This is a genomic window from Acinetobacter sp. ME22, from assembly GCF_022012315.1.
GTDB lineage: Bacteria > Pseudomonadota > Gammaproteobacteria > Pseudomonadales > Moraxellaceae > Acinetobacter > Acinetobacter brisouii_A.
This window is the reverse complement of the sequence record NZ_JAKLTL010000002.1, coordinates 403,700-485,078: the sequence shown is the minus strand read 5'-3', so window position 1 is coordinate 485,078 and position 81,379 is coordinate 403,700. Positions and strand designations below refer to the sequence as shown.

Annotated in this window: 73 protein-coding genes and 1 CRISPR repeat array (1 of these 74 only partly in view); of the genes, 29 read left to right on the top strand and 44 right to left on the bottom strand. The window is 39.2% G+C overall.

Annotation, left to right across the window (positions count from 1 at the left end):
* Positions 1-31: 31 nt before the first annotated feature.
* Both LVY74_RS04990 and LVY74_RS04985 read right to left on the bottom strand, forming a co-directional pair.
* Positions 32-1,228 (bottom strand): phospholipase A, encoded by a 1,197-nt coding sequence (locus LVY74_RS04990; protein WP_237814090.1) that lies wholly within the window; start codon positions 1,226-1,228, stop codon positions 32-34.
* A 19-nt stretch (positions 1,229-1,247) separates the two neighbouring features.
* Positions 1,248-4,190 carry an insulinase family protein gene (locus tag LVY74_RS04985; protein WP_237814089.1) on the bottom strand — a complete coding sequence of 981 codons (2,943 nt, stop codon included), beginning with the start codon at positions 4,188-4,190 and terminating at the stop codon, positions 1,248-1,250.
* 172 nt (positions 4,191-4,362) lie between these two features.
* On the opposite strand from LVY74_RS04985, the gene LVY74_RS04980 reads away from it, so the two are divergent.
* The 6 genes from LVY74_RS04980 to LVY74_RS04955 all read left to right on the top strand — a co-directional run bounded on the left by LVY74_RS04980 (position 4,363) and on the right by LVY74_RS04955 (position 8,433).
* A complete protein-coding gene (locus LVY74_RS04980; RefSeq protein WP_151710342.1) occupies positions 4,363-4,725 on the top strand; it encodes a hypothetical protein in 363 nt (120 codons plus the stop codon).
* A gap of 205 nt (positions 4,726-4,930) precedes the next feature.
* On the top strand, positions 4,931-5,935 hold the full coding sequence (locus LVY74_RS04975; protein WP_237814088.1) for an adenosine kinase: 1,005 nt from the start codon (positions 4,931-4,933) through the stop codon (positions 5,933-5,935).
* A gap of 17 nt (positions 5,936-5,952) precedes the next feature.
* Entirely contained in the window at positions 5,953-6,258 is a 306-nt protein-coding gene (locus tag LVY74_RS04970; protein WP_171492615.1) for a Rieske (2Fe-2S) protein, read from the top strand.
* Between the two features lie 7 nt (positions 6,259-6,265).
* Positions 6,266-6,901: an OB-fold-containig protein gene (locus tag LVY74_RS04965; protein WP_237814087.1), complete on the top strand. Its 636-nt coding sequence runs from the start codon at positions 6,266-6,268 to the stop codon at positions 6,899-6,901.
* A 116-nt stretch (positions 6,902-7,017) separates the two neighbouring features.
* On the top strand, positions 7,018-7,581 hold the full coding sequence (locus LVY74_RS04960; protein ID WP_237814086.1) for a 1-acyl-sn-glycerol-3-phosphate acyltransferase: 564 nt from the start codon (positions 7,018-7,020) through the stop codon (positions 7,579-7,581).
* Positions 7,582-7,683: 102 nt separating this feature from the next.
* Positions 7,684-8,433, top strand: coding sequence for a YebC/PmpR family DNA-binding transcriptional regulator (locus tag LVY74_RS04955; RefSeq protein WP_237814085.1), 750 nt, complete (start codon positions 7,684-7,686; stop codon positions 8,431-8,433).
* A 64-nt stretch (positions 8,434-8,497) separates the two neighbouring features.
* On the opposite strand, the gene LVY74_RS04950 is transcribed toward LVY74_RS04955, so the two are convergent.
* The 4 genes from LVY74_RS04950 to msrB are packed head-to-tail and all read right to left on the bottom strand — an operon-like array spanning position 8,498 to position 10,903.
* Positions 8,498-9,112, bottom strand: a complete 615-nt coding sequence (locus LVY74_RS04950) for a LysE family translocator (protein ID WP_237814084.1) — start codon at positions 9,110-9,112, stop codon at positions 8,498-8,500.
* Between the two features lie 51 nt (positions 9,113-9,163).
* Positions 9,164-9,970, bottom strand: coding sequence for an AraC family transcriptional regulator (locus LVY74_RS04945; RefSeq protein ID WP_237814112.1), 807 nt, complete (start codon positions 9,968-9,970; stop codon positions 9,164-9,166).
* A 19-nt stretch (positions 9,971-9,989) separates the two neighbouring features.
* Positions 9,990-10,487, bottom strand: a complete 498-nt coding sequence (locus tag LVY74_RS04940; protein WP_237814083.1) for a glutathione peroxidase — start codon at positions 10,485-10,487, stop codon at positions 9,990-9,992.
* Positions 10,484-10,903 (bottom strand): peptide-methionine (R)-S-oxide reductase MsrB, encoded by a 420-nt coding sequence (gene msrB, locus LVY74_RS04935; protein WP_237814082.1) that lies wholly within the window; start codon positions 10,901-10,903, stop codon positions 10,484-10,486. The genes LVY74_RS04940 and msrB overlap by 4 nt, the downstream gene beginning before the upstream one ends.
* A 229-nt stretch (positions 10,904-11,132) precedes the next feature.
* On the opposite strand from msrB, the gene LVY74_RS04930 reads away from it, so the two are divergent.
* From LVY74_RS04930 to LVY74_RS04895, 8 genes are all read left to right on the top strand, one after another.
* Positions 11,133-12,563 carry a pyridoxal phosphate-dependent aminotransferase gene (locus LVY74_RS04930; protein ID WP_237814081.1) on the top strand — a complete coding sequence of 477 codons (1,431 nt, stop codon included), beginning with the start codon at positions 11,133-11,135 and terminating at the stop codon, positions 12,561-12,563.
* Positions 12,564-12,962: 399 nt separating this feature from the next.
* A complete protein-coding gene (locus tag LVY74_RS04925) occupies positions 12,963-14,264 on the top strand; it encodes a dicarboxylate/amino acid:cation symporter (protein ID WP_237814080.1) in 1,302 nt (433 codons plus the stop codon).
* A gap of 567 nt (positions 14,265-14,831) precedes the next feature.
* Positions 14,832-15,899 (top strand): type II asparaginase, encoded by a 1,068-nt coding sequence (locus LVY74_RS04920; RefSeq protein WP_237814079.1) that lies wholly within the window; start codon positions 14,832-14,834, stop codon positions 15,897-15,899.
* Between the two features lie 148 nt (positions 15,900-16,047).
* Entirely contained in the window at positions 16,048-19,620 is a 3,573-nt protein-coding gene (gene dnaE, locus LVY74_RS04915) for a DNA polymerase III subunit alpha (protein ID WP_237814078.1), read from the top strand.
* 15 nt (positions 19,621-19,635) lie between these two features.
* Positions 19,636-20,478, top strand: coding sequence for an RNA methyltransferase (locus LVY74_RS04910; RefSeq protein WP_237814077.1), 843 nt, complete (start codon positions 19,636-19,638; stop codon positions 20,476-20,478).
* Positions 20,471-21,265, top strand: coding sequence for a serine O-acetyltransferase (gene cysE / locus LVY74_RS04905; RefSeq protein ID WP_237814076.1), 795 nt, complete (start codon positions 20,471-20,473; stop codon positions 21,263-21,265). Before LVY74_RS04910 ends, cysE begins: the two co-directional genes overlap by 8 nt.
* Before the next feature lie 102 nt (positions 21,266-21,367).
* On the top strand, positions 21,368-22,294 hold the full coding sequence (locus LVY74_RS04900) for an ABUW_2363 family tetratricopeptide repeat lipoprotein (RefSeq protein WP_237814075.1): 927 nt from the start codon (positions 21,368-21,370) through the stop codon (positions 22,292-22,294).
* A 122-nt stretch (positions 22,295-22,416) separates the two neighbouring features.
* Positions 22,417-24,438, top strand: a complete 2,022-nt coding sequence (locus tag LVY74_RS04895) for an esterase/lipase family protein (RefSeq protein WP_237814074.1) — start codon at positions 22,417-22,419, stop codon at positions 24,436-24,438.
* A 93-nt stretch (positions 24,439-24,531) separates the two neighbouring features.
* Here the strand turns inward: LVY74_RS04895 and prpF are convergent, their stop codons facing one another.
* The 8 genes from prpF to LVY74_RS04855 all read right to left on the bottom strand — a co-directional run bounded on the left by prpF (position 24,532) and on the right by LVY74_RS04855 (position 31,385).
* Positions 24,532-25,716: a 2-methylaconitate cis-trans isomerase PrpF gene (gene prpF / locus LVY74_RS04890; protein ID WP_237814073.1), complete on the bottom strand. Its 1,185-nt coding sequence runs from the start codon at positions 25,714-25,716 to the stop codon at positions 24,532-24,534.
* A gap of 208 nt (positions 25,717-25,924) precedes the next feature.
* Positions 25,925-26,302, bottom strand: coding sequence for a ribonuclease E inhibitor RraB (locus tag LVY74_RS04885; protein ID WP_237814072.1), 378 nt, complete (start codon positions 26,300-26,302; stop codon positions 25,925-25,927).
* 127 nt (positions 26,303-26,429) lie between these two features.
* Positions 26,430-27,095: a pseudouridine synthase gene (locus LVY74_RS04880; RefSeq protein ID WP_237814071.1), complete on the bottom strand. Its 666-nt coding sequence runs from the start codon at positions 27,093-27,095 to the stop codon at positions 26,430-26,432.
* 64 nt (positions 27,096-27,159) lie between these two features.
* Positions 27,160-27,582 (bottom strand): hypothetical protein, encoded by a 423-nt coding sequence (locus LVY74_RS04875; RefSeq protein ID WP_237814070.1) that lies wholly within the window; start codon positions 27,580-27,582, stop codon positions 27,160-27,162.
* A 13-nt stretch (positions 27,583-27,595) separates the two neighbouring features.
* The gene (locus LVY74_RS04870) at positions 27,596-28,297 is read right to left on the bottom strand and encodes a DUF1003 domain-containing protein (RefSeq protein ID WP_237814069.1); all 702 of its coding nucleotides are present in this window, start codon (positions 28,295-28,297) and stop codon (positions 27,596-27,598) included.
* Between the two features lie 82 nt (positions 28,298-28,379).
* A complete protein-coding gene (locus LVY74_RS04865) occupies positions 28,380-28,628 on the bottom strand; it encodes a DUF6868 family protein (RefSeq protein ID WP_237814068.1) in 249 nt (82 codons plus the stop codon).
* 104 nt (positions 28,629-28,732) lie between these two features.
* Entirely contained in the window at positions 28,733-29,596 is an 864-nt protein-coding gene (locus LVY74_RS04860) for a transporter (protein WP_237814067.1), read from the bottom strand.
* A 901-nt stretch (positions 29,597-30,497) separates the two neighbouring features.
* On the bottom strand, positions 30,498-31,385 hold the full coding sequence (locus tag LVY74_RS04855; RefSeq protein ID WP_237814111.1) for a DMT family transporter: 888 nt from the start codon (positions 31,383-31,385) through the stop codon (positions 30,498-30,500).
* 345 nt (positions 31,386-31,730) lie between these two features.
* Between LVY74_RS04855 and LVY74_RS04850 the strand changes: the two genes are divergently transcribed.
* On the top strand, positions 31,731-33,110 hold the full coding sequence (locus LVY74_RS04850) for an L-serine ammonia-lyase (RefSeq protein WP_237814066.1): 1,380 nt from the start codon (positions 31,731-31,733) through the stop codon (positions 33,108-33,110).
* A gap of 113 nt (positions 33,111-33,223) precedes the next feature.
* On the opposite strand, the gene LVY74_RS04845 is transcribed toward LVY74_RS04850, so the two are convergent.
* The 6 genes from LVY74_RS04845 to LVY74_RS04820 are packed head-to-tail and all read right to left on the bottom strand — an operon-like array spanning position 33,224 to position 40,384.
* Complete coding sequence (locus LVY74_RS04845; RefSeq protein WP_237814065.1) at positions 33,224-33,841, bottom strand: NIPSNAP family protein; 618 nt, start codon at positions 33,839-33,841, stop codon at positions 33,224-33,226.
* Positions 33,838-35,562, bottom strand: a complete 1,725-nt coding sequence (locus LVY74_RS04840; RefSeq protein ID WP_237814064.1) for an FAD-dependent oxidoreductase — start codon at positions 35,560-35,562, stop codon at positions 33,838-33,840. Before LVY74_RS04840 ends, LVY74_RS04845 begins: the two co-directional genes overlap by 4 nt.
* A gap of 24 nt (positions 35,563-35,586) precedes the next feature.
* Complete coding sequence (locus LVY74_RS04835; RefSeq protein ID WP_237814063.1) at positions 35,587-37,353, bottom strand: FAD-dependent oxidoreductase; 1,767 nt, start codon at positions 37,351-37,353, stop codon at positions 35,587-35,589.
* A gap of 5 nt (positions 37,354-37,358) precedes the next feature.
* Positions 37,359-38,186 carry a sugar phosphate isomerase/epimerase family protein gene (locus LVY74_RS04830; RefSeq protein WP_237814062.1) on the bottom strand — a complete coding sequence of 276 codons (828 nt, stop codon included), beginning with the start codon at positions 38,184-38,186 and terminating at the stop codon, positions 37,359-37,361.
* Positions 38,176-38,991, bottom strand: coding sequence for a shikimate dehydrogenase family protein (locus LVY74_RS04825; RefSeq protein ID WP_237814061.1), 816 nt, complete (start codon positions 38,989-38,991; stop codon positions 38,176-38,178). Before LVY74_RS04825 ends, LVY74_RS04830 begins: the two co-directional genes overlap by 11 nt.
* A 37-nt stretch (positions 38,992-39,028) precedes the next feature.
* The gene (locus LVY74_RS04820) at positions 39,029-40,384 is read right to left on the bottom strand and encodes an MFS transporter (RefSeq protein WP_237814060.1); all 1,356 of its coding nucleotides are present in this window, start codon (positions 40,382-40,384) and stop codon (positions 39,029-39,031) included.
* A gap of 219 nt (positions 40,385-40,603) precedes the next feature.
* Here LVY74_RS04820 and LVY74_RS04815 point away from each other — a divergent pair, with 219 nt between their 5' ends.
* The gene (locus LVY74_RS04815; protein WP_237814059.1) at positions 40,604-41,374 is read left to right on the top strand and encodes an IclR family transcriptional regulator; all 771 of its coding nucleotides are present in this window, start codon (positions 40,604-40,606) and stop codon (positions 41,372-41,374) included.
* 86 nt (positions 41,375-41,460) lie between these two features.
* Here the strand turns inward: LVY74_RS04815 and LVY74_RS04810 are convergent, their stop codons facing one another.
* Complete coding sequence (locus tag LVY74_RS04810; RefSeq protein ID WP_237814058.1) at positions 41,461-42,669, bottom strand: MFS transporter; 1,209 nt, start codon at positions 42,667-42,669, stop codon at positions 41,461-41,463.
* A 101-nt stretch (positions 42,670-42,770) separates the two neighbouring features.
* Between LVY74_RS04810 and LVY74_RS04805 the strand changes: the two genes are divergently transcribed.
* Positions 42,771-43,394 (top strand): TetR/AcrR family transcriptional regulator, encoded by a 624-nt coding sequence (locus LVY74_RS04805; RefSeq protein WP_237814057.1) that lies wholly within the window; start codon positions 42,771-42,773, stop codon positions 43,392-43,394.
* Positions 43,395-43,527: 133 nt separating this feature from the next.
* Here LVY74_RS04805 and LVY74_RS04800 read toward each other — a convergent pair whose 3' ends face one another.
* The 14 genes from LVY74_RS04800 to LVY74_RS04735 form a co-directional block, all read right to left on the bottom strand.
* The gene (locus tag LVY74_RS04800; protein WP_151711057.1) at positions 43,528-43,671 is read right to left on the bottom strand and encodes a zinc ribbon-containing protein; all 144 of its coding nucleotides are present in this window, start codon (positions 43,669-43,671) and stop codon (positions 43,528-43,530) included.
* A gap of 495 nt (positions 43,672-44,166) precedes the next feature.
* Positions 44,167-45,987, bottom strand: a complete 1,821-nt coding sequence (locus tag LVY74_RS04795; protein WP_237814056.1) for an NACHT domain-containing protein — start codon at positions 45,985-45,987, stop codon at positions 44,167-44,169.
* A gap of 89 nt (positions 45,988-46,076) precedes the next feature.
* Complete coding sequence (acnD, locus tag LVY74_RS04790; RefSeq protein WP_237814055.1) at positions 46,077-48,680, bottom strand: Fe/S-dependent 2-methylisocitrate dehydratase AcnD; 2,604 nt, start codon at positions 48,678-48,680, stop codon at positions 46,077-46,079.
* Positions 48,680-49,837 carry a bifunctional 2-methylcitrate synthase/citrate synthase gene (gene prpC / locus LVY74_RS04785; protein ID WP_237814054.1) on the bottom strand — a complete coding sequence of 386 codons (1,158 nt, stop codon included), beginning with the start codon at positions 49,835-49,837 and terminating at the stop codon, positions 48,680-48,682. The genes acnD and prpC overlap by 1 nt, the downstream gene beginning before the upstream one ends.
* A 66-nt stretch (positions 49,838-49,903) precedes the next feature.
* Positions 49,904-50,788, bottom strand: a complete 885-nt coding sequence (gene prpB, locus LVY74_RS04780; RefSeq protein WP_111891310.1) for a methylisocitrate lyase — start codon at positions 50,786-50,788, stop codon at positions 49,904-49,906.
* A complete protein-coding gene (locus LVY74_RS04775) occupies positions 50,781-51,482 on the bottom strand; it encodes a GntR family transcriptional regulator (protein WP_237814053.1) in 702 nt (233 codons plus the stop codon). The genes prpB and LVY74_RS04775 overlap by 8 nt, the downstream gene beginning before the upstream one ends.
* 239 nt (positions 51,483-51,721) lie before the next feature.
* A complete protein-coding gene (locus LVY74_RS04770; protein ID WP_151710236.1) occupies positions 51,722-51,919 on the bottom strand; it encodes a hypothetical protein in 198 nt (65 codons plus the stop codon).
* 140 nt (positions 51,920-52,059) lie between these two features.
* A CRISPR array of direct repeats spans positions 52,060-52,327; the repeat unit is 28 nt; unit sequence TTTCTAAGCTGCCTACATGGCAGTGAAC.
* A 131-nt stretch (positions 52,328-52,458) separates the two neighbouring features.
* On the bottom strand, positions 52,459-53,064 hold the full coding sequence (gene cas6f, locus LVY74_RS04765; RefSeq protein WP_237814052.1) for a type I-F CRISPR-associated endoribonuclease Cas6/Csy4: 606 nt from the start codon (positions 53,062-53,064) through the stop codon (positions 52,459-52,461).
* A 10-nt stretch (positions 53,065-53,074) separates the two neighbouring features.
* Entirely contained in the window at positions 53,075-54,067 is a 993-nt protein-coding gene (cas5fv, locus tag LVY74_RS04760) for a type I-Fv CRISPR-associated protein Cas5fv (RefSeq protein WP_237814051.1), read from the bottom strand.
* Positions 54,068-54,079: 12 nt separating this feature from the next.
* Complete coding sequence (locus LVY74_RS04755; protein WP_237814050.1) at positions 54,080-54,403, bottom strand: hypothetical protein; 324 nt, start codon at positions 54,401-54,403, stop codon at positions 54,080-54,082.
* Between the two features lie 63 nt (positions 54,404-54,466).
* Positions 54,467-55,216, bottom strand: a complete 750-nt coding sequence (gene istB, locus LVY74_RS04750) for an IS21-like element helper ATPase IstB (RefSeq protein WP_237814049.1) — start codon at positions 55,214-55,216, stop codon at positions 54,467-54,469.
* Positions 55,209-56,768 carry an IS21 family transposase gene (istA, locus tag LVY74_RS04745; RefSeq protein WP_237814048.1) on the bottom strand — a complete coding sequence of 520 codons (1,560 nt, stop codon included), beginning with the start codon at positions 56,766-56,768 and terminating at the stop codon, positions 55,209-55,211. Before istA ends, istB begins: the two co-directional genes overlap by 8 nt.
* 176 nt (positions 56,769-56,944) lie before the next feature.
* Entirely contained in the window at positions 56,945-57,130 is a 186-nt protein-coding gene (locus LVY74_RS04740; RefSeq protein ID WP_237814047.1) for a DNA-binding protein, read from the bottom strand.
* Positions 57,131-57,244: 114 nt separating this feature from the next.
* Positions 57,245-57,727 (bottom strand): hypothetical protein, encoded by a 483-nt coding sequence (locus LVY74_RS04735; protein ID WP_237814046.1) that lies wholly within the window; start codon positions 57,725-57,727, stop codon positions 57,245-57,247.
* Between the two features lie 95 nt (positions 57,728-57,822).
* Here LVY74_RS04735 and LVY74_RS04730 point away from each other — a divergent pair, with 95 nt between their 5' ends.
* Positions 57,823-58,041: a helix-turn-helix domain-containing protein gene (locus LVY74_RS04730; protein ID WP_237814045.1), complete on the top strand. Its 219-nt coding sequence runs from the start codon at positions 57,823-57,825 to the stop codon at positions 58,039-58,041.
* Here LVY74_RS04730 and LVY74_RS04725 read toward each other — a convergent pair.
* Positions 58,038-58,670, bottom strand: a complete 633-nt coding sequence (locus tag LVY74_RS04725) for a hypothetical protein (RefSeq protein WP_237814044.1) — start codon at positions 58,668-58,670, stop codon at positions 58,038-58,040. The two genes, LVY74_RS04730 and LVY74_RS04725, sit on opposite strands and share 4 nt — an antisense overlap.
* Before the next feature lie 171 nt (positions 58,671-58,841).
* Between LVY74_RS04725 and LVY74_RS04720 the strand changes: the two genes are divergently transcribed.
* The 9 genes from LVY74_RS04720 to LVY74_RS04685 are packed head-to-tail and all read left to right on the top strand — an operon-like array spanning position 58,842 to position 70,239.
* The gene (locus LVY74_RS04720) at positions 58,842-60,323 is read left to right on the top strand and encodes a type I restriction-modification system subunit M (protein WP_237814043.1); all 1,482 of its coding nucleotides are present in this window, start codon (positions 58,842-58,844) and stop codon (positions 60,321-60,323) included.
* Positions 60,320-61,483 (top strand): restriction endonuclease subunit S, encoded by a 1,164-nt coding sequence (locus LVY74_RS17800; protein ID WP_237814042.1) that lies wholly within the window; start codon positions 60,320-60,322, stop codon positions 61,481-61,483. Before LVY74_RS04720 ends, LVY74_RS17800 begins: the two co-directional genes overlap by 4 nt.
* Positions 61,484-61,494: 11 nt before the next feature.
* Positions 61,495-61,887, top strand: a complete 393-nt coding sequence (locus tag LVY74_RS04710) for a hypothetical protein (protein WP_237814041.1) — start codon at positions 61,495-61,497, stop codon at positions 61,885-61,887.
* Positions 61,888-61,939: 52 nt separating this feature from the next.
* On the top strand, positions 61,940-65,383 hold the full coding sequence (locus LVY74_RS04705) for a DEAD/DEAH box helicase family protein (RefSeq protein WP_237814040.1): 3,444 nt from the start codon (positions 61,940-61,942) through the stop codon (positions 65,381-65,383).
* A 9-nt stretch (positions 65,384-65,392) separates the two neighbouring features.
* Entirely contained in the window at positions 65,393-65,686 is a 294-nt protein-coding gene (locus tag LVY74_RS17850; RefSeq protein WP_442862772.1) for a YkgJ family cysteine cluster protein, read from the top strand.
* A complete protein-coding gene (locus LVY74_RS04700; RefSeq protein WP_237814039.1) occupies positions 65,676-66,500 on the top strand; it encodes a GTPase in 825 nt (274 codons plus the stop codon). The genes LVY74_RS17850 and LVY74_RS04700 overlap by 11 nt, the downstream gene beginning before the upstream one ends.
* A gap of 8 nt (positions 66,501-66,508) precedes the next feature.
* On the top strand, positions 66,509-66,949 hold the full coding sequence (locus LVY74_RS04695; protein ID WP_130235040.1) for a hypothetical protein: 441 nt from the start codon (positions 66,509-66,511) through the stop codon (positions 66,947-66,949).
* Positions 66,942-68,675 (top strand): dynamin family protein, encoded by a 1,734-nt coding sequence (locus LVY74_RS04690; protein ID WP_237814038.1) that lies wholly within the window; start codon positions 66,942-66,944, stop codon positions 68,673-68,675. Before LVY74_RS04695 ends, LVY74_RS04690 begins: the two co-directional genes overlap by 8 nt.
* Entirely contained in the window at positions 68,665-70,239 is a 1,575-nt protein-coding gene (locus tag LVY74_RS04685; RefSeq protein WP_237814037.1) for a GTPase, read from the top strand. The genes LVY74_RS04690 and LVY74_RS04685 overlap by 11 nt, the downstream gene beginning before the upstream one ends.
* A 507-nt stretch (positions 70,240-70,746) precedes the next feature.
* Here LVY74_RS04685 and cas7fv read toward each other — a convergent pair.
* From cas7fv to cas1f (LVY74_RS17735), 4 genes are read right to left on the bottom strand one after another with little or no spacing between them, the layout of a single operon-like run.
* The gene (gene cas7fv / locus LVY74_RS04675) at positions 70,747-71,490 is read right to left on the bottom strand and encodes a type I-Fv CRISPR-associated protein Cas7fv (protein ID WP_237814036.1); all 744 of its coding nucleotides are present in this window, start codon (positions 71,488-71,490) and stop codon (positions 70,747-70,749) included.
* Between the two features lies 1 nt (position 71,491).
* A complete protein-coding gene (locus tag LVY74_RS04670; RefSeq protein WP_237814035.1) occupies positions 71,492-74,449 on the bottom strand; it encodes a CRISPR-associated endonuclease Cas3'' in 2,958 nt (985 codons plus the stop codon).
* Complete coding sequence (gene cas1f / locus LVY74_RS17740) at positions 74,446-74,898, bottom strand: type I-F CRISPR-associated endonuclease Cas1f (RefSeq protein ID WP_330847864.1); 453 nt, start codon at positions 74,896-74,898, stop codon at positions 74,446-74,448. Before cas1f (LVY74_RS17740) ends, LVY74_RS04670 begins: the two co-directional genes overlap by 4 nt.
* Positions 74,899-74,927: 29 nt before the next feature.
* Positions 74,928-75,413 (bottom strand): type I-F CRISPR-associated endonuclease Cas1f, encoded by a 486-nt coding sequence (cas1f, locus tag LVY74_RS17735; protein ID WP_269090930.1) that lies wholly within the window; start codon positions 75,411-75,413, stop codon positions 74,928-74,930.
* 96 nt (positions 75,414-75,509) lie between these two features.
* On the opposite strand from cas1f (LVY74_RS17735), the gene LVY74_RS04660 reads away from it, so the two are divergent.
* Positions 75,510-76,261 (top strand): IS5 family transposase gene (locus tag LVY74_RS04660; RefSeq protein WP_442862770.1). Its coding sequence is split into 2 segments (ribosomal slippage): positions 75,510-75,741 and positions 75,741-76,261, totalling 753 coding nucleotides; the frame shifts between segments, so codons are not numbered across the junction.
* A gap of 396 nt (positions 76,262-76,657) precedes the next feature.
* A complete protein-coding gene (proP, locus tag LVY74_RS04655) occupies positions 76,658-78,136 on the top strand; it encodes a glycine betaine/L-proline transporter ProP (RefSeq protein ID WP_237814033.1) in 1,479 nt (492 codons plus the stop codon).
* A 208-nt stretch (positions 78,137-78,344) separates the two neighbouring features.
* On the opposite strand, the gene LVY74_RS04650 is transcribed toward proP, so the two are convergent.
* From LVY74_RS04650 to LVY74_RS04635, 4 genes are all read right to left on the bottom strand, one after another.
* A complete protein-coding gene (locus tag LVY74_RS04650) occupies positions 78,345-78,587 on the bottom strand; it encodes a hypothetical protein (protein WP_237814032.1) in 243 nt (80 codons plus the stop codon).
* Between the two features lie 149 nt (positions 78,588-78,736).
* The gene (gene aroC / locus LVY74_RS04645; protein ID WP_151710227.1) at positions 78,737-79,828 is read right to left on the bottom strand and encodes a chorismate synthase; all 1,092 of its coding nucleotides are present in this window, start codon (positions 79,826-79,828) and stop codon (positions 78,737-78,739) included.
* Positions 79,829-79,840: 12 nt separating this feature from the next.
* Positions 79,841-80,851: a 50S ribosomal protein L3 N(5)-glutamine methyltransferase gene (gene prmB / locus LVY74_RS04640; RefSeq protein WP_237814031.1), complete on the bottom strand. Its 1,011-nt coding sequence runs from the start codon at positions 80,849-80,851 to the stop codon at positions 79,841-79,843.
* A gap of 485 nt (positions 80,852-81,336) precedes the next feature.
* On the bottom strand, positions 81,337-81,379 hold the 3' portion of the coding sequence (locus tag LVY74_RS04635; protein ID WP_237814030.1) for a hypothetical protein. 326 nt of this gene lie beyond the right edge of the window; 43 of the gene's 369 nt are visible here — the last part of the coding sequence; its start codon lies off the right edge, out of view; the stop codon is at positions 81,337-81,339.

Here is an 81,379-nt window from a genome sequence, read left to right as displayed (position 1 = left end):
ATGCCTTGCATGGTTTTTTATGGTCTTCGCTTTAGTACCAATCCATTAGTGAAACACCGACACCGATATAATTAGCACGATGGTTATAGTCAATCAAACTTTCTCCATAACCATTAAAGTACTGTACTTGTCCACGTAATTTGCCTTTAATCGGGAAAGTCCAGTCAAACTGTACAGCGCCATGTGAAGCATCGCCTGTTCGTAGTGAATGACGTAACATTAAGGAAAAATCATTGTCTTTCCAACGATAAAAACCTGTAATGTCACCTCGCCCTATATAGTTTTCAATATCGGGGTTGTTATCATCGGTCGCATCTTCAGGCAAACGATACCAAGGGCGAATCATCACTGCAAAATTACCACGCTCTAATCCAAAGTTCAGCATGACCCGATTCCAGCTTCGTGAAAATGGATCTGCCCGACCATTAGACTGATGATTCAACGTAATACCAAATAAACGCCCATCCAATCCCAACAAGTTGTAATTAGTTCTAAACATTAAACTTGCTTCAGGCTCATAATTGGTTTCACGAAATGGTCGTGAATTGTCTTCGTTATACACTTGCCAACGCGAAGACTGGGTATAGCCTAACCACAAGTCACCATTATTCCCAAAGATGTTTTCCCATGCTTTAGTTTTTAATGACAACTGGAACTTCGCTTCTGTCGAATTTAAATCCTGACGTGTTGTTACAGTATTGAGTGGATTTGGACTGCTTGGAAGTTCATTTCGGTCACTTGTCCAAAACACAGGCAGTACATATACAGGTTTATATCCACGAATATTCCATGTACCGAGTTTGCTCTTTTCCGACAATTCCCAACGACTATCTAACAATGAGTCTTGTGTATTGAGTGGCTGACGCGCATCGTGCGAATAAATAAAGTGCAAAGACTGTGACAATTTATCTTTTAAACTGTCTTGCTTGGCGGTACTGGCATCAGTCGCAGCCTGAGCAGAAACTGCCAAATTGGCTGTTGCTGCTGTCTGTGAAGCAGCCATCACAGGCGCATTGTCCTGCATTGTTTTGGGCTTAAAGTAACTGTCATAACAGGCTAGGCGATCTGGATCACCAATAATTCCTGCACATGCCTGACCGCTGTTTGGATGAAAGCTTTCTGTGGTCTTTTCATCAGCAAAGCTTACAGAACAACATAATAAACTGCCGCCAAGCACTGGAATAAATCGCAGTACTTGGGATTTACGTTCAAAAGGTTTGAACGGCATAGATTGAATCTCCAGCAAATTAATTCACTTGTTTAATTTCAAAACCCAGTTGCTCTAGCTGTTCGCGTTTTGCAAATGGTGCTACAACAGCCTTAGTCACTTTTTGATTTAGCAAATATTGCGCCACAACACGTTTTAAATCGTCCAAAGTGACTGCCAAAATACGTGCACGCAACTCAGTTCTAAATGCTGGCGAACGCTGATGCAACAGAGCATAACATGCACTAATCGCTTCACCTGCTGGAGAACCTGGTTTGTCCATACCTGCCACTAAACCAAGAATCGCTTCTTCAAGTTGATGTGGCTGCTGAGGTGCTGTCATGAGCCAATTTAAACTGGCTTCAAAGTCTTGGAAAGTTTCAGTTAAGCGAGGGTCACGGTAACTATAGAAACGGAACGCACAGGCATTGCCATCGTAGCTTGCACCACCACCATAAGCACCGCCTTTTTCACGAATCGCGCTATGCAAGAAGCCATTACGCAAATATCCTGCCAAGACCATAAATACAGCAGCATCTGGATGTGACACTTCAACTGCTTGATAAGCCGATGAACAGAACTGAACATTACTTTGAATTAACCAAGCTTGATCTTGCGCTGAGTTTTCACGCACGACTTGCTGAAGCTCGATTGGTTGATGTTCAACTTCAACCTTGTTCCATACATCTTGTACATGCTCAACCAGTCGTTGGCTATGCATATCTTCACAAACAAGCAGGAACTGTTTTGGCGCTTGTAACAACAATTGGTGAATATTTTTAAGCTCTTGAATGAATGCCGCATAGGCTTGTTCATCTTTTTGAATGCGCTCAATCAACTCAGCCAACCAATTCAGCGCACCTAAACCTGTATTAAAATAATCACGCTCAGCCAAGGCACTCATATGACGCGATGCGATTTGCATAGCATAGCTGTGCCCTGAACCTGACAAACGTGACTGCCAACGTGTTTTGCGCTGTTGCAATAATTCTAAAATACGGTCTTTTTCATCGAAACGCAGTTTTTCAAAAGCCAGTTTCAATAAACCAATCGCATCGAGGCGATCTGCCAAAGATTTTGTGGTTAGGGTTAAAAATGCACTGATTTTATTTTTATCGTTCAAGCCACTACGTAACGATGCACCCATGCCCAAGCCACCGCTTACCGCAGTTTGTACATGTTGCAAAGCTAAATAGTCATATTCACCTGCACCAACTTCACCAACCAAAATAGACAGCAAGTTGAAATACGGCGACTGCACTACAGCGTCTGGGATTTCAACAATCACTTGTTGATAGTACAAACCATTGGTTCCTGCATGATACAAATGTAATGGCATGTCATCATTATTGCTAATAATCTCACGTAGCTCGCCTTGTACAATCTGAATTTCCGCGGGAATATCTTCTAAACCAACTTTTGGCAATAACTCCAAATTATCAGGTGTTTCCTGACGTTTGTTGAGTGCTTCAGTATTGGCAATAATTTCAGCACGGTCAGCGTCTGTTAAGCTCGCCTCAATCTGATCTAAACGTGCCTGTTCTTGTTGCTGTTCTTCTGCTGATTTATTCGCATCTGGAACAAGCGTTAACTGCACGCGATGAGGGTTATCCAACAAATAAGTCTGAATCAGGTTCGACAACCACATTGGGTCTTTGAGTTCTTCTTTGACCGATTCAATTGCAGCATCGACATCCCAAACATCCACTGGGTCACTGTGATGAATTGCGCTGCTTAAACCATTTAAAATCAGACTTAAACCATACGGCGTACCATCTCCACCGACTTCACGTTGATGTAATTCAATCTGATGTAAAATTGAATCGACCACTTCTGAATCAGCAGGTTGAGATGCAACCTCTTGTAGAACTTTCAATACACCATTTTTAAAGGTTTCTGCATGTTCAGGATCTGAACCTTGAACTGCACAGTAGAAAGTCATTTCAAAATTGCTGTCATCTACACCCATAAATGGGCCAGTCGAATCAGCATAACCACAGGTTTCTAAATAATGACGTAATGGTGAAGCTGAGTTTTCGAGTAAAACACCTTCAACCAAACGCATACCTAAACGCAGTTTGATGTCACTGGCTTGTGGCAACAACCACGCCAACACATGATAGGTCTTGTCTTTAAGATCTTCAGCATCCACCGCATAGGTTTCAGTCACTTCAATCGGTGCTGCTAGGCGTTGCTCAGGCGTTGAATGTAAGGTTTTACCCGCTTGGAACTTATGCAATGCCTGAGTTTGAATTTGCTCTTGCAACTCGTATGCGGTTTGATTACCAAAAGTCATAAATACCGCATTACTCGGATGATAATGCGTTTGATAAAACTCACGTAACTCGGCATAAGTTAAATCTGGAATGTCTTTTGGCTCACCACCCGAATTGTAGTGATAGGTTGTGGTCGGGAATAAATGATGCGCCAATTGATGATACAACTGATCTGAAGGTGAGCTCATCGCCCCTTTCATTTCGTTAAATACCACACCTTTAAATACAGGTTTGCCTTGCTCGTCAAGTTCTACACGAATCCCTTCTTGAGCAAAATCAAGCGGATTGAGATTCGCAGCAAATGCAGCATCCAAATAAACTGAGAGCAAGTTTTGAAAATCTTTCTTGTTTTGTGTTGCAAATGGATAGGCTGTCCAGTCTGCTGAGGTAAATGCGTTCATGAACGTATTTAACGAACGGCGAATCATTAAAAAGAATGGGTCACGCACAGGAAAACGCTCTGAGCCACACAACGCCGTATGCTCTAAAATATGCGCTTCACCCTTTGAATCCATCGGCTGTGTACGGAATGCAACTAGAAATACATTTTCATCATTTTCACTTGCAAGATGATAATGCACAGCACCCGTTACTTTGTGTTTATATTCATAAACATCGATGTCTAAAGCCTCAACATGATGCTGACGTAACAGCTGAAACGCAGGATGAATAGTTTGAGTAATGGTTTCAGTGACATCTACAGTCATGTGCTCTCCTAAATAAAAATCATCTTCAATCATATTTTGTTATTATGCGATAGATATTGTCGCTTTTCATATAAAAACTTGAGTATTTTGGTTTTTATGCTGCAAGCGCAGATCAAATCTACAACGAAAATAATCCCTTTAATCCATGTAAAAATACAAAGTGTAGATGACAATGAAAAAATCTTACCTATTCGCAATCTCTTGTCTGATTTCAAGCAGCTTATATGCAAGTCCGAACTGTGATCGGCTAGCCAAAATTGCTGATGATAATGGTGCAAACTATGGCACAAAATATAGTTACACAGTCAAAGGGCCTAAAGGTTATCGCAGCTACTTTCATACCGCACCTTCTGAGCAATGCAAAATGAAGAATGTCTTTATTATTCCTAAAGATTCTGTGATTGCTTACCAAGAATTTAAAAATGAGAATGAGCTTTGGCTGTATGTCATGTATATCAGCAATAATGGTGTCGATACAGAGGGCTGGGTGAAAGCAAAAGATTTTAAAGTTTCAGGACGAATCAGTCCAAATTAAGAGCAAACACATTTTCAACAGGGTATTGATTATACGAGGAATGATCGAAAAAACTTAGGCTATTTTAAATCATTACGTCAGTAACTCATCCTATATATTTATAATCAAATTTCGAATAAAACCTGAATTTTATTCATCTTATCTACTGTAATGTTTAGGCTTCGTGTAAAATGTTTAGCCTTAAAAACTTGCAATGAGCCCACACATGTCAAAAATTGCCCTTTTTGCACTTGGTAATGCCCTAATTGACCAAGAATTTCAGGTTTCCGATGATTTCTTAGCTACACAAAACTTGCAAAAAGGCACCATGCAATTGACCGATGGTGATACTCAAGCAGCGCTGTATCAAAACCTACAAGCCTCTCAAGTTTATAAAGGTCAAGCAAGTGGTGGTTCTGCAGCCAATACAACGGTTGCTTTTAGTGCTTTGGGTGGTCGTGCATTTTATGGTTGCCGCGTAGGTAACGATGAACTTGGTCAACTATACTTAGATGGCTTAAACGATGCAGGTATTTTCACTGCTCAGCAGTCAATCAGTGAAGGTGTTACTGGTACGTGTATGGTACTGATTACGCCAGATACCGAACGTACTATGCATACTTACTTGGGAATTACCGCTGAACTTTCTGTCAATCAAATTGACTATAGCGCTTTACAAAACGCTGAATGGCTGTATATCGAAGGTTATTTATCGACTAGCGATACAGCTCGCCAAGCTGTTGCTCAAGCACGCAAAATTGCCAAAGAAAATGGCGTCAAAATCGCTTTATCTTTGTCCGATCCAGCCATGGTGCAATATGCACGTGCGGGCTTAACAGAATTATTGGCTGATGGTGTTGATTTGCTGTTCTGCAATGAGCAAGAAGCATTGATGTTCACCGAAACAGCCGATATCGATGCAGCACTGGCAGTTTTGCTAGAAAACAACCAAAATGTCGTGATTACTTTGGGTGAAAAAGGTGCATTGGTTGCAAGCCAAAACGAACAAATTCAAATTGAAGGTCGTCCAGTAAAAGCAGTGGATACCAATGGTGCTGGTGATGCCTTTGCAGGTGCATTCCTTTACGCGATTCATCAAGGCTCAAGCCTAGAGCAAGCCGCTGAACTTGCTGTGTTAATTTCAAGTGAAGTGGTTGCTCAATTTGGCCCACGTCTTGCGATTGAAAAATATGCTAGACTACAGCAAAACATTGAAATGGATCTTGCATAATGACTCAAAAAATTTGCATGACTGAAGATGTTCCTGAGCGTGAAGCCCGTGCTTTCGATACCCCTGAAGGTAGCACGCTTTTTATTACGCAACGTGATGGAATGTTTTATGCATATAAAAATTTGTGTCCGCATTTGCAAGTTGAACTGGAGTTTTTAGAAAACCAGTTCTTAGACCAAGATCAGGAATATATTCAATGTTCAACGCATGGCGCTTTATTTAACGTCGAAACAGGTGAATGTATCTCTGGTCCATGTCTGGGTGAGTCGCTACAAAAAATAGCGATTCAAGTCCATTCTGATGGCGGTATTTACTTATCTTGAGATGTTCATGATGAGTCTACATACTTTCTTGACCAGTGCTGAACTCATGCCATTTCACGCCAGTGTAATGGCATTGGTGATTTTAAGTCTGGTCGAAACTGTCGGGTTTTACTTAGGTGGACGACCATTTGCCTCACTCAAGCATTTGATTCCACATATGATTAAAACACCATTGTTAGAAATAAAGTTTTCTAAAATCCTGATTGTGGTTTTTTTTCTGATTAATTTCAGTTTTGCGGGTTATTTTCTGCAATTATTCTTTTTTGCTTATCAAAATACCTTTGCTCCTGTGGTTTATTTACTCCTCCCCACACTCGTGATTGCCCTATTCTTTACCGTATTTATGATTCACTGCCTTGATCAGGTGATTCGCCCACAATTTGAACGCAAACAAAAAAACCTGATTGGTCGCTTAGCCACGATTTGCAATGGCAATGCCCGCCCTGAAAGTACTGCACAAGCTCGGGTACGAGATGAATATGGTCAGTTACATTACGTGCAGGTACGCTCTGAATTTGGTGAAATTGAAATGCATTCGCAAATTATTCTCATTCGAATGCGTGAATCTTATTACATCGCAAAAAAAATTGTTGAGTCTAATCATCTATTTGATGATGATATGTTTAATCACCAAGATAACTAAAGTATGAAGACAGGTTTTTGACTTGTCGAAATGTTATTTGAGTCATACAATCCTGCATCTTTTGTGGCATTTATCGCCATTTATTCCCGATTCAATTTTAGATGCAAGGTAATCTCATGAAAAAACAACTTGGAAAGCTCGCCTTTAAATTTTCAGGTTGGACTTATCATATTCAAGATGGCATTCTTGAAGATAAGCAAGTTTTAATTGGCTTTGAACATACTTCCATCATGGATGGCATATTATCATGGTCAATGTTTCAAATTTTAGGGATTCAAACGCATACCCTTGTTAAAAAAGAGCTATTTAAAGGCCCTCTTTCTCCTGTGCTTAAATCATTTGGCGCGATTCCTGTCGACCGTAAAGCTAAACAAGATATTGTTCAGCAAATGGTGCAGCAGTTCCAAAGTCACGAAAAATTTAATCTGGTGATTGCCCCTGAAGGAACTCGTGCAAAAAATGGCGAACCTCGCAAACCCATCCGTACAGGTTTTTGGCATATTGCTAAAGCAGCGAATGTCCCGATTGTTATGATGTATGCCAACGCAAAAACCAAACAAGGCGGGATTATTGGTAAAATTTATCCAAATGACTTCGACCAAGATATGAAACAAATTCAGGAAATGTATTTGCGTCTAACTGGTCTAGATATCGTCATTCCTCCAGCAAAAAGCCTATAGAATGTCGGGTTTTAGGAAATCACTATTTTTCAAAAAACAGCGTTGTGGTAGAATCTCTGCATTTTGATATGGCATAGACCAATCTTTAAGGAGCATATTTGCATGGCGGGTCATTCCAAGTGGGCTAATACTAAGCATCGTAAAGCAAAACAAGATGCGAGCCGCGCTAAAGTATTCACAAAATTTATTCGTGAAATCGTTACAGCTGCCCGTTTAGGCGGTGGTGATGTGGCGTCTAACCCTCGTTTACGTGCTGTCGTTGAGAAATCATTAGTCGCAAATATGACGCGTGATACGATCAACCGTGCAATTCAGCGCGGTGTTGGTGGCGAAGAAAATGCTGATTTAAAAGAAGTGACTTACGAAGGTTATGGCGTTGGCGGTGTTGCTGTTATTGTTGAAACCATGACAGATAACTTAAACCGTACCGTACCTGATGTTCGCCATTGTTTCTCTAAAACAGATGGTAACTTAGGGACTGCGGGTTCAGTGGCGTATATGTTTACTAAACGCGGTGAAATTACGTTTGAAGATGTGTCTTTAGAAGACAAAATCATGGACGTGGCTTTAGAAGCTGGCGCTGAAGATATTGAAGTAGCAGAAGATGAAATTTTAGTCATCACCACACCAGAAACTTTTGGTGACATTCAAGATGCGCTAGCAGCAGCAGGTTTAAAATCTGACAATGCTGAAGTGGTTATGAACCCTTCAACAAAAGCTTTAATTTCTGACATCGATCAAGCGAAAAAAATCGTAAAAATGATTGATATGTTTGAAGATTTAGATGACGTTCAAAACGTTTATACCAACGTTGAATTCTCAGATGATGTCCTTGAACAATTAGATGCTTAATTTGGCATTGATCAAAAATGGGCTTTCAAGCCCATTTTTGATGGATTAAAGATCAATCACTTTTCTACATCCAAAACAAAACCATCGCAAAAGCCAAAAAACATATCCCTGAAAGATAATGAATATGTCGTGTATATTGCTGTAATTTTTTTAAATATCGTGGATGTGTGAGCAATTCTACTAGACCCCGATTCCAAATCGTCACCACGGCAACCATCCACACACAAAGTCCCAATGTACTGAGTAAATGACGCTGTTCTGCAAGCAAAACCATTAGACTGGTATAAAACATCCAGTTTTTAGGATTAAGTAAACTCGATTGTAGTCCTAATCCCAATAAGTAATATCCACTGATGTCTTGAGATTTTGAATTTGGAGATGATGTTAGTTCAAGGGGTTGATTTGCATAGCGTATGCACAAATATGCCAAATACAGCAGATATGCTGCGCCCACATAACGTAAACCCATAAAAACCTGAGCATTCAATTGACCCAACTGACTGAGTGCAAGCATCAACCCCAATAAAATCAGAGCATTTCCCAAAGTAATTCCCCATGCAACTTGATAAGCTGCCTGACGTGAATAGCGCAGCAAGGTTGTAAATAATAGGAAAAAATCTGGGCCAGGAGAAAGCAAAGCCAAAAAATGAGTCACCGCAATTGCAATAAAAAACTTCATATCACACTCTAAAAATAAGGTGATAGCAGCTTAGAAAATTGTGATTTCTATTTATTGTAAAAAAGTGCGGGAAAAGCCATGCTGATATTGTCTTGGGGTAACGCCTGTATGTGCTTTAAAGACTTTATGAAAATGACTTTGATCAGCAAACCCTAAATCTGTCGCCAAGTAGCTAATTGGCGCACCTTGCTTGAGATGCTGACGTGCCTGATGGATTTTAAGATTCAATTGATACACATGCGGCGTTAAACCCAAGTGTGCTTTAAACAAACGAATCACCACATAACGGCTGACTCCAATCCTTTCTGCAAGCTGTTGCAAAGATAAAAAACCTTGTGCTTGCTGGCAAAATTCCATCAATATTTTTAAATGCTTTTGAAAATAAACCTGTTGCGGCAATTGTTGCCAATCAAAATAAGGAAATAAGAGCTGCGTTAAGCCCTCAATTAAGGCATGTTCTTTTTCAACCATCAGCGTATTTGAATCAAAGAGTGTCTGATTCATTCGACAAAAAGCGTCATAACGTACCTTGTCATTCAGCACGAAAGGTCTCAATTGTGGTATTGCAATGCTTTCAAGCAACGAAGTATGTGCTTCTATTGAGAGTTGCTCTAACCAAGCCGCATCGATATGCAACATCTGGTAACTCCAGTGCTGTTCTGGCAAAGGATTACAGGAATGCTCAATGTGTGCAGGAATGACGACTAGACTCCCCTGTCGGATACAGACTTCATCTGTGAAGGCACTATAAAATTGGCTTTGACCTGCATCGACAGCACCAATCGATAAAGTGGGATGACTATGTGCTTTATAGCAAATACGGCTTTGGCATGCCCGCCGTGTTTCTACATAGGGCATGCGAGGGTCAGACCAGAACTCAAGCGAGTTCGGTAACTGCAAGGGCTTGTTCAATATCCTGCTCTAAGCTTTCTGGTTTGGTGGTTGGTGCATAACGGTTCAGAATTTCACCATTTCGACCAACAAGAAACTTGGTAAAGTTCCATTTAATGCTTTGACTGCCAAGCACACCTTTGGCTTCGCGTGTCAATAGTCTAAAAATTGCATGGGCTTCAGGGCCTTTCACATCAATTTTGGCAAACATCGGGAAACTTGCCCCATAATTGCGCTGACAGAAAGCTCCAATTTCATCATTGCTCGCAGGGTCTTGCCCACCAAATTGGTTACAAGGAAAACCCAAAACGACAAAACCTTGATCTTGATACTTTTTATAGAGTTTTTCCAAACCAGCAAATTGAGGTGTAAAACCACATTTACTGGCAGTATTTACTATTAAAAGTACCTTACCTTCATAATCAGCCATAGACTGAATATGACCATCGAGGCGCTCTGCTTCTAGTTGATATATCTTTGTCATGGATAAGTTTCCTCATCGCTTTTTTCTTGTGTTTTTAGGTCTAAGGATGCTGAGTTTATGCAGTAGCGCAAACCCGTTGGTTGAGGACCATCTTCAAAAACATGCCCCAAGTGCGCATCGCAGTGATGACACACAATTTCAACTCGCTCCATTCCGTGGCTCAAATCATCGTGTTCTTCTATTGCACTATTATTAATTGGTTTATAAAAACTTGGCCAACCACAACCGCTGTCGAACTTGGCTTCCGAATCAAACAATGGCTCACCGCAACAACGGCAAACATAAGTTCCTGACTGTTTAGTATTCCAGTATTTTCCTGTAAATGGGGCTTCTGTCCCTTTCTGACGTGTAATTCGATATTCTTCTGGCGATAACTCTCTTTGCCATTCTCTCGGTGTTTTATTGAGTTTTCCCATGATTCTATCCCTGTCTATTTTGCTGTTTAAAATAGGATAATCCTATATTTACGTCATTCATTCTAAAATTTCTAGTCTTAAATTCACAAATTACAAAACATGTATAAATGACTAAAAAGCAAAAGGTGAGCAAAATTTAAAATATTAGTGAGCAAATTAATTTATTAAATGCTTTTTTGTAAGCAGTATTAGTGCTACTCTTACAGCCATTCTTGCTTAGGATTAAAAAATGTCGCAAAAAAAGAGCGTTATTTTTAAAAATCTGCTGCCTGTGATCAAACAGTATCAGCAGGCAGGATTTACGCATGAAAAAATTGTTAGCTTACTTCGAGATCAACATGATCTTGACCTAGTAACAACTGAAACATTTAAAAGTTATTTATATCGTTATGCAAAAGTGAACTCCACTCCTTCCGAGACCATCAAAATGACGAACACCATCCAGACCCCACGTGAAATTAAAAAGTCATCAAAACTTGAGCATGTTTGCTATGACATTCGTGGACCAGTGTTACGAGCGGCCAATGAGATGGAAGAACAAGGGCATAAGATTATCAAGCTCAATATTGGCAACCCTGCCCCGTTTGGCTTTGAAGCGCCTCAAGAAATTATTAATGATGTTGCTTTAAATCTGCCGAATGCGATTGGCTATACCGACTCGCGCGGCATTTTCCCTGCACGTAAAGCGATTTGCCAGTATTACCAACAAAAAGGCATTCTCAACATGCACGTCAATGATGTGTATGTCGGTAATGGTGTATCTGAACTGATTGTCATGGCCATGCAAGGTTTGCTTGACGACGGCGATGAAATGCTAGTTCCAATGCCAGATTATCCTCTTTGGACAGCTGCAGTGAACTTATCAGGCGGTACAGCCATTCATTATAAATGTGATGAAGAAAATAGCTGGTATCCTGATATTGCCGATATGGAAAGCAAAATTACGGCAAATACCCGCGGGATTGTCGTAATTAACCCAAACAACCCAACAGGTTCGGTGTATCCACGTCATATTTTGCAGCAGATCGTGGCTTTAGCTAAAAAATATGACCTGATTTTATTTGCTGATGAAATTTACGACAAAATCGTTTATGACGGTATTGAACATGTTGCCTTGGCATCGCTTGCAGGTAATCAACTGTGTATTTCATTTAATGGCTTGTCTAAAGCGTATCGTATTGCAGGTTTCCGTGCAGGATGGATGGTCATTACAGGTGATAAATCACGTGCAACCGACTATATTGAAGGTCTAGATATGTTGGCTTCAATGCGTCTTTGCGCCAACCATCAAGCACAATATGCGATTCAAACAGCACTTGGCGGTTATCAGTCCATTAATGACCTGATTCGTCCACATGGTCGCCTGTATGAACAGCGTAATATTGCATGGCAAATGCTGAATGAAATTCCGGGGGTGAGCTGTGTTAAACCTGAAGGTGCGATGTACTGCTTCCCTCGTCTAGACCCAACAGTCTATCCAATTCAAGATGATGAAAAGTTGATGCTTGAGCTGTTACGTGCTGAAAAAGTGCTACTGGTACAAGGAACAGGTTTTAACTGGCCAACACCAGACCATTTCCGTGTCGTTTTCTTGCCAGCAGAAAATGAACTTCGTGAAGCAATTCGCCGTATTGGGCGCTTCTTGGCAACATTACGTTAAGCTTTATTTCCTTGATGTAAAAAAGCAGTCTTTTTATAGAGACTGCTTTTTAATTCCTCTAATAAATAAAATAAATTTCAAAGTTTTAGATAAAAAACCATCAAATCTAAATGCATTTTTTCAACATGTTTTTTTATTATCGCACCCACCCAAAACTCCATATGTTTTCAACATGTACAGTCATTTGTATGAAAAAAACGCATACTCTTTCATTTTTTTGCATTTAACAATGCCCCAAATTTGAGCAACAATCCACCTGCATAAAAAATTACAACACTCGCTTCAGTCAGCATTTAGAAGGATTTAGGACTTAATCCATCAAGCAGACTGAATTGATCAAGGAAAGCTTTCAATCGCCCCCGTATTTCAGGTGATTGAACCTAATGGATAGAGGTTCGCATGAATCAAAAGAAACTACTCAAGTATATTGTGCTTGCGATTTTACTTGGAATTTTAACTGGCTGGATCTGCCATCATTTCTTTAATCAAGGTGAGCAACTTAAGCAAATCGCATCTTATTTCAATATCGTCACGGATATTTTCTTACGCCTGATCAAAATGATCATTGCACCACTGGTCTTTGCCACCATTATTTCTGGCATTGTATCTATGGGGAAATCTTCATCGATAGGAAGTATCACTTTTAAATCAATGACGTGGTTTATTACCGCTTCATTTGTTTCCCTGTCTATTGGCATGGGACTCGCCAATTTTCTTCAACCCGGTGCAGCCTTAAATTTAGCTTTACCAACTGCACAACAAATGGCTGATGCTACACTTCCAGCAACATCTGGCTTTACATTACAATCATTCATGACCCATGTCTTCCCACGCAGTATTGCAGAAGCGATGGCAAATAATGATATTTTACAAGTTCTTGTATTCTCCATTTTCTTTGGTTCTGCCTTAGCGTATGTCAGTCATGGCAAAGAATCTGTGATTATTCGCTTGACCGAAGAACTCAGTAAAGTCATGTTCCGCATTACAGATTATGTGATGTCATTTGCACCGATTGCTGTCTTTGCTGCAATTTCATCAGCGATCACAGTACAAGGTTTGGGTCTTATTGTTGATTACGGCGTTTTAATTGCTGAATTCTATTTTGGTTTACTGTTACTTTGGATCATTCTGTTCAGTGTTGGTGCAATTGTCCTTAAAAAAGACATTTTCCGTTTAGGTAAACTGATTCGTGAGCCTGTTACACTGGCTTTTGCCACAGCATCCAGTGAATCGGCTTATCCAAAAGTCATGGAAGCTCTAAACAAATTTGGTGTCCCAAAGAAAATCACCAGTTTTGTACTACCTTTAGGCTATTCATTCAACCTTGATGGTTCAATGATGTACACCACATTTGCCGTCCTATTTATCGCTCAAGCCTATAACATTGAGCTGAGTTTTACACAACAAATCCTGATTTTGCTGACGCTAATGGTGACGAGTAAAGGTATTGCTGGCGTTTCTCGTGCATCAATTGTGGTCATTTCAGCAACATTGACCATGTTCCACCTACCAGAAGCAGGCATTTTATTATTGCTCGGAATTGATCAATTCCTTGATATGGGACGTACAGCCACCAATGTTGTCGGCAACAGTATTGCAACTGCTGTGGTTGCCAAACTTGAAGGTGATAAAATAACCGAAAGCGAAGAAATTCCCGAACAGGCGATTATTCATTCATCTCAGGAAAAAATAACAGGCTAATCAAAAAAAATTTGAATAGATGGTTTTTATTTTATAAAAGCCATCTATTTAATTTTTTAAATCATCAACAATTTTATTTGACTTTAATTTAAATATAAAAATCCATCACTGATTAATATGATTCATTTAAAAACAGAGTTAAAACGATTCATCAAAATAAATGCAAATATGAGAACCACATCAACAAAAAATAGCATTTAACAAGATTTTTATTATAAAATACATCAAACAATTATGTTTTATATCTTTATTTTTAATCAATAAATACCTACATATAGAGAAAATTAAATCTCAAAAAATTAAAATTTATTTCCATAAAAAACCAATTATTTTTGATTAAATTAATATCAAACGGCAATAAATTCATAGATTTTAAAATTATTTCATGCTATTTATAATCCACAAATAAAAAGTCGATTTTAATTCATCATTGCACATCAAAATATCATTCAATGATGCTTTTTATTTAATCATGATCAAACATACTTAAAATATGGTATGTATTTTGCTTAACAGCAAGGATGTTTGAAAGTTATTTACTCTCGCTACTTCATAAGGATATTTTGAATGTTGACTAAAACCGTTAAAGCTTTAGGTTTAACCATGGGCTTACTTGCTTGCTCTGTTTCTGCAGTTTATGCAAAAAATAATGTGGTCGTCGTCGCAACAGGCGGTACGATTGCTGGCGCTGGTGCAAGCTCTACCAACAGTGCAACCTATACTGCAGCAAAAGTTCCTGTTGATGCCCTGATTAATGCTGTTCCTCAAGTTCAAGATTTAGCCAATGTACGTGGGGTGCAAGCCTTACAAATTGCGTCTGAAAGCATCACTGATAAAGAGTTATTAAGTCTTGCTCGTCAAGTCAACGATTTGGTGAAAAAACCAGATGTAAACGGGATTGTTATTACTCATGGTACGGACACCATGGAAGAAACTGCTTTCTTTTTAAGCCTCGTGGTACATACAGACAAACCGATTGTTTTGGTTGGTTCTATGCGCCCAAGCACAGCAATGTCTGCTGATGGCCCATTGAACTTATATAGCGCTGTTGCTTTAGCTTCTTCTGATTCAGCAAAAGCCAAAGGCGTTATGGTGATGATGAACGATAGTATTTTTGCTGCACGTGACGTGAGCAAAACCATCAACATTCACACCAATGCTTTTGCTAGTCAATGGGGTGCATTGGGTACAGTTGTTGAAGGTAAACCGTACTGGTTCCGCGAAACTACAAAACGTCATAACAGCTCGTCTGAATTCAATATCGAATCCCTTAAAGGTGACAGCTTACCTTTAGTTGGTATTGTTTACGGTTCAGACAATATGTTGCCTCAGTCGTATCTTGCGCTTCAGCAAGCAGGTGCAAAAGCGATTATTCATGCAGGCACAGGAAACGGCTCAGTTGCTAACTACATCGTACCAACATTAAACCAGTTACAGTCTCAAGGTGTACAAATCGTTCGTTCATCTCGTGTGCCGCAAGGTTTTGTGCTTCGCAATGCTGAACAACCCGATGACAAATATGGCTGGGTGGTTGCACATGATTTAAATCCGCAAAAAGCGCGCCTATTGACTGCTTTAGCACTCACTAAAACGACAGATGCCAAAGAAATCCAGCGCATGTTCTATGAATACTAATTCATAAACAATTGCATAGATCCCGAAGTCTTTGGCTTCGGGATTTTTTTGGTAAAAACTGCATAGATTTTCCACAAAGAAAAATTACAGGCTTAAATTGTAGAAATAGCATGTTAAAATAGCCCTTGCTTTCGCGAAGGACGTTTTTATGCAGCAGTTTGTACATCTTGGTATTCATACTGAATTTTCGATTACCGAATCGATTGTTCGTATACCTGATCTGATTAAAACTGCGGTAAAACAAGACATGCCTGCCTTGGCATTGACTGATTTGTCGAATCTACATGCGGCAGTCAAGTTTTATAAATCCTGTCTAGGCAAAGGCATTAAGCCAATATTAGGCAGCACGATTCGTCTGAACGATGCCGAGCATAAAGCCACCTTACTTGCGATCGACAATCACGGTTGGCGTAGCATTACTGAACTGGTTTCTCAAGGGTTTATTGAAGGTCAGCAACTCGATATTCCTTGTGTCAAAAAAGAATGGATCCTCAATCAGCATGAAGGCATTATTGTCCTGCTGGGTTTACATAGCGATGTTGGTCAACTGCTTTGTTCATCCAATCCGCAAAAAGCTGAACCGCTGTTTCAAGAATGGCATGAAAAATTTGGTAATCGGGTTTACTTTGCGCTGACGCGCACCAACCGCCCGAACGAAGAAGATTTTATTAATGAAGCGATTAAACTGGCGGCCAAATATCAGGTCGGTGTTGTCGCTCACAATGACGTACACTTTATTACTGAAGAAGATTTTGAAGCACACGAAGCGCGGGTATGTATTGCCGATGGTTATGTCTTAGCCGATGATCGCCGTCCGCGTTTTTATAGCACAGAGCAGTACTTTAAAACTGCCGAGCAAATGATTGAACTGTTTGCTGACATTCCAAGCGCAATTGATAACACCGTTCAGATTGCCAAACGCTGTAATGTCAGCTTACGTTTAGGCAAATACTTCTTGCCTGATTACCCAATTCCTGATGGCTTCACCATCGACAGTTATTTTGAACATTTGTCTAAAGAAGGCTTGGAAGAACGCTTAGAACAGCTTTATCCAAGTGCCAAACGTGATGAAGACTGGCCTGAAATTCGTAAACCCTATGATGAACGTATCCGCTATGAAATTGATATTATTCTAAAAATGGGTTTCCCAGGTTACTTCCTGATCGTCATGGACTTCATTCAATGGTCGAAAAATAACGGCGTTCCCGTTGGCCCAGGACGGGGTTCAGGCGCAGGCTCCCTTGTAGCATTTAGTCTAAAAATTACCGACCTTGACCCACTGCGTTACGATTTGCTTTTCGAACGATTCTTGAACCCTGAACGTGTTTCGATGCCCGACTTTGACGTCGACTTCTGTATTGCAGGGCGTGACCGAGTCATCGACTACGTGGCTCGTCACTATGGACGTGATGCGGTATCGCAAATTGCTACTTTTGGTACGATGGCGGCTAAAGGTGCGATTCGTGACGTGGCGCGTGTTTTAGGAAAATCGTATGGTCTGGCTGACCGTATTTCCAAAATGGTGCCGACCAAACCCCTCGGTGTAGACCTAGCCACTGCGATTGAGATGGAACCACAACTCAAGGATGTGGTGACCAATCCATCGAACCCTGACTATGACGATGCCTCAGAAATCTGGGAAATGGCACTCAAACTCGAAGGGATTACCCGAAATACAGGTAAACATGCGGGTGGTGTAGTCATTGCACCAACAAAAATTACCGACTTCTCTGCGGTACTTTGTGATGCCGATGGCACAAACCGCGTCGCCCAGTACGATAAAGATGACGTGGAATCCGCAGGTCTGGTCAAATTCGACTTTTTGGGTTTACGTAACCTGACCGTGATTGAAGATGCGGTACAGAACATTAACAAGCGTCGTGCTGCTGACGATCAGTTGCTGATTTCACATGTGGCTTTAGATGATCCGAAAGCCTACGATATCTTTGCCGAAGCCAATACCACAGCGGTGTTCCAGTTTGAATCCGTCGGCATGAAGCGCATGCTTAAAGAAGCGCGCCCAAGCAAATTTGAAGAAATTATTGCCTTTGTATCCTTATATCGCCCAGGGCCAATGGATCTGATTCCTGACTTTATTCACCGTATGCACGGCGGCGAGTTTGAGTATTTACACCCCTTGTTAGAAGGTGTGCTCGAACCGACCTATGGCATTATGGTGTATCAGGAACAGGTCATGCAGGCAGCGCAGTACTGCGCGGGCTATACGCTCGGTGGTGCAGACTTGCTCCGCCGTGCGATGGGTAAAAAGAAACCCGAAGAAATGGTCAAACAGCGCCAAATCTTCATTGAAGGTGCAGCCAAAAAAGAGATTGATGAAGCCACAGCCAACCATATCTTCGACTATATGGAAAAGTTCGCAGGCTACGGTTTTAACAAATCACATGCCGCAGCGTATGCATTGGTTGCCTACCATACTGCATGGCTCAAAGCCCATTACCCTGCTGAATTCTTGGCAGCGGTCATGTCATCGGAAATGCAGAACACCGACAACGTGGTGTTCTTGATTGACGACTGCCGTACCAACGGGCTTGAAGTGTTACCACCATCGGTGAATATGTCGCTGTATCATTTCCATGCCAGTGCAGAACGCACCATTGTCTATGGTCTAGGGGCAATTAAAGGTGTGGGTGAGCAAGCCATGCAATCGGTGATTGATTCACGCGAAAAAGATGGCCCTTATCAGGATTTATTCGATTTCTGTCACCGCATTGACCTGAAAAAAATCAATAAGCGTACTCTCGAAGCGCTAATTCGTGCAGGCGCACTGGATTGTCTAGGCATTGAGCGTTCGAGTCTGATGGCTCAGCTTCCTGAAGCAGTGCAAGCGGCTGAACAGGCTCGTCAAAACCGTGAAACAGGCATTATGGATTTGTTTGGTGAAGTTGAAGAAGTTCAACGTAAGCCTGCAAAACCCGTCAAACCTTGGTCAGATGAAGTTCGTCTCAAAGGTGAAAAAGATACGCTCGGTTTATACCTAACAGGTCACCCGATAGATGTCTATCGCCCTGAGTTAAAAGCCTTTATTCCAAGCAAAATCAGTGAACTTAGCCCAACTCGTCGTGGTCAAACCACCGTGTTTGCAGGTTTAGTGATGGATGTTGCCAACTTCCCGAACCGTATAATGGTCACACTCGATGACGGGACTGCACGTATTGAAGTCAGTTGTAACCATGAACGCTTCCAACGCTTTAAAGAAGTCATTCAAAATGAGCGTGTGGTGATCATTGAAGGTGAAATTTATGAGCGTGAAGGCTTTGAACGCCCAATGGCGCGTTTAACTAAAGCCTTTGATTTGAACGAAGTTCGTCAAAAACGTGCACAAAACATTCAAGTCAAGCTCGACGAGCACAGCTTTAGCCCAAGCCTATCGACAGATTTACAGCAATTATTGCAACCGTTTAAGCAATTGCCAGACTATCAACACATTCCTGTGGTACTCAAGCTCGATTTTAGCTATGCACAGGCTGAGCTGCATTTCGCTGATCACTGGAAAATTGCGCCAACCGATGATGCACTGCGTAAACTGCGGGATTATTTTGGGAAAGATGCCCTCTATGTGGAATACCACGTCAAGTCTAAGGCAGCAAAAGCCATTAGTCTTGAAGAAGCTCAAGTGGTGAATGTCCCACCACCACCTGCCGACATGAGCATGGATGAAGCTCTTGATTTATATCAAGCTGAAGTCAATCAATATTCGTAAGATCTTGGAATAACTATGAAAACTTTTGATAATGCGATGGTGTCATCGCATTTAAACCATGTACGTATTGTCATGGTCAACACCACTTTGCCTGCCAATATTGGTAGTGCTTTACGTGCCATGAAGACCATGGGCTTAAGCAAACTGGTTCTGGTTGCACCAAAGACCTATCCTCATCCCGATATTGATGCTTTAGCCGCGGGTGCAACAGATCTGATTGAACAGATTGAGATTGTTGAAACACTTGAACAAGCCATTGCCGACTGTCATTTAGTCTTTGGCACCAGTGCGCGCAGTCGTACCATTCCTTGGCCATTGCTAGATGTTCGTCCTGCAAGTGAAAAAGCATTACAGGCTGTTGTTCATCAGCAGCAAGAAGTTGCAATTATTTTCGGACGTGAAGATCGTGGTCTGACCAATGAAGAACTCGCACTGGCGAACTTCCACGTCACCATTCCTGTCAATACTGAATATGGCGTGTTAAATGTGGCCCAAGCCATTCAAATTATCTGTTATGAACTGCGCATGGCAACACTCGCCTATGAACAGCAAGATAATCCTGATGAACAAAGCATGCCTGTCAATAATCAGATTGATATGCACTGGGATGAGCCATTGGTGACTCAGCAACAGATGCAACAATTTTATCCGCACTTAGAAAAAATGCTTGAAGAAATTGAGTTTTTAGATCTAAATAATCCAAGGCTGCTTCCTTTACGCTTACGCCGTTTATTCGGCAGAATTCAACTCGATCGTATGGAATATAACTTGTTACGTGGGATTTTTACCCGTGTACAAGCACTCAGCCAAGGCAAATGGAAAAAATCAACAGATAAGGAGGATCAACCCCATGTTTAAGCAGCTCAAAGAAGATATAAATGCTGTTTTTGCTCGAGATCCAGCTGCACGTAACACCTTAGAAGTCCTGACCACTTACCCGGGGATTCATGCCTTGATCATGCACCGCATGGCACATGAACTCTGGAAGAAAAACTGTAAAGGCAGTGCGCGTGCTTTATCCTCTTTTAGCCGTTTTGTGACAGGGATTGAGATTCATCCAGGAGCAAAAATTGGTCGCCGTTTTTTTATTGATCACGGTATGGGTGTAGTGATTGGTGAAACTGCTGAAATTGGTGATGATGTCACCCTGTATCATGGGGTTACGCTCGGCGGTACAACATGGAATAAAGGCAAACGTCACCCAACGCTTGAAGATGGTGTAATTATTGGGGCTGGCGCAAAAATTTTAGGGCCATTCACTGTGCATAAAAATGCCAAAGTCGGTTCAAACGCAGTGGTCACCAAAGAAGTGCCTGAAGGTGTCACGGCTGTTGGTAACCCTGCCCGTTATATCTATAAAGATAAAGACAAGAATGTTGAAGACGAACGTCGTCGCGACTATGCACAACAAATTGGCTTCCAAGCTTATGCAGCATCTCAAGACCAGACCGACCCAATTTTGGAAGGTATCCGTGTGTTAATGGATCGTATGCAAAGCAATGAGCAGCGCATGAATACCCTTTGCCAACGCCTGTCACTGCTTGATCCGACATTTAAAAAGCAACAAACTGAACAGCAACCGTACAGTGCTGAAGAGTTAAAAATCATTGAAGAAGTGCGCCGTGAATGTGAGTCACAGACTTAAACCCAAGAAATAGCATACTGTTACATGCTTGCGCTTGTATGCTGTTTTGGTTTTTTTTAGACTGCTGACACATGTTTACCTCAATTAGATTGGAATACCAAGATGAGATTAAAACCTATAGCAACCATGTTGATGACCGCAACATTTCTCTCAGCATGTAGTTCCGTTGCTGTAAAAAATAATAATTCTCACAACAATGACCCGATTGTGTTTAATGAACCCGATGTTAGCCCTGCGTTTTATGCATTAAATCCATTTAACTACACTACGCCTCCAGCCTTCGAAGTCGACCTTAAACAAGCTGCGGCAGCGCCTGTCACTAAAATGATTGCGACGAGCCATACCGACCCAAGTAAAACAGCAACTTTTGATACAAACCGCCTTATTGTACCGACACTCAATAGCAAACAGGCGAGCATGAAATATGTGCCATTAGCAGGTCAAGATGAACTCGATGTCACTCAGATTGATGACTTTTTGCAATTGGTTGAAGGTAAAGCCCGCCACTACCCACCTCAATTTACAGACCGTAATGAACGTCGTGGTTTTGAATCTAAATTACGAGAAATTAGCGTTCAACTAGATACCCTCGCCGCTAATGACAATGCCTCTTACGATGTGCTCATTCGTGCATTTAAGGTCAGTGTGATGGCGCGCAACCTCGACATGGGAACTCAATTCACCACTAAATCACTCAAATATGCACAACGCTTATTAAAAATGAGTCCAAATGATCCAACTACAAACTTCTGGTTTGGCTTTTCGCTGTCTGAAGGGGGTGGTCAACGTGAAGCGATTCCTTATTTAGATAAAGCCATGAAAGCAAACGTACAAGAAGCTTATCTATCTGCTGTAAATAACTATTTATTCCTTGAGCAGCGTAAAAATGCGCTAACCACACTCAACAACTACAAAGTCAAATATCCTGAAGAAACTCAGGTTGTTGATCGTTTAACGATGGAAATCCAAAAACAAGGTCGCACCAATGTTTGGGAAAACCTTACTGCAATGAAGCAAGGTCGCTACTAAAACTGAGATGATTTAAAAAAGGCGACTAAAATAGTCGCCTTTTTAATATTTTTTACATTGAAAAATACCAACAATTTCGTATGCTTCTTTATATTCCCTAATCTGTTATAGATTTAGCCGTTATGCATGTGAAATTCAAAACGACATTCTTTCTTTTTGCCCTTGTTGCAAGCCTACTGGTCAGTGGCTGCCAAGTGGTCAACGTCAAGCAGCAGGCATTCAATGTCACCATTTCCAATGAACGTGACAGTATTTTAACGCGTGACAAACTCAGTGAAGCCAGTTTAAATGTCCTTTCTATGACAGGTCGGGAAGCCAAAAGCTGTATGGATGATCCCACTGCCTGCTTGGCTGATCTACAACAAATTCCACAGATTCCACAAGAACAATTGTTTTCTACCGCAAGTGAGTTATATCTTGCTAAAGCGAAACAACTCGAAAATTCATCTGCATGTAAAAGCCATCCCAAAGCCGAAGAAACCCCATCGGAAAAACATCAACATCAGCAAAAACTACATACGGACTGCATTCAACAAGAAGGAGCGATGCTTGATCGCAGTATTCGCTATAGTTATGCGTATTTATTTCACTCTAACCGTGAGCCGCAACAACGTATTTTTGACAACCGCCAAGTCCAGATTCGAGATTTTTATAATCAGGCAATCGCCAAACTTGCTTCGGCTTATCCCGCTCAAAGTATTGATGAACAAAAACATTTGCTACCTAGCGTCCAGATTGGCAATAGTGACTATCGTTTAGATTTCAGTGATTATCCCGATTTGGCAAATCAGCCAATTGAAAGTTATCTCTCAAGTTATAACCTGAACTTTTCAGGTCTACGCTCCATCAACCGCCGTGATGGTTTTGGCTCTGAATTTGTTGTCATTTTACCCAAACAAAAAACGGATGAGGAAAATAAATATATTATTGATCCTCTCAACTACAAATTTAAAAATGGACAAAATCCCAACATTCGTGCCCCACGTTATTTGGCAACGACCATCACCATTGAACCCGCAGCAAATACCAGTTTAAAAGATTTACTCAACGATGCACCCATGATGGTCAAAGTTCATGACCCCTATCGCTATGATCGTATTGACATAGAAAAGCACTCTTACCCATTGGCTGCCAATTTTTCTGCACCTTATGGTTTATGGCTGGCACAAAATAATCTGGGAAAATCAGCCTATTTAACTCTGATTGATCGAGATCAGAATTTGGCAATGCCACATTTATATATGCTTGAGCCTTTTAATCCAAATAAGAAAGTGATTGTACTGGTTCATGGTTTAGCCAGTAGTCCCGAAGCTTGGATTCGTCTAACCAACGACATCATGGGAGATCCTGTTTTACGTGAGCATTATCAGGTCTGGCAGGTTTTTTACTCAACCAATATGCCCATCATGGAAAGTCGTTTTCAGATTTATGCCTTATTAAAACAATCTTTCGATTTAATTAATCCCAAAGCGCCTGCTGCTACGGATGCGGTTTTAATTGGACATTCTATGGGCGGAATTATTGCACGTTTATTGGTGAGCAATGCTGATCTGAGTGATGCTGCATTTAAAACCTTGAATAAAGGCAATCTATTTCGTAAATATAAAAATGATCCAATTGTAAAAGAACGCCTGAATATTCAACCTATTACCAACTTCGATCGAGCAATTTTCTTATCTTCACCCAATCGTGGTACAGCTTTTGCGGATTTATGGTTTACCAAAATGGCTCGACGAATTATTCGTGTACCGAGTGTATTTATTGGCGCTATAGGCGATACATTGCAAGGTGATCTCAGTATTAAAAATACCCTCAAAGAACTCAATCAAGGTATTATTCAAAATGGCCCAAGTGATTTAAGCTATAAATCTAAATTTATTGCTTTGACTGAAAATGTGAATCCACCAAAAGGTTTTGTTTTCCATTCTATTATTGGAAATGATACCAAAAGTAATAATCCCGCAAAAATTACTGATGGTGTCGTTCCTTATAGTAGCGCCCATCTGGCAGGCGCTGCATCTGAGAAAATTATTCACGGTGGTCACTCTATACAAGAAACGCCTGAAGCTGTTTTAGAATTACGTCGTATTTTACGCTTACACTTAATTCAGCATGGTTTATATCAGGCAACCGCAAGTAAATAATGGCTCCCAACAAGCAGGATGTTGTTTAAATGGACAACTTCCTGCTTTTTTATTTTTAGATGATTTCAGCCTATCAAGACTTAAAACAAATCTCTAAAAAGTATTGGCTGGCAAATAGACTTCACCTTTCATTAAAATACGAGCACTACGGCTCATAATCGCTTGCTGCATTTGCCAGACGCCATTGTGTTCGACCATTTCCGCACCAACAGTCAATGTTCCAGATGGATGACCAAAACAGACTTTATTGCCTGTTTTTGAGCTTCTCTTTTCATAAACAATCGTTCCGGGAACACAAGCTGCTGCTGCAATGGCAATCGCTGCCGTTCCCATCATGGCATGATGCAATTTCCCCATCGACATAGCACGTACCACAATATCAATCTGAGATGCATTGACAGTCTTTCCACTCGAACTCACATAATCTTGTGCCTGTGCTGCAAAAGCAATTTTAGGCGTATGCTGACGGGTTTCAGCTTCTGACAAATCAGTAATTAAGCCCATTTTGAGTGAAGCATATGCACGAATTTTTTCAAGTTTAGTAAGTGCTTGAGCATCACTATTAATTGCTTCTTGTAGTTCTGTACCTGTGTAACCCAAATCCTCAGCATGTAAAAAGACCGTTGGAATACCCGCCTGAATCATGGTGACTTCAAATGAGCCAACATCTGGAACATCAAGCTGTTCTTTGAGTTTTCCTGTCGGGAAAATGCCTGTCGTTGCTTCAGGGTCAACTGCTTCGCAAAATGCCAGTGCAATTTCTGCCGCAGGAAATGTCACACCATCCAGTTCAAAGTCACCCAATTCCTGAACTTGACCATCTACAATCGGCACATGAGCAATAATGGTTTGCTGAATATTGACCTGCCAAATCCGAACTGTACAAATGCCATTTTCAGGAATTCGACTGGCATCCACCAAACCTTGATGAATCGCATATGGCCCCACTGCCGCAGATAAATTGCCACAATTACCGCTCCAGTCGACAAAAGCTTGGTCTATAGCCACCTGTCCAAATAAATAATCGACATCATGCTCAGGCTGTTGGCTTTTGGCAACAATCACCGTTTTACTGGTACTGGAAGTTGCGCCCCCCATGCCATCAATTTGTTTTGCATAAGGGTCTGGGCTGCCGATCACACGTAATAAAATTTTATCGCGTGCTTCACCTGCCACTTGAGCTGCTTCGGGTAGATCCTTCAGGTTAAAGAACACGCCTTTACTGGTTCCACCACGCATATATGTTGCTGGAATTGTCATTTGTTTCTGAGCAGCCATTTCCTTATTTTCCTATCTTCTATATTGTAAAAATAACTCACCTTGCATGAGTCTAGACAATATTATGAAGTCAAATTGTCGACAATTCTATTCGACTATGGGGGAACTCGGTAAAAACCAGCCTTTTTTCAATATTATTTTTGCCATAAAAAAAGCCCAAGTTGATCATCAACTTAGACCTTTTTAAAGCAAGTAATCTTCAGTCAAATCATGCTTCTTCGTCATCTTCATAATCAAATAGATAACTCATACAGCCCCAACCGTCATAACGACCAGAGAATTGTTCAGCAATACGCCCCAACCATTCCTCTAAATCGACCAAGTCATCATGCTCTAAAATCATATTAATATGAATATTGAGCACCCATAAATGAATTTGATCTTCTTGCTGATCCTCTTGATATAATGAGATTTTTTGTTCTTGGTGCAGTAAATGTAGCGCACATTGATCGGCATGCTGCTGCTGTTCAAAGACAATGGTAAATTCAACCTCATAGGGTTCATTGAGGTCACTACCATCTTCAAACATTTGCCACAAGAGATTGCCATTGTCGTTGTCAGGAAATTGTTGATAATCGCGTGTCATTGTTGTGTCCTTATCGTGAGCTAGCTGTTGTTATAAAATACAGCTTAGCTCATTTTTATTGCAATTTTACGATATATTCAATAAAAAATATTGTCGACAATTTAACAATTTGATACATATTTAGCATCTAAAATGAGGCTGGTAAATCCAGTTCAATATTCTGACGAGTTAAAGGCTGCTGAAATGCTAGATACGAGGCATGCAATGCCATACGAGGCAAAGTAAATCTTTTAGGTTCAGGATGATACAGCTCATCGCCCATAATAGGATGCCCAATGTGTGCCATGTGCACACGCAGTTGATGTGAACGTCCTGTAATAGGTGTCAACTTAACACGACTGATATTGGTTTCAGCATTGTAGTTGATGCGTTCAAAAAGTGTTTTGGCTGTTTTACCAAACTCAAAGCTGACCATTTGTCTCGGACGATTTGGCCAATCGGTGATGAGAGGGACATCAACTGAACCTTGAGGCTGAATCTGCCCCTGTACCAAAGCAATATAGTGTTTTGTCACCTGACGTGCCTGAAACAATTTACTCATCGCTACTTCTGCATCGCGATGTTTAGCAAAAATCAGTAGGCCAGAGGTTGCCATGTCTAAACGATGTGTGACTTTAGCCTGCGGATATATTGCCAAAACGCGTAAATAAGCACTATCTTGATGCTCAGGCAAACGCCCCATAACCGAAAGTAAACCTGCTAATTTATGAATAATCAATAAATCAGCATCTTCATAAACAATATGTAAGGGATCTTGAGGTGGGCAATAAACAAATGAAGGATCGACAGGCATGGGGATTTTCACAAACGTGTACAGGTGGGCAACATAGCAATGCCCATATACCCTGTCAATATTATTATCTACGGCGATATAAATACAATTTCGACATTTGTTCTAAATCTAGACGGGTAAATGGACGATTTTGCTGACGAACTTGAGTCAAATAAGCGGCACATTGCGTATTTTGTTCGACCATATTGGCAATTTGTACTGCATATTCAGGATTGATTTCTGCATTGCACAACCTTCCAAACCGCGAAGCAAACATGGCGCTCAAAACAAAGACAATAAAACAACCCAATATTAATTTTGGTACAAGCACAAAAGGCAATTGGCGATATATCACTAAAATGGCCACTGCCAACAAAAATGCCACAACACAAAGAACTGCACAATAATTTCGACAGCGTGGCGCAAGCCGACACAGGCGAGGCAGATCGTTCGCCTGCAATAACCTTTGTGCAGGCATATATAAAATTCTAATGAGTGTTAAACACATAGCGACATCCTATCTAGTGTTTTTTATTCATTTCAGTCAACAAGTCCAATTGAATTTCTTGAATTTGTGCCAGTCGTTCCCATTGATGTGAAAGCAAATGATCTATTTTTTCATGTAAATGGCGAATTTCTAATTCCGCCTTGAGATTAATTTGATAGTCATGTTGAGAACGCAAGCGATCTTTGGCTTCTTGCCGATTTTGGCTCATCATAATGATGGGCGCTTGAATCGCGGCTAAACAGGACAATACTAAATTTAGCAAAATAAATGGATAAGGATCAATAGGATGAACGATAAAAACCACCGTATTCATCACAATCCAAATGATCAAAAAAAGCCCAAAAAGAATCAAAAATGACCAACTCCCTCCAAAACTGGCAATTTTATCGGCAAGCTTTTCACCAAATGTCCAATTTTGATCGAACTCCGTTTCAATGTTCTTACTGATCAATTCATGATACTGCATACTGCTAATGACCTCTCGCTCTAGATCGGTCAACTCGCCTTTTTCAGATCTCAGTAAAGAATGAACATATTGAATACGATAATGCGTTAAATCGGAATGGCAAATAAAACTCTTTGATGACCACTCAGGATAATCCTTACGGATTTCCGTTGTAATCACATCACGAATCGCATCACTTGGCACAAGTGCTTTTAAAGGAAATTGTTTTTTACATACCGCGCAATAATGAAGTGGAATTCGAGTATCCATAATATACTGATGTTTTTAATCTTATGCCCATCATGATAGCAAGATTTGACCGTTTTATGGCAAACATCCAACTCTCTGTATCTTATGGGTGTCCAACCATATAGAGTGCCAATAAAGGAACCAGATTAAATACAATCACCAAGATTTTATAAATCGCAATCCCTGCATAGTTAATCATGTCAAATTGATTATCTGACAAATGAAACCACTGTGTATGTACACGTTTTAAAAATGGTCGTGCAAATACCAACATCAAAAACCAAAAAATAAGAATAATGTAATTGATTAAAGTGGCGTATTGTAAAACGTGCCGTAGAAACTCATAACTCATGGTATCTCTCCGACAAGGTAGATACCATGAGCATAAACCGAAAGTTCCTAAAAATACAGACCACTTTTGAACAGAAAATTAACGATATATCTTAATTACTTAAATCAAAATGCCTTTAAAAATCTTAAGTTAATACGATTATCTTCTTTAAAGCCATTTTCAACCTTAATGTCACGTCCATATGCCACGATCAGTTGAGTTGTTGGTGTTGGGCTAATCCCTGTACCCAACCAAAATTTAGTTTGTTTCATGGCATCGGTGGTAATACCCGCCTGTTTAACATCACCCGCATTGCTATAGGAAATTCCTGCACGCAAATCGACTTTATCATTCAAGAAATAACGTGTATTGGTTTGTACCTGATAACCAATATTCTGCTTGATATCTCCACCCGCAGCATCGGTATTTTTACCATAAACTGTCATATCGGCAGAGACATCCCAAGCCAACTTTGGTGCTAGACGTGTGGTATAAGCAGCCTGAATATTCAATTTATAACGATTTTCCCCTAAGTTTAAAGCTTTACTTGATGAATACTCGCCTGTCGGTAAAAACAGATACGGGGTAATGCCAAAGGTTGAATGTGTGCTGGCATCATTATATAAAAAGAAAGTATTGGCTAAGATAATATCACCTAAGCCACTAGTTGAACCAAGATCGGAAATATCCTTACTGGCATCTAGGCGTCCAAATGGAATCAAGATTTGCGGGGCAATATGGATGCCTGCAACATCGGTATAATGCACATAACGTGCAATACCCACATCAGAGGTTAGATCATAATTCCCTGCAACCTTATCGCTTCCACTATAAAGTGCATCACGCGTGGCATGTTGATAATACAAAATGGCTAAATTGGTACCGCTTGGTGCATAGTCATAATCTCCAGCATCCAAATCTACAGCATGAACTTGACTTAAACTGAGAGAAACCGCGATAGCAACAAGGCTATTTTTTAAAAATTTCATATTCCAATCCTTTGAATAGCAAACTATTTTAGCCTTGCAGTGTCTAATCTTTAGACAAAAAATGGCTGTTTTCTAATCTACTGTTTTTCTTCTCAAAAAAAAGCCATGCGATAGTCGTAATGACTTTTTCTACTTTATACGATCCAACTATAAAATTTCATGATGCCATTATTTAGAAAAAAGAATAATTATTAGACTTTACCTGAAGATTAATTAGATTGACTAAAAATTAAACACAAATACAAACGATCATTGTTTTTCACTAGGCATTTTATAGGCTGATTTTGGTCAATATTTTTGTAACTGAGCTATGAATTAGCCATCAGACAATAATTTTTTAATCCAGTTATTTTTAAACAATAGAAATTTTTTGAAGATTTTGAAGATTTTGAAGATTTTGAAGATTTTGAAGATTTTGAAGATTTTGAAGATTTTGAAGATTTTGAAGATTTTGAAGATTTTGAAATCATAGAAATTTTTAGGGTGTCAGGGGAATAACTTCAACAACCATGACTTTGTAAGTGATGACCTTATGCCTATAAACTCTTGATTTATAGCGTCCTAAGCCGAATCGAGACCTTTTGGGTGAGTACACACTTGCGTTATACGCTTTGGTGCATGCTACTCTTTTCGATCCCCTTCACACCCTTGAGATATAGTTTAGGGAGTTCAGGGTGGGATTGTTTTTCTTAGTCAGAGATTTTTTGATTTATTTTGATAATTTTTACCGTAAATTTAAAAGATAAGGGAAAATATTTCTATATTATAAAAATTAATCGCATTTTAATTACAAAATTAGGGTCTATTTATCATTTTTTTACCATAATAAAATTAAGTTCCGATGCAAATGAGAACTAAAAGTACGACTTCGTCATGACCATTGACTGTGACTTTTCGATTGTTATGCCCAAATCACCATAATTGCTGCAACGATCACCAAAGCCAAACCTAAATGATCTGAACCTGCCAATTTTTCTTTAAAGAAAAATGCCGAAATCAACAAACTGAATAAAATTTCAATCTGTCCCAGCGTTTTCACAATCCCGACAGACTGCATACTCATGGCACTAAACCAGCCGAGCGATGCTAAAAAGCTACTGACACTCACTCGAAATGTCAGTCCAACCCGTTGCCACATGTTGTACAGGGTTTTTCGGCTAAAAATTCCCAGATACAACAGCATAATCACGCATTGAAAACTAATCAGACAGCACAGCACCCAAGCTGCTCGATGCAAAAAAGGCAGCATTGTCAGTTCTAGACTTGCCTGACGAACCAAGAGCGAAGTAATCGCAAAACATAAGCCACTCCCTAAACCAATCAATATAGTTTTGATGGAGAGTTCACGACGATGACTGCCTTTACTCAATAAAAAAACCGCGATTGCGCCAATTACAACACCCACCCAACCCCAAGCGCTGAGATGTTCATTTAAACAAATGACACCGATAATCGCGGCTAAAATTGCCTCACTTTTGGCAAGGCCAATCCCGATGGCATAATTTCTTTGCTGAAATAACTTCACCATTAGTGCAGTTGCATAAATTTGGCTAACCCCTGCGATTAAGATATAAACCCAAAACTGATGACTCAAATGAACTTGAGTGCTCATCGGATGCTGATGATATAGAAAAATCAGGTAGCTGATTGCAAAGACTGGAGAAAATAAGAATCTGGCAAGGGTTGTGCCATAAACATCTACCGTAGTGCTGAGCTGCTTTTGAAACGCATTGCGCCACGCCTGCATAAATGCAGCCATTACGGTAAATAAAATCCAAATCATGATAATCGGTTTAGGCTTCGTTTTACGATGTGGCTAATGTACGCTTTTTACAATGTTTTTTCGACTCTCATCTCAAAGACTTCTTGCATAAATCCTGATTACTGCACTTAATCCGCATTGAAAGATGTTTCAACTTTACTCAAGCAAAAAACAAAAGCGCTGTTGGAAACCATGAAAGAAACCGAAAGCTTCAAATGATATTTCTGCTCTAAAATTTAGCATTCAGATCAAGAATTAAATTTAAGATAAATATAATATTAGTGATTGCCACATAAGTTTAGTATTGTGATTTTTTCACGCTAAGATTTTATTTTTAAGCATTTTTCTCCCTTTTGTTATAAGGACATAACTATGGCACTCAGTGTATTTGATTTATTTAAAGTTGGTGTTGGGCCATCGAGTTCGCATACCGTAGGCCCAATGCGTGCTGCCCATATATTTCGTCAACATCTCGAAACCCAGCAACAGCTTTCTAGTGTAAATAAACTCAAAATACAGTTATTTGGCTCGCTGTCATCTACAGGGATTGGACATAGCACAGATAAAGCCACCATTTTAGGACTCATGGGATTTGAACCAGAAAGTATCGATACTCAACAGACTGAGAACTTACTCAAAACCGCATTAGAACAAAAAAATTTAAAGCTCTGTACTGAACACCAAGTTTCGTTTGATTATGCTCAAGATGTGATTTTTATTGATGAACCATTGGCTTACCACCCCAATGCCATGACCTTGACGGCATACGATGCACAAGGTCAGACAGTATATGAAAATACCTATTACTCCGTAGGTGGTGGTTTTATTGTGGATGAAAGCCAAACCCTACAAGGCAATGTTGTTGATGATACAACCGAAATTCCTTATCCATTTCGCACAACCAAACAATTATTGGCACTCTGCAAACAGCATAATTTAAGCGTCAGCCAACTGATGCTTGAAAATGAAAAAAGCTGGCGTAGTGAAGCTGAGATTCGCAGAAAAATTATGCATATTTGGCAGGTGATGCAAACCTGTATTCAAAATGGTCTACACAATGAAGGCATTCTTCCTGGTGGGCTGAATGTTAAACGCCGTGCCAAAAAAATTCATCAACAACTGATTCAAAAGAAAAATTCGAACCTGATTGATACGACTTTTACCGCAATGGAATGGGTGAACTTATTTGCACTGGCAGTCAATGAAGAAAATGCCGCAGGTGGTCGTGTGGTGACTGCACCGACTAACGGTGCAGCAGGCATTATTCCTGCGGTTTTGTATTATTACGTGACTTTTTCACAAGATTTGTCCGAAGATAAAATTGTACGTTTCTTCTTGAGTGCGGCAGCAGTCGGTATTTTATGTAAGTTACAGGCTTCTATTTCAGGTGCGGAAGTCGGCTGTCAGGGTGAAGTCGGTTCAGCCTGTTCAATGGCATCAGCAGGTCTAGCCGAAATTTTAGATGGCACACCTGCTCAAGTGGAACATGCTGCGGAAATCGGTCTGGAGCATAACTTAGGTTTAACCTGTGACCCTGTTGGAGGCTTAGTCCAAATTCCATGTATCGAACGCAATGCAATTGCAGCGGTGAAAGCCATTAATGCGGCACAAATGGCACTCCATGATGATGGTGAGCATTTTATTTCGCTCGATAAAGTGATTCAGACTATGAAAGAAACTGGCAAGGATATGTCGGAGAAATATAAGGAAACCTCGAAAGGTGGTTTAGCCGTCAATGCGATTGAGTGTTGATGGTTGCTCGCCTCATTCTATTTAAAATGTAAGCATTTAGATTTACTGTAATAAAAACCTAAAAAAGCGAGTGATTTCCCACTCGCTTTTTTAATAGATTCAATCTTTAATCATCACTTCAACGGCGAAATTGCTGTTGGCAAAGCAATCATCGATTGCATTTCATGTGTCAACCACTGTGGCCCACCTTTTGGTGGCCAGATTCCATCTGCTACGGCTTTAGCACGTACTTCAGAGCGCTGATTCAAAGAAGCATACGGCCAGATACTCACAATACGTGGCGTGCCATCCAGTGCATACATTGCTACAGTCAATTTTGAATATTCGGTTCGTGTTGGCACGGCATTTTTCCATGCCTCAAGAACATGTGGTACGCCACCATGTTTTAACTCATAGGTTCGAATTTCATACACGGGACCAAATTCTCCAAGTTCAACCTCAGGCAAGAAGTCAAAACCTGCAAAGTTTTCAACCGAATAACGAATGATATTTTCAGCCGCACCAAATAACTGCTCTTGCGCTGCTAAACGTGCATTCTCAGTATCTAGCTCAGATTGGGAAGCATAACTGCGTAGTACCACCACTTGGTTTAATTGACCAATATCCGAAAAAAATACCCCCAAGAGCCGACCTTGTGCAGCAGCATCCTGATAAAAACTCTGAATGCCTTGCGCAACAGCAGCCGTTGTTCCCATTTTAATGGTGATATTGATAAGTTGATAAAGTTTCATGCGGATCTCCGTTGTTGCATGTTTGATATTGGTTGTTCGACAAGTTTTCCTGCGGCAAATTGAGCAATTCGCCACGCAAAGACCATGGCTGGGCCAAGCGTTGTTCCTGGACCAGGATATGTGCCTTTAAAAATTGAACTGAGATCATTTCCACAGGCAAATAACCCAGAAATGACATGATTATTGTGGTCGAGAACCCGACCATAAATATCTCCAGCCAAACCGCCACTGCTGGCGCAGTCCATCGGGGTCACGGCTAATGCGTAAAAAGGCCCTTGTTCGACTTTGCCCAAACACGGATTTGGCTTCACTTCTGGGTCACCGTTAAAGCGGTTCATAACCCCAGTCCCCTTGCCAAAATCGGTGTCTTCGCCTTGCTCTACTAAATGATTAAAACGCTGAACGGTATCCACCAGACCTTGGGGTTGAATGCCGACTTTTTTTGCCAGTTCGTCGAGTGTATTGGCTGAATATAGATAGTTATTTTTTAAGTAATAATTGAGCTGTTTTGCACCAGGTAGAACAAGACCCAGACCGTATTTTTGTATCGCAGTATGATCACAGATTAAATAAGACTGGATTTTATCTTTGCCCTGATTTGTGCGGATTTGCGCCATACAAAAATCATGATAGGAGTCGGATTCATTGACAAAGCGCTTGCCATCGTCATTGACAGCGATCACACCTGGTTTGGCTCGATCTAAAATGATATGTGGCCAAATGGCTTTGTAGCCATTGGCGTGGGTATGAATCGAGCAAGGAAAATACAGTACACTACTGTCTACAGACGGGTCGAGTTTTGCACCTGCTGCCATCGCCTGTGTCAAGCCATCACCTGTATTTGACGTTGGTGATAAAGAATCTTTCAGCATGGCTTTAGGAAATAACTGCTCACGGAGCTGTGCATTCCAGCCGACACCACCTGTTGCCAGTACCACCCCCTGACGCGTGCGAATGGTTTGCAGCCCCTGCTCAGTCTGGATTTTTGCGCCGACCACTTTGCCATTTTCCAGTAGCAGTTCTTGCAACGGTGAATTAAACCAGACAGGCACATGCTGCTGTTTTAAATTATAAAACAGGCTACCCACCAAGGCATTCCCCATGACCAAACGTGTCCCGCGTGAAAAGCGTAGACGTGACAGAAAATATGGCAGCACCACTTTAAAAGTCGTCATCAGGTTTTGCAGGCTACTCAGCGGATTCAGTAAGGCATTCAGTTCACTGCGGTTAACCATCATCCCGCCTAAGCCCATAAATTCAGGACGTGGTGGGCGGACATACTGAAAGTCTCCCCCCAAAACCCTACCATCGAATTCAGCAGGTGCTAAAGCTCGTCCACCCAATGCTTCACCTGGCTGATTTTTAATGTAATCTGGATGTGCCAGACAAGCATTCAGTTTGACTGTGGTTTTCTCATCAAGTTCACGAATCATGTCGGCACTAGATGCTAAAAATGCTTCGCGTAATTCTTCGCCACCGCGATTTCCAACCACGGACTGTAGAAAAATACGCGCCTGTTCTACATCATCAGGTACGCCTGCCTGTACGCTCAGATGCGACCCCGGTGCCCAAACTGTGCCTCCCGAGGTTGCCGATGTGCCGCCCACTTGCCCTGCCTTTTCACAGAGCAGCACTTCCAATCCATTTAATTTGGCAAACAGCGCAGCCGACATGCCTGCCGCACCACCACCAATCACCAATAAATCAACCTGTTTATCCATTTTGATTTCTCCTTAAATCTGTTGCTATGACACTTCCAATGGAGCAGCAGCCTGAGCGTGTTCTACAATTTTCTTCGCTGCCAAATAGCCAAAAGTCATGGCTGGCCCTAAGGTAATTCCGCCACTTGGATATTGCCCACCCATAATGCTGTTCAGGTCATTGCCCGCAGCATATAAGCCCTCAATGGGTTGTCGGGTTTGTTTGTGCAGCACACGTGCAGATTCATCCGTGATTAATCCAGCAAACGTCCCCAGACTGCCGGGTACCACTTCCACCGCATAAAATGGCCCGCTCTCAATCGGAGCAATACAAGGATTTGGTTTGTAATCAGCATCGCCTTGTGCTTTTTGGTACGGTGTTGTGCCACGTTGAAATTCAGGGTCTTGCCCATTTCGGGCATGCAGATTGTATTGCGCTACGGTTTGCTGGAATTGCACAGGATCAATCCCACATGCATTTGCTAGCACTTGTAAATTCTCACCACACTTCAAATAACCGTTATCCAGCCAGCTTTGCATGGAAATCGGAAATGGTTTGACCGCCCCCAAGCCATAACGGCGGATAAATTGATGATCACAGATTAACCAGCAATGTGCCTGCTCACCTGATGCAGTCTGCTGAAACAAACTTTTGATAAAGGCTGGATAAGAATCGCCTTCATTGGTAAAACGGCGCCCATTGGCTAAAACGGCGATCAGCCCTGGCTTGCCACGTTCGACCAGATGTGGAAATCGTCCTAAGGTTCCATCTAAACGTGGTATGAGAGAAACAGGTGCCCATGCACCCGACCACGGCAAATGCTGTTCAACTTCCGCACCGATGGCTTCGGCAGCATTTAAGCCATCGCCAGTATTGGTTTCAGGTGCTGCCGAGTGATGTGGTGTACCTTCTGCCACATGCTTAAATAGACTGCGTTTGCGCTGTTCATCATGCGGAAAACCACCCGTTGCCAAAACCACACCATGCTTGGCCGTGATTTTGACGATACCTGTCGGGGTGGCAAAGTATGCACCCGTCACCCGACCATTCACACAAACCAGTTCAGTCATGGCATGGTTTGCCAAAAGCTCGACCTGTTGATCAAATGCTGACTTGAGTAAACGTGCCACCAGTGCATTGCCGTTCACAATCTGGGTTGAACGCTTTCTGAGAATCAGATCAATAAAATGTCGTAATACACGTTTGGTTGCATAAACAAAGGAAGAAATGGCACTAAAAGTATTAATGAAGTGCTTCATGTCAGCGCCCGAAGCAATTCCCATTCCCCACAAAGTGGTTTCAGGAATCGCTGGACGCAACACATGCAAATGCTGACCTAGCAGACGACCATCATACGGTGCAGCCACTATTGAACGCCACCCAACACGTGACCCTGATACATCAAAGAAATCAGGCACTGCACGACCGATCTCGAATTTCACCTCCGTGTTTTTTTCGAAGAACTCGACCATTTTCGGTGCTTGAGTGAGATAAGTATGAATTTTGATTTCATCATACTGTTCACCCAAAACATTCTTTAAATATTGCTTGGGTGCAGCAATCGGTTCAGCCTGTCCTTTACGCTCAGCATGTGGCGTATTAGGAATCCATAACCAGCCCCCCGAAACGGCTGAGGTACCACCAAACACACTGGCTTTTTCCGCCACAATCACTTTCAGCCCGTCATGTGCAGCCGTAACCGCACTAGACAGCCCGCCCGCTCCCGAACCAATGACCAGCACATCACATTCGTATTGTTTGCGGATCGGGAGCAATGGCATTTGCAATGAGTATTGGGTTGTCGCATTCATAAGAGTTACCCCGCAACAGCGTCCTGCTGGGCTTGCGCAACAAGTTGCTGTATGGCATTAAAATTGATTTGCGCACGTTCCAGTGCAGGTCGTGCTGCCAAAGCCTGATTTGGTACTTCCGCAGCGAACATTAAGTTCTCAGGCAAGGCGCGAATTAGCCCTACCAGATCAAGCTCACCCTGACCTGGCACCAAACGATTGCCTCGGGCAATCTTAATCAGCCCTTCATCACTCGGATCATACTCAGCCAGTGCATCACAGAGCTGGACATAGTTCAGACGTGCTGGACTCAGCGCTTTCACCTGTTCAAGCGTTGAATCGGAACGGGCAAAATGCAGCGCATCAATCAAAACCGCAGCATTGTCCTGTCCCGATGCCGACACGATTTGCTCGGCTTGCGCCAAGTTTTTGACATGAGTCCACGGCATAAATTCCAGATCACAACTCAAACCATAGCGTTTGCTCAGTTCGCAAAATTCGGCAAAGTGTTGAATCAGGCGCTCCTGCTCAGGGTCATTGCCTGCCACTAAAATATGTTGAGCGCCAAGCTGCTGTGCCACGTCTAAAAATTGCAGATATTTTTTTGAATCAAAGTCTGGTGTGATTCGTACAATTTCAACATCTACCACGCGCACCCCTGTATCCTTCAAGACTGCACGGGTTTCGCGAATCAGTTGACTCTGGGTCAATATCGGATAGTCAGCTTCATTGGGTGCCGCAGGCAGCAGGCGTAAGCCCACTGCTGCATAGCCACACTGTGCTGCAATCTTGACGGCTTCTACAGGGCTAACATCTGCCACTGTCAAAAAAGAGAGTGAGTATTCACGCGGCATCCTGTTGCTCCTGTTCACTTTTCAGTAAGTACGCCACCATCAGGTCACGTACCTGCATAAACATGTCTGTCCCCTTCACTGCGGTACAACCCAAAGCTTCAGCCTGCTGAATAAACGGCGTATTTTCGGGTTTAGTCACCACATCTGCCACCGACATGCTGGCAGCCAGTTTGTCTAACTGAAATGCTGCTGATGGATCACCATTCATTCCCATCGGGGTTGCATTCACCACGACATCAAAACCTGTCGGGTCGTTGTCATGTGCTGTTACTTTGCCTTTACCCAATTGTTGCAACTGCTCGACCAGTTGTTGTTGACGGGTTTGATCGACATCAAAAATTGCCAGTTCAGCCACATCTGCAAGCAGCAGTTCATAAGCAATGGCTTTACCTGCGCCCCCTGCACCCGCCAAAATGGCACGCTTATCTTTCAGTTCAATTGACTGGTTACGAATCGCCTGCACCATACCTTTACCATCGAGCATGTCTCCCTCCCAACCCTCTTCACAGCGACGAATGGTGTTGACAGCTCCAATAAACTGCGCACGTGGCGTGAGTTTCTGACAACAACTCAAAGCTGAAATCTTGTGTGGCACAGTCACAATCAGTCCATCGGTATTGTTCAAATACAGGTTTTGCTGAACAAAACTGGCAAAATGTTGAGGGGCAACATCGGCAGGGGCAACCAGTGCATTCAAGCCTTTTTTTGACAGTTCCATAGTCACACCTTCAGGTGATTTCACTTGTACAATCGGGTGTCCGACCACAAAATAGAGACGAGTTGAGCCGTTCAATTGAATATCCATTATTCAATCTCCTTGAAAATCTTAGACTTAGAAAATTTTAGATTTGAACTTTATTCAGTTCTTGTTGACGCATTTTTTTAGGTGAATATGCCAGTTTCATAATGCACAGGGCGAGAATAATACCGACAGTAGGCAAACATAAAATCAGGAAAATTTTACTGGCTGCCCAACCTAAACTGAGAAAATAAGCCCCCGCAAAAGCACTGCCCACAGCACCCAAGCGTCCGATACCGTGCATCCAGCTATTACCTGTTGCACGGGCAAATACTGGATAGAAAGAACTTGAAACGCTGTTCATGCCTGCATTCGCACCATTCATCCACATCCCAATGAAAAAGCACATCGTGCTGTACAGCATAAAGTTATGTCCCACTTCACCCACAAACACCATGAAAATCACAGCCAGTCCATAAGAAATGGCTAAACCAAAGTGCGGGCTGATCTTATCCATGACATAACCGCACACAATACATCCCACAGGCCCACCGAGTTGGTAAATGGCAGTAATCACAGATGCTTCACTGATGCTAAAACCAAATTCGTGACTCATCATCGGCAACCAACTACCAAGCAAGTAAACAACGAACAGACCCGATGCATAGCTCCACCACAGTAAAAAGCTACCGAGTAAGTAAAATGGGCTGAGTACGGTTTTAACAGGGTTATCTACGGTATCTGTTTTAGGTTGCGGTAAAACAAAGACCTTATTGCTGGTATCAAAATCTGGTGCAATCTGATGAATAATGGCATCAATTTCTGCTTTCGGATGGTGCTTGAGAACTTTATAACCAATGGATTCTGGCAATTTGAAAACTGCAATCGTTGCCAAAATTAAAGGTAAAATCCCACCAATAATCATCATGGCATGCCAGCTAAAATGTGGAATCACCCATGCCGCAAGGAAGCCACCAATTGCCGCACCAATGGTAAAACCACTCAAAATAATCGTCACTAAACGGGCATTCACTTTCATGGATGAGTAATCCGTTACCAAAGTCACGGCTTGAGGCATTACACCCCCCATAAACAGGCCAGCGATAAAACGATAGATCATCAACTCATTGACATGGCTCGAAAGCGCAGCCAGTAAAGTAAATATTCCAAAACCAACCAAGTTGGTAATCAGCAGTTTTTTACGTCCAAATTTATCTGCAAGAGGGCCTGAGACCACTGCACCGACAGCCAGACCAATCAATGCCGCACTCATTACAGGAGCAAGGTCACTGGTCGTGATGCCCCATTCATGTTTGAGTACAGGAGCAACAAAGCCCATCACTGAAATATCAATACCATCGACAATGATGATCATTAAACATAGAAAAATAACTAATCTTTGCAGCGGAGAAATCCGATTTTCATCGATAAACTCCCTTAAATTCACCTGTTGAGTCATGCACTTACTCCCTTGAGTGTCACCAGTAAAAATATGCGTTTTCCATCGCACGACTGGTTTTGTTGTTTTCATTCAGGTTATGAATTTTTAAAGCCAAGAAACCACCTTTTCTTGACGAATCGATTTACCTCATTTGCATTTCGGATAAAATCTACAGGTACTATAATTGGTTTTATTCATTTTTGGAACACTGTTCCAAAAAATAATATTAGGATTTTTATGCTCAGCAATAACGATCGTTCTTTACTCATCCTTGAAGCGTTATTAAAAGAAGTGCATGGACGTGCGCTCAGTGATCTTTCGGTTGAACTGGATATTCCCAAATCTGCCATGCATCGCATTCTGACTGCGATGAAAGACATGGGTTATATCTACCAAGACGAAGTTTCACAGCACTACAAACTCACCCTTAAAATTGCCTCAATGGGCTTGAGCTACCTGTCTTCTCGCTCAATTACTGAAACCTTCCAGCCTTATCTCAACGAACTTGCAGAAACCTCGTCTGAGTTGGTGCGTTTAGGTCTGATTGAAGATGAAAAAATTATCTGGATTGGCAAAGCTCAAGGCGCAAAGTCTGGTCTGAAATACGACCCTGATTCGGGCAATGTAGCCTATTTGCCAGCTTCTGCCTGTGGTTTAGCCTATCTATCTGCACTTGAAGCGGAAGATTTCTCGCGGCTAGTTGAACGTGAAGGTTTTGAAAAAGCCAAAAGCTTCGGGCCGAACACGCCTAAAAACCTTGCTGAACTTGAGCAGATGGTACAAGCCTCACGACAACGCGGTTATGGTCTGATTAATGACACCTATGAACTTGGTATGTCTTCAATGGCGAGAATTGTTCTCAACCCTCAAACAGGCAAACCTTTTGCCACGGTCAGTATTGCAGGCCCTTCTGTGCGCTTAAATGCCAAACGTATTGAAGAACTTGCACCTGCTCTCATCAACACTGCAAACCACATCGCCTCGATTATTAACCTGATCCATATCTAATTATTTTCTCCCTCATTTGACCTTCTTCCTTTAGAGCAAGAAGGTCGTTCATCCTTTTTATATCTTTCGTCCCTGTTTCTCCCAATTTACTTGTGACAAGCCAATAATGGCTCAAGCTTCAATTTGATTTGATAAACCAACCAGATAATCGTAACCATCAACACCACCGCAATGAACAATAGCGTCTGTACCAACCCGACATATTCAATGAGATAACTGGAAAATATCACGGGCCAGATCGTGCCCTGATAAGCAATAAACAGAAAACTGGAAAAGATCAGCGGATTTTTCTCACGGTCGATTATTTTGCCCATAAAATAATAAGCTGCACTGAGTGAGAAGCCGTGCCCAATTCCTGTCAATAAAATACTCAGCAGCAAAAACCACACATTGTGCCCAATTTCCGCCATCACCAAACTGACTGTACCCATCATTAGTGCAGCCAGACCCCAGTACAACACATTGATTTCTTTGTATGATTTACACCAAACCTGACTCAAGACCGAGACAAATAAAATGATAGAAATCGATACACCTGTTAGGGTTGCAGATGAGCGAATAGGCAATTCGTGTATAAATGTCCCTGCCAATGCCGCATATAAACTAAATGCCGCAAAGCTACAGAGCGCAGTAATACTACATATCAAAAACAGTTTGCTTGATGCTGTTTGAGGTAAAACCAAACCTTCAACTTTGAATAAATCCGCTATCTTCTGCTGACGTGGTAAGATTGTTTTTGGTCGAACCCAAAACACACTGACTAAAACCACAACCGAAAACAGCGCAATAATTCGATATGGGTCGACCAAAGGCTGTGACGTATGATCAGCCAATACACCACCAAGCAACGGCCCTAAAGCAAAACCTAAAATGGTAATCATTGAAGTCAGTTTTTCTGACAGCATGCGGTTTTTAAAAGGATACTGATCTTTCAAGCCCACCATGGCCGCTGTGGTAATCAACCCAGATGAAATCCCAATCAGAAATCGGGAAATGCCTAACAGCCAAACTGACCCAGCGGAAGCAGATAAAAATAGACCAACGATGCTCAAGCCAAGGCTAAACACAATAATTTGCTTATAGCTATAAATTGCATTGAGCTTGTTTAAAAACAGCAGCGAAAACACCACGCCAAGCATGTAAGCAATAAATACATAACCGACTTGTGAGGTGCTAATCTCCCATGTGCGTTCATAAAGAGCATATAACGGGCTTGCCAGTGCGGTGCTTAATGCCGCAAGACATAACGCTAGACTGATAATGGCATATTGCACACTGGATTTTGGTGTTTGCATTGGCTTAACCAAAAATGACTTTTAGGTCGATTTTAGTAAAAAGTGACCCCTAGGTCAATTTATGTTAGGCTATTTCGGTTAAGACGATGGTTGAATAAAGTATGGAAAAACCAAGAACACGCGGCCCAAGCATTGAAAAAACACAGGAAACTCGTCATAAAATTCTCGAAGCCGCATTGCACCACTTTATTCAAGAAGGGTTTGCCCGTAGCAAGATTTCCGAGATCGCCAAGCGTGCAGAACTTGGCAAAGGTACAATTTATTCTTACTTTGAAACCAAAGAGCAGCTTTTTGAAGGTGTGATTGATGCCTTTCTGAATGAGTCTTTTCGCCCGATCAAAGCGCATGAAATTCAAGATCATGAGACTGTTTATGATTTTATTTGCAGGCAAATCGTCCCGAGTGTTTTAACGCTAGAGTCGACAGGTCGTGCTGACATGGCGTTGTTAATTTTACGTGAAGGTCAAAATTTTCCGAGTATTCTCAATACTTACTGTCAGAAAATCTTTTTCCCGATTCAGCATGAATTACAACAGTTGGTTGAACTTGCCATTTCGCGAAATGAATTGCCTGCACAAACTTCTGCAAAACAGTTTGCTTTGTTGATTGTTAGCCCGATGTGGACAGGTATGATTCACAACCGAATTTTAAATCCGAATGATGTGCTAGAACTGGACTGTTTATTTAAAGATAACTTAAAGCTCTTATTTAATGCCGATCATTAAAGACATGCGATAGAAACAACCTTCACACTTTTCGGCATATAAAACCTTATAAGCTCAAATGTAAAAAGCCCGATTGATGAATCGGGCTTTATGTTTAAAAACAGAAGGTAACTGTTTTTAATGTTGTGTAGCCTTAAGCAATTTTATCGTTAAATTGGGTGCCTAGGCATTTGGTACACGGAGGTAAACGATCTGTACCAATTTCTAAGTAAGCGCGATGTCCGCATTGGACACAAAAATAGAAGCCTGTTCCAGGTTGAGAGCCAGCAATAACCATTTTTGTTCTCCATAGGTTTTAGAAATGGTGATCAAAGTATAGGCAAAACAAAAAACCTGTCTATACATTATTTTAAATATAAATGAGCATATAATTTGAATAAATGATTAAAAATGGAAGTTTCACCAAATTTTCTTGTTTTATTTTTAATATTACTTTTATTTTTCAATATCTTGAATTTTTATTTTTGCTTTTCTTTGTTGCGAAATTTGCAATTAAGAGTTTTGTAACTCAGCCTAAAGTCTTAAATTTTGATACAAATAAGCCCCGTGAGGTTGGGGCTTCGTGATTAAATGATAAACTTTTTTAAGTTTATCATTTTGCAATTTAAAAATGATTAAGTAACTATAAAAGAAGTCTATTATCAATCAATTAAAGTTCCAAAGATAACAAGAGACTTCTTTCATAAATCAAAAAACATATAAATTTTAGATTAACAATCATTCCACAATGTTTCAGACTTTCAATCATAATCATCCCATAAAATATTTAGTCTTAATTCAAAATAAAGGATACGATATCTAAGTCTTGCTTAGCATGACTATTTTTCAATAGAGAAGCCTGAAATTTAAGAAAACCTAACTGTTCAACAATTCCATCAACTATATTAGATTTTTTAATTAATTCAAAAACATATGGGTCAATTCTATTTAAGTTTTCTAAATCTATATCTCCATTTTTTCTGATATGCTCTATCAGTTGTTCTTCAAAATATTTTGCATCATTACTACGAGCTTTTTTATTACAGGAGTATATTTTATAATTTTCTTGATAAACTCCTCTCACTAGACTACAAAAAACATTATATTTTTCTACTCCACCAACCCCAAAAACTATTAATTCTTCATTATCATCCTCATCATAATGTACAGAAATAGATGAATACATTTTTTGCAAGATGATAAGCTCATAATTTTTATAGCCTAAAATACTATCAATATCAGAAACTATCTTTTCAGTTTTTGGAATAATCCATTCTTTCTCCAATAAAGATGGATTTATATCATTGACCATATTAATAACATTATCTTGCCTACTTATATTAAATATTTTCTCAAACAAATCATACTTCCTAGTACTAGATCTATTTACTAAAAATAGTGCTGAGAAATACTCCTGAAAAGATCTATGAGTGAAATTAAATCCCAATCCATCTCTTTGCAAGATACAAACAGAACCAATTAAATCACTTAAAAAATCTTCAGATTGGGTTGATGCACTTGAAATTAATATAGAGTTATCTAAATATTTTTTTATCTGATTTTCTTCAAAATAGTACAATTTATCACAATAGCTAAGTATACAAAAAGCTTCTAAACAACGCTTAAAGTCATCTAATGGTAAGCCGCAAAATGATTTTCTTTTATACATGCTTTTTAATGAATCATGTTTATTAAATAAAGTTAAAAAAGCCTGCTCATAAAACAAATGTAATTTATTTGGTATTTCTGCTATTTGTTCATAAGTTAACAGCATCATAGTCAGCAACAAAGGGTTGGAAGCAAAACTTCTATGAGAGTCATATAGCCTGTTATCTAATTCTTTTAAAAAAGACTGTTTGACCTGCCTATCATAATCTAATCTATTAATAAGACTTAAAGCTTTGTTTTTATCCAACTCCAGAATTGTATATTGGTAAAACTCTTCCCATGAAGTAAATCTAGTATCAAACCTGCTAGAGATTAATATTCTAATCCCATGATAATTATTCGACAAATTTAGTATTTCTCTTTCTACATCCTCTCGATCTTCTCTATTGATCTCATCAAAACCATCTAAAATAGCTAAAACTTTTCCTAACTTAAGTGCATAGTCCAATTGTTCTTTATTGAAAGATGGATTTATAGCTATCATTGAATTCAATATAAAATTATATATTGATTTATCAGGCTGATTATTTAGATGCCTTAACTCTATAAAAATTGGAAAAATTCCAATTGGCTTTTCAATTAGCTCAATAAAAAGACTTTTACAAAATGTAGATTTTCCACTTCCAGCACCACCTTGAATTATTAATCTCTTATTTACTTCTATTTCATTTATAAATTGACTCTCTTCTACTACTTTTTTCTGAATTTTAAGATCAGTTCTGATATAAAAATCTTTTATGTTTACTGGTTTTTCTCTATACAAAAGAGTTTTTATCTTTGAGTATCTTTCATAATTTCGTTCCAAATATCCTGAAAAACATAAATTTAGTGAAACCTGAATTTTATTATTAGCATCTTTAGTGAGTTTATTTAAGCCATTCAATATTGGTACAGTAAATTGCTTAATCAATTCAGAAACAAGATTTTGAATTATTTCGTCTTGCATATTATTCTCAAGTATAAAAGCCCTATCAAAAGATAGGGCTTTTCTCAAACAATTTCAAACACTTTTAATTAAGCAGTCAATGGCTCTTTCTACTCTTGACCTTCCAAAAAGTCCTGAGCAAAACGCTGCAACACACCACCTGCATCATACACAGACACTTCTTCTTCGGTATCTAAACGGCAAGTCACAGGCACTTCCACAACTTCATTTTGCCCATCTGCCGTTGAACGCTCAATCACCAAGGTCAAGTCAGAACGTGGCGCAATACGACCAATCACGCTGTATAGCTCAGTACCATCGAGCTTCAAAGTATTGCGGTTTACACCTGCTTTAAACTGCAATGGCAACACGCCCATACCCACCAAGTTAGTACGGTGAATACGCTCAAAACCTTCCGCCACAATCGCTTCAACACCCGCAAGTCGTACACCTTTAGCAGCCCAGTCACGGCTAGAACCTTGACCATAGTCCGCCCCTGCGATGATGATCAACGGTTGCTTACGGTTCATGTAAGTTTCAATCGCTTCCCACATCCGCATCACTTCACCTTCAGGCTCAACACGTGCTTTCGAACCTTGTTTCACCGTACCGTCAGAACGGCGTACCATTTCATTAAACAGTTTCGGGTTGGCAAATGTCGCTCGTTGCGCCGTTAAGTGATCGCCACGGTGGGTTGCGTATGAGTTAAAGTCTTCTTCAGGCACACCCATTTTGTGCAGATATTCGCCTGCCGCAGAGTCCATCAAAATCGCATTGGATGGTGATAAATGGTCTGTGGTAATGTTATCGCCCAAAATTGCCAACGGACGCATATTTGCCAAAGTCCGTGGTGCAGCCAAAGCACCTTCCCAGTACGGCGGACGGCGAATGTAGGTACTTTTCGGACGCCAGTCATAAAGCGGGCTTTTGGCTTGCTCAACTTCGCCCAAGTCAAACATTGGAATGTAGACTTTACGGAATTGTTCAGGCTTCACCGCTTCTTTAACCAGTGCATCAATTTCAGCATCACTTGGCCAAATATCTTTCAGGTAAATTGGATTACCGTCTTTGTCTGTGCCCAGTGCATCTTTTTCGATGTCAAAACGCATGGTCCCTGCAATTGCATACGCCACAACAAGCGGTGGAGATGCCAAGAATGCCTGTTTTGCATATGGGTGAATACGACCATCGAAGTTACGGTTACCCGAAAGTACTGCTGTGGCATACAAGTCACGGTCTATAATTTCTTGCTGAATCTTCGGATCAAGAGCACCCGACATACCGTTACAAGTGGTACACGCATACGCCACAATACCAAAACCGAGCTTTTCAAGATCGTGCAATACGCCTGCTTCTTCTAAATACAACGCAGCCGCTTTAGAACCTGGGGCAAAAGACGATTTCACCCACGGTTTACGGGTTAAACCCAATTCATTGGCTTTACGTGCTAACAAACCTGCGGCAACTGTATTGCGTGGGTTTGAAGTATTGGTACATGAGGTAATCGCTGCAATGATGATTGCACCATCAGGCATTAAACCATCGGTACGCTGTTCAACCACACCCGCAATGCCTTTTTCTTTCAAATCAGCGGTAGAAACACGTGCATGCGGATTCGATGGCCCTGCAATATTACGCGTCACTTTCGACAAGTCAAAACGTAAAACACGTGGATATTCGGCTTGTTTCAAACTGCTTGACCATAAACCGACATGTTTGGCATAGGTTTCAACCAATTCAACTTGAGCATCTTCACGACCAGTCAGGCGTAAGTAATCAATGGTATTTTGGTCGATATAGAACATGGCTGCGGTTGCACCATATTCAGGAGTCATGTTGGAAATCGTGGCACGATCTCCCACTGACATGCTGTCTGCACCTTCACCGAAAAATTCGAGATAGCCACCAACCACACGTTCTTTACGCAAGAATTCCGTCAAGGCAAGCACGATGTCCGTCGCAGTAATGCCTGCTTGACGTTGACCTGTTAGCTCAACCCCAATAATGTCGGGCAGACGCATCCAAGAAGCGCGACCCAACATCACGTTTTCAGCTTCCAAGCCACCGACACCGACCGAAATCACACCTAAAGCATCGGTATGTGGTGTATGCGAATCTGTACCGACACAAGTATCTGGAAATGCCACGCCGTCACGCACTTGGATTACTGGTGACATTTTTTCCAAGTTGATCTGATGCATGATGCCGTTGCCCGCAGGAATCACATCGACATTTTTAAAGGCAGTTTTTGTCCACTCAATAAAGTGAAAACGGTCTTCATTACGACGGTCTTCCACCGCACGGTTTTTGGCAAATGCATCTGGGTCAAAACCGCCATATTCCACAGCTAAAGAGTGATCGACAATGAGCTGAGTCGGCACGACTGGATTGACTTTAGATGGGTCACCGCCTTTATCAGCAATCGCATCACGCAGACCTGCAAGGTCAACCAGTGCGGTTTGACCTAAAATGTCATGACAAACCACGCGCGCAGGAAACCAAGGAAAATCCAGATCCTGACGGCGTTCAATCAATTGTGTTAAGTATGCAGTTAAGTTTTCTGCATCTGCGCGACGAACCAACTGTTCTGCCAACACTTTAGAGGTATATGGCAATGTCGCATAAGCACCAGGCTGAATATCTTCAACGGCTTGGCGTACATCATAGTAAGCTAATGATGTGCCTGGCAATGTCTTACGATATTGGCTATTCATTAAACACGCTCTGCTAATGGTTTAAATTCGAGGTTTTCAGGACCTGTGTAGTTCGCGCTTGGACGGATAATTTTGCCGTCTTGACGCTGTTCAATCACGTGTGCTGACCAACCTGCGGTACGCGCAATCACGAATAATGGCGTGAACATTGCTGTTGGAACACCCATCAAGTGGTAGCTCACCGCGCTGAACCAGTCGAGGTTCGGGAACATGTTTTTCACTTCTTTCATCACGGCTTCTAAACGTTCCGCAATCAAATACATTTTTTTGTTTTCTTGAGCATCTGCCAATTCAAGCGCCACTTGCTTGATCACTTCGTTACGTGGGTCAGCAATGGTGTAAACAGGGTGACCAAAACCAATCACCACTTCTTTGTTTTCAACACGTTTACGAATATCGGCTTCAGCTTCATCGGCAGAGTTGTAACGCTGTTGAATCACAAAGGCGACTTCGTTTGCACCACCGTGTTTTGGCCCACGCAATGCACCAATCGCACCTGAAATCGTCGAGTAAATGTCTGAGCCTGTGCCTGCAATCACACGCGAGGTAAATGTCGATGCATTAAATTCATGCTCAGCATACAAAATCAAAGAGGTATGCATGGCTTGAATCCACTGCTCACACGGCTTTTCACCATGCAATAAGTGCAGGAAGTGCGCGCCAATCGAGTCATCATCGGTTTCCACTTCAATGCGTTTGCCGTTATGACTAAAGTGATACCAATACAGCAACATTGAACCCAAACTCGCCATGAGTTTGTCAGCAATATCGCGTGCACCTGCATAGTTGTGGTCTTCATGTTCTGGCGTTAAACAACCAAGCACTGAAACACCTGTACGCATCACATCCATCGGGTGCGCCGACGGTGGCAATTGTTCCAAAGCAGTTTTTAAACCTGCTGGCAAACCACGCAATGCCTTGAGCTTGGCTTTATAAGCACTCAATTCCGCAGTATTTGGCAGTTTGCCATGCACCAGTAAATACGCAACTTCTTCAAACTGGCAATGTACCGCCAAGTCTAAAATGTCATAACCACGGTAATGCAAGTCATTTCCGCTACGTCCTACCGTACATAGCGCGGTGGTGCCAGCGACTTGACCGCTGAGCGCCACTGATTTTTTTGGTTTAAATTCTGTTTTTTCAACTTGTGTATTCATGACAGTTTCCTTTTGTCTGTTTGATCTTGTTGTAAAAATTAGGGGGTCAATTTGAGTGTCAGATGCTTATTTATTTTTAGCGAATGAGGCATCTAAATACTGTTCAAACTGATGGTAGTTAATACGGTCATACAACTCCTGACGGGTTTGCATGGTATCAACCACATTTTTCTGTGTGCCCTCTTGACGCAAAGTCTGATACACATTTTCAGCCGCTTTGTTCATGGCACGGAATGCTGACAGTGGATACAACGCGATACTGACATCGGCAGAAGCCAGTTCTTCTGTGGTAAATAAAGGCGTAGAACCAAATTCGGTAATATTGGCTAAGATCGGTACGTGTACAGCATCGGCAAATTGTTTGTACATCGACAGTTCAGTAATCGCTTCAGGGAACAGCATATCTGCACCTGCTTCAATATATGCCCCAGCACGATCAATAGCAGCTTGCAAGCCTTCAACCGCCAAAGCATCGGTACGCGCCATAATTACAAACTTGTCATCGCCACGCGCATCAACTGCGGCTTTAATGCGATCGACCATTTCCTGTTGTGAAACAATCGCCTTGTTTGGGCGGTGTCCACAGCGTTTTGCCCCAACCTGATCTTCAATGTGCATGGCTGCTGCACCAAACTTGATTAACGATTTGGTGGTACGTGCAATGTTAAATGCTGAAGCGCCAAAGCCTGTGTCTGCATCAACCAATAACGGTAAATCACACACATCGGTGATACGGCGAACATCGGTCAACACATCGTCCAAGTTACTAATGCCTAAATCGGGCAAACCTAATGAGCCTGCGGCGACCCCACCTCCTGATAAATAGATGGCTTTATAGCCTGCACGTTTTGCCAGTAAGGCGTGGTTGGCGTTGATCGTACCGACGACCTGTAACGGTTTTTCAGCCGCAACAGCATCGCGGAAACGCTGACCCGCAGATAAATTAGACATGTTTTTCTCCTTGAGCTTGAATCCAGTTGGATTCAATATTTTTATAAGATGCAGCGATATGACGGCGCATCAACAATTCGGCAAGTTCGGCATCGCCATCAGCAATCGCATCTAAAATACGAATATGTTCGTTAAAGGCCTGATGCGGGCGATTTGGCGTTTTGGAAAATTGAATACGGTACATACGAATCAGGTGATATAACTCATCACACAGCATTTTTTCTAAGGTCTTGTTACCACTGGTTTTAATGATGCAATAGTGAAAGTCATCTTCACCTTCCTGCAAAAAATATCCCTTACCCGCTTTAAATGCATCATCTTCAGCGTGACGCTTTAAAATATCTCTTAGAATTAGAATCTGTTTTTTATCAATATGCTGTGCAGCAAGACGACAAGCGAGACCTTCAAGGTTTTCACGAATCTGATAGAGTTCATGCAACTGCTGATGAGAGAGTGACACCACACGCGCACCGACATGGGCAGTCCGTTCAACCAGTTTTTGTCCTTCTAGGCGATGAATCGCTTCACGCAAAGGGCCTCGACTAATGCCATAAACACGCGCAAGTTCAGGTTCAGAAATCTTGCTTCCTGCGGCAAGTTCACCACAAATAATCGCCGACTGGATTTTATAAAAAATCTGGTCTGTGAGCGTTTGGTAACCCTTTTCGATAGGGTTTTCTGACAAATTTTGCATAGTGTTGACAATTCTTATTGAAGATCACTAAATCATGCCTATTTTTTAGCAAAAAACAATATATTGTCAACAATATAAATCACATTCTACGACTAAGGTGCTATAAGACGAAAATTTGGGTTATTTTTTAATCTAATTTTTTTGAATTGTTGACAATCTAAGACTTAAAATCCTTAGATATAAAAAAAGCCCTTTGTAATAACAAAGGGCTTTCAATTATTAAGATGATATTTAAGGCTTTAAACTTTTACCCAAACGATGCCTTCATCGACTTTACGCAATGAAAATGAAAAGAGTTCATCATCTGCCGTGACCAAATATGTATCATGAGCATCATGAATAACTTTTAATAATGTCCCCATATCATATACTTTTGGCTCACAGCCTTGTTTCTCATGTTTAATGGTTTGAAGTAATTCAACCAAAATGTGATCCATATCTCATACCCCCAATAATTTTGCTGCTTTATGTACATATCATAATTTTTTTTGCCCCTGTTCACTGTGAATTTAAAGTAACAAACTTTCTATAATTTGATCATATTTTCGATATAACTGCCCTATATCATCACTAAATTCGAATATGCTGCCTACATGGCAGTGAACAACCGCAAGTGCAAATTGCAATTTTGCGGTCATTTCTAAGCTGCCTACATGGCAGTGAACATAGAAAACTATGTTATTCGTGTCTTCACTTTTTTCTAAGCTGCCTACATGGCAGTGAACTTCTTTTGTTCATCGTTCTTATGCTGTTTCTTTTTCTAAGCTGCCTACATGGCAGTGAACTGAGTTCTAAATCTGTAGATTCACCAGTAGCATTTCTAAGCTGCCTACATGGCAGTGAACTATAAAATTATCACAAAAAATAAAGCCATAACAGTGAGTTAAACCTAAAATCTAGCAAAAGACCCAAGTTTTTACTCACTACTATAACTTATTGATTTTATTAAACTGTTAAAGAGTCAAAAAATATTGGGTTAAAATTCGGGTACAGATGCTTCTGAACTTAATCCATAAGTACTAAAAACCTGAGTTTCAGATTTTTCAGCAGGCTGCTTTTCAATGAACAATTTAAATCGTTTTTTATCCTGTTCATCTGAAGTGCTTAAACTCAGCATCTCAATATACGGTAAGTTAGTGGTCTTCACGACATGGCTATACCGAGCGAGTGCTTCATCAAAGCCAATATCACCACGTTTTACACGATGACGTGCCAAACGCTCAGCATTAGTTTTAAATTGCTTACGCCTATAAATGGCATAACCTGTGACTTTACTCTCAGGCACTTCGCGTATAGAACTGACATGAACATAGTCAACCAAGCGTTCTAACCACTTACGAATATTTAACTGCTCTAAACTATTTTCAGATAGGGCAAACAAACGTAATTTTTCACCTAAAAATCCAATACCTTTTTCAGCATGAAAGCGATATTGAGGAAATGAAACTCCAATATTGACTTTATTATTTGTATCTTTTATTTCAGCCAAAGCAATATGCAACTGAGTATAAATACGTGACCATAGTTCATAAGGTGAAAAATCATCAGTTTTGATTAAAGTCAGTTCAATATAATATTTCATTCAAATGACCTCATCGAATATCTGTAACATACGCAAGCCCTTTTTTACCTAAGTAAAAGGAAGATACACCCGCATTTTCAATCTTTTCTTCCAAATCTCGAGCTTGATCTTTGGAAATATTTAAGTGGATTTCTAACTGACCTTTATTAGCTTTTGTAAGCATTTTAGTTGGCTCTGAAAATTTCTTTGAAGGAAGTAGAAATGGTGAACCCCATGATTTTTTTTTACCTCCCGATGAATATCGAGCCATGAAATCTTTTTCAGTAAAAATCCCAGATAAAGAAATACCTGTTAATTTCCCTTGTGGTGATAAAACAGAACTAACATCATATTGCTTTCTAAGCTGATTGAGTTGCCAATAAATAAGCAAAGCATAAATAGTAGATATATTTATCTTCTCTTCTAAATTTTTCATTTCAAAATCAATAAGATTTTTTTCAAATTTCTCAATCAGTCTAGAAATTTCCCCTTCGATATTTACAGTCCCACTAAAACTTGATAAACGATTTTTTATATCTATGGGATGAATTCTTTGCTCAAACTTTAATAAATCAATTCTTTCATCGTTCAATACAAACTTGATGATTTCATCTAGTTCCAGAAAAAGTACACCCCATAAAAACAATGAATAATCAGAGGTGAACGATAGATCTGCAGCCTTAACAATACCTGTAAAAGCTTTGGGATCTTCACTGTCTTTACTTACATTTCTCAAATAAACAATTTCTGATGTTTCTTCTGATTTATCAAAAAAAGTAACTTTAGATTCTATTTCTTTAAAAAAATAGTCATCTCTTTGCCGAGCCTTGAATAATTTCTTTTGCTCACCAATAAGACGATTTAAAATTCCCATAACTGTATTATGAGTAATTCCAACTTCTTTGAAGTTTTTTGGTAACTGTTTTGACGTTGCAACAAAACTACGTTTTAAATCCCCTTCTTCTTTTTCATCTGACAAAAAAGAGTTTCTCCAAGAGGATTCATATTCAATAATAATCTGCATATAACCTCCTCATTAGACAACTTCATAATAAATAGCATAAACTGTTTGATGTTCTGAATTCACTTGACTTTGTAGCTTTGGCTGCTTAATTCGCATCATTTTATAGCTATCGTTATAATCCACTTCAACTGTGTCTACACACATATAACCCTTTGCTTGCTTAATCACAAGTTCTTCAATCATCGTTAGCGTTTCTTTGACTAAAATATCAATAGCAGTATTGTCGAGCAAAATACCAGCTTCATATTCCTTATATATTGAACCTTTCCGTGCATATTTTTCATTAAATACCGCTTTAGGCTCTCTTGATTGCAAATTACTGGATAAGTCAGCCACTCATTCCTGTATGTGGCATACCAGTCATTCTTATTCCTAGTAGGCCACTTTAGTTAAAAAAAACTAGTTATTATCTTTATTGGCGTAAATTTTTTCTCTGTAAGATCTTCCTTTAATCTCTAACTCATAGGATCTATGTAAAATTCTATCCATCACAGCATCAGCAATAGTTGGATCGTGGAATTGTTCAAACCATAATTTTTTTGGAACTTGACTGGTAATTAATAGGCCTCCACTTTGAGATTGTTTGTCAATAATTTCAAGAAATGAAGGAGCTAATGCTTGATTAAATCCTCCCAATCCAAAATCATCAATAATAAGTAATTTGGTAGAGCATATTTTTTTCTTGAAATTTTTAATCTCGCCTAAAGATATGGCAGTCCCGATTTCATCGAACAGACTTACTGCATTGAAGTACATAACACTATAACTACGATGACATGCCTCAGCACCTAATGCACAAGCTAACCATGATTTTCCAACGCCAGTTGCCCCTGAAATGATGAGTCCGCGATAATTAGCAATCCACTCACAATTTGCATAACGACTAATATCAGATTTTTTAAGTTTTCGTTCAGGATCATAGTCAAGATGCTCTAACCTAGCACTTGGATAGCGAAGTTTTGCAACTGTAAATAGCCGTTCAATTCGTCGATTGCTGCGATCATTCAATTCTGCGTCCAAACAAAAATCTAAGAAGTCCTCAAAACCCATATTATTTGTGATCACTTGATCTAAAGAGCTTTCTGCTGTACGTAGAAATCCCAGTAGCTTCAGTTGCTCTAGCTTATTTTTAACTGATATTTTAAGCATGAGAAGCTCCAGAATGATTTAAATAGTAATCAATTCCACGAATATTTGTGTGTGATGTTGATCTAGAAGGTAATGCATCAATAGTTTGCTCTAAGTGATATGTATTGTTGGCAATGATAGTACGCAGTCGGTCTAGAGTATAAATTTGTCGTTGCATTGCAAAATTACAGGCATTTTCAAGACAGTGCGACATTTGATTTTCGACTACCCATTTTCTAAATTTATTAAGTGATTTAATACTTTGTGCAAGATCTCGTTTTTGGTTTAGGATGTGATGAACATACTTTGAAGTGTTGGAGCCCGCACGATTTGCCCAAAATATAATTTCATCCTTTGATAATCCTTTTTGAGCGAGATGTTCTGGTGACATATGTTCATCAACACAAATGTCTTTATGAGTGCCACTATTTAGAACATGTTCGGCAATTTTTTCACGTTCATAAAAAATATGTAGGGCTGTTCCGGTAATTTTGAGATCTACATGCAAATGTATGTGAGTGTACGGAACAGAATATTGATTTGTTCTATATTCAACTCGATAGAACTCACTCACACGAACATTTCGCTTCCATGTGCAAAGTTCATATGGGTAAACGGGTAATGGACTCAAATCTTTACTATCTAATGTTAAAAATTGCTCATATCGACTGATGGTAAAACGTCTAGTCACTTTTTTATTGATGACATCCATTTTTTCCTGAATCGCTAGATTTAATTCTTCAATAGAAAAAAAATTTTGATTCCGTAAGGATGCTAATATGGAGCGTTGAACAATTTGCACACTTACTTCAGCTAACCCTTTATCTTTCGGGTGACGAGGACGTGTTGGCATAATGGCAAAATCATAATATTCAGCCAAGTCTTCAAAATCTTTTTGAAATTCTAAACCTGATTTATTATTTTTAATCACAGCTGCTTTAAGGTTGTCTGTGATTATCGTGTTTGGCACACCACCGATGTGTTCAAATGTTTTAATAAAACATTGAAGCCAATGTTCCACTTTTTGACTGGGAACAGCATAAGCAAAAGTATAGGTAGATGCTCCTAAGACACCAACAAATACTTGGACACGGCTTCTTAAACCATCCACTGGTGAGATTACTTCCATTGTACGGCCACAAAAGTCGACGAGTAAAGCTTCTCCACTTTTGAAATTTTGCCGCATTGAAGCATGCCGCTTCTTCTGAAATTTTCTAAATACCTCACAGAAGCGAGAGTATGAAAGACCATTTTCATACTGACAAATATATTCTTGCCAAAGTAACTCTAGCGTTATATCTCGTTTTTTAATTTCTTGACTGATGTAATCAAAGTTAGGGTAGATTTTTCGAGTTGGATAATTTATGACATGAGAAAGCTCAAAATAATCAAGTAACTCTGTATTTGTAAATAAATTGAGTTCACTATTTAAAATTGGAAAAAGTTCTAACTTGTCACGAATTGTTTTGACAGAATCTCTAGAAATGCCAACTTTTTTAGATATGTCCCTTTGGCTATGTTGTAGATTTAACAGCCTAACAGTTTGTCGAATTTTATCAGTTTCTATACGCATAACATACCTCTAAAATAAAAAATGAGGCAGAAAGCACCCTGAACATTGATAAAATAACCAATGTCTTTTAGAATGAATTTGTCTTGCACATCCAAGTAAAAGACAAACCTATAAAGACTCATGTTACCGCATGGGTCTTTATACTTTCTGCAATTAAAAAAGTTACTTGAATTAATTCATATATTTTTCTCCTTCATACCTAATTTTATTGCAATTTCATGGCTTTTTCCTCTAGATGGAATACGATTATTACTTAAGACTTTGTAGACTAAATCTACTGGAAAGTTGTTATCTTTAGCCCACTGAGAAATAGAATATCCATCTTTAAAAAAATTATTTCGAATTTGTTCAGGTGTATTCATAAAAAATAATTCACAGAAGAATCTGGAAGAAAAATATATGCAAAAATTATTAATTTCAAGAAGTTTTTTATTTATAAAATTTATATTTACATCTTGTATAAGTTTTAAATACTTTTAAATTAATTCCATTAAACCCTCAATAGCTTTAAGCTTAGCATCAGAATATTGTTGGCTTAAACTTATTTTATTTTTTAGCTTAAAATACTGAGGAGCTAGTTCAGGGTATTTTAAATATAATTCATCAATAAATTTATTTTGAAGCTCAAAATCTTCTAATTCTTTGTTAATTAATTTTTTTTCATTTTGAATTAGTTTATTGTAGTTTTTAGCTAAAACCTGTTCTCTAAGCCCATATAATTTTATAGTCTCACTATATAAAAATACTCTATCATTATATCTCGAATATTCAACACTTAAAAAACCATTAGATGTTAAAACTCTGAGTCCATTGTACATTTGCTGCCTTAAAGTCTTATCTTCTAATTGATTTAAGTGTTCAATATTTAACCAAAATAATTTTGCTTCCCAGTTTTGAATTTTATTTTCTAGCAATATTTTTACGAAGTAACTCTCAAGTGGTAGATAAAAGTCAAACATATGAATTTTCATTAAAAAAGCAAAAGAGGATTATAGTCCGTGGATATGTAATCCTCAATTGGTGATATTTCTGTTTTTTGAACAATTGGTTTCAAATGACAGAATTATCAATTGCAATTGGTCAGTTAATCCGCAGTAAAAGATTAGAATTGCAAATTACTCAAGAGTCTTTAGCACTTCAATGTGGAATAGACCGTAGCTATGTCGGTCGTATCGAGCGTGGCGAAGTAAACATTACGGTTGAAAAGCTCTATGAAATTGCAGAAATACTCAAGATTAATCCTCAAGAGCTGTTACCAACATTAGAGTCTTAATTTTCAGCATTTTTTTCTTGAATATCAAAAGTATTCTTTAATGATAAAGCTACACTGGCTTTACTTCCCCAATATGCGAAGATTGGAATAAAAATCACAAAAAATGTCAGGACTATTAATCTCCAATGATCGTAAGATTCTTTGCTAAAGTTCCAGTTTTTAATTGCAGTTTCTAACCAAACCAATTCAAAAATAATTGCACAACAATATGAAATTGCAGCTATTACACAGATCAAGATATTCGCTTGTTTAATAAATTCAATCGTTGATTTTTTACGTGTATAGAACAGTTCAGCATTTTCGTTCTCAATTTTTTGCTCTATAAAAAACCATGCAAAGTTTAAGTCTCGAACTTTATCTCTAAAATCCCACGTTTTCTTGAAACTTCTAATGATGAGGCTGTAATGAAATTTTCCTGTCCCTAAATATTGATTGGTTGCATTCTGTAATTGCCAGTGCTCTTTTGATGGTTCACTCACATATTTATTGTATTCATCCGTTTCTTCACGAGTATTCTTAAAAACATTTCTTTTTAAAGTTTCCCTAAAATCTCTTGAAAACAGCCATTTGAAACAAAAAACAACCCAGCTTAATCCTAGGATTGAAACTATTACGCTTACCCATTCCATATTTAATTTTCACTTCAATGATTTATTCTTAAATCTAAACATGACGATTGAAATTTAAACAGATCACACGTTGGTCAAAACGACATAAAATGTCGTTATGCTTTAAGTCTTATAGCTTTTCCCCTACAAATTTAAGACAATAGATTTAAAGAAATTTTGAGAGTCATCTAAGTGATTACAGGCGAAATTAAAAGCAAAATTGACCAGATTTGGAACGCATTTTGGAGTGGTGGTATTTCAAATCCTCTAGAGGTCATGGAGCAGATGACCTATTTGCTGTTTATTCGCCGACTTGATGAAATTCAGATCACTAAAGAAAAGAAAGCCAATCGGTTAAAGAAAAGCGTAGAGCATCCTATTTTTACTCCTGAGCAAGATCATTTACGTTGGTCTAAGTTTATTACTTTGGGTGATGCTGCGACGTTGTATAGCACTATTGCCAATGAGGTTTTTCCATTCATTAAAAACTTAGGTGCAGAAGATGACACAACCTATAGTCATCACATGAAGGATGCACGTTTTACCATTCCTACGCCTGCACTGTTAACCAAAGTGGTTGATCTGTTAGCTGAAGTCCCAATGGATGACAAAGATACCAAGGGTGATATTTACGAATATATGCTCGGTAAAATTGCGTCAGCAGGTCAAAATGGTCAGTTCCGTACCCCACGCCATATTATCAAGATGATTGTGGAACTAATGCAACCGAAGCCAACCGATACCATCTGTGACCCTGCATGTGGTACAGCAGGCTTTCTTGTCGCTGCAAGTGAATATTTAAATGAACATCACAGCACCGAGATTTTTGCCAATCCTGAAGCAGCGAAACGTTTTAGTGAAGAAACCTTCTTTGGTTATGATTTTGACAGCACCATGCTTCGTATTGGTTCTATGAACATGATGCTACACGGTGTAGAAAACCCAAGTATTGAAAATCGTGATTCTTTAAGTGAAGCACATTCACATATTGAAAGTAAGTACAGTCTGATTCTTGCCAATCCACCTTTTGCGGGCAGTTTGGACAATGAAAGCTGTGCCAAGAATATTCAAGCTGTAGTGAAAACTAAAAAGACTGAATTATTGTTTTTAGCTTTATTCTTACGTTTATTAAAAACAGGCGGTCGTGCTGCCGTGATTGTGCCTGATGGTGTGTTATTTGGTTCGTCTAAAGCGCATAAAGATTTGCGTCAAAAGATCGTGGAAGAGCAAAAGCTTGAAGCGATTATCTCCATGCCATCAGGTGTGTTTAAGCCTTATGCAGGGGTTTCTACAGCCATTATGATTTTCACCAAAACCATGTCTGGCGGTACGGACAAAGTTTGGTTCTATGATATGCAGGCAGATGGTTATTCGCTGGATGATAAGCGTAATGAACTCGATGCGTCTAAGCATGAAAATAACAATATCCCTGACATTATTGCTCGTTTTAAGAATTTAGAAGCGGAAGCAGATCGTAAAGTCACTGAGCAAAGTTTCTTGGTGGATAAAGCCGATATTGCTACCAATGGTTATGACCTGTCGATTAACCGTTATAAGGAAGTGGTGTATGAGCAAGTGGAATATGAAACACCAAGTAAAATTTTGGCGGATTTAGACGTACTTGAGCAGGATATTTTAAAAGGAATGGCTGCACTTAAGGAGTTACTTAAGTGAGTTTAGTTTTTAAAGAGTTAGGAGTATTAGTTGATTTCAAAGGTGGCGGTACACCTAGTAGAAATGTTGAAGAATATTGGGCGAATTCGATTCCGTGGGCAACAGTCAAAGATTTAAACGAAGGTATTACTTTGACAGAAACTCAAGAGTTTATTAGTGAATTAGGTTTAAAAAATAGTGCTTCTAATTTGATCACTAAAGGCACAATAATTATTCCAACTCGAATGGCTTTAGGTAAGGTTGTGATTTCAGAAATTGATGTTGCAATCAATCAAGATTTGAAAGCTGTGTTTGTTAAAGATAAAGAAACATTAGATGTAAAATATCTTTTACGTTTTTTGGAGTCGAATAAAGAAAATATTGTCTCAATGGGTAAAGGTGCAACGGTTAAAGGAATTACATTAGATCAATTAAAAGCAATGAAAATCCCTCTCCCACCAATCGCAGAACAACGCCGAATTGCCTCAATTTTAGATAAAGTAGAAGAGTTATGTCAAAAACGTCAGCAAGCGATTGAAAAGTTAGATCAGCTTTTGCAAGCCACCTTTATTGATATGTTTGGTGATCCTATCTGTAATGCTAAAGGATTAAAAATATCAAAATTAAACAATCTTGTATCAATTAAAGGTGGTGGTACTCCGAGTCGAAATGTTGAAGAATATTGGAATGGTGACATACCTTGGGTGACAGTCAAAGATTTTAAAGAAAATTTGTTTATTAGTAATGCTATTGAATCAATAACTATGAATGGGGTTAATAATAGTTCAACTAATATAATTCCTAAAGGAACTTTAATTATGCCCACTCGAATGGGCCTAGGTAAAATTGCTTTAACTTCTGAAAATGTAGCAATTAATCAGGATATTAAGGCGCTATTTATTAAAGATAATGGAAAAATACTACAACATTTTCTATTGTATTTCTTACTTTTCATCAAAAAGTACATCATTTCTTTAGGTAAAGGAGCAACTGTTAAGGGGATAACTCTTGATGAGTTAAACTCCTTAAATATTATTACTCCATCCTTAGATTTACAGGAAAAGTGGTCTAAAATTGCATTAAGTATTGAAGATCTAAAGCAAAAGCTTTATAAACAACTAAGTATTCAAAATCAATTGTTTATTTCATTACAAAACCAATTTTTCAATAGTGATAATTAATAGGAGGAATTATGTTTCCAGAAGAAGGTACAGTCGGAAAATTTAGAAAGAAGATGTATAGAGGATTAAAAAAGGAATCTGATTATCTTCATAATAAATATGCTAGTGATGCAGGAGATTATGGGCGTGGAGAATATTGGACCGATAACGAAGAATTTGCAGCTATCTACGGAGAGGTCATATCCAAAGATATAGAACTAGATAATGTTTACTGTATTCCCCAAGATCAGGTATTACCATTAATCTATGAATATGAGACTTGTAAAATGGAATTAGGAGCAGAAAAACGATTAGAGAATGCAACCAAATTAACAGAAATGTTTAAGGCAAAAGGCTATTCAGCGGTACTAACTACACAGTATGAATCGCCAGATATATTAGGTCTATGTATTTTTTCTAAGTAATTAAAAAAACGATGTCTTAGTTAATTAAATATAATTATAGAGGGGTATGTATATGAGCAACTTTCAGTTTTTAGAACCTGATTTTAAAAGCTTGGCAGTCACTGCCAAAGAGGCTGAAAAGCTCGTTTATATTTCCCCTCAATTTGCCCTAGCAGCAGCAAGAACATCACTGGAAAATCTTGTGCTATGGCTTTATCAATACGATAAAAAACTCACCCAACCTTATGATGCTTCACTGCATAACCTACTCAACGATTTAAAGTTTAAAGATTTAATTCCTCCCTATATTTGGGACAAAATGGATAACATCCGCATGGTCGGCAACAGTGCTGTACATGGGAAAAAGTTCAAACAACTCACCAATGAAGAAACGGTAAGACACATTCAGCATCTTTTCTTGATGTATGTCTGGTTTGAGCGTAACTACGGTTCACCTTCAAAAGACCGTTCTCAGTCGATTATATTTAACCCAAAACTAATTCCAAATGCTGACAATACCCAGCAAATCACTGCCAACAAAGAACAACTGCAAAAAGAAACTGAAGCCAAAGAGAAAGAATTTGCAGAACAGCATAAAGCTCTACGTGAGCGAGAACAGAAACTTTTCGAACTTTCTGCAAGTTTAGAAGATCGTGAAAAACTGCTTGCTGATATTGATGCTGAACTTGCTCAAAAGCGTGCAGATGTCGAACAAGCCAAACTTGCCAACAGCAAAGTTCAAGACCATACCGATTATAAAGAAGACGAAACACGAAAGCTTAAGATCGACCTCCTACTTGAAGAAGCAGGCTGGGAAATTGGCACATCAGTGCGAGAAGAAGTCCCAGTTATAGGAATGCCAAGTGCATCAGGTAAAGGCGCTGTTGATTATGTACTTTACGATAGCAACGGCTTGCCTTTGGCAGTGCTGGAAGCCAAACGTACATCTACCGATCCAGATATTGGTCAACAACAAGCCAAACTGTATGCTGACTGTTTAGAGAAGCAGACCGGACAACGCCCTGTTATTTTCTATACCAATGGTTATCGCACCCGGATCTGGAATGATGTCCAAGGTGGCCCACCGCGTCTGGTGCATGGTTTCTATACACAGGCAGAATTGCATCGTCTGATCGAAAGACGTAAAAACAATCCTGATCTTAGCAGCTTTCCAATCAATCACGAGATTGTTGAACGCTACTATCAGACTCGTGCCATCAAAGCCATGCTTGCTGCGATTCAGCGTAAAGAACGCGCAGGCTTGCTGATCATGGCAACAGGGACAGGTAAAACCCGTACCGCGATTGCCCTGGTCGATGTGCTAATGAAAGCCAATGTGGTGCAAAAGGTACTGTTCCTTGCGGATCGTACCTCATTGGTGGTACAGGCAACCAATGCCTTTAAAGCCAATCTTAAGGATGCAGCCCCTGTCAATTTGGTGGAAAGCAAAACCCAGAATGGCCGTGTTTATCTCTCCACCTATCAAACCATGATGGGCCTGATTGACGAGATGAATGCTGATGGGACACGAAAATACGGCACAGGCATGTTTGACATGATTATTGTCGATGAAGCCCACCGGAGTGTGTATCAGAAGTATGGTGAAATATTCAAATACTTCGACAGCCTGTTGGTCGGTTTGACCGCAACCCCTCGGGATGAGGTTGATCGTGACACCTATGCCTTGTTCGGCTTGGAAAGCGGTGTCCCAACGGACTACTATGACCTGGATCAAGCGATTGCCGATGGCTATCTTGTTCCACCGAAAGCCTATTCCGTGCCTCTCAAGTTCATGCGTGAAGGTGTCAAATACCATGAGCTTTCAGATGCAGAAAAAGAACACTGGGAAAGTCTGGATTGGGGTGATCAGGAAACACCTGATGAAATCAGTGCATCACAGATCAACAAGCAACTGTTCAATACCGATACCGTAGACAAGATGCTGCGACACCTGATGGAAAATGGCATCAAAGTGGAAGGTGGAGACCGATTAGGTAAAACCATTCTCTTTGCCGTCAATCAGAAGCATGCAGAGTTTATTGCGGATCGCTTTAACCACAACTATCCACACTATGACGGCAAGTTCGCCCGAGTCATTACCCATTCCACCAAGTATGCTCAAAGCCTGATTGATGACTTTAGCAAGAAGGATTTGCCAGAGCCTCAGATCGCCATCTCAGTCGATATGCTCGACACAGGGATTGATGTGCCGGAAGTGGTCAATCTGGTGTTCTTTAAGGCGGTACGTTCAAAAGTTAAGTTCATACAGATGATTGGCCGTGGCACACGATTGTGTAAAGACCTATTTGCCCCTGAGCACCACAAATCTGAATTTTATATTTTTGATTATTGCGAAAACTTTGAATATTTCAATTTAAACCCTAAAGGTGCGCCAGTTTCTACCACAGAACCTTTGGGACAGCGCCTGTTTAAAGCTCGCTTGAATATTCTCAGTCTGTTGAACACACCTGACTATCAGAGTGAAGAACTTAAAGCAGTTCAGGCGGAGGTGCGAGATGGTTTACATGCTGAAGTCATGGCGATGAACAAAGACAACTTCATTGTCCGAAGTGAATTGAAGCATGTAGAGCATTTCAAGAACAAAACATCCTGGGATCAGTTGGATGACCTCGCCATCGGGACACTCCGAGAACATATCTCCAAGCTTCCAAACGAGCTGGAACAGGACAGCTTGGAAGCCAAACTGTTCGATATGCTTTGCTACAACATTGAACTTGCGGTCTTGGAAAAGAATGCCAAAGCCATTGAAGGTTATATGAATCGGGTGATTGAAATCGCGTCCAAGCTCGAAACCAAGGCCAATATTCCAGTGATTGCAGCGCAAATCCAGCTGATTCAGGACATCCAGACGCAGGAATACTGGACAGACATTACCTTGCCGATGCTGGAGTCGATGCGTAAACGTATTCGTGGCTTGGTGAAACTTATCGAAAAAACCACATCTACGATTGTCTACTCCATGCTGGATGATGAAATTGGCTCAGCAACAGCAGTTTCCCTTCCGGTAGTGACAACAGGGGTCAACATTGCCCAATACCGTAAACGTGTAGAAAGCTTTATCAAAGCCAATGAAAACCACATTACCATCGCCAAATTAAAGCGTGGCCTAACATTAACACCTACAGATTTGAATGAGCTTGAACGCTTTGTATTTGAAGCACAGGAAGTTGAAAGTAAAGAAAAATTTGAACAATGCTTTGGCACAGACCAACCATTACCGCTATTCATTCGCTCTTTGATGGGATTAGAACGCCAGGCTGTTCAGGCTGCTTTCTCGAAGTATTTGCAAGGCACGACTTACAACGAGAAACAGATTCGTTTTATAGAAATGATGATTGAGCATCTGACCCAGCGTGGTGTGCTAGAAGCCTCTCAACTATATGAACCACCTTTTAACCAGATCCACTATGAAGGCATTGATGGTGTGTTTAGTGAGGGAGATGCAGATGAAATATTTGAGGTAGTGGAAGCGTTTAATCAGAGTGCGGTGGCATAGGTTATAGAGATGACGTTCCCATGTACGCGCTGTGGCTTATGTTGTTTAAATATTAAGAATATAGAAGCACTTAAAGAATTTCATCGGGGGGATGGCCGATGTTTTTATTATCATCCAGAAGATGGGTGTGCGATATATAAACATCGACCATTAATTTGTCGTATAGAAAATATGTACCAAAAATATTTTACAGGAGTTATGTCTAAGAATGAGTTTTATAGAGCAAATGCCAAAGTTTGTAATACGTTGCAAGAACAAATAAATTTACCTTTACACCATAGAGTAAGAATGAATGAAGAATAATGTAAATTATGCGTATTTAAAGAAAGAATTACCTCATTTAGAACAACAAATAAATCGCTTTGAGTATATAAATCAACGTAATCAAGACTTTAATGTTGTAGTTTATGGAAAATATAACCATGGTAAGAGTTCATTATTAAATGCACTGCTTTGTAAAGAAGACCACTTTAAAGCAGAAGATAAGAGAACAACAACTGAAAATGCAACCTATGTAGATTCAAATACGGGAGCTACATGGATTGACACACCTGGTTTAGCTGCCGATGTTGCTGGTGAAGATGATGACCATGCGAATAGTGCAGTCACTAAAGAAGCTGATTTAATTTTGTTTGTTCATAACGTCAAAGTGGGTGAATTAGATCGAGAGGAAATGGAGTATTTGACTCAGCTACTTCAATTTAAAAAACCATCACAGATCATTCTAGTACTGACACAGCAAGATCAACTAAAATCGGATCAATTTGAACAGGTATTTGATAACATTAGTCAACAAGCAGAGAGTCTAAATTTAATAAAAATTAGTGTATCGCAAACACGCTATTTTAAGGGTATTAAAAACAATAGTTCCAACATGCAACAAAGAAGCAATATCGATGAATTAAAAAAAATGATTCATCAGAAGTTAGCTGATTTTAATCAAATAAAGTCAGATGAATATAAAGATTTACAGACACAAATTTTAACCAGTTTAGAAAATAAAAGTGTGGAAATTTCTACGAAGAAACTTCACAAAATTGAGGAGTTAAATAATATTCATCTTAACTTCCAAACAGACGTCCAAAAGTTAATACAAAAAATTCAACAACAATTTTAGGGGGAAATATGCCTTTACCATTACTAATTGGGTTAGGGGTTGCAGCGGCAGCAGCAGCGGTTGCTGCTGTTGCAATGAGTGATGACAATTCATCATCTGACAATGATCAGGCACGTTTAAATGCTGAGAATGAGGAAAAGCGAGAAAATGCTAAACTTGTTCAAAAAGAAGCTGAAGCTAAAGCCAAACTTACAGCGAGAAAAAAGTTATTGGATACTGAATTCTTAAAATTAGCTGAGCAGTATTCTCTGCCTACCGATGATCAAACGCGGTTGAAAAGTTTAGTTATTCACAAAACGAGCTTGAATAGATTGAAATCGCACATTGAAAATATTTGGCCAAATTCTGAAATATCAAAAAAATTATCTAGAGAAATTAAAGATCTAGATGTTGAATCAAAACAGCTCAACGCTAATATACAAGCTTTAAAAGAGATAAAAAATGCATAAACAAGTATTTTTTGATCAGTTGGAAAAATTTGAAACTGGCTATATTAAACAAGCAAAACAAGCTGATGAATTGATTCAAAAACAAAAAAAACAATTACATCACGACATGTTCGAGTTATTAAGTCAGCCGAAAAAATTAAATAGCAGAGGTGCCTTAGCTAAACAATTTGATAGTCTGAATTTTGAGCTTAAGAATTTATTTGAAGAATGGGATAAGCAAATTCTTAATCTGTTAAAGATGCAGCAGTTAGCAAATACCTATCAAAATCGAATTATTTTTCTGGTATTTGGTAAAGTCAATGCCGGAAAAAGTTCCTTCACCAATTTTATTTCTGAATTATTTGAATCAAATCAAGTTAAGCGTTTTACATTGCAGGATGGGAAAATTGTTCAAGTAACAGAAAAATTTAAAGAAGGTTGCACAGAAACGACCTCTACAATACAGGGTGTTGAATTGGGGCAGCATTTTTTATTGTTGGATTCTCCAGGCTTACACTCAGTCACTGAGGAAAATGGTGCACTCACAAAAGAATTTGTAGACTGTACTGACGCTATCTTATGGTTAACACCTTCAAGTTCACCCGGTCAGACACAAGAATTAGATGAATTACGTGAGGAGCTTTCAAAATCTAAACCTCTCCTCCCTATTATTACTGCCAGTGATATTTTGGAAGAAGACGAGGATGATGATGGTGAGTTGATACAATTCTACATCAACAAATCTGATCATGCTCGTCAGGCTCAAGAGGAAGATGTCCAAGCTCGTTTAAATCAATATGCTCAAGCACGCAATCAATCAATCTTATCAGTATTAAAAAAGCCAATTTCTATATCAGTTTACATGTATAGAGAAAACCAAGATGCTGAGGCTGCGGGATTAAATCGTTTGTTGTTAGAAATGAGCAGCTTGCTCAAAGAGGCTTGTGAATACAAATTAAGAAAGAGTGAGCAGCAGGCACAAAATTTTCTTAAAGAAAAAATGTTATCTATGCTAGAAAAGAATTTCCTAGCCAGATTGAAGGAAGTAGAAGTTTCGATCGATACAACATTAGATACTCTAGACAAGCAAGCCAAAACAATCACCTTAGATATTCAAAGTGAAATGCTAATACTTGTTCCTAAGTTAATAGAAAAACATGCAAAGCAAAAAGATAAAAATAAGTTAGTCGAAGATATTAATCAAAAGTTGAATACTTTACTTAATCAAAAATTATCGGAAACACTAGGTAAATTAGTATCAGAAATTCAAAAAATTTCTGATCAAATTTCTTCTGATCAAATTAAAGATTTTGAAGATAATACTATCGAAATTGAACAAAGTAAGGGAAAAGTTTTAAGTACCGCCACAAGTATATTAGGTAGTCTTGCGGGGGGGGCTACAACAGGAGCAGCAGTGGGTACATTGGGAGCTGGACCTATTGGTACAGCCGCTGGAGCTATTGTAGGTGGAATTGTCGGTGGTGTTAGTTCTGCATTTGCTGGAGAAAAATTGTTTGTTGAAACGGAAACAGTGACAGAGATTGTAGGTGTCTCATCTCTTCATGTTGAAGAAAGTTTACAAACATACTTTGATCAGCAAATTCCTAAATTTGTAGATAAGGCATTTGAACAAGTTAAAAATGAACTTAAAAATTATGATGCTCAAAATAGTGCATTAAAACAAATTGTGAATGCATTTAAACATAAAATTGAAAACAATCAGCTGGAGATCAAGAATGTTGCCTAATTTGATTCACATGTCAAATGCAGTAGATCAGGTTAAACTATTACTAGATTCCTCTAACATAATTAATGAAGAGAAAAAAATAGAGTTATTTGATGTAATTGAAAAATTTAATCAAAAGAAGCTGAATTCTGCGCTCAATGTTATGTTGTTTGGTGCATATAATGCAGGTAAAAGTACCTTCATTAATACTTTAATGGCAAAAGACGTAGCACAAGTAAATGATATCCCAACAACAGATAAAGTTGATGAATATCATTGGAATGGCATAACTATTTGTGACACTCCTGGAATCAATGCACCAATAGAGCATCAGCAAGTAACAGATGAATACTTAAAACAAATACACGCAATTGTATTTATATTGCGTGAAACGGATGTGGATGCAAAAAATTTATATGACCGCATGTTTGAAATGTTAAAAAGTAATAAAAGTATCTTTGTTATTTTTAATCACCAATTTAAAATGGAAGAGCAAGATAAATGTCAGTTGATTGTTCAAAGGATACAAGAAAATCTAGTTAACTTAAGTTCATCTTTCAATATTGATACTGATCAATTAGCTAAAATTAATATTCACCCAATTAGATTGCGTGCTGCATGTAAAGGGGCTATAGAAGGAAAAGATGCGCTATTAAGTAAATCTGGATTTAAAGATTTTCAAATAGCATTTCAACATTGGTTAGACTTTGAAAGTGATTATCCTCAATATTTGCAAGCACTTTATAATTATTTAAATGAGCATTTTTTTCATGTGTTAGAAAATAATCTGTTGGAAATAAATAATATACCTTCAGAATTAGATGTATTGTTGGAAAATAAACGAAACTATGAACAGCAATCAGTTCAATCAACTTTAAAAATAAACAATAAAATTAAATCGTTAGTACAGCATTCAAAGCCTAATGTAATTGAAATCTTGAACAATGCTCAAAGCCAAGAACAAGCAGAAGACGAAATTAATACTTTGTACTTGAGCTTACAAGAGCAAGTAATGGAAGTTTTAGCAGAAGAAATAGAAGATAACAATGAACAGAATTTACAAAAATGGCAAGCAAATCTAGAGAGCATCCGTAATCGTCCTGAATTAAAAGGAAAAGAGTTATATAAAACTCTGATTGAAAATGGTTTAGAAGTATTGTCAAAAGAACAAAATATTAAACAAATATTGTTAACTGGAAGAAAAATGAAGATTCCAGGTTTGAAAGGTCGTTGGGAAAAAACTCTAGGTAAATGGGCCGGAAAAGGAGCGATAGCAATTCAAGTTCTTATGGCAGGATATGAGCTTTATAACGCACATTCTGAGCAAGAGAATGCAAATAAAGAGATTAGAGAGTTTGAAGTTGCAAGATATCAAATTATTAATACCGTATTAGAAAGCTTCTATCAGTACTTATCTGAATATGCCGAGGGAATGTTAAAATTAACATATGGTAAGAAAATTAATGAAATTGAAACGAGTTTAAACACCATTCATGAAAATGATCATCAAGTTGATAAATTCGTACAGGAGTTTGAAATAATCAAAAATAATTTTAAGAAATTCAATGCATCAGAAATGGCTTGAATTTGTACGTTTTAGAGCCTTTTTCAAACATGTAAAAGGCTCAATTAATTTGAATTTTTAATAACCAAATAATGATCCTAGCCAAAATAATGGACCTTGCTAAGCAGTGCTTCTCACCCATCTAAAGATAAGGTAACGTTAACTTTGGAGATGTAAAAATGGCTAAACGCTTCAATCCTGAATTTAAACAGCAAGCAATTAATTATGCACTTTTAAACTCACACGAGTCTGTATCTGCAATCGCCCAGAAATTAGGTGTGGGTTAGAGGGATCGGCTGTCCACAACACTGTCTAGGATCACTTAAAGTAGTAAGTGAATCAGAGTAAAAGTTGTCTGAGTTGACAGTAATATTTTATAGGTCTGATTTATCTACCAAAGTTAAATAAGGTTATGCAAAATAAGGCTGGTTTTCCTCTTAACTTTATTTATTGGTTCATACACAACGAAAATGATGTAATAGATTTCTTATCTTTAGTGGTCTATTAGGAATAGGAATAGCTGGTAGTCTACGAACAAGAATGACTGGTATATCTATGCAAGAATATGCATCTTGATGGATCTAAACTTTTAATAAAATCTTGAATACGTTGAGCAATCTTCTCACCAGTATTATCTTTATTATCGACAATCATTGCAGCACGATCAAAATTCTTATCAAGAGAAATAAATTGCAATTGTTCAATACTGATTGAACCATAAGCTTCGTATTCAGTATCTCCGAAAGTAATTTTTGAAAATATACTGTTACTCGATTCTTCGCCTTTTTTATTCAATTCTTTTTCTTTGGAACCTGCGCGCCCCATCTGTTCATAATTTCCATTTTTTAATTGATCTACAAAATCAGTAATCAATAATGCACTCGTTCTTTTGAATTGATCTCCTTGAGGGATAACATATCCTCTGATAAGCCCCGTGATAGAAGCAAGTAAATCAACCATTGGTTTATCTTTTGCATTACTTACATCATATGTTTGGTCTTTAAAGAGATGATGACGAATACAATTTTGGCTTATATATAAACGATTTTTCTCAAAATCCACTTCTCGCGGATCTTTCTTATACAAGAAACCTTTATCAGATTGTTCACCAGTTAAATTTGTATATCCTCGTAATTTAGGGATGCTATGGTTTGTTGCATCTTTTGCCATTCCTTCATGACGAATAGCAACATTCCCATTCCAATTCACAACCCCATAACCATATGCTGTAATTTTAAAGTCTACGCTTTTTACACCAGTTACTTTAGCCATGTTATTTTTCCTCTTGTGTTGTTGTTAAAAATTTTAATTTATCCAATGATATAGAGCCTATTGGCTGCTTATCACTTATTGCATAATAGATTGCTTCAGGATGTCGAACCCCTGTTCCACCCACTTTATTAAGATCATCTTCGATATAGCTCAGATACAAAGGAAAATCTGCATCTCTTGCATAGTTTTCTAAAACTGCACAACGAGCTTGCTGTTTTTTCGAAGGAATATCTTTGACAGGATGTGTCGTATCAACATTGCCATGCTTTTGTGCAATAAAATTGATCAAACCTAAGTCTTTAATAATATTCAAAGATTCTGTCAGGTTGTCATACTGGGTTGTATCATCCAAAGGTGGCGTATAGGCATATTTATTTTCAAAAATTGGCTTTTTGAAATCATTCAAATTTAAAACTGCCAATTGCACAAAACGGCTGTCACCTCGTAATGAGTTTTTACTGATCTTCGACTTTCTTTCATCTGTCTTGGATTTAATCACTTTAGTCGGCTCAGTGATTTTTTTATTAATTAAATCAATGCTTTTCTTCAGTGCTTTATCCATATCTTGAATAACAGCAGACCTATCCCCAAACTGTTCTTGTTGCTTATAAAACTCACAATAAAGTTTGTATAATTCAGAAACCTGAAATACTTTTCCATTCAAATGATCTTGTAAAAAGTCATACCATGCTTTAGTTGTTTGTAAACTATTTAATTGATTTAAAAAATAAGCAGATGAACCTTTACAACTCCCATTGGTCACATTTTCAGTAATTGCAACTCGTAAAATATTGACAGCATGATTTTCACCAAAACGGTCTAATCGCCCCATACGCTGTAACATATTTTCAGGTGAAGTCATTTCGCTCAACATGTGTTTGCTTGTGATATTTAATGATGCTTGTACGATTGGACCACTTCTTAATACATCATATTTTTGTGAGCCACCCTTTTTAAATGAATCAAACACTTCATCAAACCATATTTTTTTATCACTACGTTTATATTTCGAATGAAACAACACACTATTTTCGTGATCTTTTTGATAAATAAAACCAAGTTGTGCCGTTTGTGCTGTATTTGAAATAATAAAAGTTTGATCGGAATAAGATTGATAAAATGGATTTCCCTCAATTACAGATTCATCATATATAACGAAATCAATTTTATAATCGCTCTGATTAAAAGATGGCATTTCAATCACATCATCTTTATGCACATTTAAAATATTTTCTAGATAATAGTAATGTGGCGTTGCAGATACTAGTAAGGTATTTTTTTCATATCGTTTACGCATGTTCTTATTAGCAATCAACTCTGCAAATAGCAGATTAAAAATCTCCATCCCAATATATTCATGGTATTCATCAAATACCACATGTGCATCCATAAAAGGTAACAGACTATTTACATTGGTATGCGAGACAATTGAGCCTAAAATTTGGTCTATTGTGGTGACAACAACATCACCTGAAAATGGCTCAGGCTCATTTTTGATCTTACCATTCTCATTTATGTATTTAAATTCGCCTGTCAAAATCTCAACTTTGGCATCAGGCAAATAATCCTGTGTTAATTCTTCAAAAATCCCTTGGCAGACTTGCACACGTGGGCAAACCCAAATAATTTTCTTGGCATCTTTCAATCTTGCCCATTCCAAAGCAATTTTTGTTTTACCACAACCCGCGGGACCAGCAAGTACAGCGATATCCCTCAAATCTGCAAGCTCTTGTGCAACCTGATTTTGCTTTTGGGTTCTTTCACTATTAGGAAATTTATAGACTATATTTTTTAAATGTTCGGCTAAATCCGATAAAATTTCTTGATCACCTAGCAATTCATCTAAGCGTTTTTCAGCAATATAATCCATTAAATTTTGGGCTGATAATTTTGAAATCAAACGATCTGCGCTAATCACACAAGCACGCAACAAATTATGATGTGCATTCGTTTGAATTTTTCCAGTTAATACATCCGTAGAATCTGTACTTGCATACGATTTAAATTCAGGAAAGTTTCGACTTTTAAAACTATATTCAAAATTCTCAATCAGTGTGATGAGATCTTCATCACTCCAAGGCAAATGTTTTTGAATTAAATCAATTTCATTAAAATGTTGAGCAATTCCATTTATACGTCTAAGAATATGCGTACTATTTTTGACTAAAATCGAAAATTGTTCAGCATTGATATTTTTAATTAGATATTCATAAGCTTTATAGCTACCTATAAAATCATCATTTTGACGGTAGGGCTTAGCGTGATGCCAATATAAAACATGCTGAATACTTTCTTTTTGTCGATTATTTAGACTATTACATTGCTGCTCTAACAAATTAAATATTAATAATGAAATTTCATTATGACATGGATGCTTATCAAAACTAAATTTTCCTTTTTCGATATGCTGTCCATCATCAATATCATCGGATTGTTTTGCTTTTTTTACCCAATCCTGAAAATGAGGATCTAATTTTCCTAAATCATGTAAACATCCTGCTAGAAATGCCACTTTAGACAGGTTGTCATATTCATCATTATCCACAACTTTTTTAAAAAGTTTCTGTGCTAAATAACCAATTGCAAATAAATGCTCTGCTAATGGTTGTAACTGTGTATTTGCATAAAATTCGTCTTTCTTTGCTTTCATTGTCATCACATCCATAAATACTTCTTTTTGCGTACTATTCACAGGAACAATACCCTGTGCATTAAACTTATTTCGATTGCCCACAACCCAAAGTAACTCACTACGCCGCCGACCACGAATCCAGTGACAACTCACTGCGGTACTTTTAGTCACGGTTTTACGCAGCAGTTTTTTAACTGCGATTAGCCCCTCTTCGGTAATGACTGTTTGCCATGTGTTGTCCCCGATTCGATCCGCAAAGGCATCCAACACACGGCGAGTACGTGGAATGGCTTTCTTTTCACATTGCGAAATAAAAGTCACAATCATGCTTGCTCTCCATCATCAGACAAAGCGCGCTGTAAGGCTTTTTCTTTGACTTGATCAAACATAAAATCTAAGCATTTATGCTCAGTAAATTTCTGTAAAATCTGCTGACGGAACTCTTGTTCTGTCATTTTTTCTTTGGCACAGATAAATGCCCAAGGCAATACAATCGCATCTTTAATTAAGTCCGCAACATCAAATACCAAAGCTCCACGACGAGTTTTGCCATGCATCACCACAAAGCTATGCGAAATCCCCAATACCCAAAGCGTGGTTGCCGCCAACCCATAAGCCAAATAATTGCCATGATTCAGAAAATCATTGGCTAAATCACCTTGTTCTGGATTACGCTCAAAACCAAGTTTGCAACGTGTTGCTGCACTTTTATAAAGCTGTTTGGTAGTCTGAGCTTCGACAAGTAATAAGTCACCGACTTTTTCTTGATGTGGAATTTTCTTTTCAAACTAAGCAAGGGCTTGTTCTATATCCAGATCATCAAGATAAAACCCTTCTGCTTGCAACTCTCGATCTTTTGCCCAAACTTTTCGAATATATGCAATCCGTGCCTGTTGAAACTGCTTACCACTTGCAAGCGTTTCGCTTCATCAAACCAAAACTGCATCCAGCCTTGCATATATTCCGTTGGGCGATATTCACTTTGTGGAATCATCCATTCAATTTCACTGCCCATAAATAAAGGCGTTCCACCACCGCCTGTAAAACCCACTAGCACCCCTGCACTGGCAAGCATACGCATGGCGGCTTGGGTAATGGATGTGCCTGTACCCAGTAAAATCACTGTGGTATTGGCAATCGGAATATTCCAGTATTGATTTTCATTTTTAGCTTCAGTCAGATAAAGCACCCGACCATCTTTTTGCATGACCCGACAATGTTCTAAATAATATAAATTGGCACGTTTCGAATGAAGAATTGCTTTTAAATCTGAAGGGTTAAGTTGCTGCATTTATATTTTATCTTTTTAGGGCATGTCCTCATTTGAAAAATTAGTTTTAAAGGTTTAAAAAAGTGATTTAATCCCTTTTCATTTGTATATTTATCAATGGCACGCACTCTACTCACCGATGATATTTGGCAACAAATCCAATCTACGATGCAATTTCATGGTTGTTATTGTTCAAAGAACAGTAGAAATATCATGGAAGCCATCTTATGGAAATTACGTACAGGTGCGACATGGCGTGATATTCCTGAAGAATTTTGTCCTTGGAAAACAGCATATAACCGCTTTAATCGTTGGGCAAGCAAGGGCTTGTGGGATAAATTTTTTTTAAACTACGAGGCGTATTGGATCAAGAATGGGTATTCATTGACGGAAGCTACATACGCGCGCATCAGCATGCAAGTGGAGCTCGGCATGGTTTCGAGCGAGCAATTGGACAGTCTAGAGGTGGAAGAACCTCAAAAATCCATATTGCAACCGACGCGAATGGATTACCGATTGATTTTAAAATCACTGGAGGTGAAGTCCATGACAGCCAAGTTGCGGAGCAGTTGATTGGTGAGATTGGTCAGGAAGATTATTTGATTGCGGATAAAGGCTATGATTCAGAAAAAATTAGGATGTTGGCAAGAAAGCAAAATATTGTGCCGATCATCCCAATGAAATCAAATAGTAAGCGAGAAAATAAAGAATTTGATCAGTACTTATATCGTTTAAGGCATTTAGTTGAAAATGCCTTTGCGAGATTAAAACATTTCCGAGCGATAGCAACCCGATTTGACAAGCTTGCACGAAATTACCAGTCTATGGTTTACATTGCTTGCATGTTAATTTGGTGCAAAGCCAAATGAGGACACGCCCTAGTCATTTATGACATTAAGCATAGTTAATTTTGATTAAAAAGCCAATTTCGTCGCACTTTTAAGCGACATCAAATGTCGTATCTTTTCTAAATTTCGATAAAAATTTATATTCACATTAAAATAAATAAAATTTCAATCAGTTACAAAAACCAAGCTTTTTTACCCTTATTTTTCAGCATAACTTCAACATTTTTTACCATTCATTTAAGTAATATAAATAAATATATGAATTTGTTTCACTTTAATAAAACATTATAAGAAAAAATAAGTATGGATCGCTGTATCTGCAAGGCACTTATTTTCTCTTATTATGCTGAAACAGTTCTTGCTCATCATTATTTTTAAAAGCGCATGCTTTTAATGACTGATTGTATAAGGAACATTATGCGTAAATTAAGAAAAAGACCTCAACCTCTACAAATCGATGACATCAATATCATTGATCAGCAAAAAACTAAAAAAGCAATTACTGCCGCAGCCATTGGTAATGCAATTGAGTGGTTTGATTTTGGTGTTTATGGTTTTGTTGCATTTGCACTGGGTAAAGTCTTTTTCCCTCACGCATCTCCTAGTCTTCAAATGATTGCTGCCCTAGCGACATTCTCTATTCCTTTTATTTTCCGCCCTTTAGGTGGTTTATTCTTTGGGGTCTTGGGAGATAAATATGGTCGACAAAAGGTATTGGCGATCACCATTATTATTATGTCTTTAAGCACATTTGCGATTGGACTCATTCCAGGTTATGCCAGTATCGGGCTTTGGGCACCTGTGCTTTTATTTATTGTCAAAATTGCACAAGGTTTTTCAGTTGGAGGAGAGTATGCGGGTGCGAGTATCTTTGTTGCCGAATATTCACCTGACCGTAAACGTGGATTTATGGGAAGTTGGTTAGATTTTGGTTCAATTGCAGGCTTTGTACTTGGAGCAGGCTTAGTTTCTTTAATTACTTTTTTAGTCGGTGAAAGTCAATTTTTAGAATGGGGCTGGCGATTACCTTTCTTTTTAGCGCTGCCTTTAGGGATTATTGGTTTATATTTACGCCATGCGCTTGATGAAACCCCTGCATTTCAACAACATACTGAGCTAGAAGAAAAACCACAAAAAATAAGTTTTAAACAAATTTTTCAGCAACATTCGCGTAGTTTATTGCTGTGTATGGGTTTAGTGATCTGTACCAACGTTAGCTATTATATGCTACTTACTTATTTACCAAGTTACTTTACACATAACTTAGGCTATTCTGAAAGTCATGGTGTGCTGATTATTATTGCCGTGATGATTGGCATGCTGTTTGTACAGCCACTGATTGGTTGGTTAAGTGATCGTTGGGGACGCCGCCCGTTTATTTTTATGGGTAGTTTAATGTTGATTGGACTGTCTTATCCTGCTTTTTTATTCTTAAATAGCCATGTGACTGCACTGGTTTTTTGGGGATTATTGATTTTAGCGCTTTCTTTAAACATGCTGATTGGCGTTATGGCATCGACGTTGCCTGCCCTGTTTCCTACTGCAATCCGTTATAGTGCGCTTGCCAGTGCCTTTAATATTTCTGTAGTTATTGCAGGTTTAACGCCAACGCTGACCGCTGCTTTGGTTGAAACTACACATAACTTGATGATGCCTGCTTATTATTTGATGATTTGTGGTGCAGTCGGTTTAATTACCGCATTTTATTTAAAAGAAACAGCCAATAAACCGCTCACAGGGGCAGCACCTCTAGCAACTGATGAAGAGGAAGCACAAGAGTTACTTGAACAATTCCATGATCATATCGAACAAAAAATTGATGTTCTTGATCAGCAAATTGAACATTTACAGCGTAAACGACAAAATCTTGCCGATCAGCACCCTGAAATCAACTAAATATGCGCCTATTTTAAAAATGCCTGCTGAATTGCAGGCATTTTTAAATCAAATACTTAACTGGTCTGTCATGTAGGAAAAACTGCATAACACTGCTGAATCTTTTAAGATCGTATTGTATTCTTCCACAAATTAATCATCATTTTGAATGCAACAATATCAATAAAAAAACTGTTGATTCATATCACTGATTCAACAGGTATAGGTTTTAGCCTACATCAGATACAGGAATGACTTTGACAATAATGGTTTGAGATTCTTCAAATTCATCAAAAATTTGCTTGCGCGTTAATTCTTTAGATTTCACTTTAAACTGTAAATTTTGAAATTGAATATGGCTGGGGATACGCTCAAAGTAATCACCTGTTTCCTCAATTTCTTCCTCAAAAAGTGGGCGGCCTAATTGGTAGTCTTTACTTTTTAAAGCAATATATTTCACTGTGGTTTTCATGCGATGTCACCCTTTTTCTCTAGGCTTTATTTTTGTTTTAACAGGTTTAAAAGCGAAAGGAAACGTTATTTATGTATAAACTGCCTGAATAAACAACAACTAAAAAAATAGCCCCACCAAAGTGAAGCTATTGCTCTTTTGACTATTTTTTAGGGTGCAATCGGTGTAAATGGCGCGACCACATCAGCATTTTGCGCACGATGACGCATGAAATGATCCATCAGTACAATGGCAAGCATCGCTTCTGCAATCGGGGCAGCGCGAACGCCTACGCAAGGATCGTGACGACCTTTCGTCAATACATCAGCATCTTGACCATTGATATCAATGGTTTTTCCAGATGTGGTAATACTGGCTGTCGGTTTAAGTGCAATCGCAACACGAATGTCTTGACCACTTGAAATCCCACCTAAAATGCCGCCTGCATGATTTGCCAAGAAACCTTGTGAAGTCAGTTCGTCACGGGTTTCATGACCAAACTGTCCTGCGACTGCAAAACCATCACCAATTTCTACACCTTTCACCGCATTGATGCTCATCATGGCATGTGCGATGTCGGCATCCAAACGGTCAAATACTGGCTCACCCCAACCCACAGGCACATTTTCAGCCAAGATTTCGAGCTTGGCACCACAGCTTGTGCCCTGTTCACGTAGTGACGTTACTAGTTGCTCAAAACGAGGAACGGCATCGACATCACCACAGAAAAATGGGTTGTTTGGTACTTCATTCCAGTCCAGTTTTTCAGCAACTTCTGTCCCGATTTGGGTCACATGTCCACGAATGACAATGCCAAATTTTTCAGCGAGGTATTTTTTCGCAATCGCCCCTGCTGCCACACGCATAGCAGTTTCACGCGCACTTGAACGACCACCGCCACGGTAGTCGCGGAAACCATATTTATGTGTGTAAGTATAGTCTGCATGTCCCGGGCGGAAAGTCTGCGCGATATTGCCATAATCTTTTGATTTTTGATCCGTATTACGAATCAACAAACCAATCGGTGTGCCTGTGGTTTTACCTTCAAATACACCAGAGATAATTTCAACTTGGTCAGGTTCTTTACGTTGCGTCGCAAATTTTGATGTGCCCGGTTTACGGCGATCGAGATCTTTTTGTAAATCTGCTTCAACCAATTCAAGACCCGGAGGAACGCCATCGACAATCGCCATTAAGCCGACACCGTGCGACTCACCACAGGTGGTTACACGAAAAAGTTGCCCAATACTATTTCCTGCCATAATGACAATTCCTTATGCATTCACTGAATCTTGAAATAATTGTTGATATTGACGACATTGTGCAGCAGTCAAAGCAAAAATACCTGAACCACCTTTTTGGAATTTTAACCAATGGAAGTCAACTGTATTAAAGTTTTGGCGCATTGCCCACTCAGAGTTACCCACTTCAATCACAATCAGACCATCTTCAGTCAAATAATCTGCCGCTTGAGCCAACATTTTACGAACCAAGTCTAAACCGTCCTGACCTGCTGCAAGTGCCAATTCTGGTTCATGTAAAAATTCTTCAGGTAAATCTGCCATGTCTTCGGCATCGACATAGGGTGGGTTACTGACGATCAAATCATATTGATTTTCAGCAGGAATTTTTGAGAATAAGTCTGACTCTAACAATGCAACCTGATATTGCATGTTGTGGTGTTCAGTGTTGATTGCTGCCACTTCAAGTGCTTCACGTGAAATATCTGTCGCATCGACTTCAGCTTCTGGGTAAGCGTATGCAAGTGCAATCGCAATACACGCCGAACCTGTACACATATCTAAAATACGGCGTGGAGTTTGTGGATTTGCATTTTCAGGAAGCTCATTTAAAGCTTCGCGCATTTGCCCATTTTCATCTAAACAGTAAGGTGCAAAGCGTTGCTCGATGAGTTCTGCAACGGGTGAACGTGGAATTAAGACACGCTCATCAACATAGAATGGTTTATTGCAGAAATAAGCAAGGTTCAGTAAGTAAGAGGTTGGAACGCGTTCATTGATACGGCGCTCTAAAAGGCTTAAAAATTCTGCTTTTTCGCTTGGTAAGAGTTTTGCATCGAGAATTTCGTTATCAGCTGCCCAGTCTAAAGACAAGGTTTGTAATACCAACGCTGAGCTTTCTGCAAAAAAGTCTTCTGTGCCTTGCCCTAAATGAGCATCGTATTGACGCAGTGCTGTGACCCCAAAGCGAATAAAATCACGAATCGTGCTTAAGTTTTCAGCCGCTTCATTTAAACTTTCAGGGCTAATCGTCAATCGCTCCACTCAGAACTCCAAATCTATAAATTTATATGCTCGGTATTCTACCCTGTTTTAGTGTGATTTTTAATGCTTATAGCGTCTTTGGGCAAATGATCCTCTCGATCAATGTAAATTTTATGTATTTTTTAATTTGACAGATCATGACTTTTGACCCAATATTTTTAGACTCTTTAACAGTTTAATAAAATCAAATAGTTATAACTCGGCTAAAAAATTTGGGTCTTTTGGGATTTTTTATATTTAAGCCTTTGTTATTTCTATTTTTCTGATAATATTTTTACTGTTCACTGCCATGTAGGCAGCTTAGAAAATTAAAAAAGCCGCACAAGAAATTTGGTATGAGTTCACTGCCATGTAGGCAGCTTAGAAATCAGTGATTTGTTGTTCTTTTTCTTTCACAGCGTTCACTGCCATGTAGGCAGCTTAGAAAAGAAAACCTACTTAAATTAGAAAATTAAGTAGGCTCAGGAAAAATTTGACGAAAATAATTAAATTTGTTTTTGTTGGCACGAAGCCAGTACCATCTGACGA

What these genes read in the sequence shown, in the direction of transcription:
- LVY74_RS04925 (WP_237814080.1), top strand. Translation starts at nt 12,963, where the DNA reads ATGAATCAAAAGAAACTACTCAAGTATATTGTGCTTGCGATTTTACTT.
- cysE (WP_237814076.1), top strand. Translation starts at nt 20,471, where the DNA reads ATGTTTAAGCAGCTCAAAGAAGATATAAATGCTGTTTTTGCTCGAGAT.
- LVY74_RS04825 (WP_237814061.1), bottom strand. Translation starts at nt 38,991, where the DNA reads ATGGATATTCAATTGAACGGCTCAACTCGTCTCTATTTTGTGGTCGGA.
- LVY74_RS04770 (WP_151710236.1), bottom strand. Translation starts at nt 51,919, where the DNA reads ATGGATCACATTTTGGTTGAATTACTTCAAACCATTAAACATGAGAAA.
- LVY74_RS04990 (WP_237814090.1), bottom strand. Translation starts at nt 1,228, where the DNA reads ATGCCGTTCAAACCTTTTGAACGTAAATCCCAAGTACTGCGATTTATT.
- LVY74_RS04835 (WP_237814063.1), bottom strand. Translation starts at nt 37,353, where the DNA reads ATGAATGCGACAACCCAATACTCATTGCAAATGCCATTGCTCCCGATC.
- LVY74_RS04735 (WP_237814046.1), bottom strand. Translation starts at nt 57,727, where the DNA reads ATGTTTGACTTTTATCTACCACTTGAGAGTTACTTCGTAAAAATATTG.
- LVY74_RS04705 (WP_237814040.1), top strand. Translation starts at nt 61,940, where the DNA reads ATGAGCAACTTTCAGTTTTTAGAACCTGATTTTAAAAGCTTGGCAGTC.
- LVY74_RS04950 (WP_237814084.1), bottom strand. Translation starts at nt 9,112, where the DNA reads ATGAAGTTTTTTATTGCAATTGCGGTGACTCATTTTTTGGCTTTGCTT.
- LVY74_RS04875 (WP_237814070.1), bottom strand. Translation starts at nt 27,582, where the DNA reads ATGTGTTTAACACTCATTAGAATTTTATATATGCCTGCACAAAGGTTA.
- LVY74_RS04820 (WP_237814060.1), bottom strand. Translation starts at nt 40,384, where the DNA reads ATGACTCAACAGGTGAATTTAAGGGAGTTTATCGATGAAAATCGGATT.
- LVY74_RS04700 (WP_237814039.1), top strand. Translation starts at nt 65,676, where the DNA reads ATGAAGAATAATGTAAATTATGCGTATTTAAAGAAAGAATTACCTCAT.
- LVY74_RS04900 (WP_237814075.1), top strand. Translation starts at nt 21,368, where the DNA reads ATGAGATTAAAACCTATAGCAACCATGTTGATGACCGCAACATTTCTC.
- LVY74_RS04895 (WP_237814074.1), top strand. Translation starts at nt 22,417, where the DNA reads ATGCATGTGAAATTCAAAACGACATTCTTTCTTTTTGCCCTTGTTGCA.
- LVY74_RS04845 (WP_237814065.1), bottom strand. Translation starts at nt 33,841, where the DNA reads ATGAAACTTTATCAACTTATCAATATCACCATTAAAATGGGAACAACG.
- LVY74_RS04860 (WP_237814067.1), bottom strand. Translation starts at nt 29,596, where the DNA reads ATGAAATTTTTAAAAAATAGCCTTGTTGCTATCGCGGTTTCTCTCAGT.
- cas5fv (WP_237814051.1), bottom strand. Translation starts at nt 54,067, where the DNA reads ATGCAGATTATTATTGAATATGAATCCTCTTGGAGAAACTCTTTTTTG.
- LVY74_RS04815 (WP_237814059.1), top strand. Translation starts at nt 40,604, where the DNA reads ATGCTCAGCAATAACGATCGTTCTTTACTCATCCTTGAAGCGTTATTA.
- LVY74_RS04800 (WP_151711057.1), bottom strand. Translation starts at nt 43,671, where the DNA reads ATGGTTATTGCTGGCTCTCAACCTGGAACAGGCTTCTATTTTTGTGTC.
- LVY74_RS04830 (WP_237814062.1), bottom strand. Translation starts at nt 38,186, where the DNA reads ATGCCGCGTGAATACTCACTCTCTTTTTTGACAGTGGCAGATGTTAGC.
- dnaE (WP_237814078.1), top strand. Translation starts at nt 16,048, where the DNA reads ATGCAGCAGTTTGTACATCTTGGTATTCATACTGAATTTTCGATTACC.
- istB (WP_237814049.1), bottom strand. Translation starts at nt 55,216, where the DNA reads ATGCTTAAAATATCAGTTAAAAATAAGCTAGAGCAACTGAAGCTACTG.
- LVY74_RS04970 (WP_171492615.1), top strand. Translation starts at nt 5,953, where the DNA reads ATGACTGAAGATGTTCCTGAGCGTGAAGCCCGTGCTTTCGATACCCCT.
- istA (WP_237814048.1), bottom strand. Translation starts at nt 56,768, where the DNA reads ATGCGTATAGAAACTGATAAAATTCGACAAACTGTTAGGCTGTTAAAT.
- aroC (WP_151710227.1), bottom strand. Translation starts at nt 79,828, where the DNA reads ATGGCAGGAAATAGTATTGGGCAACTTTTTCGTGTAACCACCTGTGGT.
- LVY74_RS04690 (WP_237814038.1), top strand. Translation starts at nt 66,942, where the DNA reads ATGCATAAACAAGTATTTTTTGATCAGTTGGAAAAATTTGAAACTGGC.
- LVY74_RS17850 (WP_442862772.1), top strand. Translation starts at nt 65,393, where the DNA reads ATGACGTTCCCATGTACGCGCTGTGGCTTATGTTGTTTAAATATTAAG.
- acnD (WP_237814055.1), bottom strand. Translation starts at nt 48,680, where the DNA reads ATGAATAGCCAATATCGTAAGACATTGCCAGGCACATCATTAGCTTAC.
- LVY74_RS04955 (WP_237814085.1), top strand. Translation starts at nt 7,684, where the DNA reads ATGGCGGGTCATTCCAAGTGGGCTAATACTAAGCATCGTAAAGCAAAA.
- msrB (WP_237814082.1), bottom strand. Translation starts at nt 10,903, where the DNA reads ATGGGAAAACTCAATAAAACACCGAGAGAATGGCAAAGAGAGTTATCG.
- prpF (WP_237814073.1), bottom strand. Translation starts at nt 25,716, where the DNA reads ATGGCTGCTCAGAAACAAATGACAATTCCAGCAACATATATGCGTGGT.
- LVY74_RS04850 (WP_237814066.1), top strand. Translation starts at nt 31,731, where the DNA reads ATGGCACTCAGTGTATTTGATTTATTTAAAGTTGGTGTTGGGCCATCG.
- LVY74_RS04730 (WP_237814045.1), top strand. Translation starts at nt 57,823, where the DNA reads ATGACAGAATTATCAATTGCAATTGGTCAGTTAATCCGCAGTAAAAGA.
- LVY74_RS04805 (WP_237814057.1), top strand. Translation starts at nt 42,771, where the DNA reads ATGGAAAAACCAAGAACACGCGGCCCAAGCATTGAAAAAACACAGGAA.
- LVY74_RS04965 (WP_237814087.1), top strand. Translation starts at nt 6,266, where the DNA reads ATGATGAGTCTACATACTTTCTTGACCAGTGCTGAACTCATGCCATTT.
- LVY74_RS04795 (WP_237814056.1), bottom strand. Translation starts at nt 45,987, where the DNA reads ATGCAAGACGAAATAATTCAAAATCTTGTTTCTGAATTGATTAAGCAA.
- LVY74_RS04865 (WP_237814068.1), bottom strand. Translation starts at nt 28,628, where the DNA reads ATGAGTTATGAGTTTCTACGGCACGTTTTACAATACGCCACTTTAATC.
- LVY74_RS04920 (WP_237814079.1), top strand. Translation starts at nt 14,832, where the DNA reads ATGTTGACTAAAACCGTTAAAGCTTTAGGTTTAACCATGGGCTTACTT.
- LVY74_RS04725 (WP_237814044.1), bottom strand. Translation starts at nt 58,670, where the DNA reads ATGGAATGGGTAAGCGTAATAGTTTCAATCCTAGGATTAAGCTGGGTT.
- prpC (WP_237814054.1), bottom strand. Translation starts at nt 49,837, where the DNA reads ATGAATACACAAGTTGAAAAAACAGAATTTAAACCAAAAAAATCAGTG.
- LVY74_RS04960 (WP_237814086.1), top strand. Translation starts at nt 7,018, where the DNA reads ATGAAAAAACAACTTGGAAAGCTCGCCTTTAAATTTTCAGGTTGGACT.
- LVY74_RS04685 (WP_237814037.1), top strand. Translation starts at nt 68,665, where the DNA reads ATGTTGCCTAATTTGATTCACATGTCAAATGCAGTAGATCAGGTTAAA.
- cas7fv (WP_237814036.1), bottom strand. Translation starts at nt 71,490, where the DNA reads ATGGCTAAAGTAACTGGTGTAAAAAGCGTAGACTTTAAAATTACAGCA.
- LVY74_RS04710 (WP_237814041.1), top strand. Translation starts at nt 61,495, where the DNA reads ATGTTTCCAGAAGAAGGTACAGTCGGAAAATTTAGAAAGAAGATGTAT.
- prpB (WP_111891310.1), bottom strand. Translation starts at nt 50,788, where the DNA reads ATGTCTAATTTATCTGCGGGTCAGCGTTTCCGCGATGCTGTTGCGGCT.
- LVY74_RS04930 (WP_237814081.1), top strand. Translation starts at nt 11,133, where the DNA reads ATGTCGCAAAAAAAGAGCGTTATTTTTAAAAATCTGCTGCCTGTGATC.
- LVY74_RS04985 (WP_237814089.1), bottom strand. Translation starts at nt 4,190, where the DNA reads ATGACTGTAGATGTCACTGAAACCATTACTCAAACTATTCATCCTGCG.
- proP (WP_237814033.1), top strand. Translation starts at nt 76,658, where the DNA reads ATGCGTAAATTAAGAAAAAGACCTCAACCTCTACAAATCGATGACATC.
- LVY74_RS04650 (WP_237814032.1), bottom strand. Translation starts at nt 78,587, where the DNA reads ATGAAAACCACAGTGAAATATATTGCTTTAAAAAGTAAAGACTACCAA.
- LVY74_RS04880 (WP_237814071.1), bottom strand. Translation starts at nt 27,095, where the DNA reads ATGCCTGTCGATCCTTCATTTGTTTATTGCCCACCTCAAGATCCCTTA.
- cas1f (WP_269090930.1), bottom strand. Translation starts at nt 75,413, where the DNA reads ATGCAGCAACTTAACCCTTCAGATTTAAAAGCAATTCTTCATTCGAAA.
- LVY74_RS04945 (WP_237814112.1), bottom strand. Translation starts at nt 9,970, where the DNA reads ATGCCCTATGTAGAAACACGGCGGGCATGCCAAAGCCGTATTTGCTAT.
- LVY74_RS04840 (WP_237814064.1), bottom strand. Translation starts at nt 35,562, where the DNA reads ATGGATAAACAGGTTGATTTATTGGTGATTGGTGGTGGTGCGGCAGGC.
- LVY74_RS04975 (WP_237814088.1), top strand. Translation starts at nt 4,931, where the DNA reads ATGTCAAAAATTGCCCTTTTTGCACTTGGTAATGCCCTAATTGACCAA.
- cas6f (WP_237814052.1), bottom strand. Translation starts at nt 53,064, where the DNA reads ATGAAATATTATATTGAACTGACTTTAATCAAAACTGATGATTTTTCA.
- LVY74_RS04870 (WP_237814069.1), bottom strand. Translation starts at nt 28,297, where the DNA reads ATGGATACTCGAATTCCACTTCATTATTGCGCGGTATGTAAAAAACAA.
- LVY74_RS04740 (WP_237814047.1), bottom strand. Translation starts at nt 57,130, where the DNA reads ATGAATACACCTGAACAAATTCGAAATAATTTTTTTAAAGATGGATAT.
- LVY74_RS04980 (WP_151710342.1), top strand. Translation starts at nt 4,363, where the DNA reads ATGAAAAAATCTTACCTATTCGCAATCTCTTGTCTGATTTCAAGCAGC.
- LVY74_RS04940 (WP_237814083.1), bottom strand. Translation starts at nt 10,487, where the DNA reads ATGACAAAGATATATCAACTAGAAGCAGAGCGCCTCGATGGTCATATT.
- LVY74_RS04885 (WP_237814072.1), bottom strand. Translation starts at nt 26,302, where the DNA reads ATGACACGCGATTATCAACAATTTCCTGACAACGACAATGGCAATCTC.
- LVY74_RS04695 (WP_130235040.1), top strand. Translation starts at nt 66,509, where the DNA reads ATGCCTTTACCATTACTAATTGGGTTAGGGGTTGCAGCGGCAGCAGCA.
- LVY74_RS04670 (WP_237814035.1), bottom strand. Translation starts at nt 74,449, where the DNA reads ATGATTGTGACTTTTATTTCGCAATGTGAAAAGAAAGCCATTCCACGT.
- LVY74_RS04810 (WP_237814058.1), bottom strand. Translation starts at nt 42,669, where the DNA reads ATGCAAACACCAAAATCCAGTGTGCAATATGCCATTATCAGTCTAGCG.
- LVY74_RS04910 (WP_237814077.1), top strand. Translation starts at nt 19,636, where the DNA reads ATGAAAACTTTTGATAATGCGATGGTGTCATCGCATTTAAACCATGTA.
- LVY74_RS04775 (WP_237814053.1), bottom strand. Translation starts at nt 51,482, where the DNA reads ATGCAAAATTTGTCAGAAAACCCTATCGAAAAGGGTTACCAAACGCTC.